Source organism: Haemophilus parainfluenzae, from assembly GCF_014931275.1.
Taxonomy (GTDB): domain Bacteria; phylum Pseudomonadota; class Gammaproteobacteria; order Enterobacterales; family Pasteurellaceae; genus Haemophilus_D.
Genome location: NZ_CP063110.1, coordinates 905,344 through 1,020,686, shown reverse-complemented (window position 1 = coordinate 1,020,686; position 115,343 = coordinate 905,344). Strand labels below are relative to the sequence as shown.

The following is a 115,343-nucleotide window of genomic DNA, read 5'->3' as shown; positions in this document are numbered from 1 at the left end:
AATAAATGGAGTGCAAATTATTTTAGATTAATTTTTAAGTGTTCCGACCAGTGATAAATAAATGATATTTAAATTAAAAAAATTCGGCTACTTTGGCAGAGCGTTTCAAAAATGCTAGAATATAACCAATCTTAATTTTAAATAAGGAAATCCTATGACAGTAACATGCAAAGCAGAAGAATCTCTCACTTGTAGCTGTGTTGATGTGGGGACGATTATTGACGGTTCAGATTGTTCTGTTGATATTCATCAAACCTATGCGAATAAAGCTGAAGCTGAAGCAGCACTTAATCGTTTCATTGAAAAAGCTCGCAAAACAGAAAGCGATCCTTGCGACATTAAAAGTGAAATCACCGAAACTGAAAATGGCGCAAATTTAACGGCTCGTTTTACATTTAGCTGCCAAGCTGAAGCGATGATTTTTGAATTAGCGAATCGCTAAAAACACTTTTAAAATTGACCGCACTTTATCATGCAAAATAAAGTGCGGTTATTTTTTTTAATTAAAACCCAATTAAATCACTATCGCAAACGTTTGCTTAATCTGATACAATCACGCCGTTTTATCATTTAACCTAAAAATATAGGACAACATTGTGAGCAAACCATCATTAAGTTATAAAGATGCAGGCGTGGATATTAATGCCGGTAACGAATTAGTTGAACGTATTAAACCACACGTAAAACGGACAACTCGCCCTGAAGTCATCGGGGGATTAGGTGGGTTTGGTGCATTATGTGCCATTCCGGGCAAATATAAAGAACCTATCCTTGTTTCCGGCACAGACGGTGTGGGCACCAAATTACGCTTAGCCATTGACTTAAAAAAACACGATACCATCGGTATTGATTTGGTTGCAATGTGTGTTAACGATTTAGTGGTTCAAGGTGCTGAACCATTATTCTTCTTAGATTACTACGCCACGGGCAAACTTGACGTAGATGTTGCCTCTGATGTGGTAAAAGGCATTGCAGAAGGCTGTGTACAATCGGGTTGTGCATTAGTCGGTGGTGAAACCGCCGAAATGCCAGGTATGTATCACGCTGGCGACTATGACCTTGCAGGTTTCTGTGTGGGAGTGGTCGAAAAATCAGAAATCATTGATGGTAGTCAAGTTAAAGCGGGTGATGCTTTAATCGCACTTGGTTCAAGTGGCCCACATTCAAACGGTTATTCTTTAATTCGTAAAGTCATTGATGTTGCTGGCGTCAACCCTGCTACTGAGCAATTAAATGGTCGTCCATTAAGTGAACAAGTACTTGCACCGACAAAAATCTATGTGAAATCTGTTCTCGCTTTAATCAAACAAACGGAAGTCCATGCTATCGCACACTTAACGGGTGGCGGCTTCTGGGAAAATATCCCGCGTGTATTACCGAAAAATACCAAAGCTGTCATTGATGAAGGTAGCTGGGAATGGCAACCGGTGTTCAAATGGTTACAAGAAAAAGGCAACATTGAAACCTATGAAATGTACCGCACATTTAACTGTGGCGTTGGTATGGTGATTGCATTACCGCAATCGCAAGTAGAAACCGCTTTAGCAATTTTAAAACAATCCGGTGAAAATGCCTGGTTAATCGGTCATATCGAAAGTGCGACAGATAACGAACCACAAGTTATCATTAAATAATTTTACTTTTCCATTTCAGGGCGAAAATTTCAGAATGAAAGGTTCGCCCTTCTTTTATGTAGAATAATATGAAAAAAATTGCCGTCCTGATTTCAGGGCAAGGATCAAATCTTCAAGCAATAATTGAGGCTTGTCAAACTGGGTTTATTCCAGGAAAGATTGTGACTGTCATCAGTAATAAAATAGATTCATTTGGCTTAGTACGCGCTAAAAGTGCGGGCATTCCTAGCCGCGTTTTTTTGCGCCAAGATTTTGCCTCTAATCTCGATATGGATAAGGCTATCGGTGATTATTTAGAAGATCTCAATGTTGATCTCATTGTATTAGCTGGTTACATGAAAATCTTAACCAAACCATTCACACAACGTTTTACGGGGAAAATTTTAAATATTCACCCTTCCCTTCTGCCAAAATATCCTGGGATACACACTTATCAAAGAGCACTTGAGAATGGCGAGAGCGAACATGGTACAACCGTGCATTTTGTCAATGAAGAGATCGATGGAGGCGCTATTGTATTACAAGCCAAAGTGCCTATTTTTCCTGGCGATACTGTCGAGGAGATTGAGCTTCGAACTCGTGAACAGGAATATCACATTTATCCTTTAGTGATTAAATGGTTTGTCGAAGATCGATTAAAACTCATTGAAAATCAAGCCTATTTAGACAGCAAACCGTTGCCACAGAATGGTTACGCTAATGAGTAAAGCGATATACGCTCTTGAAAAGAGTGACTTAAATCACCATTAAACAACCTGATTTTATGAAAAAAACAATAAACCCTGTATAATCGGGATTTTATTATTGTGGGATATAGTATGCAAATTAACTTTACTCAGATTTTTCAAGATAGCCTCAACTTTATGCGTAATCAGCGAAAAACCGTGCTGCTTTTCGTTGGGGTTTTCATTGCATCACAATTTATCAATGCATTAGTCAGTGTCCCAATGCCGAGTTTGGGTAATAATCCTAATCCATCGCAACAGGATATTATTAATGCATTGAGCAAAGTGGAGCCAACTGCGCTGATTGGATCTTTTGTATTTCAACAATTGTTGATGTCTTTTATTGCAACCTTCGGTATTGCAACTATTCATCATATTAGTCAGCAAAATCAAAATCCGATTAATCAAGGTCTCATGCTGACATTGCGTCGTTTTTTAGGGGTGGTAGTTTTAGATATTTTTATGAGCTTGCCACTTTTATTTGGCCTTGCTGATGTCATGAGCTCATCTTTAAGCAAAGATGAGCTCTCTCCTTTAAGCCAAAATGCGCTCTCTCCCCTAGCCTTTGTTTCAATGGTATTTGGTTTATTTTTCTTTGTTCGCCTATGCTTATCGCCTGTGCATTACATTGCATCCAATCAATCTATAGGACAAACTGCTTTACAAGTGTGGCGTGCGGGTGTTAAACGTAATGGCATATTGATTATTTATGCTTTGATCACTTATTTACTTCTACCTTTATTAGTGAATAGTGTTGGTGCAATCCTAGGTACATCATTTCTAAGTGTGATTTTTGGCATTTTGGTAGCATTATTTCAACTATTTATTTTGGTATTTACTTACCGTTTTTACAGTTTATTTATGAAGGCATAATATGAAGCAACTTCTTGAATTTATTCCGCTTGTTCTCTTTTTCATCACTTACAAAATGTTTGGGGTGCGTGATGCCGCTATCGTATTAGTGATTGCAACCCTTGTTCAAATGATTGTGCTCAAACTGAAATATGGTGTGATTGAGAAACAACAAAAAATCATGGCGATTGCTGTCGTCTTTTTTGGTTTACTCACAGCTTACTTCAATGAAATCAAATATTTACAATGGAAGGTCACGATTATTAATGCCCTCTTTGCCATTGTGTTATTAGTTGCACAATTCCAATTCAATACGCCACTGGTGAAAAAGTTATTAGGCAAAGAAATCCAATTACCGGATAATGTGTGGAACAAATTAAATATAGGCTGGGCAGGATTTTTCATTCTGTGCATGCTCGTAAATATTTATATCAGTCAAAATATGTCTGAAGATGCTTGGGTTGATTTTAAATCTTTCGGTTTACTTGGTATGACCTTTGTTGCAACAATCATCAGCGGTGCTTATATTTACCGTTACTTACCTAAAGATGATCAAAAGAATGATGGGGATAAATAATGGTTACAAATCTTACTGATAAAAACGGTCGTCAATCTAAAGGCGTATTATTACTACGCACCCTAGCGATGCCTTCAGACACCAATGCGAACGGCGATATTTTTGGTGGCTGGATTATGTCACAAATGGATATGGGCGGCGCAATTTTAGCGAAAGAAATTGCCCACGGCCGTGTCGTCACCGTTGCAGTTGAAAGTATGAACTTCATTAAGCCTATCTCGGTAGGGGATGTGGTTTGCTGCTACGGACAATGTCTTAAAGTGGGTCGTTCTTCTATTAAAATTAAAGTAGAAGTCTGGGTAAAAAAAGTCTCTAGCGAACCCATTGGTGAACGCTATTGTGTCACCGATGCGGTATTTACCTTCGTTGCAGTGGATGCTGACGGAAAATCTCGCAGCATCCCACGTGAAGGCAACCATGAATTAGAACAAGCCTTAAAAACGATTGAAGAATTGCACTTAAGTTGCTAATAGGAGAAGCTATGTACTATGTAATTTTTGCCCAAGACATTCCCGGCACCTTAGAAAAACGTCTTGCTGTACGTGAACAACATCTTGCTCGTTTAAAACAATTACAAGCAGAAGGACGCTTATTAACAGCGGGCCCCAACCCTGCCATTGATGATGAAAATCCAGGCGAAGCTGGCTTTACTGGCTCGACAGTGATTGCTCAATTCGAAAGCCTGTCTGCAGCAAAAGACTGGGCAGCACAAGATCCTTACGTAGAAGCGGGCGTTTATGGTGATGTAATTGTGAAGCCATTCAAAAAAGTTTTCTAAATAAAACGAACTCTACACTCAAAGACGGATCTAAATATCCGTCTTTCTCTTTATATGGAATCTCCTATGCGAGCACTTAAACACACGACAATTTCGTTATTAATTTTAACCGCACTTTCAGGCTCAGCTTTGGCTAATCAGCATGCCCATAAAAGCAAAAATGAAACGGTGCCACAAATTAACCTTGCAGAAGAACAAGCCAAATGGGCACAGCAACAGCACGCTCATGAATTAAAGTTGATTGAACAACGCGCGACTTTTCTGCAATTAGAGTCGCTCCTAAAAAGTGCGGTCAAAAATAATCATGTTTCTAATAATGCCAAATTATTTCTTGGGCTTATTGATTCTTTAAAAGGTTATCCATTGCAAACTGATGCTATGGCGGCTTATTTAGATGCGCGTGTAAAAACCGTTAATCGCGATACGCCTCGTGAAGAAGTGAATGCATTGAGAACAGACATTGAACAATTTATTCAGCAACATTCCTCTCATTTTCTACGTGGAAAATTAGAACAAAGTATTTTTACGTTGTTAATCAATGCTGAAGATACTCAAGCACTTGCCAAACTCACGCCAAATAATTTGGAAAGACAAATTGCTGTACTTACGGCTAAATATCAAATAGAAGCATCCAATACTAGTCAAACGGCAGAAAACCAATCAAACGACAAGAATAAATCGGCTATTTTGTCTGAATATGAACAGCTTTGGCTCAACAATGCTGAACTTCCGAATGATGCTCAGCTGTGGGCGGCTTGGTATTCACAAGGTGGACGGACTGAAGAGAAGATCTATCAAAAAGCGGAAATGCTCTTTGGTAAAAATGATGCGAAAGGTCTCGAAATACTCGCTAAAGAATTAGAAAAAGTTGATGGTGCGAAAGAAAATGCTCAGGTAAATATCGATTTGGCTCTTTATTTGGATCTCTTAAAAAATCCAGCTAATTTGAAAACACTCGCTGAGTCATTGCCATTAATTGATGGTAATACGAATAAAATTATCCATAAATTTGCCGTAGTGCTAGGTTTTACTCGTTATTTGCGAACCATTCCGGAAAATATGGATGAGCCAACCTTCACCCCTTACGAGCAATGGGCGAAGACTTGGCAATTAAACGAAACTGAATTACGTGATTGGAAAATCGCCTTTATTAGCCGTTTCTTTGATAACGAAAGCCCCAACTTTGTGCAATGGCGCGATCAAGAAATCCTAAAACTGAATGCCGATAACCTCATTGAACGTCGTTTGCGTACGGCTATTTGGCAAAAAACGGATTTATTAGGTTGGTTGAATGCCCTTTCCAATGAAGCGAAGCAAAAACAAGAATGGCGTTATTGGATGGGGAAAGCACTCGAAAAAGAGAATGTCACAAAAGCCAAAGAAATATTCTCTGAATTAAGCAACGAACGCGGATTCTACCCAATGTTAGCGACAGCAAAATTATATCCTGAAAATCGTGGCGCAGGATATGATTTCGGTCAAGCAGAATTATATGTCGCGCGGAGTATTTCCGATCCCTACTGGGCACATGAATATAAAAAATTTCAACCAGAGCTCGCAGAAATTGCTGAATTACGTCAATTAGATCGATTAGGCGCTGCCAAACAACGTTGGCGTTTTCTGTTAGAAAAATTATCGCAAGAAGAACAACTACAGATTGCTTTAAGCCAATATGCGAATGAACAAAATTGGTTTGAATTAGGTGTGGATGGGTCGATTATTGCGAAAGCATGGGATTATATCGGATTACGTTTACCAAATGCTTATAGTCAATATTTTGATATTGCTCTCAGTAATGTGAATCTCAGCGAAACGGAACCTCAAGCGATTGTGGATAATCGTGTAACCAAAACTTTTGCGATGGCAATTGCTCGCCAAGAAAGTGCTTGGAATCCAATGGCACAATCTTCCGCAAATGCGCGAGGATTAATGCAGCTATTACCAAGTACCGCGCAAAAAACGGCAGAAAATCAGCAACTTCCTTATAATGGAGAGTTAGATTTATTCAAACCGCTTAATAATATTTTACTCGGTACGGCTCACTTAAATGAGTTAAATGCTAAATACCCTAATAACCGCATTTTGATCGCCTCCGCCTATAATGCGGGAGCAAGCCGTGTAGAAAAATGGCTTGCGAGAGCCAATGGCAAATTGGCCATGGATGAATTTATTGCCTCTATTCCGTTCTTTGAAACGCGAGGTTATGTTCAAAACGTATTAACTTACGATTTTTACTATCAACACCTACAAGACAAAGAAAAATTACAAACCTTTAGCAAAGAGGAATACGATCGGCTATACTAGTCGCACTAGTTTAATAGTATAGGATTGTTGATATGTATATTAGTCGCAATTTAGAACAATGGAATGCTTTCCTCGCGACCTTGCAAGCCGCGTTTGAACAAGGGAAAGCACAAGATTTATTAACGCTTCTGCTCACGCCAGATGAGCGTGATGCAGTGGGTTTACGTTTACAAATCGTGGCGCAGTTATTGGATAAAAATCTCTCACAACGAGAGATTCAACAAAATCTCAATACCAGTGCGGCAACCATTACTCGTGGTTCTAATATGCTCAAAACAATGGATCCAGATTTTATAAACTGGGTGAAAAGCCAACTCGATGAGCAAGCTGCAAAAAACTAAGCGAATTCTGACCGCACTTTTACATCTTTTTCGCCCATCTTGGTGGAAAAAAAATTGGCAGCGGGTTGCGTGGTGTTTTTCTCTCGCAATCCTGGCATTTTTCATTTGCTTCCGCTTTATCCCTGTTCCCTTCTCTGCCTATATGGCACAGCAAAAAATCGGGCACTTATTACAGTTGGATTTCAGCTATTCAATCAAATACGATTGGGTGAGCCTTGATGAAATCTCACCAAATATGCAGCTTGCGGTGATTGCCGCTGAAGATCAAAAATTTCCCAACCACTGGGGCTTTGATTTTGAGGCGATTCAAAAGGCCTTTAAATTTAATGAAAAATCTCGCCGAACCCGAGGCGCTTCAACGATTTCTCAACAAACAGCAAAAAACCTCGTTCTCTGGCATGGACAAAGTTGGTTTCGCAAAGGATTAGAAGTTCCCACAACGGCATTAATGGAAATCTTTTGGTCCAAAGAACGCATTTTAGAAGTGTATTTGAACATCGCAGAATTTGGTAATGGCATCTTTGGTGTAGAAGCGGCTAGTCGCTATTACTTCAAAAAATCAGCGAAGAATTTAACTCAATCAGAAGCGGCATTACTCGCAGCGGTTTTACCAAACCCTATCATCTATAAAGTGAATAAGCCTAGTGCGTTAGTTCGTAAAAAACAAAGTTGGATTATGCGACAAATGAATGGATTAGGCTTAAATTACCTAAAAGAAATGTAGATTTGCCATAAAGAAAAAACCTTGAAACTCACTTTAAGTTTCAAGGTTTTAAATTTGGTGGAGATAATCGGGATCGAACCGACGACCTCTTGAATGCCATTCAAGCGCTCTCCCAACTGAGCTATATCCCCAAATAACGCAAGCTATGATAAATTTCGGCTGATAAACTGTCAATATTGAAATAATCAAATCTCGCTTATCAGCCTAAATATTAAGCGTTTTGAGATTTAATAAAATCAATGGCACGTTGGATACGCGCTAACACACGTTCACGACCGATACCCACTAATGTCACATCCATAGAAGGTGATTGACCTGAGCCTGTTACAGCTACGCGTAATGGCATCCCGACTTTACCCATACCCACTTCTAATTCAGCCGCGGTTTGTTCAATCGCTTCATGCGTAGAATGTAAATCCCAGCTAGAAAGTGCGGTCAATTTTTCTTTTACTTTTTCAAGTGGTTCAATCGCCGCTACTTTAAAGTGTTTCTTCACCGCTGCTTCATCAAAACTTTCAAACTCTTCGAAGAAATAACGGCTTGCTGATGCCATTTCTTTTAAGGTTTTACAACGTTCTGCAAGCATCGTCACGATTTCAGTTAATGCTGGGCCATTTGATGTATCAATACCTTGATCTTTATAGTGCCATGCAAGGTGTTTTGCCACATATTCAGGTGGTAATTCACGAATATAGTGGTGATTTAACCACAATAATTTTTCTGTGTTAAATGCACTTGCAGATTTACTCACGTGATCTAATTCGAAGAATTTAATCATTTCTTCACGTGTAAAGATCTCTTGGTCACCATGGCCCCAACCTAAACGAACAAGATAATTGATTAAGGCTTCTGGTAAATAACCGTCATCACGATATTGCATCACACTTACCGCACCATGACGTTTTGAGAGTTTTTGGCCATCATCACCATTAATCATGGAAACGTGCGCATATACTGGAATTGGTGCGCCTAACGCTTTTAAGATATTAATTTGACGCGGGGTGTTGTTAATATGGTCTTCACCACGCACAACATGAGTAATGCCCATATCCCAGTCATCCACTACCACACAGAAGTTGTAGGTTGGTGAACCATCGGTACGACGAATAATTAAATCATCTAATTCACTGTTGCTGATTTCAATGCGACCACGCACCGCATCATCAAATACGACTGAACCTTCTGTTGGATTTTTAAAACGCACAACATGTGGCTCATCGGCTGCATGATTGTGATCATGTAAACAATGACGGTCATAACGTGGTTTTTCTTTGTTTTGCTCTTGTGTATGACGTAATTCTTCAAGGCGCTCTTTAGAGCAATAGCAACGATAAGCCAAGCCTTGTTCAATCATTTCATCAATCACTTGATTGTAACGATCAAAGCGTTTGGTTTGATAATAAGGACCATGCTCCCAAGCAAGGTTTAACCACTCCATCCCTTCAATGATTGCCGCTGTTGCTTCCGGTGTAGAACGCTCTAAATCGGTATCTTCAATACGTAATACAAATTCACCGTTGTTATGTTTTGCAAATAACCAAGAATAAAGGGCTGTACGTGCACCGCCCACGTGCAAATAACCTGTCGGGCTTGGGGCAAAACGCGTACGTACTTTGACATTCGGATCTAATTCAAAAGGAGGATCAATTTTCATTTTCTTAATAACCTATTCATTTACAAAAATTACCTTTATTTTACTACGACTTGCGTGACTTCTAAATAAAAAATCTGATTTTATGCCTATTTTTGCAACAACTAGACGCTTTTTCATAAAAATATATTGACTGAAATCTCATTATACTTATAATGCCAATCCACAACATTAAGGGCGATTAGCTCAGTTGGGAGAGCACCTCCCTTACAAGGAGGGGGTCACTGGTTCGAGACCGGTATCGCCCACCACTTTTTCCAAAGTAAACTTTAATGTTGTAAAAGTTTGACCAAGCGGGCGATTAGCTCAGTTGGGAGAGCACCTCCCTTACAAGGAGGGGGTCACTGGTTCGAGACCGGTATCGCCCACCACTTTTCTAAAGTGTTCTTTCCGCTCAAACTTTCCCATTATTTAAACGCTTTTCTTATGTGGGCGATTAGCTCAGTTGGGAGAGCACCTCCCTTACAAGGAGGGGGTCACTGGTTCGAGACCGGTATCGCCCACCACTTAATTTTAGTGTTTAAATAAATCCGAATACCTTTTCAGGTGCATCGGGCGATTAGCTCAGTTGGGAGAGCACCTCCCTTACAAGGAGGGGGTCACTGGTTCGAGACCGGTATCGCCCACCACTTTTCTTAAAGTCCGTTTTAAAATCAGTCAAATTAGCATTAGTTCTGTTTTATCTTATAAATAAAAACGGCCACAAAACGTTTCGTTTTATGACCGCACTTCTATCTAACTTTTGGATTAAACTGGCTCTAAACCTAACACTTTACGTCCGTTGATACTCGCAATATCAACCATTGCATCAAGATGTGGGAAACGACAGCCTGCAGCAAGCAAACTTAGCTCTTGCCACAAATCCCCTTCGCAAAGTGGTACCATGTAATCACAGATATTATCCGTACCTAATGCCACGGTAATTCCCTCTGGAATCATTTCATCTGCCGGTGTCAGTGCATTATGGAAAGGCATTAAATCTTCTTTGCGATTACTATCAATCCACGCCATTGGACAAGCAATCATCATCATTTTTGCCTGACGCATTTTCTCATAAAGTTTATAGCGGTATTCTTTGCTATGTGCACCAATGGAAATACCATGGATTGCCACGACTCGACCTTCCATACCATGTTCGATGGTTTTGTCACAAAGCTGCTCAGTTTCTTTTTCTTTCGGAGAGTTGAATTGATCCACATGCACATGACACATAATTCCGCGAGATTTAGCAGTATCAAGCAGAATGTCCATTGCTTCAAGGCCGCGACCATAATCAAGCTCATCACGATAAGGCAAGCCACCAATCATATCGACCATATCAGAGCCAATATCAAACCATTTGCGAGCTTCTGGCTCAATGACCCCTTTTAAGGTCTGATTTGCGAATTTCAAAATAATGTCATGCTTATAGACTTCGCGAGCTTTGTGTGCAGCAATGATGGCTCTGTCTTCACAAATCGGGTCAATATCCACAAAAGTACCAAATGCCGTCACCCCTTGGGAAATCATCAACTCAATCGATTGACAGAAACGAGCGTAATAATCATCAACACTGGATGTGCGTTTAACTTCGTCCACTAAATCCCATTTTTGTTGAAGATTACTGTTGTGGTAAATGCCAATTTTTTCGGGTGTCATTGTAAAAGCACGATCTGCGTGAGCATGGGCATTAACCCAGCCACCTTTTTTAATAATTTCGTCTCGAATAAACGTTTTAAAGCTACGAACGTGATTTCTCATAATAACTCCGCCAAAAAAGAAAGGAAAAGAGAGACGAGAAGTGTATTAATTGAAAAGCAAACCCAATAAAGGATCTGAGCTATTGTGAATTGTTTACAATGTTATGAAAAATTCGCAGATTTTAATTAATAACATCTTTTCAGTCTTTCAACTGGGTGCAAAGTATAAAATTTTAAGCACAAAAAAGCTATCTATTTATTGATAAAAGAACGCTCTTGTTTGAAAACCTCTAAGAATAAGCCGAGCGGTGGGCGGCTAGAAGATTGCTCAGTATAAGTGCGGTCAAATTTCTTATAGTTTCCTTTGCGATCAATATGATACTGTGTGCCATCCGGCTGAATAATGACATTCCAACGGAAATTCGATGCCAACGCCCAAGGATCGCCATTAAGCTCAAATAAATTGCGACCTTGTGCATAATCCGAAACTGGATTTTTCACTTTAAAGATTGATGACATCAATGCCGGTAACAAATCAGTATGACTCGTTAATTTAGAGACTTCTTGCACCGGTAAATCTTTCCAGTAAACAATAAACGGCACTTGGATTTCATCACGACCAAAATAGTTTTCTTGATCTTTTTCATCCAGTTTATTAAAGGTTGTACCATGTTCTGCTGTAATAATGACTATCGTATTCTCTAAAGAAACTGATGCTAAGGTTTCATCAATCTGTTGGTCTATATCTGCAATCGATCTGGTGTAATTTTCTTCCGTTTTATCCATAATATCTAAATCCACATAAGCAAACCAAGGCTTATCATTTTTTAAGAGTGATAAAACACCATTTCTCGCGTCTTTTGGCGAAGAGGCTTTCACTTTAGGCAATTTCACATTACGGAATAAGGCTTGTTTAAATAAGCTATCTTTAAATGCCGTAGACGAATAAGTGACAAATTGATATTTCTCATCTTGTAGCTTTTTAATTAATACCGACGGTGTGTGATTACTCAAAATACTGTCCGTATAATTCGCATTCAGTCCATAAAATAAGCCCACTAAGCCGGCATTGTTCGTATTGCCGCTACTGTAATGATTCGTAAATTGAGTAGAGCTTGTGGCAAATTCAAACAATTTAGGCATTTTCTCACTAGTCAGTGCATCATAACGTAAGCCTGAAACGGTAATCACGAGGATATTTGGTTTGTTCTCAACTTGCTCAAACTGAAGGTCTTTTTTCGGATAATCAAGTTTTAATGCGTCTAAACGCCCTTCTTGCTCTAAGCGCTGAGAGTATGTTTCCGCATTAATAAATCCTTGTTTTTCCAAAAAGGTTCGAGCAGTCATTGGATAAGAAAGCGGGAAATTTGAGCGTTGCATGGTAATCGGACGATATAAAAATGCATCCGCCCAAGCGTAAATTAAATGTGTTGCAACAAAAGTAGATGTCAGCACGAATCCTACTTTTTTCAGCCATTTCTGACGTTCTAAACTACGTAATTTTTCCCAACTCCAACGGGAAAAAAGCATTTGGATTAGCAAAATAATCGGCATTGGCGCAAAGAAAATTTGCCAATCTCGTGAAAGTTCCCCTTTTTCAGGATTAACTAATAAATTCCAAACGATAGAAGAAAGGTGGATATTGAAGCGGTTAAAAACTTCCGTATCAAACAGTAATAAAGTGGTGCAAATTGTCGCGATAATCACCGTTAGTCCACGGAAAGTACGGTGATTTTTGATGATGAAACTCAGCGGGAAAATAACTAGCAAATACAAGGCAAAAACACAAAAGCTGAAATGCCCTAATAAGCTGATAAAGAAATAAATTTTACCGAGTAAGGTGTCTGGCCAATCAATGAGAAAGGCATAACGACTACCAATAAGAATTGAGATGATAATGTTAAAAAAAGCAAACCAATGCCCCCACGAAATTTTTCGTGAGGTTTCTTCACGGTATTCACGTCCGTTGAATTTGCTTTTTTTAAACCACCACATTTTACTTTGTTTTCACCGAATTCATCAGAGAGTTGGCAAAGGCTTGTGCTAATGCTTCACGCTGTGCGGCTGGCACGCTAGTGGTTAATAAATTACTGGCCATATTGCCTAAAGCGATAAGAGAAAGATCAACGGGCGCTTTGTGAGTTTCAAGCACGCTAATCATATCGTTAATGATGGCATTAACTTGCCCATCGGAATACTTTGAATGTTGAGCCATTTGGAATGTTTAAGCCTGTTCTAAATACAAAAAAACTTCTCATATCATACCTGATAATTTCTCCAATCTGAATAATTTCTTTTTTCTTGCTTAAAAAGTGCGGTTATAATTTAAGGTAAATTTTACGAAGGAAAAAATTATGAGCATTACGGTTAATCAAATCGTGCTACATCAACTAGTTAAGCACGCTGAAAATGAAACCACTACCATGGAAAGTGTGTTGCGTGATGAACTTCTCACCATTACGCCAGAAGTCGAACAAATGATGTTGCAATTACATCAAGGTTATCAAAATAAAGGCAAAGCATTTGGTGTCTTCCAAGATAATTCCATTTTTGCACAAGATCTGAATCGTTTATTAGAAAATGAAATCAACTTTTTAAATTTCAGCCAACAATCCACAAAATTATTAGCGCAAGAATTGGGCAAATATAATTTTGCTGACAGTGGCACGCTAATCCTATGCCAATATAACTTTTTAGCAACTGATTACTTATTCATCGCCCTGTTAGATAGTCGTATCAGTATGTTAGTTGACGAAAATCTTGAAATTCGCCGTACAGAATACTTAGATATCACACAATTTGATATTGCTGCACGAATTAACCTAACTGATTTGCAAGTAAACGCAAACTCAAACCGCTATCTTACTTTTATTAAAGGTCGCGTTGGTCGTAAAATCAGTGACTTCTTTATGGATTTCTTAGGGGCAGAAGAAGGTTTAAATCCGCAAGTTCAAAACCAATGCCTATTACAAGCAGTCAGTGACTACTGTGAACAGGGTGAATTGAACAAAGAACAAACTCAAGCGGTGAAAAAACAGGTATTTGAATACTGCAAAGGTCAATTAGCAAGCGGTGATGAAATTGCCTTAACTGAACTTTCAGCAAATTTACCGACTCTAAACGAGCGCCCTTTTGTCACCTTTACAGAAGAGCAAGATTACGGCTTGGAAGAAACGATTCCACCAGTACGTTCAGCCTTAAAAACATTAACGAAATTTTCAGGTTCCGGTAAAGGGGTGACATTAAGTTTTGATGCGGATTTATTGAATAATCGTATTGAATGGGATCCACTTACAGATACTTTAACAATCAAAGGGATACCACCAAATTTGAAAGATCAACTTCAAAAAGCATTAAAGTGCGATAATTAATTTGGCAAGATCATAAAGTTTCGGTATCATTCGACATAACTTTGCAGTAAAAGGTAAAAAATATGCAATTAAAAACATTTTTAGGTGCAGTTGTTTTAGCATTAAGCTTAACTTCTTGTTCAACTGTACAAAAAGTAGTTTATCGTATTGATGTACCACAAGGTAACTATTTAGAAGCGGCTACTGTGGCACAAGTAAAACCTGGCATGACAGCCCAACAAGTACAATATTTACTTGGCACACCGGTTTTAATTGATCCTTATAGTAACTTAACTTGGTATTACGTGTTCTTACAACAACACTCTTACCAAAAACCTGAACAGCACACATTTACAGTGAAATTCGATCAAAACGGTTTAGTGAGCAGTGCAGAATTAGATAAGCCATTACCTGAAGTGGCAAAACAAGACGAAAATAATACTATTATCAGCACACCTGAAAACGCAGGTAAGAAAAGCTGGTGGAAATTCTGGTAGTCATAAAAAAACAATACCTGCTTGTCATATCAAGCAGGTTCGTTGTATTACAAGGGAATAAAAATGTCAAAAATTCTATTAGTTGATGATGATATTGAACTAACAGATTTACTTGCAGAAGTCTTACGACTGACTGGTTTTGAAATCGAAGTCGCAAATAATGGTCAAGAAGCATTAGACAAGTTAAACTCAAGTCACCAATTAGTCTTATTGGATGTCATGATGCCTGTATTAAACGGCATTGAAACACTCAAGAAAATTCGTCAAACATCAAACGTCCCTGTAATGATGCTTACTGCGCGTGGTGAAGAAATCGATCGTGTACTAGGCTTAGAGCTTGGTGCCGATGACTATTTGCCAAAACCATTTAACGATCGTGAGTTGGTTGCCCGCATTAAGGCAATTTTACGTCGCGTTAGCCCATCAGAAAGTTCTCAAAATTCGACCGCACTTCCATCAGAAGAGAATACATTGGAATTTTGTGGTTTAGTGCTTCATTCTGGTCTTCAACAAGCCTCTTATAAAGGCCAAGATCTCGGTCTAACTGGCTCTGAATTTGCCCTACTTCATAAACTTGTGCTTCGCCCTGGACAAATTGTCTCGCGTGAAGAATTAAGTATGAATGTGCTTGGCAAACACCTTTCTCCTTTCGATCGCTCGATTGATATGCATATGTCAAACTTGCGCAAAAAACTTCCAGAAAGAGACAATGGCTTACCATGGCTGAAAACGCTACGTGGTCGTGGTTACTTATTGGTTTGTGAATAATGCTTATTAAGAAATTTAGCTTAAATCAGCTCACTATACGCACATTCACTGTCTTTTGGTTGGCATTCTTTGCCATGACCGCGCTTTTAGTCGCACTCCCTTATTTTGATAGTCGCTTATACTCAGATTTAAATCAAAATGAAATATCGAGCTATCAAAAGAAACTCGTTGAATCAATCCGTAACAATAGAATCAATGGTATTCTCGCAGGCGTTCCTGTGCTTCCAACTGATAAATTCGACTCTGCTCGCCCAGTCATCATGACGCCTGAAAAAGAAATCTTCGGCGCTTTAGGCGAAGAAAGAATACATATTGCTCAGTTCGCCCAAGAATCAAGTAACTTTGCCCAGCCACAACGCAAAACGTTTAAAGATATTCAAATTGCAGGACCTTTTAAAGTCTATATTGGCGATTCTGACCAAGCATCCGAATTATTCTTTGTGTCTCGAGCAAATGGCCAACAAGAAATTTTACGTTATATGCTTGATCACCCTTGGATCTTGCTGCTCTTAACGTTAATTATCACAACTCCTTTGCTTTGGTGGTTTACTCACACCATCGTCAAACCTATTACCAATTTGCAAAAAGCCGCGAATAGCGTGGCATTAGGTAACTTCAAAGTTGATAATGAGTTAGCGAATCATGGCCCATCAGAATTGCGAGAAGTCGGTCAAAGTTTTAACAAAATGTCGATTGCGATTGATAATCTAATTTCAAACCAACACAATCTACTTTCATCCATCTCACATGAATTAAAAACACCATTAACGCGTTTGCAGCTTTCCACTGCGCTAGTTCGTCATCAAACAGGTGATATTGAACCCGTCAAACGTATTGAAAAAGAAATACAACGAATGGATAAGATGATTAGTGAATTGCTGCTCATTTCCCGCCAACAAATGCATTCTCAAATGGAGCACAATTTATTTTCTATTGATCAACTCTGGGACGATGTCATAAAGGATGCTCTATTTGAAGCTGAGCAACGAAAAATAACTTGTGATGTGAATATCTCTATCTTACATCCTGAAAAGCACATGATTTATGGTAACCTTAGCTTACTTACCAGTGCAATTGAAAACATTGTTCGTAATGCATTGAAATACACTAAAGACCGTATTTTTCTCACTATTAACTTACAAAAAAATGAACAGGATGAGAACTGCCTACAAATTCGAGTGGATGATAATGGCTTAGGCTTACCACCTGAAGAGTTTGATAAAATCTTTAAGCCATTTTATCGTGTAGATGAAACCCGAACACGGGCCACTGGTGGAACAGGGTTGGGATTAACCATTGTTTATAACGTAGTTAATGAGCACCATGGAAAAGTATGGGCAGAATCCAGTAATTTAGGTGGACTTGCCGTCACTATTCAACTTCCATTATGGAAACAAAGTTAGTTCAAACAAAAGGCGATATTTTCATATCGCCTTTTTCTTATTTAATTTTCACCCGTTTTAATCGCAGTGCATTTGACAGTACAGAAAGCGAACTCATCGCCATGGCTGCACCGGCCAGGACAGGACTTAAGTAGCCCAATGCGGCAAGTGGAATACCTAACACATTGTAAATTAAGGCGAAGAATAAGTTTTGCTTAATATTTTTTAATGTTGCACGAGAAATCATTAATCCATCGACTAACTGATCCACCGAATGCTGCATGAGTGTCGCCGATGCAGTTTGTTCTGCAACATCAGAACCCGATTTCATCGCAAAGCTTACGTTAGCCATCGCTAATGCGGGTGCATCATTCACACCATCACCAACCATTGCCACCACTTTGCCTTGCTGACGTAATGTCTCAATGTAAGCAGCTTTGTCACGTGGACTGCAATTACCCTGTGCAGTTTTCACTCCTACTTGTTGGGCAACATAATCAACGACAGATTGCTGATCACCACTCATTATCACCACATCAATATTATGTTGATGTAAACGCTGAATCGCTTGCAAACTATCCTCTTTTAGACTGTCTGCTAGGGCAAATGCACCTATTGGGTTGTTATCTACAGATACCGCAACAATACTCGCAATTTGCCAAATTTCTTGCATATTATCTAGTAAGGTTAAGTCACAATAAGTCGGCTTACCCACTTTAACCAAACCAACTCCTTCAATGTGAGCTGAGATGCCCATACCCACTTCTGAATGAACTGAAAGTGCGGTCGGAATTTCAAGTGATTTTTCCTGTGCAGCCAGGACTATCGCTTTAGCTAAAGGATGATTGGCATTTTGCTCAACGGAAGCCGCAATGCGATATAAATCTTCCTCAGAATAGAGCGCACTTTGTGGTTGCCAAACAGCGGCAATTTTGAGTTCTCCTTGAGTTAGCGTTCCTGTTTTATCTAATACCACCGTATCCACATGCGCTGCCTCTTCCATGGATGCTGCATCTTTAAACCAAATCCCTGCATTGACTGCTTTCCCCATTCCCACCATTATGGCAGCAGGTGTAGCAAGCCCTAACGCACAAGGACAAGCGATAACTAACACGGCAACCGCATGAATTAAAGCGGTAACCCAATCACCTTTTATCCACCAGGTTGCTCCAAATGTTATCGCGGAAATCAATAACACGGCTGGCACAAATACAGCAGCAACTTTATCGGCAAAACGAGCAATCGGTGCTTTTGTACCTTGCGCCTCTGAGAGCGCTTTCATCATATCGCCCAATAGGGTTTGCTGACCGAGTTGATTGGCTCGATAAATAAGGCTACCTTGTGTCACCATTGCCCCCGCAAGCACAGGACTTTGAGACATTTTTTCTAATGGTTGAGATTCACCGGTTAAATGACTCTCATCGCACCAACCACTACCCTGTTCAACTACGCCATCAGCTGCAATACGTTCACCTTGATTAGCTCGTAAAATATCTCCTATTTTTACTTGATCGAGAGGAATCGTTTCCCAACGATTTTCACGTTGAACACTGACTTGTTTTGGGGTGAGTTGTAATAATAGCCCTAAACTGTTTAAGCTTTGTTTCTTCGTTCTTTCCTCAAGAAATTTCCCTAGGCTGACAAAACCAATTACCATCACCGATACTTCAAAATAGACATGAGATGCGCCATCATGTCCCATTGACTGATGATAAAACAGCATAAAGACCGAATAGAGATAAATCACCAACGTACCAGTACTTACCAGTACATCCATATTGGCCAAACCACCTCGAATACTACCAATCGCACCTTTATAAAAAGGAATGGCTAACCAAAGTTGCACAATACTCGCAAGAACAAATTGCCACATTGGTGGAATCATCCAAGAATGATGATTAAACATCATTCCGATCATTCCGATTAAAAAAGGAATGTTAATGAACAAAAGCAACCATAAACGCGGACTAATCTTCGTTTCATTAGGTGCGCTAGGTAGCACATTTTGCTTTAGAATGCCATTAAATCCCGCTTTTTGAATAATTGTCAAAATATCTTGTTCTGAAGCCTGAGATGAATCAAATACTACGTGCGCTTCCTCTGCCGCAAAATTCACGCCCGCGTCAGAGACAAAATCATTTCGATTCAACACCTTTTCAATCCGGTTAGCACAGGATTGACAGGTCATTCCCTCGATTTGAATGGCTATTTTTTTATTCTGTTGCATCAAAACCTGCTTCTTCAATTGTTTCAATTAATTGTGGAATACTAACCGCACTTTCATCAAAGGTAACCACTGCTTTACCATCATCAAGTGTTACTACGGCTTTTTCTACGCCATTAAGTTCTTCTAACACTCTTGTGACGCTTTTCACACAACCACCACAAGTCATTCCTGTTACATGTAATGTAATTGATTTCATATTTACTCCTTAATTATTGATATAGATTGAAATTGAGTTTACTATAAACCTTAACATAAGGTTAAGGTCAAGGATTTTTTATGAACATCAGTGAAGTGGCAAAATTAGTCGGTTTATCAAGTAAACAAATTCGGGATTATGAAAAGTCCGGCTTATTAAAACCAGCACAGCGAAGCCTTTCCGGTTATCGCCATTATGAAGAAAAGGATTTAGAACGACTACGTTTTATTCGTCACTCTCGAGATGTAGGGTTTTCACTCCAACAAATTCACCAACTTTTGCAATTACAGGATAATCCCAATCGTAGTAGCCGAGAAGTTAAAGCACTTACGACGCAGCATATTAAAACATTGAATGAGCAAATTCATCACTTGCAAAAAATGGTAGAGGAATTGGAACGATGGCATAACGCTTGTCAGGGCAATGATTACCCTGAATGCAGTATTTTAGAAGGATTAAAAGGATAAATTAATATTCCCAGCTTTCAGGATCGATGCCTAAATCACGCATGATCTCTTTGGCATTTTCAGGAATCTCATCATGGCGTTCTTTCATTAAATCTGCATCAGTCGGTAATGGCTGCCCCGTAAAAGCATGCAAGAATGCCTCACAAAGCAATTCACTATTTGTTGCATGACGCAAACTTTTCAGCTGACGACGCGTACGCTCGTTCGTCAAAATTTCCAATACTTTAATTGGAATAGACACTGTAATTTTTTTGACTTGCTCGCTCTTTTTGCCATGCTCTGCATAAGGGCTAATATATTTGCCATCCCAGTTTGCCATAATGCACCTTAAATAACCTGATAATTTATCCGTATTTTAATGAAAAATAAGCAAAATGACAATCTAGACGGCTAAAAGTATAGCATGCTATTTCCCTTACATTCACTTACAAACATTTACAATAATTTGCAGAACTAAAAACCATTACCTTTGACTAAATGCCTGTTGCATTCGCAATACATTATTGTTATTTGAAGATAACGACATGTTTAATATTGAGGTCTATTATGTCAAAAAAACTTTTTGCTGAATTCTTCGGCACATTTTGGTTAGTTTTCGGTGGTTGTGGTAGTGCAATCTTTGCTGCTTCTGTCAACCTAGGTATCGGTTATGTGGGCGTTGCATTTGCCTTCGGTTTAACCGTATTAACCATGGCTTACGCAGTAGGTCACATTTCTGGTGGGCACTTTAACCCAGCTGTAACACTTGGTTTAGTAGCAGGCGGTCGTTTCTCTGCGAAAGATGCTCTTCCATACATCGTTTCTCAAGTAGTTGGTGGTTTAGTAGCGGGTGCTGCACTTTATCTTATCGCATCAGGTAAAGCGAGCTTTGATGTGACTGCAGGTTTTGCATCTAATGGCTACGGCGAACACTCTCCTGAAGGTTATTCTTTAGAAGCAGTATTCGTAGCAGAAGTATTATTGACTGCATTCTTCTTATTAATCATCATGGGTTCAACTCATAAAAATGCAGCTGCAGGTTTTGCGCCAATTGCAATTGGTTTAGGCTTAACATTAATCCACTTAATCAGCATTCCTGTATCAAATACCTCTGTAAACCCGGCTCGTAGTACTGCAGTTGCGGTATTCCAAGGTTCTTGGGCAATCGACCAATTATGGTTATTCTGGGTTGCGCCAATTATCGGTGGTATTTTAGGTGGTATTATCTACCGCACTTTATTAGCGAAAAATAACTAAGATTTCGTTTATAGAGAAAGAAGAAGGCATCATCAGATGCCTTCTTTTTTATCTTTTATATTGTCTAATCCAAATATATAAATAAAAACCACCTTTCGGTGGTTTTAGTCAATTATAAGGTTTTTGCAAGATCTTTTAGGAAAGCTTTAAACTCTTTACCTAATTTATCATGACGAAGACCATATTCTACAAAAGCTTCCATATAGCCAATCTTATCACCACAGTCAAAGCTTCTGCCTGTCATATGGAATGCTTCAACAGTCTCTTTCTCAATAAGCATATCGATCGCATCCGTTAATTGAATTTCATCACCCACACCAACAGGTGTTCTTTCTAATAAATCCCAAATCGCAGCAGAGAACACATAACGACCTACAACGGCAAGATTTGATGGTGCCTCTTCAACAGATGGTTTTTCAACAATGCTGTTAATTTTAACGCTATCACCACCTTTTAATTCTACGCCACCACAATCAGCAATACCATAGCTACTCACTTCATCAGCAGAAACAGGTGCTACCATAATTTGGCTTGCTTGTGTTTCTTTAAAACGTTTGATCATCGCAGAAAGGTTTTCTTTCTTTTGATTTGCCGTAAAATCCGCTAAAAGCACATCAGGTAACACTACAGCAAATGGCTCATTCCCAACAACTGGACGACCACATAACACCGCATGCCCCAAGCCTTTCGCATTACCTTGACGAACGTGCATAATAGTTACATCTTTAGGACAAATAGAACGAACCTCTTCCAAAAGTTGACGTTTAACACGTTTTTCAAGCATGGTTTCCAACTCAAAAGACGTATCAAAGTGGTTTTCAATCGCATTTTTAGAAGAATGTGTGACTAAGACGATTTCTTTAATGCCTGCAGCGACACATTCATTCACAACATATTGAATCAGTGGTTTATCCACAAGCGTTAACATTTCTTTTGGAATCGCTTTCGTTGCGGGTAACATTCGAGTACCTAAACCTGCTACGGGAATAATGACTTTCATTGATTTTCCTTTTTGTTTAAATATTCAATGACCACACTTCTGTAACACAAAAGTGCGGTCATTATTTATTAAATTTTGATAGATTTAAGTTGGAAAAGTTCCTTCTCTACCTTTATAACTCAAATTCCGTTATTTTTAAAATCTTGCAAACCAATGGGTTTAATTTTTTGAAAAACGTTAATTAAATTATAAATAGAATGTAAAACATTCATAAAACTCGTCAGTCTAAGATGCCCCATCTATATGTTCATCTTTTGACTGCAGAATTCGTTGGTAAATTTCCTCTCGGTGAACGGATACTTCTTTAGGCGCTTGCACACCGAGTTTGACTTGGTTTCCACGTACACTCAAAACCGTGATAGAAATATCGTCTCCAATGAGAACACTTTCGCCAACTTTTCGAGTTAAGATTAACATCTTTTATCTCCTTAGTTTGCATTTATTAGATATCCCTATCAATCAAGTAAAGATCGGCATCCCACCGACCTGCTTGTACTACAGATTATTGCTTAACCAGTTTTGTGCGACAGTTAATGCTAGATTCACATTTTCTGGTTGGGAGCCTCCTGCCATTGCCATATCAGGGCGACCACCGCCTTTCCCACCAACTTGCTGAGCCATTAAATTCACTAGCTCACCAGCCTTCACTTTAGTAGTTAAATCGCTTGTTACGCCAACGACGAGGTTGACTTTATCATCTAAAATAGATGCAAATACAATTACGCCTGAACCAAGTTGATTTTTTAAATCATCAACCATCACACGTAACGATTTAGTTTCAATTCCGTCTAGTTGATGTACGATTACAGAAACATCATTAATTTTAACCGCACTTTTCACTAAATCGGACCCCGCTTGCATTGCGGCTTTTTCTTTTAATCCTTGTAATTCTTTTTCTGCTTTCTTCGCTTTATCTTGAAGTTGCTGAATTTTCTCAACAAGGGTATTAACGTCAGATTTAAACAAATCTGCACTTTGAGTAAGAATGCGTTGTTGATTATGTAACCAATTAATTGCATTTTCACCCGTTACCGCTTCAATACGACGAACACCTGCTGCAACTGCAGTTTCCGCCACAATTTTAAATAAACCGATATCACCGGTACGTTTAGCATGAATGCCACCACAAAGTTCAACGGAGAAATCACCCATTGTTAAAACACGTACCACATCAGCATATTTTTCACCGAATAACGCCATCGCACCTTTTGCTTTTGCCGCTTCGATATCCATTACGTCCGTTTGAACCACAAAATTCTCACGTACTTTTTGGTTTACCAACGTTTCAATTTCGTTAAGCTGTGCTTTGGTAATCGCTTCCGGATGAGCAAAGTCAAAACGTAATGCTGTATCGGATACTAATGATCCTTTTTGCACTACATGGTGACCTAAAACTTGACGCAATGCGGCGTGTAATAAGTGTGTTGCAGAATGGTTAAGTGACGTTTGATGACGTCTTGCTGCGTCCACAACCGCATTGACTGTTTGTCCGACTTTTAAACTGCCTTGTTCTAACTCACCAATATGACCGAATACTTGACCATATTTTTGAGTATCTTTTACATTAAACTGAACACCTTGAGAGATTAAATAACCACTATCGCCAATTTGACCACCTGATTCTGCATAGAATGGGGTATTTTCTAAAATAACGACAGCACTTTGACCTGCAGTAATATTGTCTACTGATTTACCATCATGGAAAAGTGCGGTCACTTTGGCTAAAGATTCTGATTCAGTATAACCTTCAAATTTTGTTTCGCCTTCTACACGAATAACATTGTTGTAATCCATGCCGAATTGGCTTGCAGATTGTGCACGTAAACGTTGCGCTTCCATTTCACGTTCAAAACCGGCTTCATCAATTGCAATATCACGCTCACGACATACGTCTGCGGTTAAATCAAGTGGGAAGCCATAAGTATCATAAAGTTTAAAGGCTACTTCACCTGATAACACACCATCTTTCACTTGAGCAAGCGCATCGTCTAATAAGCTTAATCCGCGTTCTAATGTACGAGCAAACTGTTCTTCTTCTAAACGAAGTAATTTTTCGACATTCGCTTGTTTTTCTTTAACTTCTTTTCCTGCTTCAGCCATGACTTCGATTAAAGTCGGCACAAGTTTATAGAAGAACGCTTCTTTTGCCCCTAACAAGTGGCCATGACGTACTGCACGACGGATAATACGACGTAATACATAACCACGACCTTCGTTTGATGGAATCACGCCATCTGCAATTAAATATGCACAAGAACGAATGTGGTCTGCAATTACGCGTAATGATTTATTCGTTAAATCTGTTGTTCCTACGATTTCTGCTGTTTTTGCAATTAATTTTTGGAAAATATCGATCTCATAGTTAGAGTTTACATGTTGTAACACGGCAGAAATACGTTCTAAACCCATTCCTGTATCAACAGATGGACGCGGTAATTTTTCCATTGTGCCGTCTGCTTGACGGTTAAATTGCATGAATACCACGTTCCAAATTTCGATATAGCGGTCACCATCTTCTTCTGGAGAACCCGGAGGGCCACCCCAAATGTGATCACCATGATCGTAGAAAATTTCAGTACATGGACCACAAGGACCTGTGTCACCCATTGCCCAGAAGTTATCTGATGCATAAGGCGCACCTTTGTTATCACCGATACGAATAATGCGCTCTGCTGGCACACCAACTTCTTTATGCCAAATATCATAAGCTTCATTATCGGTTTCATACACGGTTACCCATAATTTTTCTTTTGGTAACCCGAGCCATTGTGGAGAAGTCAAATACTCCCAGGCAAAATTAATCGCATCATGTTTGAAATAGTCGCCAAAACTGAAGTTGCCGAGCATTTCAAAGAAAGTATGGTGACGAGCTGTATAACCTACGTTTTCTAAGTCATTATGCTTACCACCTGCGCGCACACAACGTTGTGCAGTTGTCGCACGTGAGTAAGGACGTTTGTCCATACCAAGGAACACGTCTTTAAATTGGTTCATCCCGGCATTGGTAAAAAGCAATGTCGGATCGTTTTCAGGTACAAGTGAACTACTTGCGACGACCTGATGCCCCTTGCTATGGAAAAAATCAAGGAATGACTGTCTAATTTCTGCTGTTGTTTTCATTGATAAAACCTTGTGTCTCTATCTCGATCACGATTTATAAAATAAGCTTACTATTCTTGCATATTTTGACCTAGAGAAAAAGGCTTTTTCACTGATCTTAAAAAAGAAAACCGCACTCTACTGCATTGATTGAGAAGTGCGGTTAAAATTTACGTTATTTTAATAGAGCTAAAATAATTTTTGATCACTATTCGTCGCGAAGTGGCACAACCAACATATCAATTTTAATGGTATTCATCACTTGACGTGTTGAAGACATTAATTTACTCCAGAAATCTTGGTGATGACCTGTCACTAGTAGATCTACATCATACTGATCAATAGCGTCCGTCAAAACTTGACCTAAATCACCGCTACCGCTCAATTTTTCTTTCACTGGATAACCAGCATGTTCTGCTAAATTAATTAGCGCTTTTTGGGTTTCGCTCGAAATTCTATCTTGCATTGATGACATATTGACATCAATCAAACCAGTATAGAGATCCGAGAAGTTTACATCTACATGAATAATGGAAAGTTGCGCATCATTACGTTTTGCAATTCCCACGGCTTTTTTGAGTAGAAATTCACTTTCGTCAGAAAGATCTACCGCCACTAAAACGTGTTTGTACATAATCGACTCCTTACTGATTTGATTGGTCTTTTTTATCTAACTGTATATTAGCACCTTAACTGCACAAAAAACTTGCACTAGATCACAATTTTGAGAATTCTTCTCAATTTTTCATTAAATTTTCAATGTCATCAATTTCTTTTGGAGCCGCTGCAGTCAGATTTTTGTTGCCGTATTCAGTCATCAACAAGTTATCTTCAATACGCACACCAATGCCTTTATATTGTGCAGGCACATCCGCCTCTTCTGAAATATAAATACCTGGCTCAACAGTGATGATCATCCCCACTTCAAGCGTACGGCTACGATCATCATCATAGCGACCAACATCGTGCACATCCAAGCCAAGCCAATGGCCTAAACCATGCATATAAAATTGGCGATAGGCTTTTTCTTCAATCAGCTTATCTACATCCCCTTTCAGAATGCCTAAATCCACCAAGCCTTGAGTCTTAATACGAATCACTTCGTCATTTGCCAGTTTAATTGAATTACCTGGCACTAATAGCTCAATGGCACGTTTTTGTGCTTTTAAAACTAATTCATAAATCTCACGTTGTGGCTGAGTAAATTGACCATTTACAGGGAACGTACGCGTGATATCGCCTGCATACATAGCAAACTCACAGCCTGCATCAATCAACACAAGATCACCATCTTTTAATGGTTGATCATTTTCGGTGTAGTGCAAAATACAGGCATTATCGCCCCCGGCAATAATGGAATTGTAAGACGGGAATCTTGCCCCATGACGATTAAATTCATGCAGAATTTCGCTTTCAATTTCATATTCAAAACGATTCGGACGAGTTACTTGCATCGCTTTAATATGTCCAAATGCTGTAATTTGTCCCGCTTGCTGCATTAATCGAATTTCATTTGGTGATTTAATTAAGCGCATCTCACTTAACATCGGCTGCCAATCAAAAACAGCGTAAAATTTCACCGCACTTTCAGCTATTAATTTATCTCCCCAAGGATGACGATCTGACACATGATAAAGTGCGGTCAATTTTTCCGTTAATTTTGGAAATTCAGTTTTGAAATCATCAATAGAATAGGCTTCATCGACATTGAGTTTTTGCGGTGCTCGCTCAACGCCTAATCGGCGACCATTCCAGGTTTCAAGCAAAGGATCTCGCGGACGAAGAAATACAACCGCCTTTTCCGCATCTTCCGTTTTAATCAATAACAATGCAGCATTGGGTTCATTAAAACCCGTTAAATACCAAAAGTAACTGTCTTGACGGAAAGGAAAATCGCAGTCGTTATTACGACGTTTTTCAATTTCGGAAAATAGCAATAAGGCAGAATTTGGCTGCATTTGCGCGAATACTTTTTGACGACGTTCTGTAAATTCCTCTTGCGGTAATGCCGCCATGTATGCGAGATCCATGTTTCGCTCCTTTTAATGTAATATCGGTTTTATTTCTTGTGCATCATCGTTGAAATGGGTGTAAAACAGCATCGCAATAGTGCGAACATATTCAATGATTTCTTCTAGGGCTTCGGCAAGCTCTTCTTCATCATCTTCTTCATCATAACCAAGCTGACAAATATCTTGTAAATCATCTACCGCTTCGCCAATTTCGCCTTTTTCCTTATCCAATTCTGTCTGAACAAGACCTAAACCCAGTAAAAATTGGTTTGCCCAATCTGATAAACTGTCTGCACGGGCAAACACGCTCTCATCTTCTGTTAATCCCAATTCAAAATCAAACCCTTCTACGTCCCCTAAGGTTTTACCTATCTGTTCATAGGTTTCGGTAATCGGCTGAATTAGTGCGGTTGGATAAGCGTGGTTATCGTTACTGAATTGATATAAAAGTGGTAACCAACTTTGGTCTTTCAGTCCACCACAAATTAAGCCGCTCAAAAAACCATGTAATTCCGTTGCATTAATACCTATACCGGCAGATTTGAGTTGTTGATTAAGTTCAGTTTGGGAAATTGTCATTGTTATACCTATAAAATCATCGAAAACCATTAAAGTGTAGCACCACACAAATAAAAATGCGATCGCATTTCTATAAAGAAAAACGATCGCACTTTCTTTCGCAAAGGGGAATTACATCATTCCGCCCATGCCTCCCATACCGCCCATTCCGGCAGCGCCTAAATCTGCTTTATCATCTTTTGGAAGATCGGTCACCATACATTCTGTGGTGATCATTAAGCCCGCTACAGAAGCCGCGAATTGCAACGCAGAACGAGTGACTTTAGTTGGATCTAAAATACCCATTTCGATCATGTCGCCATACTGTTCAGTACCTGCGTTATAACCAAAGTTTCCTTCGCCATTTTTAACCGCACTTGCCACAACAGATGCTTCTTCACCTGCGTTAGTGACGATTTGACGAAGTGGCGCTTCCATTGCACGTAATGCAAGTTTGATACCTACATCTTGTTCTTCGTTATCACCTTTTAAGGTTGCCGCGACTTTGGTTGCTGCTCGAACTAATGCAACACCACCACCCGCAACGATACCTTCTTCAACCGCGGCACGAGTTGCGTGTAATGCATCATCCACACGATCTTTCTTCTCTTTCATTTCAACTTCAGTTGCTGCACCAACTTTGATTACAGCGACACCGCCAGCAAGTTTAGCTACGCGTTCTTGAAGTTTTTCTTTGTCATAATCAGACGTTGATTCTTCGATTTGCTGACGAATTTGAGCTACGCGACCTTTGATTTGTGCTTCATCACCCACACCATCGATAATCGTGGTGTTGTCTTTGTTGATTACAACACGTTTTGCTTGACCTAAATCTTCTAATGTCGCTTTTTCAAGCTCCATACCGATTTCTTCAGAAATCACAGTACCTGCTGTTAAGATCGCAATATCTTGTAACATTGCTTTACGACGATCACCAAAACCAGGTGCTTTCACTGCTGCCACTTTCACAATACCGCGCATAGTGTTCACTACTAAGGTTGCAAGTGCTTCACCTTCGATATCTTCAGCGATAATTAATAATGGTTTACCCGCTTTTGCAACACCTTCTAATACTGGAAGTAATTCACGAATGTTTGATATTTTTTTATCTACTAAAAGAATGTATGGATTATCTAATTCAACAGTTGCCGTTTCTGGTTTGTTGATGAAATAAGGTGATAAGTAACCACGATCGAATTGCATCCCTTCCACAACCGCTAATTCATCATCAAGGCCTGTACCATCTTCTACAGTAATCACGCCTTCTTTACCCACTTTTTCCATTGCTTGAGCAATTAATTGACCCACAATGCTATCTGAGTTAGCCGAAATTGTCCCAACTTGCTCAATTTCTTTAGAAGTTTCACAAGGTTTAGATAAATTTTTAAGCTCAGAAACAACCGCACTGACCGCTTTATCGATACCACGTTTTAAATCCATTGGATTCATGCCCGCAGCCACAGCTTTTAAACCTTCATTTACGATAGCTTGAGCAAGAACTGTCGCAGTCGTTGTACCGTCACCTGCTGCATCATTGGCTTTAGAGGCAACCTCTTTCACCATTTGAGCACCCATATTTTCAAATTTATCTTCTAATTCAATTTCACGTGCGACAGATACACCATCTTTAGTGATGGTTGGTGCACCAAATGATTTATCTAAAATGACATTGCGACCTTTAGGGCCAAGGGTCACTTTTACTGCATCTGCTAATACATTCACGCCTTTAAGCATTTTTACGCGTGCATCGTTACCAAATTTTACGTCTTTTGCTGCCATTTTCTTTTTTCCTTAATTTAAATTATTCCACAATCGCCAAAATGTCGTTTTCAGAAATGATTAACACTTCTTCACCATCGATTTTTTCACTTTTCACGCCATAACCATCATTGAAAATGACCGTATCGCCAACTTTTACATCTAAAGGTTGAACGGTACCATTTTCCAAAATACGACCTTTACCCACTGCCAATACTTTCGCACGGGTTGATTTAGTCGCTGCTGAGCCGGTTAATACGATACCGCCAGCTGAACGAGTTTCTACTTCTTCACGTTTGATGATTACACGATCGTGTAAAGGACGAATATTCATGATTAATTTCCTTCTTATTAAAATAAAGTGTTTTAAATGTGGGGATAACTTTTTCGGTTTCAAGGGGATAAATAAAAAAATTCTTGCCCTAAAAAAACTTATGTGAGAAATGAAAATATCTCTTACACCTTTTATTTGAAATGTGATCCATATCAAATTTATTTTCGATGTAAATTCCTATAATTACCTCAAATTAATTAACAACCAAAAAAGGTGATTAAAATGACTCAATACAGAAAAGAAGTGGATTTATTAGGTGAACGCGATGTGCCAGCTGATGCATACTGGGGTATCCATACCTTAAGAGCGGTTGAAAACTTCAATATTTCTAATGTAACCATTTCTGATGTACCGGAATTTGTTCGCGGCATGGTAATGGTAAAAAAAGCAACTGCCCTAGCGAATGGTGAATTAGGTGCAATTCCAAGTGATATTGCAAAAGCGATTGTGGCAGCTTGTGATGAAATTCTTACCACGGGGAAATGCTTAGATCAGTTCCCATCTGATGTATATCAAGGTGGTGCGGGTACTTCTGTTAATATGAATACCAACGAAGTGGTTGCTAACCTCGCACTTGAAAAAATTGGTCATAAAAAAGGTGAATATAACGTGATTAACCCGATGGATCACGTTAATGCAAGCCAATCAACCAATGATGCGTACCCTACTGGTTTCCGTATTGCAGTGTATAACAGCATCTTAAAATTGATCGATAAAATTCAATATTTACACGACGGTTTTGATAATAAAGCAAAAGAGTTTGCGAACATCTTAAAAATGGGTCGTACTCAATTGCAAGATGCTGTGCCAATGACTGTTGGTCAAGAATTCAAAGCTTTCGCGGTATTACTTGAAGAAGAAGTGCGTAACTTAAAACGTACTGCAGATTTACTCCTTGAAGTAAACCTTGGTGCAACGGCAATCGGTACGGGTTTAAATACTCCACAAGGCTATACAGAACTAGTTGTAAAACACCTTGCTGAAGTAACTGGATTAGCTTGCGTACCAGCAGAAAACTTAATTGAAGCAACATCTGACTGCGGCGCTTATGTCATGGTTCACGGTGCATTAAAACGTACCGCAGTAAAACTATCTAAAGTATGTAACGACTTACGTTTACTCTCTTCTGGTCCACGTGCAGGTATTAAAGAAATTAACTTACCTGAATTACAAGCAGGTTCTTCTATCATGCCTGCAAAAGTGAATCCTGTTATTCCAGAAGTGGTAAACCAAGTTTGCTTTAAAGTAATTGGTAACGATACTACTGTTACTTTCGCATCTGAAGCGGGTCAATTACAATTAAACGTAATGGAACCAGTGATTGGGCAAGCAATGTTTGAATCTATCGACATCTTAACTAATGCTTGCGTGAACTTACGCGATAAATGTGTAGACGGTATTACTGTAAACAAAGAAATTTGTGAAAACTACGTATTTAACTCAATCGGTATCGTGACTTACTTAAATCCATTTATCGGTCACCATAATGGCGACTTAGTGGGTAAAATCTGTGCTCAAACCGGTAAAGGCGTACGTGAAGTGGTATTAGAAAAAGGTTTATTAACCGCAGAACAATTGGATGATATCCTTTCTGTAGAAAACTTAATGAATCCAACTTATAAAGCGAAATTAAATAAATAATCTCGCTGAGAGATAAAAAGAGCGGTCAATTTGACCGCTCTTTTTTCTTAACATCTCATTAAAATATGATTAATGGCACTTAATTACCATTGATGTCTCGCACTAAATGCACCACTGAAACCTTCTCTCTGATTGATATAAACACCACCCATTTCATTAGCATTTTCACCAAAGAATGCGCCTTGCAGTTTTGTATCATTTTTTGTACCACTGAATTGGTTTCCAGAGATAGTTCCTTCTAATTCAGCTACTACATTATTATTCTTCGCTGCACTGGTATGAACTAGGTGGCCAGCAACTGTTTTATCTTCAAAATTTGCCGTCATATCAACACCCACAATACCAAATCTTGGAGGAGCGCCCTCAACAGGATCAAGAGCACCTTCAAGTAGTGTATCATTATTCACATGGTAGCTACTCAGGCCAAGATAACGAGCTGTGCCACTTTTCGGAATATTATCTGTCGGAGTGAGTTCACCTTGGATATAAACGTAGGTTTTTCCATCTTTTTTGCTTTGATAAATCCCATTTTGCATACTGTCTTGGAAAACTACACCATTAACAAAAGCCCCTGTGCTTAAATGAATTTCTCCATCCTTATCCACATAAGTATATGCTGGATTCACACCCTCTGGCGCAATATCAATGCGTTTACCATCAATATTTAAGACGTAGATATTATCCGTTGATAATTGATGTACTTTTGGATTCTCAATTCTGTCAGTGTTATAGTGGCTGCGAAACTCATAAGCAATCCCATTAAATTTACCAGTTGTTGGAATAGCGTAATCTTTCGCTGATGATGGGTGCCCTTTACTTAACGGTCCCTTTTCAATTATTGTCAAGTGAGGTCGGGTTGATTGTTTTTGGTTATTTGATTCGTTTGTTTGATTTGCTGAATCATTGTTTGATGCAGATTGGTTTGACGAATTATTTTCTGATGCAGATTGGTTTGACGAATTATTTTCTGATGCAGATTGGTTTGACGAATTATTTTCTGATGAAGATTTATTCGGTTGGAAAGTTGCAACATCATTAGAAGACGGGTCATAACTTTCTTCTTGGCTTGATGAACAAGCAGATAATCCCATAGCAAGAGCTATAGCTAATGCGGAAAGTGTTACTTTTCTCATAAAGGAATTCCTCGACTAAACGGATAAAAATAAAAGATAATCACTATTTATCATCATAGATGATGCAAGGTAGCATAACAAAAAATAATCTAGTAAACAACTCAAGAATTAATAAAGAGCAAACTATGAGTAAATAAATTTATATTGTTAACTAATCTTTCATTTAAAATGGAAACAGTATTGGCACAATAAAAACTGTCACCAACATAACAATTAAGGTAAAAGGTACGCCGATTTTGATAAAGTCAGCAAATTTGTAGCCACCTGGCCCCACCACCATGGTATTTACTGGAGAAGAGACTGGAGTCATAAATGCAGCTGAAGCTGCAATCGCGACGACCATCGCAAATGGTACGGGAGACACATTAAGCTGTGTCGCAAGAGAAATCGCAATGGGTGCCATCAAAATTGCAGTAGCAGTATTCGATATAAACAACCCGACTAATGCACAAAATACAAAGAGTACAATCAATACAGGATACATTCCCCATCCATCAATGATTTGAGTCAGCCATTTCACCGCAAACTCAACTCCACCTGTTTTTTGAAGTGCGGTCGAAAATGGCATCATTCCGATAATCAGAATAAGGCTCGGCCACTGAATGGAGTCATAAGCACTTTTAGCATCCACGCAACGGAAATAAGCCAACATTAAACAACCAATCAAGGCAGCCACAACATTCAGCACAGCACCTGAGACCATCAGTACCACCATAGTCAAAATGGATAGTAAGGCTAGTGGTGCTTGACGTTGAGCTGGCACAGCGCGTTCCATTTCTTTCGGATAATTCAATACCAGGAAATCTTTTCGACGATCACGCATCGCTTGAATAAGTCGCCAATCGCCAATCACTAAAAGCAAATCACCTGAGCGATATTTTTCTTTAAAAGCATCACTCAACACCACACTATCTCGTTTAATCCCAACCACATTTAAGCCATATTTTGTGCGGAATTGTAACTCTGCAGTGGTTTTACCAATACAAGCAGAGTTCGGCACAATAATTAACTCGGCCATTCCAATGGAACGTGCCTGCTGATCAAACGATTGTGATTTGATTTCGGCAGGTTCTAAATGAAACTCTTGGCAAAACATATCGAAATTAAAATCACAGCGTTCCAAATCTACCATGAGAATATCTTTTGCTTTTATCTCTGAGGTGCCAAGTGGCATGATGTAACTTGGACGGAAATGTTTCCAACGCTCAATCGCCAACACATTTAATTGATAGCTAGAACGCAAATGAAGTTGGTCTAAGGTTTTACCTACGAAAGGGGATGTGCTTTTCACCACCAAACGTTTGGTACGATCTTTCAAACCATATTCATTAATTAGCTCATTCATGGAGCTTTGCATGGTATCTTGATTGCTTTCATCATTATTATCAGAAAGCCATCGACGGGCAATAAGCATATAGCCCATACCTAGCACTAAGATCAGCAATCCGATTGGCGTGAAATCAAAAAACTCAAGGCGAAGATTTGTATCTTTCACTAATTCCGCATTCACCACAAGGTTAGGAGCCGTCGCGATTAATGTCATCATCCCGCTGATTAATCCTGCCACGCTTAATGGCATCATTAATCGTTTTTGGGAAATATTCATTTGACGGCAAATCATTATTACAACAGGAATGAATACCGCAACCACGCCAGTAGAACTCATAAATGCGCCTAATCCAGCCACTGAAAGCATCAGTAAAATAAGCACTTTAGCTTCACTATTTCCCGCAACTTTCAAGATGCCATCACTCACACGATAAGCAATTCCTGTCCGAACCAAACTTTCCCCCACAATGAAGAGTAAAGCAATCAGGATAATATTAGGATCGCTAAAGCCAACTAAGATCTCTTGGATACTGAGAATGCCACTTAGATAAAAAGAGAGCATCACCAATAATGCCACCACATCCATACGAATTTTATTATGCACAAATAAAATGATGGCTGCGCCAAGCAGCATTAATGTCCAAAATAATGGGCTCACCCAAAGTGCATGATCAAAAATGGTATTCATACTCTATCCTGTAATCTTACGACCTTTCACTCTAACTATTCTTCTATGCCTAATGCTTTCTTCACGGGTGAAAAACTACGACGATACTCTGGTAAAGGACCCAGTTCCGCTAATTTTTCTAAGTGTAATTTGGTCGGATACCCTTTATGTTGAGCAAAAGCATATTCTGGATACTTTTCATCTAACGCTTCCATTTCCTGATCCCGTGCGACTTTTGCCAAAATAGAGGCAGCGCTAATTTCAGCCACAAGTGAATCCCCTTTCACCACAGCTTGGGCAGGCAAGCCAATGTTAGGCGGAATTCGATTTCCATCTACCAACACAAAGTGCGGTTGAATTTTTAAGGCTTTTACTGCTCGCTCCATGGCTAACATAGAGGCATGCAGAATATTCAATTCATCAATCTCGGCTGGCTCTGCTCGTCCCATTGCCCAAGCTAAGGCTTTCTCTTTAATTTCTGCTGCGAGTGCAAGGCGTTTTTTCTCGCTGAGCTTTTTAGAATCCGCCAACCCGGTTATCGGATTATTAGGATCTAAAATTACCGCTGCCGTTACAACTGCACCCACTAAAGGACCACGGCCTACTTCATCCACCCCAGCAAATAGTTGATAACCTTCAGGATAAACAAAATCAATCATGTTTTTGCTCCAATAAATCAATCACAGCTTGTGCGGCTTGGCTATCCGCATCACATTGAATTAATTTATGCAACTCTGTAAAACGTTGAATTAAAACACTGCGAGATTTGACCGCACTTTCGTCATCGCCTAAATACTGAGAAAGTTGTTCTGCTAATTTTTGTGGTTCGCAATCTTCTTGAATCATTTCTGGCACAAGCATTTCATCCGCTAACAAATTAGGCAATGAAATATATTTTGTTTTGACCAATCGTTTTGCCAAGAAATGCGTGAAAAGTTTCATTCGATACCCCACTACCATTGGCGATTTACACAACATCGCCTCAAGCGCTGCGGTACCCGAAGCAAGTAAAGTCGCTTCGGCGGCAATCATCACTTGGCGTGCTTTACCATCAATTAAATGCATATCAAGATCAGGAGCAATCTGAGCCTTTATTTCCTCAAATTGCTGGCGACGCTTTTCATTCACCAAAGGGACTAAAAACTGCAATTCTGGATATTTTTCTTTTAATAACAAAGCTGTTTTTAGAAATGGTTCAGCAAGGAAGCTCACTTCACTACCACGGCTCCCCACTAAAATAGCAAGGTACCGTCCTTTTTCATCAATACCTAAAGTCTGGCAAGCTTCTGTACGATTTGGTTTTAATGGAATCGCATCTGCCATGGTATGACCAATAAAACGGCAAGGCACATTAAAACGATCATAAAAAGCTTTTTCAAAAGGAAGAAAAGCCAATACTTGATGAGTTGCTTTGGCTATTTTGTAGATACGATTTTGACGCCAAGCCCATACAGATGGACTCACGTAATGAATGGTTTTAATCCCTTTTTCTTTTAATTTAAGTTCAACGGTAAGATTAAAATCCGGTGCATCAATACCGATAAATACATCTGGTTTAATAGCAGAAAGTTGTTCGATGATACTGCGACGAATTTTAAGCAATCGAGGTAAATGTTTAAGTACTTCTACTAGCCCCATGACAGAGAGCTCTTCCATATCAAAAAAACTTTCAAAACCTTGAGCAATCATTCTCTCCCCGCCAATCCCGACAAACTTAGCTTGCGGATAGTGGCGTTTAAGCGCTTGAATGAGACCTGCACCAAGAATATCACCAGACACTTCACCGGCAACAATTGCAATAGTCGGATTTTCTTTTATCATCAAATTTATCCTAAAAAACGACCGCACTTTGAACAAATCATAGTGCGGTCTCTTTGTTATTCATCATTTTCTCTTAACGAGAAAAGAAACGTTAATTAACGAATAATGCCACGGGTAGAACGTTTGAAGAACTCCACAAAGAAACTAATTGCAGATTCAGTTTGTGCAATTTGTTCAATTTCCGGCAATACTTCTTCAAGGGTTTTACCGCTACGGTAAATCATTTTATAAACATTACGGATAGCATGCATGGTTGGTTTATCAAAACCACGACGTTTTAATCCTTCAAGGTTTACACCGAAAGGCTGCGCATGGTTACCTTGAGCCATCACATAAGGCGGCACATCTTGGCTAACCATAGAGCCACCACCTAACATTACGTGCGCACCAACGATTACAAATTGATGGATCGCAGACATGCCACCAACAATCACAAAATCATCTAATTCAACGTGCCCCGCAAGGGTTGCATTGTTTGCTAAAATACAGTTATTTTTTATTTGACAATCGTGGGCAACGTGGACGTTGATCATCAATAAGTTGTTGTTACCAATACGTGTTACACCACCACCTTGGATTGTGCCGCGGTGAATCGTCACATGTTCTCGAATAAGGTTGCCATTACCAATAATGGTTTTCGTTGCTTCGCCTTTATATTTTAAATCTTGGTTGACTTCACCGATGCTGGCGAATTGATAAATCTGGTTATCCTCACCAATCACGGTGTCGCCTTTCACGACAATATGAGAATTTAAAACGGTACGCGCTTTAATCTCAACGCTCCCTTCAATAATACAGAAAGGACCGATAACAACGTCTTCGCCAATAACTGCGCCATCAGCAACAAGCGCGGTTGGGTGAATTTTTGCACTTGGGTGGATCATACTTACCCCTTAATTTTCTTTAATTATCGACGAGCACACATTAATTTGGCTTCACAAGCAACTTCACCGTTTACGGTTGCAATACCTGTGAATGCTGTAATACCACGACGTTCTTTAATCACTTGAACGTTCAATTCCATTTGATCTCCAGGTAATACTGGGCGTTTGAAACGCGCTTCATCAATACCTGCGAAATAGAATAATTCGCCACCTTTTAATTCATGGGTTTTAAATGCAAGGATCCCCATTGATTGCGCCAAAGCTTCAAGAATTAACACACCTGGTAAAATTGGCTCTCCAGGGAAATGACCGGTAAAACAAGGTTCGTTTACGCTGATATTTTTAATTGCTTTTAACCATTCACCTTCTTTGTAGTCTAACACACGATCCACTAATAAAAATGGATAACGATGTGGCAATAAGGTCATAATTTCTTTTGCTTCAATTACTTTACTTACTTGATTCTCTGACACGTCTAATACCTTTAAAATAAATAATAATAAAACACTGGAATTATACGATATTTCTGTATAAAAATAAAACGCACCCTAGGGTACGTTTTAAAAATCTTAGCCAAGTTTTTTCTCAAGGGCTTTCAGTCGTTTATTCATACCATCAATCCCCAAAGTAAGTGCGGCTGTTTTTCGCCACTCTTTATTGGTTTGTAATGGGATACCCGATGAGTAAACGCCTGGTTCAGTAATTGGACGCATTACCATCCCCATGCCAGTCACGGTTACTTTATCGCAGATTTCCATGTGACCATTAATCACACTTGCTCCGCCAATTAAACAATAACGCCCCACTTTTAGACTACCCGCCATAATGACACCGCCAGCGACTGCTGTACCCGTGCCGATATGAACGTTATGCGCAATTTGACAAAGGTTATCAATAATGACGTTATCTTCAATGACTGTCGCATCTAAGGCTCCACGGTCAATACAGGTACAAGCACCGATTTCGACATTATTACCAATAATCACTTGTCCTACTTGTGGAATTTTCACCCAGCGACCACGATCATTCGCATAGCCAAAGCCATCACTACCAATCACAGCACCTGATTGAATTAAGCAATTTTGTCCAATTTCTACTTCATGATAAACGCTTACATTTGCCCAAAGCTGTGTACCTGCACCAATTTTGGTGAATTTACCGACAAAACAACCGGCGCCAATAATCACGTTATCGCCTAATACAACACCTTCTTCAATAACGGCATTTGCACCAATTGATACATTTTCACTAATTGAAGCTTTTTCAGAAATAACCGCACTTGGGTGGATATTTTGAGCAGCTTTCGGAGTGGTATCCATATATTGAGCTAATACGGCGTAAGCAACATAAGGATCTTTGACGATAAGTAAGTTACTTTCAGGTGAGCAAAATTCCACATCTGCTTCTGACACGACAAGAATACCTGCTTTAGATTCGGCTAATAAAGGACGGAATTTTGCATTAGAAATGAAAGTAAGCTGGTTAGGTTCTGCTTTTGACAATGCGGCAATATTATTAACGACAACGTCGGCGTTACCACGAAGGGTACCGCCGACTTTTGCTGCTAATTCCTGTAAAGAATAGGATTTTTGCATTATGAGAACCTATTATTTTTTCTCTTCAGTTTTTGCTGGAGCGGCTTTTTCAGTTGCTGGAATAGATTTTAATACTTCTTCAGTAATATCTTTACCATCTACTGCAAATACGACAGAGTTAGCATCTAAAACATAAGTATAACCTTTTGTTTTTGCTAAGTTATTCGTTGCAACTTGAATGCTTTCTAACAATTTACCACGCTCTTCAGTTTGACGTTTTTCGTTTAACTCTTGGAACTCTGCCACTTTTTTATCTTGCTCTTCCATTAATTTATTTAATGCAGCTTCTTCATCTGAACCAAATTTAGTGATTTCTTCTTGGCGTTTTTGAATTTCAGCTTGACGTAAACGAGGTGCATCTTTTTGTAAAGCTGCAACTTTTGCTTCTACTTTTTTACGAGATGCCACAATTTTGTCATCAATTTCTTTCTTACTTGCAGCAAGTTTATCCGCCATTGGTTTGAATTCTGCATCTAACTTATCTGCTACAGCTTGACGATCTGGGTGATTTTGGAATAAGTAACCCGCGTTGATGAATGCGATATTTTCATCTGCAGCAGCAAAACCTGATGCAAGTGCAAGACCTAAAGAAAGTGCGGTAACTTTTACTACGTTTTTCATGTTTGAATTTCCTTAAATTAGTTTAGTAATATTTCTGTGCCAGCTAACTCACTGACACAGAACGAAGATTTTGACTTAAATAGAACGTAAAAGTTCAATTTATTAGAAAGAACCACCAATACTGAATTGGAATTGTTCTACATCATCATTTTCATATTTTTTGATTGGTTTCGCATAAGAGAATACCAATGGTCCAATTGGTGATTGCCATTGGAAAGCAACACCAGTTGAAGCACGGACTCGACCTGCTTTACTGTAATCAGGTAATGTTGCATAAATCGGAGATGATTTTAAGCCTTCTTTATCTGATTTCCATTTTGTATTCCAAACGCTTGCTGCATCAACAAAAAGTGAGGTTCTTACGCTATTTTGACTTTTATCTCCAACAAATGGAGTTGGAACAATAAGCTCCACGCTTGCTGTAGCCATCGCGTTACCACCAACGACATCAGTGCTTTGATACCATTGACCATATTTGTCTTGATAAATCGCATTAGGACCTACCGCACCGTAAGCAAAGCCACGTAATGAACCGATACCACCAGCCGTATAAAGTTGATAGAACGGTACACGTTTACCACCTAAGCCATTTGCATAAGAGGCGGTTGCTTTTCCTGATAACACCCAACGGTGATCACGATCTAATGGGTAGAAACCTTGAAGCTCAGCGCTTAATTTATAATATTTATTGTCAGATCCAGGAATGGTTACGCGACCACCTAGATTTGCTTTTACCCCTTTAGTTGGGAAATAACCACGGTTTAAGCTGTTATAGTTCCAACCAAATGAGAAATCAAAGTCACTGGTTTTAATTGAGTTGCCAGTCAAATTCATCGATTTCATGTATAAATCACGATTATATTCATACGCGAAGTTGCTGATTTTATTGTAAGTATAACCTAATCCCACATAATATGAGTTATTCTCATTGACTGGGAAACCTAATGTCATGTTACCACCATAAGTGGTACGTTTATAGGTTGATGAGGTATCACTTTTTGAGTTATCGTAAGTTTCATAGAATACGTTTCCACCTAAACTTACGCCATCTTTAGTAAAGTACGGTTCTGTATAGCCTAAGTTTATACTAGTGCCATAGTCATTACGTGTACCACCTAGGCTTACCGCCGCACCTGTCCCCAAGAAGTTATCTTGTTTCACACTCGCTTGATAGCTGATACCACTTTCTGTACCATAACCGATACCAAAGTTGATACTACCCGTATTACGTTCTCTGACTTTATATACTACATCAACTTCATCGTTAGAACCTTGGATTGGTTCAATACGATTTTCTACGCTTTCAAAGAAGCCTGTTCTATCTAAACGCACTTTACCTAACTCAACTAATTGTGAGTTATACCAAGTCCCTTCTTGCTGACGCATTTCTTGACGTAATGTACTATCCGCAGAAACCGTATTACCTTCAAAACGAACTTGACGTACAGATAGACGACGACCCGCATCCACAACAAATGTTAACGCCAGTGTTTTATTCGCATCATCAAAAGTTGGTACAGAATTAACTGTTGCGCTACCATAACCTCGCTCGCCTAATTTATCTTTAATTAAGCTTTCTACGTATTGCACATCTGAACGTCTGAATGTTTCGTTCAAGTGAAGCTCGCGCAATAACGGTTGTAACTCATTAGCCATACCACCTAGGTTACCAACAATACGAGCTGAACTTAAATTATATTTTTCACCTTCACTTACATCAATGGTCACATCCGCTTTTGTATGATCTTCATTTAATTGAACATCTGTTTTAGTTACTTTTGCTTTTGCGTAACCATTATTTTGGTAGTAATCTTGGATAGCTTGAACATCTTTATCAAACTGAGAACCATCAAACTTATTACCCCAAAGTTTCCACCAAGAATCTGGTTGAAGCTCCATTTGTTCTTGTAACTTACTGCTCGAAATCGCTTCATTTCCATTAAAAGTCACTGAACGAAGTTTTGCCGTATCATCCTCATCAATTTGAAGGGTAATTTCTGCACGGTTATTTGGTAAAGTTGTCACAATTGGTTCAACTTTCGCATTATAACGGCCTACACTCTTATAATGTTCTCTTAAGGTTTTCGCAAACTCTTCTAATTTCGCACGATTTAATACATCACCACTTTTGAACCCATTTGCATCAAGATTTTGTTTTAAAGCTTCTGTTGGAATAGATGAATTGCCTTTAATATTCACTTCAGAAATGATTGGTTTCGCGATAACGCTCACAACTAACGCATCACCATCTTGGAAAGCTTTGACATCATCAAACTGTCCACTTACAAACAATGAACGTACAATATTGGCTACGTCTTTATCCGTTACACGCTGACCGCTACGAACAGGAAGGCTCGCTAGAATTTGTTGTTCTAAGTCTCCTTGAGCACCGTCAACACGAATGTCTTTTGCTACAAATGGTGCCGCAAATACACTCGTTGTAGTACCGAATAATAAACTTGCGATTAGAAGTTTTTTCATCGACTTTATCCTATAAAAAATAATAGTTATAAACGTAAGAAATCATTAAAAAGCACAAAAATTGTTTCAATTAACAAGATTGTTAGCCCTATACGATAACTTAAATTTTGCACCCGTTCTGAAACAGGTTTTCCTTTGATAGCTTCCGCCGCCAAAAACACGAGATGTCCACCATCTAAAACTGGCAACGGAAATAAATTCATTATGCCTAAATTAACACTAATTAACGCGAGAAAACTTAAGAAATAAATCACGCCAGCGTTAGAAGATGCTCCCGCACCTTGGGCAATTGAAATTGGCCCAGCTAAACTGGAAAATGAAAGTTCACCACTAAGCAATTTCCCGATTGCCTTCACAATAAACCAAGCAATCTGGCCTGTCTTTTCCACACCTTTTTGTAGAGCATCAAGAATACCATATTTTAATTCAGTTCGATACTGTTCTCCAACTTTTAAGAACGTCGGACTTAACCCCACAAACCATTTACCCTCTTGATTCTTCTCCGGTTGCAAGGTTTTGTCAAAAATTTCCTGATTTCGTTCAACCTTGATTGTAAAAGGTTGACCTTGTTGTACCTGTGCGACAAAAGCTTTCCAATCAAGTGTGGTCGAATTTTCCGCTAAAATTTTATCGCCAATCAATAAGCCCGCTTTTTCAGCTGGTGAGTTCTCCACCACTTTTGATAAAGTCATCTCCACTTTACTTGAAACTGGATTGATCCCTAATGTTTCAAATGCTGTTTCTTTATCTGGCTCAAATGTCCAATTTTGCAGATTAATGGTTCGTTGATAAGGTCGGTCTTCACCAAAAGGCGTTAATGTGAGCTCAACAGAATCAGAACCTAACTTATCAGTGAGCAATAAATTAATGGTTTCCCAATCGGGTGTATTCTTCCCATCAATTGCCAAAATCTGGGTATTCGGTTCAATTTGAGCTATTGCAGCCGGTGAATTTGACGTAACATTTTCAATGACTGGTTTAACACTCGGAATCCCTACAGAATAAATAACCCAATATGCCAAAATCGCAAAAATAAAATTAGCAAGCGGGCCTGCAGCAATCACAAAAGCACGTTGAGCGACAGATTTACTTTCAAATGCCTGCGATTTTAATTCTGCTGGAACTTCTTCATTTCGTCCGTCAAGCATTTTGACATAACCACCAAGCGGAATGGCTGAAATCGCAAACTCGGTACCCAATTTATCTGTGCGTCGCCAAATTACTTTACCAAAGCCAATCGAAAAACGATGAACTTTAATACCGCACTTTCTTGCTGCCCAAAAATGGCCGTATTCGTGTACGGCAACTAGCACAGCAATTGCAACAATAAATGAACCAAGCGACCACAAAAACGACATGTTCTATCCTATAACACAAAGAAATAGAAGTATGTGAAGAATGGTACTGCGGCTGTTAAACTATCAATACGATCTAAAATACCGCCATGACCTGGAATTAATTGACTACTGTCTTTAATGCCTGATTCACGTTTAAACATACTTTCTGCTAAGTCACCCAATACAGAAATAGCCACTGTTGCCACAGAAAGCACAACAAAACCACTCATTGCACGACTACCTAATAAGGTTTCACCAGAGAAATGGATAAATACAAATGCCAATACCGCCGCAGTGATCATGCCACCAAATACGCCTTGCCATGTTTTTCCTGGTGATACTTTCGGCGCAAGCTTGTGCTTACCAAAGGCTCGTCCCGCAAAATAGGCACCAGAGTCCGCTGCCCATACCAATACAAACACATAAAGCAACAAGAATAAACCATGATGAGGATCAGCTGTATAATTATCTAAACGTAAACGTAAGACTGCGGCAACAAAAGGAATCAGCGTAGAGAAAGCAAACAAGACTTGTAAAGGGATATTTTTACCCCAAAACTTCGCTGAGCTTGGATAAGTCACCACTAATACTAATGCAAGCGCCCACCAACCGACTGAATTTAGCAATAAAAGCGGCAAGTAGTTTTCAAATACTCGACCTGCATCTAAATAATTACCTTCGTTATAAAGCCAGAGGAAGATAAATGCGCCTAGAAATGCTGCGATACAAAGGCGTGCCAAAGGATTTTTAAAACGAGCAAATTGAGCCCACTCCCAAATACCAAGTGTCGCCACAAAGCCCAAGGCTAGGGCAAAATAAAATGGGGTAAATAAGAACAAGGCACATAATACCAAAGCAATCAACACAATGGCTGATAATACACGTTCTTTAAGCATAAGTTCTCCGCTTATTCTGTCCCGCCAAAACGGCGATGACGTTGTTGATAGCAGGCAATTGCCTGATTAAAATCTTTTTCACTAAAATCCGGCCAAAGCACATCTAAAAAACACAATTCCGCATACGCAATTTGCCAAAGTAAGAAATTACTAATGCGTTGCTCACCGCTCGTCCGAATTAACAAATCGACCGGCGGCTCATCTTGTGTGACTAAATGTTGCTGGAAAAGTGATTCATTAATATCACTCACCGAAATCTCATTATTTTTTACTTTTTCAGCTAATTGTTGGGTCGCTTGAACAATATCCCAACAACCACCGTAATTCGCCGCAATATTTAAAGTCAGTGCGGTATTATTTCCCGTTAAATTTTCTGCTTTTGCGATCTTCTCTTGCAATTTTTCACTAAAACGAGAAACATCACCGATAATCTTTAAACGAATATTATTTTTATGTAATTTTTTGACTTCTCGATCAAGTGCTTGCATAAAGAGCGTCATCAATGCACTCACTTCTTGCTCGGGACGATTCCAGTTTTCACTGCTAAAAGCGTATAACGTCAAAAACTTAACGCCAGTTTGTCGTGCATAACTCACCGCACGGCGCACGGCTGCCACACCATTTGTATGGCCAAAAATACGCAGCTTATTTTGTTGCTTCGCCCAGCGCCCATTACCATCCATTATGATGGCAACGTGTTCGGGAATATTATTGTTATCAAGTTCTTTCATTCTAAAATATTCGGATTTATAACCGCACTTTGGTGTATTCTACATTAACTTTTTAATCAGCGAAGCTGCTAATTCACGTGCTTGCTTATCTACGGCTAATACATCATCAATGCTTGAAATTATAGAAGATGGCATTTGCTCAACTGATACTTGGTTAATTTTCGCAATATCCGTAAATTTAATATAACCATCTAAAAAGGCTTGTACTGCAATTTCATTTGCTGCATTCATAGCGGTTGTCGCATACTGCCCTTCTGCAAAAGCATCGATCGCTAATTTTAAATTTGGATAACGATTAAAATCAGGTTCGATAAACGTCAATTCTTTGATTTTAAAGAAATCTAATGGTTTCACACCACTGACAGTACGATTTGGATAAGCCATGGTTTCCGCAATTGGCGTACGCATATCCGGATTGCCCATTTGAGCAATGACCGAGCCATCTACATAACGCACCATTGAATGAATAATAGATTGAGGATGAATAATCACTTCCATTTCATCAGCCGATGCATTGAAGAGCCAGCGGGCTTCAATGTACTCTAAACCTTTATTCATCATCGTGGCAGAATCCACGGAGATTTTTTTACCCATTGACCAGTTTGGATGAGCGACGGCTTGTTCTGGCGTAATATGTTCAAACTCGTTTAATGGTGTATAACGGAAAGGTCCACCAGAACCGGTTAAGACAATTTTACTGACGCCCAATTCTTTCAAAGGACAGAACCCAACTTTTTCTTGTGCTTCAGGCGGTAAAGATTGAAAAATCGCGTTATGTTCGCTATCAACAGGCAATAATTTTGCTTTCGACTGCTTCACTGCATCAATAAAGAGCTGCCCACAAGTCACCAACGATTCTTTATTCGCAAGCAAGACTTTCTTACTTGCTTTCACTGCCGAAAGCGTCGGCAATAATCCCGCTGCTCCAACAATAGCGGCCATAACTTGATCGGCTTCTGGATGTGCTGCTAGCTCACAAATGGCTTTCTGCCCGGCTAAAACTTCCGTTTTAATGTGATGCGAGGCTAATTTTTCTCGCAATACCTTTGCTGCATTTTCATCATCTAATGCAGCAAAGTGCGGTTGAAATTTCATGCATTGTTCAAACATGGTCTCAACATTTTTGCCTCCCACTAACGCAAAAGCATGGTATTTGTCGGGGTTATGTTCGATAACTGAAAGGGTGCTATGACCAATAGAACCTGTTGATCCTAAAATAACAAGATTTTGTTTTTGCATAAAATTTCGACCGCACTTTGTGCTTTTATTTCTTCATCAGAATAGAACAAGGGCAGACACTTGGTCTGCCCCAAAACATGGTTCGACAATTAGAAATCCATTAATTCTTTTTCTTTATCAGCTAAGATCTCATCCACTTTTTTGATATAGCTATCAGTCACTTTTTGAATAATTTCTTCCGCTTTGTGTTGATCGTTTTCGCTGATTTCTTTGTCTTTTAATAATGCTTTGATTTTATCATTTGCATCACGGCGCACGTTACGAATCGCGACTTTACCTTGTTCACCTTCGCTTTTTACGATTTTGATTAAATCACGACGACGTTCTTCAGTTAATGGAGGAAGAGGTACGCGAATTGTTGTGCCTGCTGAAGATGGGTTTAAACCTAAATCAGACGTTAAAATCGCTTTTTCTACTGCACTGATTAAAGAACGGTCAAATACTGTTACCGCTAAAGTACGCGCATCTTCTGCAACAACGTTAGCTAATTGACGAAGTGGCGTCGCTGCACCATAGTATTCCACTTGGATTGCGTCTAATAAGCTTGGTTGTGCACGCCCTGTACGGATTTTTGCAATATGCCCACGCAACGCTTCGAGGCTTTTTTCCATGCGAGCTTCAGCATCTTGTTTGATTTCATTAATCATTCATCTGTCCTTTTTAATAAATAAAGATAAAACGCAGTGATTTTACTGGATTTTTAGGGAGTTTTGAATCTTTTATTTTGAATATAAGTTTCTATTGCTTAAAGTATGATTTGATAGTATCTTTGCGCTCAATTAATAACAGAGGATTTTAGTATGATTTATAACATGAAAAACGTATTCCGTATTGCTGCTATAGTTTGCGCTTCAGCGTGGTTATCAAGTTGTTCCACTTATGTTAATCCTTTTTCAAGTTTATATTGGAAAGGTAAAAATATTAAGGAATTTATAGAAGATAAAGAGTTAGCAGTTAATGAAACAAAAATTTGTAAAGAAAAAGATAAAGCATTTTTTATCTATAGTTTTGCAAAACCTATGTATCAAATTTTTGATCGAGAAGTTGGCCGATCTTATAATGCTTTTGGTACAACTATTTACACTCAAAGAGAAAATGTTTTTACTGGTAATTATTGGACTTATGCCTTTACAGACTTAAGCGGTAACATTACCTCTTATCGTGCTGCAACAGGATTTGGAGACTTAGATAAAGAATTTAATTGTCGTGCACTTGGGCAAACAGATGACAAAGAACTTACCTCTATATTAACTCGAGAAAGTTTATGGATGAGTATAGTTAATTCAGCAGATAACAATAAAATGGTCTGGGCTTCTAATAAAGCACATTCCACTCAAAAAGCAGCAGAAAAAGATGCGCTAGAACAATGTAAAGATGAAGGTAACAAAAACTGTAAAGTAATGGCTTCTTATAGCAATATTTGTTTATCAAGTGGAATTGGTGCTCGCAATGGTACTTATTTTGATATTTTTGGCTTTGGTTGGAATAAAGAACAAGCAAATAAAGATGTCATTGAGCAATGTAAGTCTAAAGGAGGAAAAGATTGCAAAATTGTCGTTGAGGGACTCTGTGCAACAGCTTGTGACATGGAGCATGAGACGGGATGTATCTTACCTGAACCAAAATGGATTAAACCATAATATAAAACAAACCGCTTATCGTTAAGGTAAGCGATTATATTTTCACTAAAAAATTCGACATAAAGAGTCTCATATGAAATATTCAATAAAACCATTATTAAAGCTCGCGTTTTTTACCTCTATTTGCGGATTCTTAAGCAGTTGCTCGACTTATGTTCATCTTGGTACAACACTTTATTGGTCAGGAAAAGATGTTAATGAATTTATGGAAAGCAAAGGGCTTTATCCAGATGATATTAAGCAATGTTCAAGTGAAAAGGATACTTTCTTAATTTATGGTTTTGCTAGACCGCTTTACAATGTTTTAGAATATGAAGTAGGGCGTGGCCATCATGCTTATGGCACAACCATTTATACCAAGAAAGAAAAAGTCTTTACAGGTAACCATAAATGGACTTATGTCTTTACCGATATGAATGGCAAAATTAAATCTCATCGCGCTGAAACTGGGTTTGGTGATATTGATAAAGAATTCAAATGTAATGGATATTACGATACAAGCAAACTAGAATTAAAACCTCGTACTTGGTCTGCAGTTGCAGTAAGACAAGGAAATAAAAAACAAGGAATATGGGGGAATGATGTTCCTGCTTCAAATTTAGCAAATGCCAAAAAAGAAGCCATTAGTCAGTGTGAAAAAGAAAGTGGTGAACGTTGCGAATTTCTATTTGGATTTAGTAATGCTTGTTTAAGTGTCGCACATGCAGAGAAAAATGGACCGACATCTTATTTCGGATTAGGGATTCTTGGTCAGCGTTCCAAAGATGATGCCTTAGCAAATTGCAAAGAAGATGGTGCTTCAAATTGCCAAGTATCAAATATTTATCCTGTATGTTCTACGCCATGCGATTATGAACAAGATAAACAATGCTTCTTTGATAAACCACAATTAGCCAAACCAGACAAAAATGGTCAAGATGACATTTTTAATGCTGGGGAAAAGAACTTATTTTAATTAACAAAAAACGGTAGAAATCATTTCTACCGTTTTTCATTTTTTTACTTTATCAAATTAACAAATCGTTGTGCCTTCTTCTGTACCTAGCACCACTTGGCGCAATGCACCTGGTTTGCACATATTAAATACACGAATTGGCATACCGTGGTCACGAGCGAGTGTGAATGCTGCCAAATCCATTACTTGTAATTCTTTTTCAATTACTTCTGCATAAGATAAATTACGATATAACACGGCATCAGGATTTTTAGCAGGATCACAGTTATATACGCCATCTACTTTAGTCGCTTTTAACACGATATCTGCTTCAATTTCAATACCACGTAAACAGGCTGCTGAGTCTGTTGTAAAGAATGGGCTACCCGTACCGGCTGAGAAAATCACCACGCGTTTTTCACGTAGCATCTTAATCGCTTCAGACCAGTTATACGTATCGCAAATACCATTTAATTGGAACGCAGACATTAATTTCGCATTCACATCAGCACGGTGAAGTGCATCACGCATTGCCAAACCATTCATCACGGTTGCAAGCATCCCCATATGGTCGCCCACAACACGATTCATCCCTGCTTTAGCTAATTTTGCGCCACGGAATAAGTTACCACCGCCGAGCACAACACCAACTTCCACGCCCATTTCAATTAATTCTTTAATCTCTAAAGCCATACGATCGAGGATAGAAGGATCGATACCGAAGCCCTCATCACCTTGTAATGCTTCACCACTTAATTTCAATAAGATTCGTTTGTAAATTGGTTGGCTCATTGTTTTTTCCTTTGTCGGTTACAAAAATTGGCTTATTCTAGCAAAAGAGTGAAAAAGTTAAAAATGGAAATTGGTCAGAAAAGTGCGATAAAATGGTGCACTTTTGATTTTATAGGCAAACTTTATGAAGATATCAAAAACCTCACAAATTTTAACCGCACTTTTTTCTTTGGCTTGTGCCATTCTTGCGGGTTACCTGATTTTACGAGGCTCGGGGATGTTTCCGGAGCCATCTATTAGTTTAATTTTACTCGCTGCTCTTTTCATTATTTTGTTAAGCAGCAGCCGAAAATCATTCTATTTTATTTTATTGCCATTAGTTTGCTTACACGCATTTTATACGCCGACAGGCTTAAATTTCGGTGCACCAAGCTATCAATATATTGCTTCTGTTCTTGCGACAGATATGTTGGAAACTAAAGAGTTTCTATTACAAATTCCAGTAAGTAGCTATTTAGCCGCATTGGCTATTCCACTATTAGTCTTTTTACATTACAAAAGTGCGGTCAAATTTGGCGTCAAATTTTATCGCAATAAAACATTTATCGCTTTGGCTACCCTGTTAATTGGTTATAACTTGCCGATTGCTGCGCCATTAAAAGAAACGATTGATTCCACTGTTAAAATCGTTGATGAATGGCAAAAATTGAAAAAAATGTCACAGGAAAGTAGCTGGGGACAATCTACTTTGGATAATTCCAAATATCAAGATTATGTGATTATTTTGGGAGAAAGTGCGCGAAAAGATTACTTACATGCTTATGGCTATCCTGTTAATGACACACCATTTATGTCATCAACAAATGGTACTCTCATTGATGGGATGACATCTGCTGGCTCAAACACAGTGGCCTCATTACGCTTGATGCTGACTTTACCAGACAAAGAAAAATGGGAGCCAAACTATGATTTAAGCTTAGTGGATCTCATTAAATCTGCTGGTCTAAAAACCTACTGGCTTTCTAATCAAGGTTTCTTAGGTGAATATGACACGCCAGTTGCTTCGCTTGCATCAAAATCTGATGAAACCATTTTCCTGAAAAAAGGCGGGAGTTTTAATTCGACAAACTACAGCGATTTTGATTTAATTCCTAAATTTGCCCAAGTTTTAGAAGATCCAACACAAGGTAAACGCTTTATTGTGTTACACATTTATGGTTCACATCCTCTTGCTTGCGATCGTGTTGAAGATTATCCGAAAATTTTCAATGATAATGACATTGAGAAAAAGAACGAGTACTTGAATTGCTATATTTCATCCATTAAGAAAACCGATGATTTTATTAAGAAAGTGTATGAAACCCTCAAAGAAAACGAGCAAAAAACGCACCGCACTTTCTCGATGATTTATTTTTCAGATCATGGTTTGTGCCATCAGGAAGATGATAAACATGGTGTAACCTTGTTTAATCAAAACTGTCACAGCCAATTACATCATAATATTCCGCTCTTTAAAATTTCATCTGATGATACGGCACGTAAAGAATACAAAGCCTTTAAATCTGGTTTGAATTTCTTAGAAGGCATCGCTAATTGGATAGGGATTAAAAATCCTAAGCTCACATTAGAGGAAGATTTATTCTCTGAACAAGCTGATAAAGACGATTATGGGCTGAAAAAACTGATTGAAGAGAAATACCGTAAAGATGCAGACCCTGCCATTGATATTCGTCCAAATAAATAGGGAAATATCTTAAATTTAAGACAACAAAAAAGCCGATATTCAATATCGGCTTTTTTATATCTCAATAGAGAAAATTAAGCGTTACCGCCAGTGATTTTTGCAACTTCAGCTGCGAAATCTTCTTCTTTTTTCTCGATACCTTCACCCACTTCTAAACGGATGAAGTTAGACACTGAAGTGTTTACTGATTTTAAGAAGTCACCTACAGATACAGAAGGATCCATTACGAATGGTTGACCTGTTAATGAAACTTCACCAGTGAATTTCTTCATACGACCTTCAACCATTTTCTCTGCGATTTCTTTTGGTTTACCAGAGTTGATTGCGATGTCGATTTGGATTTGACGTTCGTGTTCAACCACTTCAGCAGATACATCTTCTGGATTCACGAATTCAGGTTTAGATGCAGCAACGTGCATTGCCACTTTTTTAAGTTCATCAACAGAACCTTCACCCGCAACTAACACACCGATTTTCGCACCGTGTAAGTATTGAGCAATCACTTGACCCTCTAAGTAAGCAACACGACGGATGTTCATGTTCTCACCGATTTTAGCCACTAATGCAGCACGTTTTTCTTCAAATTGTGCTTGTAATGCTTCGATAGTAGTACCTTTGTTTGCTGCTGCGAAATCAGCTACTTCGTTTGCTAAACCTAAGAAACCAGCATCTTTTGCTACGAAGTCAGTTTCACAGTTCATTTCAACTAATACACCGAAACCATTTTCTACACGAGCAAGGATAACACCTTCAGCTGCAACACGGCCTGCTTTTTTAGCTGCTTTAGCTTGACCAGATTTACGCATGTTGTCGATTGCTAACTCGATATCACCGTTTGCTTCAACTAATGCTTTTTTACATTCCATCATACCGGCACCGGTACGTTCACGAAGTTCTTTTACTAATGATGCTGTGATTTCAGCCATTTTAAAAATCCTCTGTCGAAAATGCGATTTATTTTGACCGCACTTTTAGATAAAAATATAGGGGCTAAATTTTAGCCCCTATGCCAATTAATCGTTTGATTATTAAGGGCTTCGCCTTATTGCAAAACTTAAATTATTCTGCGTCAGCTGCTAATTCTTCAGCAACTTGAGCTTCGTTACCACGACCTTCTTTAACCGCCGCTGCAGCTGCAGAAACGTAAAGTTGGATAGCACGAGTCGCATCATCGTTACCAGGGATAACGAAATCTACGCCAGCTGGAGTTGAGTTAGTATCAACGATAGCAAACACAGGAATACCTAGGTTGTTTGCTTCTTTAACAGCGATATGTTCGTGGTCTGCACCGATAACGAATAACGCATCTGGTAAGCCGCCCATATCTTTGATACCGCCAAGGCTTAATTCAAGTTTTTCCATCTCACGGGTACGCATTAACGCTTCTTTTTTGGTTAATTTGTCAAAAGTACCGTCTTGAGATTGAGTTTCTAAATCTTTTAAACGTTTAATTGATTGACGAACGGTTTTCCAGTTAGTCAACATACCACCTAACCAACGGTGGTTTACATAATATTGTTGACAGTCTAATGCTGCAGCTTGTACTGCTTCTTGAGCAGCGCGTTTAGTACCAACAAATAATACTTTACCGTTGTTGCTAGCAATACGGGTTAATTCCGCTAAAGCTTCGTTGAATAAAGGTAAAGTTTTTTCTAAGTTGATGATATGAACACCGTTACGAGCACCAAAAATGAAAGGTTTCATTTGTGGATTCCAGTAACGAGTTTGGTGTCCGAAGTGTACGCCCGCGTTGATCATGTCGCGCATTGAAACTTGTGCCATAATATTTTCCTTTTGTTGGGGTTGAGCCTCCACATATCAGCTAATCGACCGTTTGGCACCCCGATTAAGCCTTAATGATATGTGTGTGTTGTTAATAATTAAAAACGCTGCTTTTGAAACCCAAAAACAGCGGTGCGATTTATACCATAAAGTGCGGTCAAAAACTAGTTTATTTTGTCAAATTTATTACTTTTCTTGCTTTAATAAACAATAAAGGGGGACGATGCCGCAAATCTTTAAATTCATCATGCCATTGTGGCTGCTCGGCTAACATGGGTTCAGCCATTTGTTCAATTTGAAAACCTGCAGCAATTAAATCATTAATAATCGTTGCCGTCGTGCGGTGATAGGTTTTAAAAGGTTGTTGAAACCAATTTCGCTCTCTTAACCCTTCATCACGGTAATGATTTAAACGATAAGCGACTTGCTGTTTTTGCTCATTTTTTTCCCAGCGTTCCCCTTCTTTATGGCAAGTTGTAATCGGATGCTCTTGGGAAAAAACTAATGTGCCGTTAGGCTTAAGCTTATTGGCTATCATCGCTAATAAAGCGGAAAAATCCTCAATATAATGAAAAGCAAAAGAGCTGATAATGACATCAAAATCACTTTCTGGCAATTCCGTTAATTTTTCCATCGGTAACTGATATAACGAAAAACGTCCAGAAAATTGACCGCACTTTTGCAGATCTTGTTCAGCTTGTTCTAGCATTTTAGCTGAAAGATCTGTTCCTACTACTCTCTCCGCATTGCGTTCTAAATAGAGTTGCAAATGCCCGCCCGTTCCACAACCTAGATCGAGCAATTTTTTTCCTTGTAAATCAGGTAACAGGGAAAGCATAGTCGGCTTTTCCACTATTTCATTGAGACTGATTGGGTTAGATCGAAGTTTTTGATAAAGCGCAAAGAAGTTTTCTTTATCATAAACGCTCGTTTGGTTACTCATCTCGTTTCCTATGTAAAATTAAAAAGGGCGTATTCGATACGCCCCTACAATATTAACGCGAAAACTTATCCTGCGAAACTTGCAAACCATCCTAAGTTTGCGCCTACTTGTGCCACAATATTTAACACACCGAATAAGATCACAAAACCAATCATAAAATTACCGCCATACACTTTATAAGTCGCATTTGGGAATTTTTGGCGACTGGCTTTAGCAAGCAGTGCTGGCACGATTGCAGCCCAAATTGTTGCAGCTAATCCAGCATAACCAATGGCAATCACGAAACCATAAGGGAATTGTAAACTTAACAATAGTGGAGGTAAGAATGTTACCAATGTGGTTTTTGTTCTGCCTAATACGCTATCATCAAATTTAAATAAATCGGCAATATAATCAAATAAACCTAAAGTCACCCCTAAGAATGAGGTTGCAATAGCCATATAAGCAAAGAAATTCAATACAACCGCAATGTATTCCACTTCAATATATTTGTGTAATGCTTCTAATAATGCCGATACATCGCCGCCTTTTTCAATTACGGGTGCAAATTCTGTACGAGGTAAATTACCTTGCACTGCAAGCTGCCATAAGATGTAAATCACTAAGGCTAAGCCTGTACCAATAAAGATCGATTTCATTACACGACTACCATCACGATCGTAATATTTTACGAGGCTTGGCACATTTCCGTGGAAACCGAAAGACACTAAGCAAACAGGAAGTGCGGTCAATAAATAAGGTAAATAGGTTTGCTCGCCTTCTGCAACAGTATTGAATAACACTTCTGTTTTTACAGAGCTCAATAAACCTGCGGTAGAAAGGAAGAAAGCGACTACCATCCCAACAATCAATACAGTGGTGAAACGATCTACGGCTTTAGTGGAAAGCCATACGAAAGCCGCAAGAATAAAACAGAAAATTAAGGATCCAGAAGTACGTCCAATATCGACCGCACTTTCAGCAGAACCAAAAGCTTGGTTAAGCAAGTTTTGTGTAATACCACCGCCAGAGGTGATATAAGCATAAGTTAAAATATACAACACGAAAGCCACTGAAAGGCCATTGATAATATTCCAACCTTTACCCAACAAATCTTTTACGATGGTGTCAAAGCTTGAGCCGGTAGGATAATGTAAGTTGGCTTCTAAGATCATCAAACCTGATGTGGTCATACAGAACCAAGTGTAAACCAAAGCCAGAATAGAGCCGATAAACCATACGCCAGCCGTTGAAGTTGGGTTTGCAAGCATACCTGCACCAATCGCAGTACCTGCAATAATCATGGCGCCGCCTAATAAAGAAGGAGATTTTTTTATTGTCATAGTAAAGTCCTAGAATATAATTTTGCACTATTATAATAGTACAAAATCAAAAGGCAATCTTTTTATATCGACAACAATAAAGAAATTTATATAATATCGATATTTTGACCGAAAAGGACTTAATTATGAAAAAACAACTTAAAAGCTTTGCTTTTGCTGCGTTAGCGGGTGTTGTATTAACTTCGTGTGCTGACTCTGCCTCTATCAATCAACAAGCTGCAAGTAGCTATACCCAAGAAATGGGTAATATGCGTGCACATGGTGTAATTGATACTTCATCAAAAACTGCAAAACGTGTTCATGCAGTGTTTAATAAAATGGTGCCTTATGCAGACCAAGCGAATGAAACTGGACAACAATTTAACTGGCAAATCAATGTCATTAAATCAAAAGAACTGAATGCTTGGGCAATGCCAGGCGGTAAAATGGCATTCTACACAGGTTTAGTGGATACCTTACAGTTAAACGATAATGAAATTGCTGTTGTAATGGGTCACGAAATGGCACACGCTTTAAAAGAACACGGTAAAGCGAAAGTGAATTTTGGTATGGCTACTAATATTGCAGCAAGTTTAGGTCATGCCGCCCTTTCTACTGTTATCGGTTCAAGTGCAAGTGAATTAGCAGTAGGTTTAACCAAAGACTTTGCTTTAGATAAACCTTACTCTCGTAGCGCAGAAACTGAAGCGGATGAAGTTGGTCTTATGTTAATGGCTCGCTCAGGTTACAATCCTGAAGTTGCACCAGGTTTATGGCAAAAAATGGCAAAAGCCTCTGGTGGTTCCAAAGGGGCACTTGATGTGTTAGCTTCTACTCACCCGAGTGATGAGTCCCGTCAAGAAAACTTACAACGCTTATTACCAGAAGCAATGGAACTTTACAAAGCCGCTAAAAATAAAAATGGCTAAATAAAACCATCAAAAAATTGACCGCACTTTCATAAAATAAAAAGCGAACATCATGTTCGCTTTTTTTATATCTAAAAGAAAACCGCACTTGAAAAATCAACGTGCGGTTTGTTTTTATCGTATTTTCAATTAATGTTGTTCGTTAATGTGACCTTCGATTGGTTTTACATTTTCATCAAACACTGGTAACGGTTTGTGTTCGCTTGCAATATATGAATAAATCACTGGCAACACGAATAAGGTAAACAATGTACCGATAGCCAAACCTGCCACGATAACAATACCAATACTAAAACGAGATACCGCACCCGCACCTGTTGCATAAAGCAACGGTACAAGACCTGCAATCATCGCAGCGGTTGTCATCAGAATTGGACGTAAACGTACTTTAGCCGCTTCGGTAATCGCTTCAATACGCGTTTTACCATGATTTAACTGCTCTTCTTTCGCTACTTCACACATCAAAATACCGTGTTTTGTGATCAGTCCAACTAAGGTAATCAAACCAACCTGTGAGTAGATATTTAGCGTTGTGCCTGCAATACCAAAAAATCCGAAGGCATTTAAGGCTAACAATGCGCCACTCACGGCTAACGGTACGGAAATCATAATCACGATTGGATCGCGAATTGATTCAAACTGAATCGCCAAGACTAAGAAAATAATCACCACCGCGAGTAAGAAAGTCACAGCAAGTGCATTACCTTCTTGTACTAACTGACGCGCTTCACTTTTAAAGTCATAGTTATAACCTTGCGGTAAGGTATTTTTCGCATTGTCTTGCAACCATTGGATTGCATCACCAATTGAAGTCCCAGGCATCGGTACAGCACTAATCACCGCAGAGTTTAACTGACTGAAACGAGGCAATGTACTTGGTTGTGGTTCCAATGTAGCCGTCACCAAGCTGCTTAATGGAACAGAGGTACCATTTGCTGCGGTGATGTAATACTTATTAAAACTTTCCGGAGATAAACGATTGTCACGTTTTACTTGGGAAATAATTTTGTAAGCTCGACCATCAATAGCCACACGTTCAATGGTTGCGGCAGATAAGAAGCTGCCTAACGTACGGCTGATTTGTTGCATTGTAATGCCATAAGTTCCTGCTTTTTCACGATCGATCTTAATACGCATTTGAGCAGTATCAAATTTAAGATCGAGATTGGTATAAACGAACTTGCTGGATTTTTGCATATCCTCTAAGAATTTACCCGCCACATTTGCTAAATCACCGTAGTCTTGTGATGTGCTGATCACAAAACCAATTGGAGGACCTTGCTCCCCTGTATTAATTTCTGGGAACGCAAAGCCTTGTACAGACACTTCAGGAATAGATTTCGCTTTTTCATTCAGCTCATTCATGATAGCTGTTTGGCTTTTTGAGCGTTCTTTCCAATCTTTTAAAGTTACAACGTTTAAAGATTGGTTAGAGCTTGGTGCCCCTGAAATCGTCATCGCAAACTGTACTTCTGGCGTATTGGTTAAAATCTCTTGATAAGGTGTCATCGCATTTTGCACGTAATCTATGTTTACGTTAGACGGTGCGGAACCAATCGCCAAAAATGCCCCTTTATCTTCTGGTGGGGTTAATTCACTTGAAAGTGATTTAAACAATACCGGTAAGGTCGCAAAGATAATCGCCGCAAACATCAACATACATTTACGATTAACCATCACCAAATCAAGGACATACGCATAAGCTGCATTTACTTTGCTTAGTGTATGCTCCACTCGTTGCTCTAATTTACTTGGCTCCGCATTCGATTTCAGTAACTTACTGGTCATCATTGGTGAAAGTGTTAATGCCACGATACCGGAAATAAATACTGCTCCAGCAAGGGTTAAAGCAAACTCTTTAAACAACGTACCCGTAATACCGCCCATTAACGCCATTGGAGAATATACCGCAATCAAGGCTATAGTCATGGAAATAACCGGAACGGCAATTTCACGCGTACCAATAATCGCCGCACGGAATGGTGTTTCACCTAACTTAATGTGGCGGTCTACGTTTTCCAATACCACAATCGCATCATCCACCACCAAACCAATGGCTAGAACCAATGCCAGCAAAGTCATCAAGTTAATAGAGAAATCAAATGATTGAAGCAACATAATTACCCCGATTAATGAAATCGGAATGGTGATAACCGGGATTAAAATCGCACGGAATGAACCAATAAACATGGTAATCACCACCAACACGATTATCGTTGCCTCAACAATCGTTTTGATTACTTCATTAATTGAGTTATTAATCGCAATTGTACGGTCATATAAGATGTCAGATTCAATAGCATCCGGTAGATTATTTTTAATACTGTCATATAGCGGACGTACTTTCGCAGCTACCGTTAATGGGTTTGCTGACGAGGTTGGGTTAATCGCTAATACAACAGAATCTGCGCCATTGGCTACCGCACGTGAGCTATCGCTTGATTTATTTAACTCAATATCAGCGATATCGCGTAAACGTACTAACTTATCACCGTTAGACGTCACAATTAAGTTACCTAATTCTTCAACCGATTTTGTCGTGGTTTCTACTTTGTTTTTATAGGTTACAAAATAGCCATTATCATTACCTGCTGCTGTTTGAACGTTATTCGCTGATAATGCGGACATCACTTGTGTGGCAGAAAGGTTTTGAGCCGCCATTTTTTCTGGGTCTAACCAAACACGAAGAGCGTACTCTGATGCGCCAAAAATATCTACACTTGCCACCCCTTCTACGGTAAAGAATTGTGGTTTTACTACACGTTGAATATAGTCTGTTACTTGGCTTGCATCGAGTTTGTTAGAACGGAAACTAATATACATAATCCCCGAACCACCGGTTGATGAAGAAATCGTTGGATCTTCAATACCACTTGGTAATTCAGAACGAACTGAGTTAACTTTAGCTAAAACATCTGCCAAGGCCGCATTCGGATCCGTATTTAATTTCATTTTTACGGTGACCTTTGACGTACTTGGGCTAGAGCTTGAAGACATATAGTCCACATTATCTGCTTGCGCTACCGCCTCTTCAATTTTGGAAGTAACAAACGCTTGAATTAAGTTCGCATCCGCCCCTGGATATGCAGTGGTCACCGTAATCACCGTCGTGGTCATTTTCGGATATTCGCGCACAGCCAATTTCGAGATCGCTTGTAATCCTAAAATAATGATTAACAAGCTAATCGAAACCGCCAAAACAGGACGACGAATAAATATATCGGTAAATTTCATTCGCTTTTCCTAATTAAAGATTCGTTTTATTCGCAGGTTGTTCAGTACCTACGCCCGCTTTATCTGCAACAGAGACTAATGCACCGTTACTTAAGTTTTGCTGACCGCCGGTCACAATTTTATCGCCGACTTTAACTTCATCGCCTTTTAATTGTGCATAAATACCTTGACGATCTTTCGTAAATACAGTGATTGATTTTGCACGGTACATATTCGCCGCTTTTTCTGCTCCGCCTAATTTCTCAATATCTTCATCGGAAAGTGCGGTCAAAATATAAAGCGATTCGCCATACATGTTGTAGCTCACTGCCACTTGTGGCACAACGATTTGATTATGCTCAGTTGGTAAAGCAACATTTAAGCGAGTAAACATACCGGATAATAATTTTGCTCCATCTTCTGGTTCAAACGTTGCTTGAACATCGACTAAACCCGTTGAAGAATTAATTGCTGGCTCAATTGCTGTAACCTTCGCGGCAAAAGTTTCACCTTTACGCGCATCTGCCGTAGCCGTTACTTTTTGACCAATATGCAATTTATCTAATAGGTTTTGAGCAATCGCAAAATCCACTTTCATAGAAGAACGATCTTCCACACGCACAATTTCAGTACCGTTTGAAACGTACTGACCAGCATTCACTTTCACGATACCGGCTTTACCATCAAATGGTGCCACGATTTGGCGACGTTCAATCGCCGCTTTTAATGACTCAATATTTGCCGCTTGTGCTTCATAAGCTGCTTTTGCATTATCTAATTCTTGACGAGAAACAGCCCCGCTGCCCGCAAGGTTTGCATAACGTTGATAAGTTTGACGTAATGACACCACCTGAGCTTGTGCGGCTTGTAAGCTTGCACGCTCAACTGAGCTATCTAACTCAACTAACAAATCCCCTTTTTTCACGCTCTGACCATTTTGTACGAGCACTTTAGACACCGTTCCTGCACTTTGAGCGCTTAACATCGCCCCTTGATTTGGACGAACAAGACCTGTCGTTTCAATGATTGGCGTCCATTCTGAAGCCTTAACTGTCATTGCAGTCACAGGAGAGGCTGTTTCTGGTTTATTTGCCAAGAAATCAGCAATGCCTTTTGCCTTCATTTGATTAAGAAAAATCATTGCTGCAAAAATTAACACAAATACGCCTAACGCTAATTTCAAAAAGAAAACGTGTGAACGCTTTGGTCTATTAGTTTGAGTTATACTCATTTGGAAAACTCCATTAAGACAATAAAATTACTACTTCTGAATTGCACGCCAAGAGCGTTCAATGACAGATTCTAACATCGCATCGGTTACTGCCGTACCGAGAAACTTGATATCTGAGGCTAAAACTATTGCCGTTTTAAGACTCAGCAAAAATAACATGTGAGGATCTAAATCAGCTAACACATTTGCGGCTTGTCCCTTGAGACAAAACTGTTCCCAACACGAATGCTCCATTTCTTTGCAGGTTTCAATAAACTCTGGTAAAGATCGATATTGATTCATGTTTAACAGAATCGTTGGATTTTCTTGAAGAAAATGCCAAATATTCCACCACATTTTTCTGTATTGCTCGAAAAAAGATTGGCTTTCATCAAAATCTTCTTCAATCGCCACAACAAACTTATTGAATACTTGACGAGCAAATTGTGCTAATAGCTCGTCTTTACTCTTAAAATAAAGATAAATCGTACCTACTGCGATGCCTGCTTCCTTGGCTAACTTATGCATAGAAAGATAATGTAATCCTTCTTTTGCCATAAGACGATCTGTTGCATCAAAGATCTGCTCACTGACATCAAGCTTCGTTTTAGAGGCTTTTACTTGTCGCATAATAAAAAATTAAATTCTTAGGGTTATATATGAGAAAGGTCATTTAAGATGAATATCAAAAATGAATGAACGTTCATTTTATTGATTTTTCATTTTTTGGCAAGTGAAAATATAAAAAAAGTGCGGTTATTTTTAACCGCACTTTTAAATTCTTATTACATTCCAATCACAACGCAACTCGCTACTGATTTTGCTTTATCTTGTGCTGCTGTTGCTGCATCTCGGCTACCAAATGGTCCTACACGTACGCGGTTCCATTCTTCACTTGTCGCAATTTGTGCATTTACGCCAGCCATCGCTAGACGACCTTGTAAGCTTTCTGCTTGCGCACGATTTTTAAATGCACCACATTGTAAACCAAATTTTTTGCCGCCAGCCTGTACTTGCTGTTCAGCAGGTTTCGGTTCTGCTTTTTTCGGTTGCTCAGTTTTAGCAGGTTCCGTTTTAGCTGGTTCCGCCTTCACTACTTCTACTTTTTTCGGAGGTTCAGGCTTTTTAACTGGCTCTGTTTTTTTAACTGGCTCAGGCTTTTTCACTTCCGTTTTTGCTGTTTGCTGTGGCTGTGTTGGCTGAGCTTGCACTGTCTGTGCTGGTTGAGCTTGCTGTGCTTGAGCCGCGGCTTTTTCCGCATTCGCCGCTTCTTGCTCTTTACGTTGAGCTTCTAATTTTTTCGCTTCTTCTGCCGCTTTTTGTTCTTTTTCCATTTGAATAAGCACTTGACGCTGTTCTTCCGTCAAACGCATATTTTTTTCAACTGAAGAAGGATTATTATCCACCGGCACCGTACGAGTTTCTAATTCTTTAATATAGTGCCACACCTCTTCTGGGCGATTTGGTAACACACTTTTCGGTTGCGGTTTTTCCGGCTGAACATTTGTCGTCACTACAGGTGCTGGTGTTTTACTTTTTAAGAAGTAAAGTCCTAACCCAAAACCTAATACCGCCACCAACGCAAGAACAATTAAGGTATTGCGATTAAAACTTTTCTTTGCTTTCTTTTTATTATTTTTTGAGCCGCTTCGACCGGCAAAATCTCGATGAGCCACGATAAAATCCTAAAATATTCGATAAATTAAACTTAGAGTATAAAAAACGCCTAATTCTACTGAAAAACTGTGCATTTTTCTAGGTAATTTTTGCTAACTCAAATCCAATGGATCCACGTCTAAAATCAACCGCACTTGAGAAGACTTTATCAGCTCTGGCGAATATCGACTTAATGCCGCCTGTAATTGTTTCCGAGAAGCGTGCTGTAATAGCAACTGCCAACGATATTGCCCCGCTTTTTTGCTGAACGGTGCGGGAATCGGCCCCAACACTTGCAAGCCTTCTATTTTTTGTTCATAGAAGAAAGAGGCTAATTGCGACAATGCATTTTCCGCCTCTTCAGAATGACGACTTTGTGCTTTAAACAATGCCTGGAAACTAAACGGAGGCAAGCCCATATTATGGCGTAGCTTCAAGGTTTCTTCTGCAAAGGCTTGATAACCCTTTTCAAGCAAGGTAGTTAATAACGGATGATCCGGATAATGAGTCTGCAAAACCACTTCACCCTGTTTTTCGGCTCTGCCTGAGCGCCCTGCCACTTGCACATAAAGCTGCGCTAAACGTTCTTCGGCTCTGAAATCAAGGGAAAACAAGGCATTATCTACATTCACTAAAGCAACCAAAGTGACATTCGGAAAATGGTGTCCTTTGGCTAACATTTGGGTGCCAATTAAAATCTGACTTTTACCTTGCTGAATATCCTCTAAATAACCTTCAAGCTTGCCTTTTCGTGCTGTGCTATCACGATCGATACGAGCAATATTATATTGTGGGAAACGTACTTTTAAGGTTTCCTCCAGTTGTTCAGTGCCTAACCCCGTTGTGACTAAATGCGTTGAACCACAATGACCACATTGCATCGGCACTGTTTTTTGTGCGCCACAATGATGGCAGCGTAAAACACGCTGATGTTGGTGATAAGTATAAGGTTTTTCGCAATGATGACATTCATCAATCCAGCCACATTCATGACATAACAACACAGGCGCAAATCCACGTCGATTAAGGAATAACAATACTTGATTGCCTTTTTCTAAGTGTTCTTGCATACGTTTCAATAGCGGCTCGGATAAGCCGTTTTGAATTCGTTGATGTTTTAAATCAATCACAAATTGACGAAGTGCGGTCGCATTTCCAGCCCTTTTTGATAGTACCAAATGATGGTATTTGCCATTTTGTACGTTATTCACACTTTCCAAACTTGGGGTCGCAGAACCTAACAAAATAGGAATATTGAGTTTTTGCGCTAAAACAATACCTAAATCTCTCGCATGATAACGCCAACCATCTTGCTGTTTAAACGAGCCGTCATGTTCTTCATCTAAAATGATTAAGCCAAGATCTGAAAACTGGGTGAAAAGCGCCGATCTCGTACCAATCACGATTGCACTCTGTCCTGTTCTTGCACGCTCCCAGACATTTAAGCGCTGTGTATCATTCAAGTTGGAATGCAATACATCAATTTCTACATTAAAGCGAGCTTGGAACCGTCTCACGGTCTGAGGGGTAAGCCCAATTTCAGGAACAAGCACTAAAACCTGTTTGCCTTTCTTTAAGACTTCTTCAATGTATTGCAGGTAAATTTCAGTTTTACCTGAACCAGTCACGCCCTCTAACAACCACACATTAAAGCCTTCTTGGAAAAGCAACTGGCTAAATGCAAGGGCTTGTTGCTTGTTTAAGGTCAATCGGTTATCAAGATTAACTAAAGGATTATCCCCTAAAGCTTGCTGCCAACTTTTTTGTTCAGTAGGCACAATAATCTCTCCCACATAATCTTTGCTTTTAAGGGCTGACCAAATTGCGGAACTGATCTCATTATTACCTTTTTCTAGATCTTGCGTTAGCAATAAATTTAAGGCTTCAATTTGTTTTTTGGCACGTTTTAATTCGCCTGATTCAAACGCTTGTTTTCCAAGCTCTGTTATATGCCAAAAAGTGCGGTCATTTTTAACCGCACTTTCTCCATTACGAAGTTTGACTGGCAATGCTTGAAACAACACATCGCCTAATGCTGCACGATAATAATTAGCCGACCAAGCTAACCAATCCCAAGTTGTGGAATTAAAAAGTGATTCAGCATCAAGCACATCAATAATCGGTTTTAACTTTTCTTTTGCTACATCCGAAGAAGCGGGCAAATCCACCACGATCCCTACTCGTTTTTGCGAACCAAAAGGTACCAACACTCGTCCACCAACGATTGGTGTCAAGTCAGGTGAATAGAGATAATCAAAAAATCGGGGGAGCGGTACGGCTAATGCAACTCGGACAATATTCATAACAAAAAACAATTAAAAATTTTCGCTATTATACGGGAATTAGGTGGAAAAATCCCACAACCTTGCCTTTTAGTGTATAATCGCCGCCAATTTTAATTGAGCGAATAAAAACCATGACAGAAGAGCAAAAAACCTTTGCTGATCAAAAACGTAAAACCGTTGAAACGGCTGAATTTACAGAAGATGGTCGTTATAAACGTAAAGTTCGTAGCTTTGTGTTGCGGACAGGTCGCTTAAGTGATTTTCAAAAAAATATGATGAATGATCACTGGGCTGATCTTGGATTAGATTATCAAAATGCCCCTTTTGATTTTGCCGCGATTTATAGCAATACGAATCCCGTTATATTAGAAATTGGCTTCGGGATGGGGAAATCTTTAGTGGATATGGCTGAAGCGAATCCTGATAAAAATTATCTCGGTATTGAAGTGCACACGCCTGGTGTGGGTGCCTGTATTGCTTATGCGGTAGAAAAAGGCGTGAAAAACCTTCGCGTGATTTGCCATGATGCCACTGAAATTTTACGTGATTGTGTGAAAGACGGCGAATTGGGCGGTTTACAGCTTTTCTTCCCAGACCCTTGGCATAAAACAAAACATCATAAACGCCGTATTGTTCAACCGCACTTTGTAGAGCAAGTCGTGCAAAAATTACAACCAAATGGCTTTATTCATATGGCAACTGACTGGGAAAACTATGCGGAACAAATGCTCGAAGTGCTTTCAGCCAATGAAAATTTAGTCAATACTGCCGAACAAGATTATATTCCACGTCCTGATTTCCGCCCTCTTACAAAATTCGAGGCGCGTGGTCATCGCTTAGGTCACGGTGTGTGGGATTTATACTTTAAGAAAAAATAATCATAGAGATGATGACGATACCCCATTACCTTAACATAGGAGAACATTGAAAATGAAAACTCGTAATCAACGTCAACGTAAAAAACTTCACTTAGCTGAATTCCAAGAATTAGGCTTTTTAGTGAATTGGCAATTTGCTGAAGGAACCAGCATCGAAACTATCGATGAAACCGTTGATCGTTTTATTGCTGAAGTGATTCAACCAAACGGCTTAGCTTATGAAGGTAGCGGCTATTTACATTGGGAAGGCTTAGTTTGCTTAGAAAAAATTGGCAAATGTGATGAAAGCCATCGCCAATTAGTACAAAAATGGTTAGAAGAGAATAAATTGCAACAAATCGAAATCAGTGAATTATTCGATATTTGGTGGGATTACCCAACAAAAAACGCATAATATTTTAAGCACACTTCAGGGCGGATTATCCGCCCTATTTAATAATCATTTTCACTTATATTTTAACAATTTATTTACATTCCTAATTTCCTTTCAAAATATCCTTGATCTACCTCAAGAAAAGTGTATATTTCTTAAAAACTACTCCTTTTAGGTAGTTACTATTTTGTTATCGGAGCTAGATAATGCTCCCCTTGAAAATACCGAACTTTAAAGAAAAATATGGCGATTGAAAATCCTTCTCGCAGACAATTATTACGTGGGCAATTTTTACAATCGTTACATTCTGAAAACGCTAAAATTCAAGGTATCAATGCTATACGTCCACCTTGGTCGGTAAATGAAGCAGACTTTACAGATAAATGCACTCGATGCGGTGATTGCATACTGATATGTGAAACCCAAATTATCGTAAAAGGCGATGGTGGCTTTCCTGAAATACAATTTGACAAGGGCGAGTGCACTTTCTGTCAAAAATGTGTTTTAGTTTGTGAACAACCAATTTTTCACTCATTAGAAGAAGAGCCTTGGACACATAAAGTTGAAATTACAACGCAATGCCTAACGGAAAATCGAGTGGAATGTCGAAGTTGCCAAGATAGCTGCCCGATGAATGCCATCCGTTTTCGATTGCAACTTGGTGGTGTAGCAAAACCCATATTGGATTTAGAAAGCTGTAATGGTTGTGGCGCTTGCCTAAGTGTTTGCCCGACAAAAGCAATAAAAATTTTTAATATTGAAACAAATATCGATGAGTCAATTTAGCGAAAATGAGAACTGGTATGTATGCAGCATTGTTGTGCAAGCCAGACCAGAAAAACTTAACCAAGTCAAAGAAGCCATTTTAGCGATTCCAACCGCTGAGATTCATGGCGAAAAATCTGATGAAGGCAAATTGGTGGTCACCCTTGAAAGTAACCGTCAATTAGCATTAGCGGATCTTATGGATGAAATTAAAGATATCCCAGGAGTAATTGTCGTTTCTTTAATTTCGAATTACTTAGATGAAAAATAAATAATTTAGGTATACATGCCATTTTGTATATTCTAAAAAATTCAACAACGAGTGGGGAAAACTATGGAACTTAATCGTAGAGATTTTATGAAAGCCAATGCTGCGCTTGCAGCAGCAGCGGCTGCCGGTATGACCATCCCTGTTAAACAGGTTGATGCGGCAGAAGATATGGGCATCAAATGGGATAAAGCGCCATGTCGTTTCTGTGGTACAGGATGTAGCGTATTGGTAGGAACCAAAGATGGTCGAGTTGTCGCAACTCAAGGTGACCCAGATGCAGAGGTAAACCGTGGTTTAAACTGTATCAAAGGTTACTTCCTTTCTAAAATCATGTACGGTGCAGACCGTGTACAAACTCCGTTATTACGTATGAAAGATGGTAAATTCCATAAAGAAGGTGACTTTACACCCGTTTCTTGGGATCAAGCTTTCACTATCATGGCGGAAAAAATCAAAGACATCTTGAAGAAAAAAGAACCAAATGCTGTTGGGATGTTCTCTTCCGGTCAAACAACCATCTACGAAGGTTACGCAAAAGTAAAACTTTGGAAAGCTGGTTTCCGTTCTAATACTATCGACCCGAATGCTCGTCACTGTATGGCGTCTGCAGCGGTTGCATTTATGCGTACATTCGGTATGGATGAACCAATGGGTTGCTATAACGATATCGAGAAAACCGATGCATTTGTGCTTTGGGGTTCAAACATGGCGGAAATGCACCCAATTTTATGGTCTCGTATTTCTGACCGTCGTCTTTCTTCTGATAATGTGAAAGTGGTGGTTATGTCAACATTCGAACACCGTTCGTTTGAATTAGCTGATGTGCCTATCGTGTTTAATCCACATTCAGACCTTGCAATTCTTAACTATATCGCTAACTACATTATCCAAAACGATAAAGTAAACTGGGATTTCGTTAATAAACACACTAAATTCAAACGTGGTGAAACCGATATCGGTTATGGTTTACGCCCAGAACATCCGCTTGAAGTTGCTGCGAAAAACCGTAAAACCGCAGGTAAAATGCACGATTCTGACTTCGAAGAATTCAAGAAAATCGTTGCACCTTATACATTAGATGAAGCACACCGTATTTCTGGTGTACCAAAAGATCAGCTTGAAACTCTTGCGAAGATGTACGCAGATCCAGAACAAAACTTAGTATCTTACTGGACAATGGGCTTTAACCAACACACTCGTGGTGTATGGGTTAACCACATGATCTATAACGTACACTTATTAACCGGTAAAATTTCTAAACCAGGTTGTGGTCCGTTCTCATTAACTGGTCAACCTTCAGCTTGTGGTACAGCACGTGAAGTAGGTACTTTCGTTCACCGTTTACCAGCAGACATGGTAGTAACCAATCCAAAACACGTTGAAATTACAGAGAAAAAATGGAAATTACCAAAAGGCACTATCCCAACTGTACCTGGCTATCCAGCGGTACAACAAAGCCGTGCCTTAAAAGACGGTAAACTAAATTTCTTATGGCAAATGTCCACCAACAACATGCAAGGCGGTCCGAATATCAATGACGAAATTTTCCCTGGTTGGCGTAACCCTGAGAACTTTATCGTTGTTTCAGACCCTTACCCATCAGTTTCTGCTGTTGCGGCTGACTTAATTCTTCCAACTTGTATGTGGGTAGAAAAAGAAGGGGGTTATGGTAACGCTGAACGTCGTACCCAATTATGGCGTCAACAAGTAAAAGGCCCAGGTGAGTCTCGTTCTGACTTATGGCAAATTGTTGAATTTGCTAAATACTTCAAAACTGATGAAGTATGGGGTGAAGAGTTATTAGCTCAAATGCCTGAATATCGTGGCAAAACCTTATACGAAGTGCTTTACGAAAATGGTGAAGTAAACAAATTTAAAGTACCAACGGATGTTCCGGGATACATCAATGATGAAGCCGATCACTTTGGTTACTACCTACAAAAAGGTTTATTCGAAGAATACGCTGACTTCGGTCGTGGTCATGGTCATGACTTAGCACCATTCGATACTTATCACCAAGTACGTGGTTTACGTTGGCCGGTTGTTGACGGTAAAGAAACCTTATGGCGTTACCGTGAAGGCTTTGACCCGTATGTCAAACCAGGTGAAGATATCGCATTCTATGGCTATCCAGATAAAAAAGCGATTATTCTAGGTGTTCCTTATGAAGCACCTGCAGAATCACCGGATGAAGAATATCCATTATGGTTATGTACTGGTCGTGTACTTGAGCACTGGCATACCGGTACCATGACTCGTCGTGTACCTGAATTACACCGTGCATTCCCGAACAACTTAGTTTGGATGCACCCTGCGGATGCGAAAAAATATGGCTTACGTCATGGGGATAAAGTGAAGTTAATCACTCGTCGTGGTGAAATGATCACTTACTTAGATACCCGTGGTCGTAACAAATGTCCTCAGGGCTTAATTTATACCACCTTCTTTGATGCGGGTCAGCTTGCGAACAAATTAACATTGGATGCAACCGATCCAATTTCAGGCGAAACCGACTTCAAAAAATGTGCGGTTAAAGTGGAAAAAGCGTAGGATTTTCCTTTCGTTTCTAGTCGCTCCTCTCTTTCAAGAGAGGGGAATTTAAAATAAGAGCGGTCAAATTTTGCAACATTTTTACAAAATCAGGCCGCTTATAAAAGGAAACGCAGATGAGACTTGATCCTAACCGTCGTCAGTTTTTAAAAAATGTGACAAGAACGGCTGCCGGAGTGTGTGGGGTTGGTATTATTCTTGGCTTACAGCAACAACAAGCTAAAGCTAAAGAAGGAATCGCCTTGCGTCCACCTGGTGCTTTACCGGAAAAGGATTTCTTGGCAGCTTGTACCCGTTGCGGACAATGCGTCCAAGCGTGTCCATATGATATGTTGCATTTAGCTTCGCTGATTTCACCAATGGAAGCTGGCACACCTTATTTTATCGCTCGGGATAAACCTTGCGAAATGTGTCCGGATATTCCTTGTATGAATGCTTGCCCAAGTGGCGCATTAAGTGAGGAACTTAAAGACATCAATGATGCGAGAATGGGGTTAGCCGTATTGCTAGACCATGAAACTTGTCTTAACTGGCAAGGGTTGCGTTGTGATGTGTGTTACCGCGTTTGTCCATTAGTGGATAAAGCAATTACACTTGAACGTATCCACAATGATCGTACAGGGATTCATGCAAAGCTTATTCCAACTGTTCACTCTGATGCTTGCACCGGATGCGGTAAATGCGAACAAGCTTGTGTATTAGAAGAAGCGGCAATTAAAGTCTTACCGATGGATATCGCCAAAGGACTACTCGGTCGCCACTATCGCTTAGGCTGGAAAGAAAAACAAAATGCCGGAAAATCCTTAATTGAGGAGCAACATCCGGATGGCTTACGTCCAGCAATGGATGCTCGTATGCCGGAAGGCTCACATGAGCCGGTTTATCAGCCAATGCAAGTTCAACCGAACCAAAAAGTGGCAACACCAAACCGTGCAACAATGGATTATGTACCAAATCCAACAACAGTTCCGGAAGCAGAGCAATTCCCAAATCTGGACTTAAACATTAAGGGGGTTAAATAATGGCTGAAAAATATACCCCGAATAAGCCTAAAGATGCAGGCTTAGAAGCTCGCCAAAAACTCGGTTGGTGGCATGCTTATCGCTTTTTAATTCTACGTCGAATCAGTCAATTAAGTATTATTTTAATGTTCTTAAGTGGCCCAATTTGGCAAGTTTGGATTCTAAAAGGCAATTACAGCTCAAGCATGCTTTTGGATACTGTGCCATTGACAGATCCATTGATTACCGCTGAAAGTTTAGTGACAGGTTACCTACCAGAAATCACAACGATTATTGGTGCCTTAGTGATTGTCATATTCTACGCTATCGTTGCAAGCAAAGCCTTTTGTAGTTGGGTTTGCCCAATGAATATGGTAACAGATGCTGCAGCTTGGTTACGTAGAAAATTAGGTATTCGACAATCATTAAAAATTTCACGCCAACTTCGCTATGTGATTTTAGCCGTGATTTTAGTTGGTAGTGCAATAACGGGGACACTCTTATGGGAGTGGATAAACCCAGTCGCAGCACTTGGACGCATCTTTGTCTTTGGAACAGGCGCAACCCTTTGGTTGGTCACAGTCATCTTTTTATTTGACTTACTTGTTGCTGAGCATGGCTGGTGTGGTCACCTTTGTCCAATTGGTGCGATATATGGTGTCATTGGTGCTAAAAGCCTGATAAAAATTAATGTAGTCGATCGCGATCGCTGTGACCGTTGTATGGACTGTTATAATGTTTGCCCAGAACCGCAAGTATTAAGACTTCCTTTACACGGTGGACCTGAAGATAGCCAAATTATATTGGCAAAAGATTGTATTACTTGTGGACGCTGTATTGACGTTTGCGCAGAAAATGTATTTACATTTGGCTCTCGCTTTGAGAAACAAATAAAAATTAAAAATATTTAATTATTTAATGGAGTGGATTTCATGAAAAAATCATTTATTTTCATGCTGGCTTTATGTAGTGGATTGGCATTTGCCGATGCGCCGCAAGTTGCAAACAGCATTGATAAAACAGCAGAAAGTATTGCACCAGCATTTACGAATCCTTATAAAGATGTTGGTAATATTCCTGTAACCTTCCCTCACCAACCACCACTTGTTCCACACAGCATTCGTGGTTTACAAGTGACTAAGAATGCTAACCAATGTTTAGGCTGTCACTCTCCGGATGTTGCTCCAACAACGGGTGCACCTCGCGTACCTGAAAGCCATTTTTTAACACGTGATGGACAAAAAACAGAAGGCACTTCGCCACGTCGTTATTTCTGTTTACAATGCCACGTTCAACAAACTAACGTGAACCCAATTATCCAAAATAAATTTGAAACTATTCGTCAAATGCAAGGTAAATAAGGAGCTAAACCATGATTAAATCAAGCATTCAGAAAGTTTGCCGTTGGTTACGCTCTCCGAGCAAAATGGCAATTGGTGGGGTTATTTTATTAACTATCATTGGTACTATCGTTGGAACTAACCTGTTTAATGCTGGAATGGCGACAACTAATACAGAGCAATTCTGTTCAGACTGTCATACTAATGACGTTGTACCTGAGTACCAAGCGTCAATCCACTTTAGTAACCGTTCAGGTGTGAAAGCAATTTGTTCAGACTGTCACGTTCCACATGAATTTATTCCAAAAATGGTTCGTAAAATGCAGGCATCGACTGAAGTTTATGCTCACTTTACAGGTAAAGTCGATACTAAAGAAAAATTCGAAAAACATCGTTTAGAAATGGCTGAACGCGAATGGGCGCGTATGAAAGCGAATAACTCACAAGAGTGCCGTAACTGCCATAACTTCAATGACATGGACTTTACTCAACAAAAAACCGTGGCACAACAAATGCATGCACTTGCACAGGAACAAAACAAAACCTGTATCGATTGTCACAAAGGTATTGCACATAACCTTCCACACATGGAAAAAGTACAACAAAGCTTTATTCCAGCGGATATGTTAAAAGCAAATGAAAAACCTGCAGATAACAAAGATGCAAAATAATCTTATAGCAAAATAATAAATCGGCACTCATTTTGAGTGCCCATTTTGTTTTTATTTTTTAAGGAAATCTTTATCAGATAATACCCTTAGTGGTTGCATGTCGCTATTCCCCATAATAACCAAACTCGGGTCTGAGCGTAAACAGCTACCACCATAATGCCCACCTACAGTAAAAGTACAGACCTGAACATATTGGTCTTCCACTTTTGGTAAACACCAAAGCTGTTGATAAATACTCTCCTGCTTACCAAAACGACCATCTTTACTATCAAGCACCGACTTACACTCACCAATCAATTTCACATTATCACCACGGCGACCTGCAATTGGCTTTTGTGCGTAACCATTTTTAATCAGCTCAGGTGTCAATTCAAATCCTGCTTCTAGTAGATAACGATGGTTTGGGAATAATGACCACAATACTGGTAAGATCGCTTTATTACTTGGAATCGCTGTCCAAAGTGGTTCATAAACTAGAACTTCTGGACGAAGTAACACGTCAATTAACCGCACTTTATCTTCCGGATAGCCTGTACGAATTGGTGGTGCGACCTCCATGCCTGTTGCATCTTCACGAAGTTGCTCCAACATGGTTTCCCAGGCCCACGTTTTCCATACTGTTTTTACTTGGTTATCTTCATCATCAATCAAACGGCCACGACTATCCCAATGCAATCCCTCTGTGCCATGAATAATTTTGGCTCGAAATCCGGCTTGAACCAGTGCGTTACGCATAAACAATGCGTGGTAATCTTCTTCATCATCATGATCTTGCATAATATGAACAAGCGGCGTAGCTTCACTGTGTTTCCAACAATCCGCTAATGCATTACGTAAACCATCAGCAGGATTTTCACCAATATTCAATCCGCCTTGGATTGCCCATCGATTCATAAACTCACCGGCTTCCGCATGACAAGAGGCTGAATCTGCGTTGTATTCATACACTTTCAATCCTCGACTATCCATACAGAAATCTAAACGTCCCGTTATGGTTTGATAACGGCGATTTTGCCAAGATAAACGTAAGCGAGGCCAAAGCAATTTAGGAATATTAAAATATTGCAATAACTTATCGTCTTTTAAAACTTTATCTGTGGCATGCAAATACATTAAATGCAATTCATTAGTTGCACGAATTAACTCATGTTGTGCTGTTTCAGATATCGTAAAATAGCGATATTGATCCGAATGGCTGACTTTATGCCCACCCATTGCTTTCACATATGCCGCTTCAAATTCGTTTTGCTCATTCAGCCATTTATGCTCAAACTGACCATTGTTTTCTATATGTTCAGCATGAATCTCAAGTTTCTCTTTTTCTGGTGTTGGCCGCGGCAGACTGTATTCGGTATCTTCTGTTTGGATCATCCAACCTAAAATTTCTGTATCATCAAAGGTATCATGCAGAAAATAACCACTTTCGGAAACCGTCATCGGTAATTCACGAGTCCATTGCTGTCCACTTGGTAAGCGAGAGTGAATCACGTTTTGCTCGGCAATGCGAATTTTATCTTCTAATACCTCGGTAATGATCGCCACATGCCCCGTATGTTTAAATTCACCGCCCTCCTGCCAAATTAACAATGCACCTGCTTCAGGCTTACGTTTACAACCATTTGCAAAGGCTTGTAAAGGTAATAAGGCATCATTCACTACTTGACGTAAAAATCGTAAAGAAAAGATCTCGTAAGCCATTCCTACATCAGTAAATACCATGCCATGGTTGAGATAGAGATAGCGACGTGCAAACTCCACACACTGCCATTTATATCCCATATACTCTCGTCCTAAATAACTGCGAAAGGCGGCATCATCGGGATACTCTTTCTCATCTGCTGTATGATAATCGGATGAATAAATCGCAATGCCACCCGGTGCATAGCCTAATAAGCTCCCGAAAGGATCGTGTGTACTGATGTTTGCTGAACGTTCAGGCATAAAAACTCCCTGTTAAATAACGACTAGAAATAGTATAGATCTTTTGTCTGATTTCCCCCAAAGGCTTTTACAAGAAATATTGAAATTTGAATCTCACACAATTTTGAAAAAGAAAAAGGGCTGACAGATGTCAGCCCCAAAACAAACCTCAAAATAACCGCACTTAAGGTTATTTCACATACCAATATGCTAATAAAATCCCTGCATTTACCGCAATATTTAATCCTGTTTTTAATGGATTGCTTAAAGAAAGACGCACATTTACATCTTGTTTCTCACGAATATCATCCGTACTGCCCTCACTCAATACCAGCGCGACTTTCTCCGCAAATTTGAGTTGTTCCAACGCAACGCCTTGTTGTTTATTGGTTGATACATGAATAATCTGATAGCCAGCCTTACGTAAAGCCTCTAAAGCAATTTCAGTACTTTCTGTTTCTAAAATACGAATATGCTCCATTCCGCCTTCAGCTACACGCATCGCAGCCGGTGCATAAAGCTGTTCAACTTGATTTGTTACCACATTTTTAATGCCATAGAAGACGCAAGTACGCACAACGCCACCTAGGTTTTGCGCATTATTAACTTGATCAAGCACCACTAAGCAATCTTCTTGACGCGGGACATCTAAATAACCTTGCAAAGAAAAAGTACGTTGTTTTTTCACTAACATACAAATGCCGCCATGATGCTCAGTGCCACTTACTAAGCTTAGCTCATCGCTATCCACCACGTGATATACTTTTTTATTCGCGGCTAAATAACTGAAAATCTCGCCAATTCGATGCGCCATTTGCACCGTTGACCATACGCGAACAATGCTCTCAGGACGCTCTGCAAACAATTCTAAGCACGCATTTTCACCATACACTTTCATTTCTTCAGCGCGGTTCTTTTTAATTTTCTCTGGTGCGCGTGGTGATAATGCGCCTGTTTTCTTTTCTTTCGGTTTATAGCTCACGCCCGTACTTTTCACCATTACTTTTACCGAGCCACTTTCACCATTGGCTTTATTTAATGAAAGTTCAGCAATTTTTGGTTCTCTCACTTCTTGCTGTTGGAAGCCACGAGAAGGCTTGCGATCATCCCGTTTTTTATCAAAGTGCGGTCGATTTCCCTCACATTTTTCATTATTACGATGATCATCAAAACGACGTTCTTTATCATTAAATGCACGTTTTGGGTTACGCTCTTGAAAAGATTTAGTGGAATTGGTTTGGAATGATGGTTTGCGTGAATTGCTCATAATTTGCTTCTCGAAGGAAAAATTGGATAATAATTCGCCAAAAAATGCGAAAATTTGTGAGCATTATAACGAAAAAAAACCTTTTTTCTATCAATCCTCAAAGGAAATATTGTAAACTAGAGCATTAATTTTTAGTGTAGAGATGGATTATGTTAATCAATAAAGCTAAACGAGCAGAACAAAATTTAAAAAATTTGCCTTTTCTTCCTTTACAGGCTGAACAGGTTGAGTTTCTGTTTAGTCCGCTTGAATTCAAAGCACAAATTATAGAATTAATTCGCCAAGCTAAAAAACGCATTTACGTGACCGCACTTTATTGGCAAAAAGATGAAGCAGGACAAGAAATTCTCAATGAGATTTATCGCGTAAAACAAGATCATCCTGAATTGGATGTGAAAATTTTAGTAGATTGGCATCGCGGACAACGCAATTTACTCGGTGCAGAAAAATCTGCCACTAACGCTGATTGGTATTGTGAACAACGCCAAACCTATCAACTTCCCGATGAACCAAATATGTTCTTCGGTGTGCCTATTAATACCCGTGAAGTCTTCGGTGTATTGCATATTAAAGGCTTTGTGTTTGATGATACCGTACTTTACAGCGGCGCAAGTATCAATAACGTGTATTTACAACAACAAGATAAATACCGTTACGACCGCTATCAAAAAATTCACAATGCGGCACTTGCCGACTCTATGGTGAATTTCATCAATGATTATTTATTGGATTTCAGTGCGGTACATCCATTAGATGTGGCTAATCGCCCTCGCACCAAAGAAATTCGTAGTGCAATAAAAGCTTATCGTAAAAACTTATCTGCCCATGCGGAATATCAGTTGGAAAGTGCGGTTGGTTTTTCCGATGTTTTAACCATTTCACCACTTTTTGGTTTGGGTGCATCGGGCAATGAATTAAACCAAGTTATCGAAGATTTATTCTTACAAGTGCAGGAAAAACTGGTGATTTGTACGCCTTATTTCAACTTCCCTCGCACGTTAAGAAGTAAACTTGCCCGCTTATTAGAACAAGGAAAGCGTGTCGAAATTATCGTGGGTGATAAAGTCGCGAACGATTTCTATATTCCACCAGAGCAGCCATTTAAAATGGCAGGTGCATTGCCTTATTTATATGAAAGCAATCTTCGTCGTTTCTGCGAGAAATTTGATGCTTACATTAAAAATGGCCATTTAACGGTGCGTTTATGGAAAGATGGTGATAACACTTATCACCTCAAAGGGATTTGGGTGGACAATCAGTATATTCTTTTAACAGGGAACAACCTGAATCCTCGTGCATGGCGTTTAGATGCGGAAAATGGATTATTAATCCACGACCCGAAAGAAGAACTTCTGCCACAAGTGGAAAAAGAATTATCGCACATCCGCCAACATACCAAAGTATTGCAAGATTATTCTGAATTAGAAGAATTGACGCAATATCCTGAACCGGTGCAAAAACTGTTGAAGAAATTTGCGCGGATTCAAGCAGATAAATTAGTCAAAATGATTTTATAAACATAACAATAAGCCGGCAAATGTCGGCTTATTGCTTTGATCTTACGCAAAAATATCAACTAACATTGCGCAAGTGAAATAAGTTGTTATAATCGCCCAACTTTTTAATCTTATCGGAGAAATCAATGAACCCAATTTCTTATTGGCAACGCCTAAAAGTTGCATTTCAATATGTGATGCCACAAATCTATATGACACAAGCAGCAGGTTGGTTAGCTAAACAAAAATGGGGCGCAGTGACACATTTTGTGATTAAAGCGTTTGCAAAAAAATACAACATTGATATGAGCATTGCTGAAAAAGAAAAATTCAGTGATTACGCTAGTTTTAATGAATTCTTTATCCGTCCATTAAAAGAAAATGCACGACCAATTAACCAAAATCCAACCGCACTTTGCTGCCCTGCGGATGGCCGTGTGAGTGAATGTGGACACATTGATGATGATCGCCTATTACAAGCAAAAGGTCACTTCTTCAGCTTAAACGATTTATTAGCGGAAGATAAAGATTTAACCGAAACCTTTAAAAATGGGGAATTCGTCACCACTTATTTATCACCACGTGATTATCACCGTGTGCATATGCCATGTGATGGTACACTTCGCAAAATGATTTACGTACCGGGTGATTTATTCTCCGTCAATCCATTTTTAGCGAAACATGTGCCGAACCTCTTCGCACGTAATGAACGTGTGATTTGTGTCTTTGATACTGAATTCGGTACTATGGTACAAATCTTAGTGGGTGCAACAATTACTGCAAGTATCGGCACTGTTTGGGCTGGCGTCATTAACCCACCACGTCATAACGAAGTGAAAGTGTGGACTTATGAAGGTGAAAGTGCGGTTAAATTAAGCAAAGGTCAAGAAATGGGTTGGTTCCAACTTGGTTCTACCGTGATTAATTTATTCCAAGCTGGCCAAGTACAAATTGCCGATCATTTAAGTGTTGATGAACCTGTTCGCATGGGTGAAATCTTGGCATTGAAAAAATAGTTTTACAACAAAGGAAAAAACATGACAGCTCAAATTTTTGAACAAGTAAAATTAGAAAGTATTTCTGAAAAAGGCAGCTACGGTATCGGTTTACAAATCGGTCAACAATTAGCAGATAGCCAAATGGATATTTCTGTTGAAGCAGTAGCAAAAGGCATTTTTGATGCGTTAAATCGTAATCAACCTGCATTAGAAATTAATGATTTAATGCATTCCGTTCAAGCGCTTCAACAACAAGCGGCTGAAGCACAACAAGCGCAATTTAAAGCGATTGAAGAAGAAGGTAAAAAATTCTTAGAAGAAAATGCGAAAAAAGCAGGCGTAAACGTCACTGACAGCGGTTTACAATACGAAATTTTAACCGAAGGTAACGGAAACAAACCATCTGCAACTGATAAAGTACGTGTTCACTACACAGGTACATTACCAGATGGTACCGTATTCGATAGTTCTGTTGCTCGTGGTGCACCAGCTGAATTCCCAGTAAATGGCGTAATTCGTGGTTGGGTTGAAGCATTACAAATGATGCCTGTTGGTTCTAAATGGAAACTCACTATTCCACACGAACTGGCTTACGGTGAACGTGGTGCGGGCGCATCTATCCCACCATTCTCACCCCTAGTGTTTGAAGTTGAATTACTCGATATTCTTTAAAAAGAAAAAGTGCGGTTAAAATTAACCGCACTTTTTTATTCTTCTTCGTCTTCGCTATAACGATCATCATCGTCATAATCATAGGTTAAGAGAGCATCCTCATCATAACCCTCTATATCAATCTGAACGCCATTTGAGCCTGCATCAAAACCGTTAAACCATGCGGTTCTCAGCTCTTCAGGTACACGTCGGCCACAATAATTAATTCGTTTATTCAATTGAGATTGGCTTTGTGCTTGGAAATCTTTTCCTACACGATAACCATCTAAATACCAGTCATCTTTATCATGACAAACCGTCGTATTTAAACGCTTTACATGTTTGCTCACTGAAATTGGGCTACGATGTTTTACATAATAGCCCTGCGTACAAGCACTTAATAGCCCAACAGCTAAAACGGTTGCTATTAATCTCATGTTGTCTCCTTTTACTACTTAATATCGGGCTATTGCCCTTTTTATGGTTTTATAGACCAACAAAATAAAAGGAAGGTTCAGAAAATATAAGAGATCCGATTTCTATTTTAAGCTATAGCACAATCATGTCATCACGATGTAACGCAACTGCACCGTACTCATAGCCAAGAATTTGTTCAATTTCTTGGGATTTTTTCCCTTTGATTAATTCCAACGCATCGCTGTTATAACGCGGCATACCGAGCGCAATCACTTTACCTGAGGTATTCTTAATTTTGACGACTTCACCACGTGAAAAGCGCCCTTCCACAGCCATAATCCCTGCAGGCAGCAACGATTTATTCTGTACTAACATGGCATTTTCAGCACCTTCATCAATCGTCAGTATGCCCGCTGATGGTGCTGCAAATAACCACTGTTTACGGCTTTCTAGACGATCTGAGTGATGAGCAATAAATTTCGTGCCAATTGGTTTATCGTAGGCTAAATCCACAATCACATCAGGTCTGCTGCCTGGTGCAATAATGGTTTCAATACCTGAACGCGTTGCCACATCTGCCGCAATGATTTTTGTACTCATCCCGCCAGTACCAAGGTTTGTACCACTACCGCCTGCAATCGAACGAATATGATCGGTAATTTGCTCAACTACAGGAATTAATTTCGCATCTGGATTTTTACGAGGATCGCTTTCGTACAAACCTTGTTGATCCGTTAATAAGTAAAGTTGTTCCGCTTGCACTAAAATCGCGACTAATGCCGATAAGTTATCGTTATCCCCTACTTTAATCTCAGCTGTTGCTACTGCATCATTCTCATTAATCACAGGAATAATATGATTGTCCAACAGCGCATGTAATGTATCGCGTGCATTTAAAAAACGTTCACGGTCTTCAATATCGGCACGAGTTAATAAAATTTGTCCAATATGAATATCATAAATCGCAAATAATTTTTCCCAGGCTTGAATAAGCTGACTCTGCCCTACCGCAGCTAAAAGCTGTTTTGACGCAATGGTTGGCGGAAGTTGAGGATGATTTAAATAATGCCGTCCTGCTGCAATCGCACCTGATGTCACAATCACGACACGAAAACCCGCTTGATGAAGCTGGGCAATCTGGCGAACAATATCGACCATGTGAGGCGCATTCAATTTTGGGGAACCATGTGTTAATGTGCTAGTACCAAATTTTACGACGATTGTTTTGCGATTTGCCGACATAGTTTGTCCTCAGTGAAAAAATAGAAAAGTGCGGTTAAATTAGCACTAAAATTAATAAAAATCACGAAAAAAACCATCTCAAATTCAGATTTTCTGAATAGCTATGATATAATGCAAAAAAAGAAAAATAGGATAGAAAATATGACATTAAGTTTGATCGTTGCGATAACAAAAAATAACGTCATCGGAAAAGATAATCAAATGCCTTGGCACTTGCCTGCTGATTTAGCCTGGTTTCGTAAAAACACTACGGGAAAACCGGTGATTATGGGCCGTAAAACTTTCGAAAGCATTGGTCGCCCACTACCGAAACGGACTAATATTGTCCTTTCACGCACGCCTTACGAACATGAAGGTGTCATCTGGAAAAATAGTTTTGAAAGTGCGGTCGATTTTGTCAAAGAATTTGATGAAATTATGTTGCTCGGCGGCGGAGAGTTATTTAAACAATATTTACCTAAAGCAGATAAATTGTACCTCACGCAAATTCAAGCAGACATTGACGGTGACACCTTCTTCCCTGAAATTAATTGGGCTGAATGGAACATCGAGTTTGAAGAATATCGCCAAGCGGATGCGGATAATCCCTATGATTGTCGTGTTTTTATTTTGCAGCGTAAGAGAAATAACTTAAAAGCTTAATCTAAACAGATAAAAATCGGGCTAAAACAATGATTGCTTTAGCCCGATTTCTTTTATTTTAAATAACCTTACAAAGATTATTCTAAGCGTTTAGCCATTTCTAACCAATCTGCTTTAAATTCACGACGCATATTGTTGATTGCATCAATAATATCGTGGTGAACTAATTTTTCATTTTGAATACCCACACAGTAGCCACCTTTACCTTGTAGCAATATATCTACCGCATATACGCCCATACGTGAAGCTAAAATACGGTCAAAGGCACAAGGCGAACCACCACGTTGAATATGGCCTAATACGGTTGCACGGGTTTCATGACCTACACGAGCTTCAATTTCACGAGCGAGAGAATGCACGTCAGTGATTAACTCAGTAATCGCAATGATGGCGTGGCGTTTTCCACGAATAATACTGCGCTCAATTTGGCGAATTAATTCTTCACGATTAAATTCCATTTCAGATGCCACGATATATTCACAACCACCTGCGATGCCTGCAGAAATAGTTAAGTCACTACAGTGACGGCCCATGATTTCTACGATAGAAATACGTTGATGAGAACTTGAGGTGTCACGTAAACGGTCGATGGCATCCACCGCTGTTTGTAGCGCAGTTTCATAACCGATTGTGTAATCCGTACCTGCCACATCATTATCAATCGTGCCTGGAATACCCACGCAAGGGAAACCATGTTCTTCTGTGAGCAATTTCGCCCCCATGTAAGAACCATCACCACCGATAACAACTAAAGCATCAATACCATGTGAACGTAAAATTTCTGCACATTTTTCACGTACCGCTGGATCCTTAAATTCAGGGAAACGAGCAGAACCTAAGAATGTACCACCACGGTTAATAATATCTGATACATTATAACGGTTTAACTGTTTGATTTTATTGTTGTATAAGCCTTGATAACCATCATAAATGCCGAATACATCAAGCCCTTCTGCAAGTGCTGCACGCACAACACCACGAATAGCAGCATTCATACCAGGAGCATCACCACCACTGGTTAATACAGCAATTTTTTTAATCATATTTACCTACTTTGAATTCTTAAGAACAATTGGTGCTAAGATTACACCATCCATTATTTCTGCTCTAGCAAAATTTTGAAAATTTACTTGGGATTTGATCTAGTTATACATTTTAGTGATTGAAATAACTTTCACATTTCCAAGAAAGATCTGCTTTTTGCAATGTTTTACTTTCTTTTGCGACAAGATACTTTTGTAAATTTTTCACAATTTTTACTTTGCTTAAGCGCTGAAACTTTTTCATTTCCACTTTTTGGGAATATTGGTATTGCACAAACCCACAATGGGAAATATTTTTCCCTTTCGCAATATCCACCTGCCAAGAAGGATTTTGTTCTGTCGGTGCATAAATGACATAGCCGTTTAATTCTGTCGCGGGCTTTTTCGGATTCGTTGAATTGGCACGAATTTTGAAATCTTGCACACCCAAATTACGATACACTTTTTCACGTAATGCTACACGTTGCTCAATAGAACGTGTAACATCCCGATCAAGCAATACTTCAATTTGAGATTTCCAATTTTCCAAGGTTTCCGGCTCAGCGATATAAACGTAACGCGCAATCGTATCTAAATCTTGGCTTGCGGTAAGCTTATAAGTTTTACCGTTATACTCAATTTTTTCAGGTGTTTGAAGCTGACTCACTTTTGCCGCACAACCTGAAAGTAAAAGTGCGGTCAATATAACCAGGAATTTATTCATTGATATCTCGCTTAAATACAAATTCTTTTTCAGTTGAGGATGCTGAATCAAACCAATAACCACCAAGATCAAACTCTTTCAGTTGTTCAACACGTTCCAAACGATTTTGAATGATAAAACGACACATTAAACCACGGGCTTTTTTCGCATAAAAGCTGACCACTTTGTATTTACCATTCTTATTATCTAAGAAAACAGGCTTAACAATCTGTGCATCTAATTGGCTTTCTTTCACTGATTTATAGTATTCATCAGAAGCTAAATTGATCAAAATACGATCGCCTTGCTCATCAAGCGCTTGTTGCACAGATTTAGTAATGATGTTCCCCCAAAAAGCATAAAGATCTTTTCCTTTTGGATTCGCTAACTTCGTGCCCATTTCCAAGCGGTAAGGTTGCATTAAATCAAGGGGCTTAAGTAAGCCATATAAACCAGAAAGCATACGTAAATGACGTTGAGCAAATTGCACATCTTCATCAGATAAACTATCCGCATCTAAACCGGTATAAACATCACCTTTGAATGCCAAAATGGCTGCGCGTGAATTTTTTTCGTTGTGAGATTTTGTCCATTCTGCAAAGCGAGCGGCATTTAAGCCCGCAAGTTTATCGCTGATAGACATTAAGGAAGAAAGATCTTGGGGAGATAATTGACGACAGATTTCAATCAGTTGCTCACTATAATCCGTCAAGTGCGGTTGAGAAACAGGAAGATTTCTGACCGCACTTTCAAAATCTAAGGTTTTTGCCGGGGAAATAATGGCTAACATAGGTTCTCCTTTCTAAAACTGAACTGTATCTTAGCACAGGATTGCCTCCTCACTCTACCCCGTTTATGCTATCCGCTTATAGAGTCCATTCTCATTGACGATTAAGTCTTGTAATTCCAAATCCAATAACTGTACTAAAAGCAAATCTACCGGCAAATTCAATGTTGCAGATAAATCATCAAGACTTATCGGTGTATAACTGATATGTTGATAAAGTTCAGGATGATTCGGCTCCACTGCAGGCATTTGAGCAGTAAGTGGTTGAGCTATCGACTTATTGATTGGCGTATGTAATGGCGGCTGAAAAACAACGCTATGGTTGAGGCTATCTAAAATATCTTTAACATTTTCCACTAACATCGCACCTTGCTTAATCAGTTTATGACAGCCTTGGCTGTATTCACTTTGAATATTCCCTGGCAACGCAAAAATATCGCGATTTTGTTCTAAGGCATAACGTGCCGTAATGAGTGAACCGCTTTTCTCTGTTGCTTCAATAACTAATGTTCCTAATGAAAGCCCGCTGATAATGCGATTACGGCGAGGAAAATTTTCGGCAATCGGTGCCTGCGTAGGAATAAATTCAGAAACTAACGCCCCGTTATTTTCGATAATTTGCTCCGCTAATCGGCGATGTTTAGCGGGGTAAATGTGATCTAATCCGCTGCCCAATACTGCAATGGTCTGCCCTTGAATATCCACCACCGCTTGATGACTAAATCCATCGATACCTAATGCAAGCCCACTCGTGACCGTCAACCCCGCGAGAGAAAGTTCTGTCGCAAAATATTTTGCCCAATATTCACCATAAGCCGAACAATAACGGCTCCCAACCATGGCGATCTGCTGAGCAGAAAGTGCGGTCAGATTGCCTTTCACAAATAATAAAGGCGGAAAGCCACTAATCTGTTTGAGTAAAAAAGGATAGTCATCTGAAAAACAATGTATTAAATGATGGCCTTCTTTTTCTGCCCAGCTCAAAGCAGGTTCAATAAATTTCATTTCTGGCTGAAACCAACGACGAATCTGCAAAGCATTCCACCCCATTTGTTGAAATGCAGCTTCATCATAATTTAATAAGTCTTCTATACCTACGTGGGCTAGAATTTGTTGAATTCGCACACTGCCCAATTTGGGCACTTGTGACAACCGCAATAAAATCGACGCAAAATCGCTCATTTATTCTCTCCTTTAAAAAGAGAATTATGACGAGATTGGTCTCAAAAATGAAAGATTTGTCTTAATTTTGCGATTCAGATCGCAAAAAGAGAAAAAATTTTAGAAAAAATCGGCATACCAGAAACGAGGAATAAAACAGGACAAAAATAACTTCTTGAAAGCCATTTTTAGATATTAATTCCAGTAAAATCATTAAATTTAGATAAATAAACTTTTAAGATTATGTCGAGATATTTATTTTAGATATAAATCACTAAAAAATGGTTTGACAGCGAAACTTTTATCCGTAATATGAACAGCGTTTTACAGAATTTTTTATAGGATTATCTTTTTTATGTACCAAGTTGTTTCTTTATCTCTCAACCTCCTGCTCTCACATTCTTTGTGCGGCTAAGTTGTGGATAAAAAACACCTTTATGTAAAAAATCTATTATCAACCCGCACTTTTAAGATTGCGGGTTTTTTCGTTTTAAAATCACGGTAAAAATGACCGCACTTTGAGTAATAAAAGAAGGAAAATACTATGACAGATCGAGTTATTATTTTTGATACCACCTTGCGTGATGGCGAACAAGCGTTAAAAGCAAGCTTAACCGTTAAAGAGAAATTACAGATTGCTTTAGCACTTGAACGTCTAGGCGTGGATGTGATGGAAGTCGGTTTCCCGGTTTCTTCTCAAGGTGATTTTGAATCTGTTCAAACCATTGCACGCCATATCAAAAATAGTCGTGTTGCGGCACTTTCCCGTGCGGTAATTAAAGATATTGATGCTGCAGCTGAAGCCTTAAAAGTGGCAGAAGCGTTTCGTATCCATACATTTATTGCAGTTTCAGCATTACACGTTGAAGCCAAATTAAAACGTACCTTTGACGATGTGGTTGAAATGGCTGTAGCCGCAGTAAAACATGCACGTAATTATACTGACGATGTAGAATTTTCTTGCGAAGATGCAGGCCGTACAGGTATCGACAACATTTGTCGTATTGTTGAAGCGGCAATTAATGCAGGTGCAACAACTGTAAATATTCCTGACACTGTTGGTTTCTGCTTACCTAATCAATTCGGCAATATTATTGCTGAAGTACGTAACCGCGTACCAAATATCGATAAAGCTGTGATTTCCGTACATTGCCACAATGACTTGGGTATGGCAACGGCTAACTCCTTAACCGCTGTACAAAATGGTGCACGTCAAATTGAATGTACTATCAACGGCATTGGTGAACGCGCAGGCAATACCTCTCTTGAAGAAGTGGTGATGGCAATGAAAGTTCGTCAAGAATTTATGGGCGTGGATACACGTATCAACACACAAGAAATCCACCGTGTTAGCCAAATGGTGAGCCAACTTTGTAATATGCCAATCCAACCGAATAAAGCGATTGTAGGTTCAAACGCTTTCGCACATTCATCCGGTATTCACCAAGATGGTATGTTAAAAAACCAAAATACCTACGAAATCATGTCACCAGAAACTATCGGCTTGAAGAAAGAGAAATTGAACTTAACCGCACGTTCTGGTCGCGCAGCAGTAAAAGGCCACATGGCAGATATGGGCTACACCGAACAAGATTACGATTTAGATAAATTGTATGAAGCCTTCTTAAAATTGGCAGACAAAAAAGGCCAAGTGTTCGATTATGACTTAGAAGCCTTAGCCTTTATTGATATGCAACAAGGGGATGAAGATCGTTTAGTGTTAGATAAACTTTCTGCACACTCCACTAAAGAGTATCCAGCAACTGCATTTGTTCAAGTGGAATTGGATGGCAATAAATTAAGCACGTCGTCAATTGGGGGGAACGGTCCTGTCGATGCAGTTTACAATGCGATCTTGAATTTAACCGGCTTAGATATCAAAATGTCGCACTACAACTTAACTGCAAAAGGCGAAGGTGCTGAAGCGTTAGGTCAGGTGGATATCGTGGTTGAACACGAAGGTCGTAAATTCCATGGTGTTGGTTTAGCAACAGACATCGTTGAATCTTCCGCTCTTGCTTTAGTTCATGCAATTAATGCCATTTATCGCGCACATAAAGTCGCTGATATTAAAAGCCACAAACATCATTAATCCAATCCCCCTCTTTAGCAAAGAGGGGTTAGGGGAGATTTGGCAGAAGTAACATCAACCTCTGCAGTGAATTTTATATCGTAAAAATCTCCCCCCAGCCCCTCTTTACAAAAGAGGGGAGAAAATTAACCGCACTTTGGTGTGACTGAAATAGGAAAAACAATATGCAATCATACAACATCGCTGTTCTACCGGGAGACGGTATTGGTCCAGAAGTGATGGCTGAAGCCATTAAAGTATTAAACAAAGTCCAAGAAAAATTCGGTTTCAAACTTAACTTCAATGAATTTTATGTAGGTGGTGCCGCAATTGATCATTGTGGTTGCCCATTACCAGCTGAAACCTTAAAAGGCTGTGATGATGCTGATGCGATTTTGTTTGGCTCTGTAGGTGGCCCAAAATGGACAAATTTACCACCGGATCAACAACCAGAACGCGGTGCATTATTACCATTGCGTAAACATTTCAAATTATTCTGTAATCTTCGCCCAGCTACCCTTTATAAAGGACTCGAAAAATTCTGTCCATTACGTGCAGATATTGCAGCGAAAGGGTTTGATATGGTGGTTGTGCGTGAATTAACGGGCGGGATTTATTTCGGTCAGCCTAAAGGCCGTGAAGGCGAAGGTGCACAAACCAAAGCATTCGATACCGAAGTTTATTACAAATATGAAATCGAACGCATTGCGCGTGCGGCTTTTGATGCCGCAATGAAACGTCGTAAACACGTGACTTCTGTGGATAAAGCTAACGTATTACAAGCCTCAATCTTATGGCGTGAAACCGTCACTGAAGTGGCAAAAGACTATCCTGAAGTCACCTTAGATCATATTTATATCGACAACGCGACCATGCAATTAATCAAAGCGCCTGAGTCTTTCGATGTGCTCCTCTGCTCTAACATTTTCGGTGATATTATTTCTGATGAAGCAGCGATGATCACAGGTTCTATGGGAATGTTGCCATCTGCTAGTTTAAATGAAGAAGGTTTCGGCTTATATGAACCGGCTGGCGGTTCTGCACCGGATATCGCTGGCAAAGGCATTGCCAACCCAATCGCACAAATTCTTTCTGCGGCAATGATGTTGCGTTATAGCTTCAACTTAAATGATGCGGCTGATGCGATTGAAAATGCCGTACAAAAAGTCTTAGCAAATGGTCACCGTACCGGTGATTTAGCCGATGATTCTGCCCCTGTTTCAACTGCGGAAATGGGTACATTAATCGCTAACGCAATCTAATAAAAACAATTAAAGTGCGGTTTAAAAACATCCTGAAATTTGACCGCACTTACTACTCTAACGAATTGAGAAAAATTATGGCAAAAACTCTTTACGAAAAATTATTCGATGCCCACGTGGTATACGAAGCTGAAGGCGAAACGCCGATTTTATATATTAACCGTCATTTAATCCATGAAGTGACCAGTCCACAAGCCTTTGACGGTTTACGTGTGGCAGGCCGTCAAGTGCGTCAAGTAAGCAAAACTTTCGGCACCATGGATCACAGTATTTCTACTCAAGTACGTGATGTGAACAAACTTGAAGGCCAAGCGAAAATTCAAGTATTGGAGCTCGCAAAAAATACAAAAGCGACCGGTATTCAATTGTTCGATATGACCACAAAAGAACAAGGTATCGTACATGTCATGGGACCGGAACAAGGCTTAACCTTACCGGGCATGACTATCGTTTGTGGTGACTCTCATACCGCTACCCACGGTGCGTTCGGTGCTTTGGCATTTGGTATTGGTACATCCGAAGTCGAACACGTATTAGCCACACAAACCTTAAAACAAGCTCGCGCAAAAAATATGAAAATTGAAGTGCGCGGCAAAGTAGCGCCAGGCATTACCGCAAAAGACATTATTCTTGCCATCATCGGTAAAACCACCATGGCAGGCGGTACAGGCCATGTGGTGGAGTTCTGCGGTGAAGCGATTCGTGATCTTTCCATGGAAGGCCGTATGACTGTATGTAATATGGCGATTGAAATGGGTGCAAAAGCCGGCTTAATCGCACCAGATGAAACGACTTTCGAATACTTAAAAGGTCGTCCACATGCGCCGAAAGGTAAAGATTGGGATGATGCGATTGCTTATTGGAAAACCTTAAAATCCGATGACGATGCGAAATTTGACACGGTCATCACATTAGAAGCGAAAGACATTGCACCACAGGTAACTTGGGGAACAAATCCAGGCCAAGTAATTGGTATCGATCAGCCAGTGCCAAATCCAGCAGAAATGACCGATCCGGTGACTCGTGCGTCTGCAGAAAAAGCATTGAATTATATCGGATTAGAAGCGAATGCCGATTTGAAAGAGATTCCCGTGGATCAAGTGTTTATCGGTTCTTGTACTAATGCCCGTATCGAAGATCTACGTGCGGCAGCGGCTGTCATGAAAGGCCGCAAAAAAGCCGATAACGTAAAACGTATTTTAGTGGTACCAGGTTCTGGTTTAGTGAAAGAACAAGCAGAAAAAGAAGGTTTGGATAAAATCTTTATCGAAGCGGGCGCTGAATGGCGTAATCCGGGCTGCTCAATGTGCTTAGGGATGAACGATGACCGTTTAGGTGAATGGGAACGTTGTGCTTCCACTTCGAACCGTAACTTTGAAGGTCGCCAAGGTCGTAACGGTCGTACTCACTTGGTGAGTCCTGCGATGGCTGCGGCAGCTGGAATGTTCGGTAAATTCGTTGATATTCGTGACGTAACATTAAACTAAGGAGCAGAAAATGGCAGGATTTAAACAACTTTCAGGCTTAGTAGTGCCATTGGATGCAGCAAACGTGGATACGGATGCGATTATTCCAAAACAATTTTTACAAGCGATTACGCGCGTAGGTTTCGGCAAACACTTATTCCATGAATGGCGTTATTTGGATGTAGAAGGCACCAAGCCAAATCCAGATTTTGTGTTAAATTATCCACAATATCAAGGCGCAACCATTTTATTAGCACGTAAAAACCTTGGTTGCGGTTCTTCTCGTGAACACGCGCCTTGGGCATTAGCCGATTACGGTTTCAAAGTGATGATCGCACCAAGTTTTGCGGATATTTTCTACAACAACAGCTTAAATAACCACATGTTACCGATTCGTTTAAGCGAAGAAGAAGTGGGAGAAATCTTCCAATGGGTGTGGGCAAATGAAGGCAAACAAATCCATGTGGATTTGGAAGCGATGACCGTCACTGTAGGTGACAAAGTCTATCACTTTGAACTGGATGAATTCCGCCGTCATTGTTTGTTAAACGGCTTGGATAACATCGGTTTGACGTTACAACACGAAGATGCCATCAGTGAATACGAAAAAAATATTCCGGCATTTTTACGTTAATCTGTTTTTTTACTCGGACAGCAAATATTGCTAACCATTCGGCGGACACATTGTCCGCCTTTCTTTTTGAAAACATTCCATTTTTTTATCGCACTTTATCCCCTTTTATTTGACAGTATCCACGCTTATCCCTATTATTCCGACCAATATTGATTGATTTTAAAAAGAGCTGTCTATGTCACATAATCAAACCGAATTACTAAAAAAATCCCTCGCTGAACGCATCCTCATTTTAGATGGTGCGATGGGGACGATGATCCAAAAATACAAACTCACCGAGGCTGATTTTAGAGGCGAGCGTTTTAAAGAAAGTGCGGTTGATTTACGTGGCAATAATGACTTGCTCACATTAACCCAACCCCTGTTAATTTCTGCCATTCATGAGAAATATTTAGCCGCAGGCGCCGATATTATTGAAACCAATACCTTCAGTTCTACCACCATTGCGCAAGCGGATTACGACTTGCAATCTATTGCTTACGAACTCAACTTTGCAGGTGCGAAACTGGCTCGTTTGGCGGCTGATAAATACAGCACACCAGAAAAACCTCGCTTTGTTGCAGGTGTATTAGGGCCAACCAATCGCACAGCCTCTATTTCTCCTGATGTAAATGACCCGGGTTTCCGTAATGTAACGTTTATGGAATTGGTCGATGCCTATGCTGAAGCGACCAAAGGCCTAATCAAAGGTGGTGCTGATTTAATCATGATCGAAACTATTTTCGACACGTTAAACGCAAAAGCCGCCATTTTCGCCATTGAAACCGTATTTGAAGAATTAGGTGTGGAATTGCCGATTATGATTTCCGGCACCATTACTGATGCTTCCGGCCGTACGCTTTCAGGGCAAACTACTGAAGCGTTCTACAACTCGCTTCGTCACGCTAAACCACTGACTTTTGGCTTAAACTGTGCACTAGGCCCGAAAGAACTTCGCCAGTATGTTGAACAACTGTCTAAAATCAGCGAAACCTATGTGTCTGTTCACCCAAATGCAGGCTTACCAAATGCTTTTGGTGGCTACGATTTAGGTGCTGAAGAGATGGCCGCACACCTTAAAGAATGGGCTGAAAGTGGCTTTGTGAACATTGTCGGCGGTTGTTGTGGTACCACGCCAGAGCATATCAAAGCCTTTGCGGATGCCATGCAAGGTATTGCGCCACGTAAATTGCCTGAAATTAAAACGGCAATGCGTTTATCGGGTTTAGAGCCGCTCAACATTGATGATGAAAGCCTGTTCGTGAACGTGGGCGAACGCAATAACGTAACGGGTTCGGCGAAATTCAAACGCTTAATTAAAGAAGACAAATTTGCCGAAGCCATTGAAATTGCTATCGATCAAGTAGAAAACGGCGCGCAAGTGATTGACGTGAACATGGACGAAGCCTTGCTCGACGGCAAAAAATGCATGACCCGTTTCCTCAATATTATGGCGACGGAACCCGATGCAGCCAAAGTGCCGGTGATGATCGACTCGTCTAAATGGGAAGTGATTGAGGCAGGTTTACAGTCGGTACAAGGTAAACCGATTGTAAACTCCATCTCATTAAAAGAAGGCGAAGAAATCTTTATCGAACACGCTAAACTGGTGCGTAAATACGGTGCAGCTGTGGTGGTCATGGCGTTTGACGAAGTGGGTCAAGCCGATACTGAGGATCGCAAAGTCGAAATTTGTAGCCGCGCTTATGACATTTTAGTGAACCAAGTCGGCTTCCCGCCGGAAGACATCATTTTTGACCCGAATATTTTCGCCATCGGCACAGGGATTGAAGAACACAACAACTACGGTGTGGATTTCATCAATGCCACAGGTCGGATTAAACGTGCGCTACCACATGCGAAAATCTCGGGTGGGGTGTCGAATGTGTCTTTCTCTTTCCGTGGTAATAACGTGATGCGTGAAGCCATTCACGCGGTCTTCCTCTATCACGCCATCAAGCAAGGCATGGATATGGGGATTGTGAATGCAGGGCAACTCGCAATTTATGACGATCTCGATCCTAAATTGCGTGAAATTGTGGAAGATGCAGTATTAAACCGCAGCCCTGATGCCACCGAAAAATTACTCGATATTGCGGAAAAATATCGTAACCAAGGCAACGATGAAAGTGCGGCTGATTCTGTGGCTGAATGGCGTACTTGGCCGGTTGAAGAACGTTTAAAACATGCTCTTGTGAAAGGAATTACCACTTACATTGTGGAAGATACTGAAGAAGCTCGCCAAACATTGCCAAGCCCGTTAGATGTGATTGAAGGCCCGTTGATGGCAGGTATGGACGTAGTCGGCGATTTATTCGGTGACGGTAAAATGTTCCTCCCACAAGTGGTGAAATCTGCACGCGTAATGAAACAATCGGTGGCGTATTTAGAGCCGTTTATCAATGCCACCAAACAAAAAGGCTCAAGCAACGGTAAAGTGGTGATCGCCACAGTGAAAGGCGACGTACACGACATCGGTAAAAACATCGTGAGCGTAGTGATGCAATGTAATAACTTTGAAGTGATTGACTTAGGCGTCATGGTGCCTGCGGACAAAATCATTCAAACCGCTATTGATGAAAAAGCGGACATCATCGCATTAAGTGGTTTGATTACCCCTTCTTTAGATGAGATGGAATACTTCTTGGGTGAAATGACTCGCTTAGGCTTAAACCTGCCTGTGATGATTGGCGGTGCAACCACCTCTAAAGAACATACAGCCATTAAACTTTATCCAAAATATAAAGAACACGGCGTATTTTATACTTCTAACGCCTCCCGTGCGGTAACGGTGTGTGCGACCTTGATGAACCCTGAAAGCCGTGCGGCATTGTGGGAACAATTCAAGAAAGATTATGAGAAAATTCAGCAATCTTTCTCTAACCGTAAACCGCTTCGTAAGCAACTGAGCATTGAAGAAGCACGTGCAAACCGCTTTGATGGCTTTAGTGGTGAATGGGCAGATTATGTGCCACCAAAACCAAATCAAACGGGCATTGTGGAATTTAAAAATGTGCCAATTGCCGAACTGCGTAAATTTATCGACTGGTCACCATTCTTCCGCATTTGGGGCTTAATGGGCGGCTATCCTGATGCCTTTGATTATCCGGAAGGCGGCGAAGAAGCACGTAAAGTATGGAATGATGCGCAAGTGGTTTTAGATGAATTAGAGCAAAACCACAAACTCAACCCAAGCGGTATTTTAGGCATTTTCCCTGCAGAACGTGTAGGCGATGATGTCGTGCTTTTCTCTGATGAAGAACACACTCAACCAATTGGTACGGCTTACGGCTTACGCCAACAAACGGAACGTGGAAAAAACAGCAAAAGTCCATTTAACTTCTGCTTAAGCGACTTTATTGCGGATCGCGAAAGCGGTAAAAAAGACTGGTTCGGCATGTTCGCCGTCTGTGCGGGTATTGAAGAAATGGAATTAGTGGAAGGCTATAAAGCGGCAGGCGACGACTACAACGCGATCTTGCTACAAGCTGTGGGCGACCGCTTAGCGGAAGCCATGGCGGAATACTTACACTTTGAGCTACGCACCCGCATTTGGGGCTACACGCAAGAAGAATTTGATAATCAAGGGTTAATCAATGAAAACTACGTTGGCATCCGCCCTGCGCCGGGTTACCCAAGCTGCCCAGAACATACTGAAAAAGCCTTGATTTGGGATTTGCTTGAAGTAGAACAACGCATCGGCATGAAACTCACCGAAAGCTACGCCATGTGGCCGGCAGCTTCTGTCTGCGGCTGGTACTTCACCCACCCGGCAAGCAACTATTTCACACTTGGTCGCATTGATGAAGACCAAGCTCAAGATTATGCCAAACGTAAAGGTTGGGATGAGAGAGAGATGATTAAGTGGTTGGGTGTGGCGATGAAGTAGATTAAATCTATAAATTATTTTTATAACATTATTAATTTAAGGAATCATATGAAATATTTGAAACATACCCATTGGGAAAAACTACCACTTCCTGAAGAAGATTATAGACCTCGCTTTTTTATTGAGTTATATCAAGAACTATTAAACTCAAATACACCATCTTCTTATCAACCTAGAATAATGAGTTTATTGTCTTACATAAGTGAAATTATAGATCTAATTAAGCATTATGAAAAAGATGAGAGAGCTAAACCTTATATTCATAGAAGCGTCATGGAATTTATTACCTATCTTAAAGACGATAACATAGCAAGAGAAATATATACGAATGAAATTTGGACACTCGAAAATCACTTTGATAGAAAAGACAATTATAACAATAGAGAAATAAACAAGCTAACACTAATAATGAATTTATTTTTAGACAAAGAAAAACAAGATCTATACTGGATAAAAATATGCGACAACTTAAATGAATCCATATGCGATGACAATTACAACCCCAAAAACATAAGAAGAAATCTAGAAAAAATAAATAAAGCCTGCAAATTATTTTCATCATATTTGTTAAATAAAGGTATGTCTAATAGATATTTATTTAATAGAGCTGAGAAATTTATAAATCTATCAAATTATAGAGAAAGAGATTTTAATGAACAACAATTAAAAAGTAACCAATGATTTTAATGAGAAGGAAAAAACATTTACCATTCACTTTCTAATCAAGTCAAATAGAATAATAGAAAATAAAGAAATTAAAATAATTACATACGATAAATTCATAAATACAAATTTAAAATTAAATAATGATAAAAAATTCAATAGTTTTATAAACCAGAAAAATGATGAAAAAAGCATATTTTTTACGTATTAACTTTTAAGGAAATAAGTTCAAATTATGATAATGCGTTGCTAAAAGCTAAAGAAGAATTAGCTATCTTAGACACTGTTAATATTCTACACAAAATAGAAATTCTACAAAAAGCATTGATAATAGAAGAAAAAATTCAATAAATACCATATAAATTTATCTGAAATTAATATCTACTTGGATAACGCATCACTTTTAGATATCAGCGAGATAAATATAAATAGCATTTTAGATAAGTTAGACCATAAAAATATAGAAATAATCAGAAACTCTCTTAGATACTTTAGATTAGCGAAAGAATCGAAGTCTATAGAACAAAAAATACTAAACACTTGGATTGCAATAGAGTCCTTATATATACGAAAAAAAATGACATGAATAGCTCAATAATAGAAAATATAATTCATTATGTCCCAATGATATATAATAGCATGTCAATTATTAGAAAAATAAGATATGCAAAAAAAAATTATTGTCTATAAATAAAATATACATAAATGATGAAATAAAAAAAGAATTAAATATAAAACATAACTCATTTAACAATCTAATAAGTGATGAAAAAATATTAATAATAATGAGAAATAAGAAATTATTCGAATCCTTAGTAAGAGATAATAGCCTGAAAGGCTTGGAACACCTAAAATATAGATTAACAACCATTTATGATCTTCTTAAAAATGGAAAAAAAAAGATGGAAGAGATGGAAAAAATGATAATATCGATAAGATATTTTCAAAATCTAAACTATCAATAGAAAATCAAATATATAGAATATACTTTATGAGAAACAAAATATCGCACCAAGGTTATTATAAAAATATTAATTCTATTGTATTTAATCACCTAACAGACTATCTAATGATATCTTATTCTGCAATTGTAGTTGGTGCTAAGTATCTTCCAAAAATGAAAGAAAATGAAAAATTTTCTATTTTAGATATATTGGATTCTTACGAACTACAATTTCATAGAGTTTTGAAAAATATTAAAGAGGATAAAATTGACACTATAGCATCAATTCAAATATAACTTTTGACCCTCACGATGGCGCAAGCGTCCTCGCTTGTGCCTCCCATCTAAAAGTGCGGTCAAAAAATCCAAAGAATTTTGAATATTAATTCTGCCAACGGTTATGCGTAGAATTCCCCCCATGATGGCGCACGCTTCCTAGCGTGTGCCTAATTTCACTAAAAAACACTTCAAAAACAAACCGCACTTTACCCTTTCTATATTGCACAATCCCCAATTTCCGCTATCATATTCCCTTTCTCATTCACTCTACTCTCGGAACTTTATCGATGAATAAATTGAAAATAGCATTACTCACGGCTGCATTCGTAGGTTTGTTTGCTTGTACCACAACACAACAACCAAAGAAAACCATTAAAACACGATACCTTAAAAATAACATTAGCCAAGCGGAATTAAACAATCCGAAAGATTACAAACGTTATTACTATTCTTGCCGTAATTCAGAAACAGGTTCGAATTCTTATTTAACGACTTACTTCCCGCTTTCAAGAGAAAGCCGCATGAAAGATAATTTTGGTATTTATTTTCAATTAGATGGTGGAAAAGCGGTGCCTTTTGATCATGTGGAAAATCGCACCTTAAATGCACGCGGAAATCGCTTTGAAGTGATTTATCGCTCTTATGAGCCAATTGATGGAAGCCATGTGGATCTGATTGCGCGTGAGCATAATTCGGTGTATTACAAAAACAATCAAGGCATGAGAACAGCTTGGTTAAATTGTCGAGAAGGCTAATTCTCACTGAAAGTGCGGTCATTTTTAGACACATTTTTCCAAAAAAAAAGCACGAGGTTAAACTCGTGCTTCTTCTTTTTTATTTCGATTATGCTTTTGCTTGTGCGCGTTTCACGAAAATCACAGAAAGCGTGAATGCCACCACAAATGAAATCACCATACCGATGCTGTACATTGCAAGGCTATCCGGTTTGATAGATGGGATACCTAAGAAACCGGCTGCGCCTAATGCAATGGCTTTTACATTGAAGAATGCGATAAAGGCACTTGCTAGGCCTGAACCAATCATCGCCGCAAAGAAAGCCTGACGGTAACGTAAGTTCACCCCGAACATTGCCGGTTCTGTAATCCCTAATAATGCAGAGATACCAGATGGCACCGCTAAGCCGCGTACTTTTGGATCTTTTAATGCCACTGCCACACCTAAACAAGCCGCACCTTGTGCGATATTTGACATTGCGGCGATTGGGAAAATAAAGGTACCGCCTGTATTTGCCATTTCAGCTAATAATTGTGTTTCAACCGCAATGAAGGTTTGGTGCATACCGGTAATCACGATTGGTGCATAGAATGCCCCGAAGATCGCCCCACCAACAAAACCTAAAGTGTCATATAACCAAGTTAAGCCTGATGCAATTAATGACCCCGCTTCACGACCGATTGGACCAATTACGGTAAATGCTAAAAAGCCCGCAATAAAGAGCGAGAATAATGGGGTAATAAGGTTATCTAAGTAAGAAGGCACAAACTTACGGAAGGTTTTTTCTAAAGTAGCCAATACCCAAGCTGAAATAATAGTTGGAATGACTGTACCTTGATAGCCGACTTTTTCTATTTCAAAGCCTAATACATTCCAATATTTAATCTCACCCTGTGCAAGAGTTAAAGCATAATTCCAACCATCGGCTAAATCAGGGTGTACCAATAGCATTCCAAGAGCCGCCCCTAAGAATGGATTACCGCCGAATTTACGGGTAGCTGAAAAACCTAATAATACAGGTAAAAATACGAATGGTGCGTTAGAAATAGTATTAATAAAAGAGGCTAAATCTGAGATATTTGGGTATCTATCAACTACTGAATATCCCACAATAGCCGCATCAGATAATGCTTTTTGAGCATCTGCAATAGCGATAGCATTACCGCTATCTTTAACTGAATTAAATGCCTCTTGTGCAGCTGCTAACGCAACTCTTAATTCATTTGGGATCTCCCAAAAGAAACCTTGAGCAGTTAGCATGCTGTAAATACCCATTAACAAACCGCCTGCGACGATTGCTGGAATGATTGGCACGAAAATATCTGCTAAGCCTTTCACCAAACGTTGCAATAAGTTTTGATTGCCTGACGCCGCTTCTGCCACTTCGGCTTTGCTTACATCGCCGATACCAAGCAATTTGGTAAGTTCAGCATGGACTTTATTCACCGTACCTGAACCGAAGATAATTTGATATTGACCGGCGACAGCAAACTGCCCTTTCACGCCTTCAATATTATCAATACCTTCTTTATCCACTTTGCTTTCATCGTTTAACACAATACGTAAACGCGTTGCACAATGTGCTGCTGTGGCGATGTTTTCTTTGCCGCCAAGCTTATCAATCACTTGCTGGGCAATTTGAGGGAAGTTCATAATGCTCTCCTAATGGGGTTTTAGAAAAAGAAATTGACCGATTGTAACCAAAACAGGGGATAATAACTAGCAGTCTCAACAAATTTTAGGCGAAAAAAAACCGACTTGATTAAGTCGGTTTATAGTTGGTGCTCTGGGCGAGACTTGAACTCGCACGGCCTGCGGCCACTACCCCCTCAAGATAGCGTGTCTACCAATTCCACCACCAGAGCGTTCATTCTGTTTTTATTCCTTATTGCGGAATGTCATTATTTTTGTTTTCAACCGCTGGAGCAACTTGTTGTTGCTGTTGTTGAACTTGTTCAGCAGTTTGAGATAAATCGTCAAACGAACCTTTTTGTACGTTGCCACGGTGAGAGTTAATGTTACCTAACACTAAAGCAATCACAAAAAAGCCAGTTGCTAAGATTGCGCTGGTACGGGTTAAGAAGTTACCTGCACCTGCAGAACCAAACATAGTACCTGATGCACCGCCGCCAAATGACGCACCTGCGTTCGCACCTTTACCTTGTTGAACAAGGATAAAGCCGATTAAGGCGATACAAATTAATACATAAACAAATAATAAAATATTGTACATTATTCTTTCTTCTCTAAATTGCGATTTCGCAAGAAAACTGGGAGCAAATGTTATATAAAATTCATGCTTTTCGCAAGCGCTTTCCCATTTTTTTTAATTAATTGTATTAAGTTTAATCAATTTTCAGCGTTTAAATCTTCCGATTTTTTGACCGCTCTTTTTCGTTTCGTTGCTGGTGTGCTTAAACCTTTTGAAATCTGACTTAAACGACGTAATGCGGTGAAATCAACAAAACGCACTAAATCTGGCAACATTTGATTAAGCGTAAACATAAATTGCTGATAACTCGCCTGTTTTTGACTGATATCCGTTAATTGCGCTTCCCAATGTGCCGTCATGTCAGGTTGTGTGGCAATATCCGGCAAAGCTGAAATGAGGATCCGCCCCGTTTCTGTGCTGTGAATATTGCGTCCTTTTTTGATCAAAAAGCCTCGTTTAAACAGCAATTCAATAATGCCTGCGCGTGTTGCCTCTGTGCCAAGGCCATCCGTTTCACGCAGAATTTTTTTCAATTCTTTATCTTGCACAAAGCGCGCAATCCCTGTCATGGCGGAAAGCAATGTCGCATCAGTAAAAGGTTTAGGCGGTTGTGTTTTTTTGCTCACCACTTCACCTCGTTCACAATGCAGGATCTGCCCTTTCTTCACGATCGGCAATAACGGCTCTTGATTTTCATCTTCGTCTTCTTTGCCAAGCAACTCTTTCCAACCAGCAGTTTGCAAGTTACGAGCTTGCGCCACAAAAGTACCGCCCGCAATACTCAAGGTAATTTTGCTTTTACGATATTCCGCATCTGGACAGAATTGCAATAAATACTGACGCGCAATCAGTTCGTAAATACGCTGTTCATCAATACTTAAATTTATCGAGCGTGTGTTAGCAGTCGGAATAATTGCATGGTGTGCTTCCACTTTTTTATCATTCCAGCAACGATTACGCTGCTCAGTATCCACCACCGATGGCAAGGTTTGATAAGTCTGACAATGCTGCGAAATCGCATTCATCACTTTATGTCGTTCAGCAAAATGCTCTTCCGGCAAATAGCGACAATCAGAACGCGGATAGGTAATCAAACGATGGGTTTCATATAACCGCTGACAGGTATCCAACACGCTCTGTGCCGACATCCCAAAACGTTTTGCTGCATCAATCTGCAATGCTGACAACGAATAAGGCAAAGGTGCCGTTTCTTTCTCGCGCTTATCCACATATTCGGTCACTTCGGCAGGTTGATCGGTAATGCGTTTAACCACATTTTCGGCTAAACCTAAAGATAGTACGCGACCATCTTCATCTTGGTAGTCTTCGCAAGCTTTACTCGGTTGCCAAAGTGCAGAAAAAAGTGCGGTCGGATTTTCAGACGTTTTTTCGTCTTTCACCCATGCCAACACTTCATAGAAATCTTTGGGTTGGAAATTTTCAATTTCCAAATCACGGCGAACAATCAAGCCTAACACAGGTGTTTGCACTCGCCCAACGGAAAGCACGCCATCATAACCCGCTTGGCGACCGCGAATGGTATAAGCACGGGTCATATTAATGCCGTATAGCCAATCGGCACGAGCACGCGCCAGTGCGGAGGTAGCCAATGGAATAAAATGACGATTCGGTTGGAGTTTTTGTACGGCTTTTTCGACCGCACTTGGATTAAGATCGCTAATCAAACAACGCAAAATACCGTCACGTTTTTCGGCGGATAAATTGGCATAGCTGAATACTTCATCCACCAGCAACTGCCCCTCTCTATCCGGGTCACCTGCGTTAACTAAAACATCGGCTTGATGAATGAGTTTTTCCACCACAGAAAGTTGTTTTTTGACTTCTTTTCGCGGTAACAGAATCCATTTTTCAGGAATAATAGGTAAATGTTCTAAACGCCATTGTTTGAATTTTGGATCGTAGGCATCGGGTTCTGCCTGTTCGAGCAAATGCCCCACGCACCAAGTCACGACATCATCATTGCCGCATTTAATAAAACCATCCCCCCGTTGATGAGGTTTTGGCAATACATCGGCAATAGCTCGCCCAAGACTGGGTTTTTCGGCAATAAACAGGCGCATAAGATTAGTCGATCTGACGACGACCTAAGAAAGAGTGGGTTAAGGTGGTGCCGTCCACGGTTTCTAATTCCCCACCGACAGGAATTCCGTGAGCAATACGGCTCACTTTAATATTATGTTGATGGCAAATTTCAGCAATATAATTCGCTGTCGCATCGCCCTCCACCGTTGGATTGGTCGCTAAAATCACTTCGTGGAAAGATTCTTCAACCAGACGTTTTTGCAATAAATCTAAACCAATTTCTTTCGGACCAATACCATCTAAAGGCGATAAATGCCCCATTAAGACAAAATAACGTCCAGAAAATTGGCCGGTTTGCTCAATGGCCTGAATGTCTGCCGGCATTTCCACCACGCAAAGCAAACCTGAATTTTGACGGCGAGGATTGTTACAAATATTGCACGTATCCTCTTCGGTAAAATCACGACACTGCGAACAATGCCCAATTTTAGACATCGCTTCCGTTAATGCACGTGCTAGATTCATCCCACCGCTACGATTGCGCTGTAAAAGATGATAAGCCATACGCTGCGCTGATTTCGGGCCAACACCCGGCAAGCAACGAAGGTTTTCAATAAGATGTTCTAAAAGTGGACTGCTTTGCATAGTATTTATGATGGGAGAAAATGGATGGTGTGTGAACCTATAGATTCACACACCCGATGAATTAAAATGGAAGTTTCATTCCTGGAGGTAATGGCATGCCTGCGGTTACAGAAGCCATTTTTTCTTTTTGTAATTCTTCTGCACGACGGACAGCATCGTTGAATGCGGCAGCGATTAAATCTTCCAACATTTCTTTGTCGTCTTCCATTAAAGAAGGATCGATCTCAATACGACGACAGTTGTGCGCACCATTAATCGTGATTTTTACTAAACCCGCACCACTTTCGCCTGTTACTTCTAATTGGGCAATTTCTTCCTGCATTTTTTGCATTTTTTCTTGCATTTGTTGGGCTTGTTTCATCAAACCGCCTAAACCGCCTTTTCCAAACATTGGATTTTCCTTCTTAAATTAACTAAAACGAGCCGCATTTTAGCGAAAAAATTTGCCTTTGGGAACAGAGAAATTTATTATTCAATACTTCAAAACTTGGTCAAAAACGACCGCACTTTTATTTAGGAATTGCAGATGGAAACTCGTTATTACTTTATATTTACGGCAGCCATTATTTTGTTACAACTGCTGATTTATATTTTTAATAAAACGCTGATTTGGTGGCTTAACAAACAGCTCTCTCAAAAGGCAAGACGAGCAATTACTTTTGTCAGCTTTTTGCTTCCTAATGTCTTGGTTATTTGCCATTTTTTAAAGCTTTTTACGGTATTTCGACTTATAGCTTTAATGCTTGCGCTACTCCTTTTTTCAGCCTTTGCGAGTATCACCGTGGGAGGTATTCATTTTCTTTTCCGAAAATCCAAATCCATCACAAAAATCGACCGCGCTTTACGCATTACTTACCCCGTTTTATTTATTGGTATCACTGCCTTAAGTGTGTATAACGCCTATGTCACCCGTGTTATTCATTATGAAATTACGCTAGATAAACCGATTAAACCATTGCGAATTGGCATGGCCAGCGATCTCCATTTAGGCAAATTATTTGGTGGGAAAGAATTGGATAAACTAGCTGATATTATGCAGCAGGAAAAGGTGGATATCATTTTATTGCCTGGCGATATTATGGATGATAACGTCAATGCTTATTTAGCCGAAAAAATGCAACCTCATCTAGCAAAACTCAAGGCTCCAATGGGCGTTTATGCCACACTAGGCAATCACGATTTATTTGGAGACCAAGATCGAATTGATCAAGAAATCCGCAAAGCAGGTATTACCGTATTAAGAGATGAAACATTAACGTTAAATAATGAATTGGTACTTATTGGACGAAATGACAATCTTGCTCATGATAGACCAAGTACCGAGACCTTACTAAAACAGGTGGATACTAACTTACCAACTATTTTATTGGATCACCGCCCAACAGATATTGAAAAACATGCCTCACTTCCGCTTGATATTCAAGTTTCAGGGCATGCGCATAAAGGGCAAGTATTCCCGGCCAGTTTAATCACAAAAATGATGTATCGTCTGGATTATGGTCATGAAAAAATTGGCAATCCACATGTTTTTGTCACTTCTGGTTATGGCTTCTGGGGCATTCCAATGCGATTAGGATCTCAATCAGAAGTGGTGATTATTGATGTGAAAGGAAAATAAAAAAGAGCGGTCAAAAATGACCGCTCTTTTATTATCAACTAAATTTTAAGAACACACTACTTTCACCGCTAAGCCACCTTTTGATGTTTCGCGATATTTAGCATTCATGTCTTTACCTGTTTCATACATGGTTTCGATCACTTTATCCAAGGTTACGCGAGGATTTGTGGTACGGCGTAATGCCATACGGCTGGCATTAATTGCTTTCACTGAAGCAATCGCGTTACGCTCAATACAAGGCACCTGTACTTGTCCACCAACTGGATCGCAAGTTAAGCCAAGATTATGTTCCATCGCAATTTCAGCTGCAATACACACTTGTACTGGCGTACCGCCTAGGATTTCAGTTAAACCCGCTGCAGCCATTGAACATGCCACACCCACTTCACCTTGGCAACCGACTTCAGCGCCAGAAATAGAGGCATTCATCTTATAAAGTGAACCAATCATACCTGCAGCCAATAAGTAGCGCTCAATCACATCCTGTGTTAAAGGTCCTACGAATTTTTCGTAATAAGAAAGCACAGCTGGCACAATACCGCAAGCACCGTTAGTTGGCGCTGTCACGACGCGTCCACCCGCTGCATTCTCTTCGTTTACCGCAAGGGCAAACATATTCACCCAGTCGATTACATGCATTGGATCATTTGCAAGACGATGACTATTGGCTTGCAAGAGACGATAAAGTGACGGCGCTCGGCGTGTCACTTTTAATGGGCCTGGTAACACGCCTTCTGTATTGACACCATGCTCAATACAATCCTTCATGGTTTTCCAAACATTATGTAAATGCGCTTCAACCTCTTTTTTACCATGTAATGCCAACTCATTTCTCATCATCATCGTAGAAAGCATTAAGCCATTTTCCTGACAATGTTTTAAAATATCCTCAGCATGTTTGTAAGGATACGGCACTGTCACTGGATTTTCTTCCTCTTGACCAAAATGTGCTTCATCCACGATAAAACCACCACCAATGGAGTAATAGGTTTGGCGGTAAATTACCTGACGATCAGCATCTAATGCAGTAATGGTCATGCCGTTTTCATGCAACGATAAAAAGGAATTATGAAATACCATATTGGCATCCCAATCAAAATTAACCGTTTTTTTACCTTGTGCAATCGACAGCTTTTTGGTTTGTTTAACCTGTTCGATAAATGTTGGGATTAAATCAATATCTACATCGTGCGGTAGATAGCCAGCTAATCCCATAATGATCGCAATATCTGTATTATGGCCAAGCCCTGTCATAGAGAGAGAACCATATACATCAACGTGCAAGGTTGCAACGGCATCAAATTTACCTTGCTCGATTAAATCATCAATAAACTGCTTACCTGCTTTCATCGGGCCAACAGTATGGGAGCTGGATGGCCCTACTCCCACTTTAAACATATCAAATACACTAATCATATTATTTTAATCCTAAGCTAAACTAAAAAGCCGCTTATAATAATCCATATACGACCGCAGAGATAGCAATTAATCCCATTACTGTTACAAATACATTGCTAAAACGACCTTGATAACGTTTCATCGCAGGTACATTGCGGATAGCATACATTGGCATAATAAAAAGGATCATCGCAATAATTGGGCCGCCAAGCGATTCGATTAAACCTAAAATACTTGGGTTAATGATCGCAACACCCCATAAAGTGAATAAGAAGAATACTGCGGTACTGTAATTTAATTTTTTACGATTTACACTTTCACCTTTCATTTTTAGGTATAAACCTTCTAAACCTTCACGAGCCCCTAAATAATGGCCAAAGAATGAACTGGTAATCGCTAAGAAAGCCACTAATGGTGCAAAATAAGAAATGTATGGATTATCAAATTTGTTCGCAAGATAAGACAAGATACTGATATTTTGTGCTTTTGCCTCTAATAACTCTGCCGGTGTTAAAGTTAATACGCAACTAAACACAAAGAACATCACGAAGAAAAGTAATACGGTTGAAGTGCCTTTTTCTGTATGACCAATGTGATATTCCGTTTTATCAAAATCTTTATATTCACGTTGTTGAGAAAGCGTGAAAGAAGAAATTGCCGGAGAATGGTTAAAAGAGAAGACTAATACTGGAATAGTTAACCACAATGTCGTCACAAAACCACTCGCTGTAGGAAGCTCATAAAGCATTGATGCATTCCATTGAGGAATGAGATAGATTGATAATGCAAAGAGAATCAATACCAATGGATAAACTAATAATTCAGTGATTTTCAACATTACTTTTTCACTGAATAACATTACCGAAATCAATATCGCAATCAATACAAAAGAAAGAATGACACGATTTGGTGAAGCCATGCCTAATTGGTTAACAATGAAGGAATCAACGGTATTGGTGATCCCGTTTCCATAAATCAATAAAATTGGGAAGATCGCGAAGAAATATAATAAAGTAATTAATTTTCCTGCTGTTGGACCGAAATGCTCTTCCACCACTTCAGTAATATCACTACCTGGTTTAGATGAAGATAAAACGAAATAAGCCAAACCACGGTGTGCAAAGTATGTCATAGGGCCAACCAAAAGAGCCATAACCACCAATGGCCAGAAGCCCCCCATCCCTGCATTGATTGGTAAAAATAACACCCCTGCGCCGACAGCGGTCCCAAATAAATTTAACACCCAAGCTACATCAAATTTATTCCATTTTTTATTAGTTGTAGTGCTCATATATTACCCTCTAAAGTTAATCATAAAATCATTTATTTAATGAGTGTTCATTAAGCTAGTGACGGCATTATGATAAGGTCTTAAATTGGGTGCAAAGTACAACATAAGAAAATGTGATCGGGCTAACAGTTTTATATACGTTTTTTACATAAATATTTATCTAGATCAAAAAAGTGTGGCGCACATTATAATCATTTTTAGGTAAAAGCGTGCAAAACACACTATATAAACTTAAGCACATTCCACCGAAAATGAAATTACTTCTTTAATACTTTCAGCGCCTAATGCAATCATAATTAGACGATCAACACCTAAAGCCACGCCTGATGTATTGGGGATTCCTGCTTGTAATGCCGCCAGTAAACGATGATCAATTTCACGTTGTGGCAAACCTGCTTTTTCGCGTAGGCGGTTATCTTGCTCAAAGCGGTGTTGCTGTTCACGCGCATCGGTGAGCTCATGGAAACCGTTGGCTAACTCTAAGCCCTTATAATAGAACTCAAAACGTTCTGCCACTCGGCTATCTTCAGGGCTTAGTTGAGCGAGCGCAGCTTGGGAAGAAGGGAAATGATAAACGGCAACAGGCGCTTCTTGTCCGATTTTAGGTTCTACCACCTCACTGAATAAAAATTGTAGTAAGGTATCACGATCTTCATCTTCATCTGCCATAAAGTTGTGCTTACGCGCTGCCTCTACTAATTCTTGACGAGTCGCTGATAATGGATCTAATCCTACATATTCTTGGAAGACAAATTGATAACTTAAGGTTTCTGCCGGTTTACAATCAAGGATCTGTTGTAATAAATCATCCACTTCATTCATTAAGCGGTACATATCAAAGTGCGGTCGATACCATTCAAGCATGGTAAATTCCGGATTATGGCGATTACCCGCTTCTTCATTACGAAACACTTTGCCAATTTGAAAGATCGGTCCACTGCCTGCCGCTAATAAACGTTTCATATGATATTCCGGGCTAGTAGAAAGCCACAGCGTTTTCGACAGTTCATCAAAAGGCGCAATAAACTCTGTATTAAAAGTTGAAAGGTGAAGATCCGTCACACCAAATTCACTTAAAACAGGCGTTTCCACTTCTAATAATCCACGTTCAGTAAAAAACTGGCGGATATCCGCAATGATTTTGGCACGCGCCAATAAATTTTTAATTGAGGCGGAAGGTTGCCATTCTGTTTTTTTATCGCTAAGTGCGGTCATTTTTTTCTCCGTTTTTCACGTTTAAAATGAATTAGGCTATTGTAAACAAGACTGATTTTTAACTCAATAATCCGACTAAATCATTCTTAAACGCAAACGGTTATCATCTATAAATATATAAAAATTAACTTTTTTTTGAGTTAGATCACACTTTTGATATTTTATCTGTTTATTCGGGAAAAAAAGTTACTAATTTGTAAACAAAAGTGGCAGAATTACCACAAGCCCCTATTAATTTAGGGCGTTTTATTTTTTTACTTTCTATATGATTGGAGGATATCGTGCAAACGGTTAATGTCGATATTGCTATTGTTGGTGCCGGTGGCGGCGGTTTACGTGCAGCAATTGCAGCAGCAGAAGCAAACCCTAACTTAAAGATCGCATTAGTTTCTAAGGTTTATCCTATGCGTAGCCATACGGTTGCAGCAGAAGGTGGTGCGGCCGCAGTAATTAAAGAGGAAGATTCCTACGATAAACACTTCCACGATACCGTTGCCGGTGGTGACTGGTTATGTGAACAAGATGTGGTGGAATACTTCGTTGAACATTCTCCAGTGGAAATGACTCAACTTGAACGTTGGGGTTGCCCTTGGAGCCGTAAAGCAGATGGCGATGTGAACGTGCGTCGTTTCGGTGGGATGAAAATCGAACGTACTTGGTTCGCGGCAGACAAAACCGGTTTCCACTTATTACATACTCTTTTCCAAACATCCATTCAATATCCTCAAATTCAACGTTTTGACGAGCACTTCGTTTTAGATATCTTAGTTGATGATGGCCATGCTCGCGGTATGGTTGCGATGAATATGATGGAAGGTTCACTTGTTCAAATCAATGCAAATGCGGTTGTGATTGCAACTGGTGGTGGTTGTCGTGCATTCAAATTCAATACTAACGGCGGTATCGTAACTGGTGATGGTTTATCAATGGCATATCGTCACGGTGTTCCTCTTCGTGATATGGAATTCGTACAATATCACCCAACCGGCTTACCAAACACCGGTATCTTAATGACCGAAGGTTGTCGTGGTGAAGGCGGTATCTTAGTGAATAAAAACGGCTACCGTTATTTACAAGATTATGGTCTAGGCCCTGAAACCCCAATTGGTAAACCTGAAAACAAATATATGGAACTTGGTCCACGTGATAAAGTTTCACAAGCGTTCTGGCAAGAATGGAGAAAAGGCAACACCTTAAAAACTGCAAAAGGTGTCGATGTGGTTCACCTTGACTTACGTCACTTAGGTGAAAAATATTTACATGAACGTCTTCCATTTATTTGTGAATTAGCAAGTGCTTATGAAGGTGTAAACCCAGTTAATGAACCAATCCCAGTTCGTCCAGTTGTTCACTACACCATGGGTGGTATCGAAGTAGATTACAACAGCGAAACTCGTATTAAAGGTTTATTTGCTGTGGGTGAATGTGCGTCTTCTGGTTTACATGGCGCAAACCGTTTAGGTTCTAACTCGCTTGCTGAATTAGTAGTTTTAGGCCGTGTTGCAGGTGAATATGCCGCACAACGAGCAGCAGAAGCGAAACCTGCAAACCGTACAGCAGTTGATGCGCAAGCTCAAGATGTTGTCGCTCGCCTTGAAGCACTTTACAACCAAGAAGGTAACGAATCTTGGTCTGAAATCCGTGATGAAATGGGTACCGTAATGGAAGAAGGTTGTGGTATCTACCGTGACCAAGAAAGCATGCAAAAAGCAGTAGATAAAATTGCTGAGCTTAAAGAACGTTATAAACGTATCCGTGTGACAGACCGTTCAAGCGTATTCAATACCGATGTGCTTTACACCGTAGAATTAGGTTACATCCTTGATGTGGCACAATCTATTGCAAACTCTGCAATTGAACGTAAAGAGTCTCGTGGTGCACACCAACGCTTAGACTACACCGAACGTGATGATGTGAATTATTTAAAACACACCCTTGCTTACTACAATGGCGATGATGCACCGCGTATTGAATACAGCCCGGTGAAAATCACTAAATCTCAACCAGCAAAACGTGTTTATGGTGCTGAAGCAGAAGCGGCAGAAGCGGCTGCGAAAGCTAAGGAGCAAGCAAATGGCTAATTCACCGGTAATGACTGTAGAAGTATTACGCTACAACCCAGAAAACGATCAAGAGCCACATTTAAGCTCTTATCAAGTACCTTATGATAACCAAACCTCTCTTTTAGATGCGTTAGGTTACATTAAAGATAAACTTGAACCGTCTCTTTCTTATCGTTGGTCTTGCCGTATGGCGATCTGCGGTTCTTGCGGGATGATGGTCAATAACAAACCAAAATTGGCTTGTAAAACGTTCTTACGTGATTACAGCGGCCACATGCGTATTGAACCATTAGCAAACTTCCCTATTGAACGAGACTTAGTGGTGGATTTAAGCCACTTCATCGAAAGTTTAGAGGCAATTAAACCTTATATTATTGGCAACGAAGCGCCAGCATTAGATGGTAAACCACATCCATCAAAAGAATTGCAAGTAAGCCGTACTAAACAAACCCCGGCACAGCTTGAAAAATATCGTCAATTCTCAATGTGTATCAACTGCGGTTTATGCTATGCAGCTTGTCCACAATTTGGTTTAAATCCTGAATTCTTAGGCCCAGCAGCGATTACAATGGCACACCGTTACAACCTTGATAACCGTGACCATGGTAAAGCACAACGTATGCCATTATTAAATGGTAAAAACGGTGTTTGGAGCTGTACTTTCGTGGGTTATTGTTCTGAAGTGTGTCCAAAACACGTGGATCCAGCTTCTGCAATCAACCAAGGAAAAGTGGAAAGTGCCAAAGATTATGTTATCTCAATGCTAAAACCAAAAGGCTAAGGGGAAGAATATGTCAGTAACAGTAAGTAAACGCAAAAAATATGTTCGCCCAATGACGGCTACTTGGTGGCAAAAATTGGATTTCTACAAAGCTTATATGGTGCGTGAAGCAACATCTATCTTTGCCGTATGGTTCTGTATTGTATTGCTTTATGGCGTACTTTGCCTTGCAAGCAATCCTGTTCCAGGTCTAGGCATTATTGATTTCATTGGCTTCTTAAGAAATCCAATTGTAGTGATCTTAAATATCATTACATTAATTGCGACTTTATATCACACTGCAACTTATTTCGTGATGACACCAAAAGTGATGAACATCATTGTTAAAAATGAACGTTTACCACATCACGTGTTAAGAAATGCACTTTGGGCAGTTACGGCTGTGATTAGTGTTATCGCATTAATTTTAGTTTATATGTAGGGAGAGAAAAAATGGTCGAACAAAATCCAAAACGCTCTGGTGAACCACCAGTATGGTTGATGTTTGGTGCTGGCGGGACTGTCAGTGCGATTTTCTTCCCTGTTGTGATCTTAATCCTTGGTTTATTGTTACCATTTGGATTAATTGATCCACATAACTTAATTACATTCGCTTATTCTTGGATCGGAAAATTAATTATTTTAGTTTTAACAATTTTCCCAATGTGGTGTGGTTTACACCGTATCCATCATGCGATGCACGATCTTAAAATCCACGTGCCAGCAGGCGGATTTATCTTCTACGGCCTAGCAACTATTTACACTGTTTGGGTGTTATTTGCCGTATTAGGTTTGTAATTTAAAAATACTAAATTGATAAGTAAAAGTGCGGTCAAAAATGACCGCACTTTTTTCTTGAATTTTTCGTTCATCTCTATAAGATCTAAGAACATTTATTCTAAAAATAACTTTATATGAAAGAAAAATCTCAATTAACCAATTTACAAACAGAAATACAAACTCGTTACGATAGTTTAAGTAAAAGACTTAAACAAGTTGCAAAATATATCCTAGATAATAGCGACAGTATTGTTTTTGATACCGTTGCCGTTATTGCAGAAAAAGCTGATGTGCCCCCTTCAACGCTTATTCGTTTTGCTTCTGAATTCGGCTTTTCCGGTTTTAACGAAATGAAACAAATCTTCCGTGAAAATCTTATGGAAAAGACCACTAATTACACGGAAAGACTTCAACTTTCACATAAAATTGCTAAATCAGAAGGTGAAGAATCACCAGAAGATATTTTGACTATTTTCTCACAGGCTAATAGCCAAGCATTACATCAGTTAGCGGAACAAACCACAAATGAACAAATTAATGAAGCAGCCAAAATCCTCAAAGAGGCCAATAATATTTTTATCATTGGATTAAAGCGTTCTTTTAGTGCTGCCTGCTATTTAAACTATGCCTTACAACACTTAGATTGTCGTTCTTTTTTAATTAATGGATTAGGTGGAATGTTTGATGAGCAGCTTAATCAAGTCAAAGAAGGAGATGTTGTTGTCGCCATTAGTTTCTCACCTTATGCAGCTGAAACGGTTAATATTAGTAAGGTTTGTGCTAAAAAAGGGGTTAAACAAATTTCTATTACGGATAGCCAAATTAGTCCATTACTCGCATTCAGTGATATTGCATTTGTTATCAAAGAAGCACAAGTGCTCGGCTTCCGTTCTCAGTGCTCAACAATGACCCTCGTGCAAACACTCGCAATTGTATTAGGTTTAGAAAAAGAAAAAGATAAAGATAAAGATAAAAACACCAAATAATAAAAATGCCCCAATATGGGGCATTTTACATTTACAATTATTGACGAGATTTCCAAAGCTTAATGAGTCTTCTGTATCTTTCACTCACTTCAGCAACAAGCCCATCATCTGTTAATTTTCCACTTAACCAATCTCCTGATGGTTGCCCGAAAATTGTTCGCCCTACAGCAAAACCTTTGACTAAAGGTGCATTAGCTGATGCATCAAATACTGCTTTAAACTTATCTTCCGGTGCATCCAAACCTAAAATCAAGATTCCACGGCAATATGGATCATTTGCTTGAATGACTTCGCTAATATGTGCCCAAGCTTTTGCTGAAACACCTGGTAATTTCCACCAATCCGGTTTAATTCCTAAATGATAGAAATGAGTAATAATTTCAGCATAGTATTCTTCATTTTGTTCCATATCTGAAGGTAAAATCACTTCTAATAGCAATTCATGTCCTGTTCGACAGCAAGCTTGATACACTTGTTTTAATGTTGCATCTTGCTCTGTTTTCATTTCAATACTGTCTTTCGGATGGTAAAAGACCAAACATTTCACTACATGTTCTTGTGGCCAGGTTGCTAATTGACTACCTAAATCACCATATTCCAAACGTAATGGGCGAGAAGCTGGAAGTTCAATTGGACGTCCAATCCACCAATGTTTACCGGTAATTTCATTTAGTGCAGCTTGACCAAAAGTAGTATCGGCAAGAATTCCTGCTTGTCCATCATAAATTCCCTCTTCCTGTGCAGTTCTTTCTGCAGCTTGTAAGAGAAGTTGTTTCAATTTAGGAATTCGTTTGACATCTGCACCACATTTCTCAGCGAGATCAACTAACTGTTTGCGATGATCAAAAGCAAAGATACATAAATTATCCCATTTTGCTTTTCGGGTAGTGACTCGATGTAAATGGTTTAATTGTGAATCTAAATCAGGACGAGGGACTGATTCTGTACGAGCTAAGTAATTATCTAACTCGGCTTTTGTTGGCATCGCTGGAGCACAACCGTGGCGAGACACCACTAATGCACCACACGCATTGGCATAACGACAAGATTGTTCCCAACCTTCATTATTAATATAACCTCGAATGAGGCCTGACATAAATGCATCACCTGCACCAAGCACGTTAAGTACTTCCACTCTCACGCCATAAACATTTAATCCGCCATCCAAATCATCAGGGATATCCCCTTCAAATACTGAACAGCCTAATGCGCCACGTTTACAAACCAAAACGGCATGACTGAACTTACGTACATTTTTAAGTGCGGTTAATGTATCGGTTGAACCACCAGCAATATGGAATTCTTCTTCAGTACCCACGAGTACATCAAAATGATGTAATACTTCTTGTAACGATTTCGTCACCGCTTCTGAATCAATAAAGCGAGTTTCACCATCACCAAGAGAAGTTAGTCCCCATAATACCGGGCGATAATCAATATCTAACAAACGTTTTGTATTATTTCTACCGGCATACTCTAATGCGGTTAACACGGCTTCTCTGGTTTTCGGGTGGGATAAATGAGTCCCTGTAATAGCTAATGCTTTAGCGGAGGCAATATAGCTTTCATCAAAGTCTTCTTTTGTAATAGCCATATCGGCACAATTTTCACGATAGAAAATTAATGGGAATGTGTCCTGATCTTTAATACCTAAAATGACAAGTCCGGTTAGGCGCTCTTTATCCGTAATGAGATGACTGGTATCTACGCCAACACGCTGTAATTCTTCACGTAAGAAACGGCCCATATGCTCATCCCCAACACGTGCTAGCATTGAGGATTTAACCCCTTGCACTGCAGTTCCATAGGCAACATTACCTGAAGAGCCACCTAGATATTTGGAAAAAGAAGATGCATCTTCTAATCTCGCACCAATTTGTTGTGCATAAAGATCAACAGCTACGCGACCGAGACAAATGAGGTCTAGTGTTTTTTCTACCGTTTTCATAATGCCATTCCTTCTAATTAATAAAGTTGCTTCGCTAATACAAATTGAAACATATATTTCAAAAAAATCAATAACGAAATTTCATTTTTTAGACATTAATCACAAAATCAATATCTAAAAACTGTTCTACTGCATCTAAAACAATCCTGTTTAATAGGCAGTCTAACCTTCATTTATAAAATCGGATTCTCGTGCTAAAAAAAGTTTGATCTATGTCTCAAAAATGAAATTTTTATTTCAAAAATATTTAAAATTAGAAGAATGCTTATATACTAGCACTAATGCAAGTTACCCTAAAAGGAGATTACAATGAAAACTGTAAGACTAACTGTGGCACAAGCGCTAATAAAATTCCTTGATAATCAATATATTGAGTTTGACGGTAAAGTCACTAAATTTGTTGAAGGTATCTTTGGTATTTTTGGACATGGCAATGTATTAGGCATTGGTCAAGCATTAGAACAAGACAGCGGTAATCTCATCGTTCGTCAAGGGCGTAATGAACAAGGTATGGCTCATGTGGCCATTGGTTTTGCAAAACAAAATCTACGTAAAAAAATTTATGCTTGCACCTCTTCTGTTGGACCTGGTGCAGCTAATATGATTACAGCAGCTGCAACCGCAACAGCCAATCGTATTCCACTTCTTCTTTTACCGGGTGATGTGTTTGCAACCCGCCAACCAGACCCTGTTTTACAACAAATTGAGCAATTTCACGACTTAAGCATTAGCACAAATGATGCATTTAAAGCAGTAAGCAAATATTGGGATCGTGTTAGTCGTCCAGAACAATTAATGACTGCCTGTATTAATGCCATGCGAGTATTAACTGACCCGGCAGATACCGGTGCAGTAACTCTTGCGCTACCTCAAGATGTTCAAGCTGAAGCCTATGATTTCCCTGAATATTTTCTACAAAAACGGGTTCACAGAATTGAAAGAACACTACCAACTGAGCCAATGTTGAAATCTGCCATTGAGCTTATTATGAGTTCGAAAAAACCATTAATTATTTGTGGTGGTGGTGTGCGTTATTCCGAAGCCGCAGAACAACTCAAACACTTTGCAGAAACATTCCATATTCCTTTTGCAGAGACTCAAGCGGGTAAAAGTGCGGTCGTTTCTGAACACAGTTTTAACGTTGGTGGTGTAGGCGAAACAGGTTGTTTAGCCGCTAATCTCTTGGCAAAAGAGGCTGACCTCATTATCGGTATTGGTACTCGCTATACGGATTTCACAACTTCCTCTAAATGGATCTTCCAAAATCCAGAGGTGAAATTCCTAAATATTAACGTCGCTCGTTTTGATGCCTATAAATTAGATGGCATTCAAGTGGTTGCAGATGCGAAAGAAACGTTAGAAAAACTTACCGCACTTCTCTCGCCAACAGGCTATCGTTATCGTGCACAGTGGAG

At 39.5% G+C, this 115,343-nt stretch carries 104 protein-coding genes and 6 tRNA genes (1 of these 110 running past the window's edge); 52 read left to right on the top strand and 58 right to left on the bottom strand.

Going from position 1 to position 115,343, the window contains the following annotated elements:
* The first annotated feature begins 154 nt into the window (after positions 1–154).
* From INQ00_RS05030 to mtgA, 10 genes are all read left to right on the top strand, one after another.
* The gene (locus tag INQ00_RS05030) at positions 155–442 is read left to right on the top strand and encodes a YfcZ/YiiS family protein (protein ID WP_005697117.1); all 288 of its coding nucleotides are present in this window, start codon (positions 155–157) and stop codon (positions 440–442) included.
* A 154-nt stretch (positions 443–596) separates the two neighbouring features.
* Positions 597–1,634 (top strand): phosphoribosylformylglycinamidine cyclo-ligase, encoded by a 1,038-nt coding sequence (purM, locus tag INQ00_RS05025; RefSeq protein ID WP_197546395.1) that lies wholly within the window; start codon positions 597–599, stop codon positions 1,632–1,634.
* Between the two features lie 68 nt (positions 1,635–1,702).
* Positions 1,703–2,341, top strand: coding sequence for a phosphoribosylglycinamide formyltransferase (purN, locus tag INQ00_RS05020; RefSeq protein WP_197546394.1), 639 nt, complete (start codon positions 1,703–1,705; stop codon positions 2,339–2,341).
* A 111-nt stretch (positions 2,342–2,452) separates the two neighbouring features.
* Positions 2,453–3,232 (top strand): beta-methylgalactoside transporter, encoded by a 780-nt coding sequence (locus INQ00_RS05015; protein ID WP_197546393.1) that lies wholly within the window; start codon positions 2,453–2,455, stop codon positions 3,230–3,232.
* Position 3,233: 1 nt separating this feature from the next.
* Complete coding sequence (locus INQ00_RS05010) at positions 3,234–3,788, top strand: septation protein A (protein ID WP_197546392.1); 555 nt, start codon at positions 3,234–3,236, stop codon at positions 3,786–3,788.
* Positions 3,788–4,258, top strand: coding sequence for an acyl-CoA thioester hydrolase YciA (gene yciA, locus INQ00_RS05005; protein WP_049368042.1), 471 nt, complete (start codon positions 3,788–3,790; stop codon positions 4,256–4,258). The genes INQ00_RS05010 and yciA overlap by 1 nt, the downstream gene beginning before the upstream one ends.
* Before the next feature lie 11 nt (positions 4,259–4,269).
* Complete coding sequence (locus tag INQ00_RS05000; RefSeq protein WP_049368043.1) at positions 4,270–4,566, top strand: YciI family protein; 297 nt, start codon at positions 4,270–4,272, stop codon at positions 4,564–4,566.
* Positions 4,567–4,632: 66 nt separating this feature from the next.
* The gene (locus INQ00_RS04995) at positions 4,633–6,870 is read left to right on the top strand and encodes a transglycosylase SLT domain-containing protein (RefSeq protein ID WP_197542867.1); all 2,238 of its coding nucleotides are present in this window, start codon (positions 4,633–4,635) and stop codon (positions 6,868–6,870) included.
* A 32-nt stretch (positions 6,871–6,902) separates the two neighbouring features.
* Positions 6,903–7,211, top strand: a complete 309-nt coding sequence (gene trpR / locus INQ00_RS04990) for a trp operon repressor (RefSeq protein ID WP_065244193.1) — start codon at positions 6,903–6,905, stop codon at positions 7,209–7,211.
* Complete coding sequence (gene mtgA, locus INQ00_RS04985; RefSeq protein ID WP_070775674.1) at positions 7,189–7,935, top strand: monofunctional biosynthetic peptidoglycan transglycosylase; 747 nt, start codon at positions 7,189–7,191, stop codon at positions 7,933–7,935. The genes trpR and mtgA overlap by 23 nt, the downstream gene beginning before the upstream one ends.
* 55 nt (positions 7,936–7,990) lie before the next feature.
* Here mtgA and INQ00_RS04980 read toward each other — a convergent pair.
* Together INQ00_RS04980 and gltX are read right to left on the bottom strand one after the other, a co-directional pair.
* Positions 7,991–8,066 (bottom strand) — tRNA-Ala (locus INQ00_RS04980).
* Positions 8,067–8,146: 80 nt separating this feature from the next.
* Positions 8,147–9,589: a glutamate--tRNA ligase gene (gene gltX / locus INQ00_RS04975; protein WP_070775673.1), complete on the bottom strand. Its 1,443-nt coding sequence runs from the start codon at positions 9,587–9,589 to the stop codon at positions 8,147–8,149.
* A 172-nt stretch (positions 9,590–9,761) separates the two neighbouring features.
* On the opposite strand from gltX, the gene INQ00_RS04970 reads away from it, so the two are divergent.
* The 4 genes from INQ00_RS04970 to INQ00_RS04955 all read left to right on the top strand — a co-directional run bounded on the left by INQ00_RS04970 (position 9,762) and on the right by INQ00_RS04955 (position 10,215).
* Positions 9,762–9,837 (top strand) — tRNA-Val (locus INQ00_RS04970).
* A gap of 44 nt (positions 9,838–9,881) precedes the next feature.
* Positions 9,882–9,957, top strand: a tRNA-Val gene (locus INQ00_RS04965).
* A 59-nt stretch (positions 9,958–10,016) separates the two neighbouring features.
* Positions 10,017–10,092: transfer RNA gene (locus INQ00_RS04960), tRNA-Val, on the top strand.
* 47 nt (positions 10,093–10,139) lie between these two features.
* Positions 10,140–10,215, top strand: a tRNA-Val gene (locus INQ00_RS04955).
* A gap of 118 nt (positions 10,216–10,333) precedes the next feature.
* Here the strand turns inward: INQ00_RS04955 and INQ00_RS04950 are convergent.
* From INQ00_RS04950 to INQ00_RS04940, 3 genes are all read right to left on the bottom strand, one after another.
* Positions 10,334–11,326, bottom strand: a complete 993-nt coding sequence (locus INQ00_RS04950) for an amidohydrolase family protein (RefSeq protein WP_049383223.1) — start codon at positions 11,324–11,326, stop codon at positions 10,334–10,336.
* Between the two features lie 191 nt (positions 11,327–11,517).
* Positions 11,518–13,260: a DUF3413 domain-containing protein gene (locus INQ00_RS04945; protein ID WP_197547477.1), complete on the bottom strand. Its 1,743-nt coding sequence runs from the start codon at positions 13,258–13,260 to the stop codon at positions 11,518–11,520.
* Position 13,261: 1 nt separating this feature from the next.
* On the bottom strand, positions 13,262–13,480 hold the full coding sequence (locus tag INQ00_RS04940) for a YejL family protein (RefSeq protein ID WP_014064863.1): 219 nt from the start codon (positions 13,478–13,480) through the stop codon (positions 13,262–13,264).
* Positions 13,481–13,619: 139 nt separating this feature from the next.
* Between INQ00_RS04940 and yejK the strand changes: the two genes are divergently transcribed.
* The 4 genes from yejK to cpxA all read left to right on the top strand — a co-directional run bounded on the left by yejK (position 13,620) and on the right by cpxA (position 17,283).
* Positions 13,620–14,636: a nucleoid-associated protein YejK gene (yejK, locus tag INQ00_RS04935; RefSeq protein WP_197547476.1), complete on the top strand. Its 1,017-nt coding sequence runs from the start codon at positions 13,620–13,622 to the stop codon at positions 14,634–14,636.
* Positions 14,637–14,698: 62 nt separating this feature from the next.
* Positions 14,699–15,112, top strand: coding sequence for an outer membrane protein assembly factor BamE (gene bamE / locus INQ00_RS04930; protein WP_014064861.1), 414 nt, complete (start codon positions 14,699–14,701; stop codon positions 15,110–15,112).
* 63 nt (positions 15,113–15,175) lie between these two features.
* Positions 15,176–15,880, top strand: coding sequence for a response regulator (locus INQ00_RS04925; protein WP_197547475.1), 705 nt, complete (start codon positions 15,176–15,178; stop codon positions 15,878–15,880).
* Positions 15,880–17,283: an envelope stress sensor histidine kinase CpxA gene (gene cpxA, locus INQ00_RS04920; RefSeq protein WP_197542864.1), complete on the top strand. Its 1,404-nt coding sequence runs from the start codon at positions 15,880–15,882 to the stop codon at positions 17,281–17,283. The genes INQ00_RS04925 and cpxA overlap by 1 nt, the downstream gene beginning before the upstream one ends.
* Positions 17,284–17,320: 37 nt before the next feature.
* Here the strand turns inward: cpxA and INQ00_RS04915 are convergent, their stop codons facing one another.
* Complete coding sequence (locus INQ00_RS04915) at positions 17,321–19,489, bottom strand: heavy metal translocating P-type ATPase (RefSeq protein WP_197547474.1); 2,169 nt, start codon at positions 19,487–19,489, stop codon at positions 17,321–17,323.
* Positions 19,476–19,685: a heavy-metal-associated domain-containing protein gene (locus tag INQ00_RS04910; RefSeq protein ID WP_070868737.1), complete on the bottom strand. Its 210-nt coding sequence runs from the start codon at positions 19,683–19,685 to the stop codon at positions 19,476–19,478. Before INQ00_RS04910 ends, INQ00_RS04915 begins: the two co-directional genes overlap by 14 nt.
* 80 nt (positions 19,686–19,765) lie before the next feature.
* Between INQ00_RS04910 and cueR the strand changes: the two genes are divergently transcribed.
* Positions 19,766–20,152 (top strand): Cu(I)-responsive transcriptional regulator, encoded by a 387-nt coding sequence (gene cueR / locus INQ00_RS04905; RefSeq protein ID WP_197547473.1) that lies wholly within the window; start codon positions 19,766–19,768, stop codon positions 20,150–20,152.
* Between the two features lies 1 nt (position 20,153).
* On the opposite strand, the gene metJ is transcribed toward cueR, so the two are convergent.
* The gene (gene metJ, locus INQ00_RS04900; RefSeq protein WP_005696757.1) at positions 20,154–20,471 is read right to left on the bottom strand and encodes a met regulon transcriptional regulator MetJ; all 318 of its coding nucleotides are present in this window, start codon (positions 20,469–20,471) and stop codon (positions 20,154–20,156) included.
* Between the two features lie 227 nt (positions 20,472–20,698).
* On the opposite strand from metJ, the gene aqpZ reads away from it, so the two are divergent.
* The gene (aqpZ, locus tag INQ00_RS04895) at positions 20,699–21,388 is read left to right on the top strand and encodes an aquaporin Z (RefSeq protein ID WP_070868735.1); all 690 of its coding nucleotides are present in this window, start codon (positions 20,699–20,701) and stop codon (positions 21,386–21,388) included.
* Between the two features lie 112 nt (positions 21,389–21,500).
* Here the strand turns inward: aqpZ and galU are convergent, their stop codons facing one another.
* From galU to INQ00_RS04855, 8 genes are all read right to left on the bottom strand, one after another.
* Positions 21,501–22,388: a UTP--glucose-1-phosphate uridylyltransferase GalU gene (galU, locus tag INQ00_RS04890; protein WP_197547472.1), complete on the bottom strand. Its 888-nt coding sequence runs from the start codon at positions 22,386–22,388 to the stop codon at positions 21,501–21,503.
* A 225-nt stretch (positions 22,389–22,613) separates the two neighbouring features.
* A complete protein-coding gene (gene csrA, locus INQ00_RS04885; protein ID WP_049363188.1) occupies positions 22,614–22,805 on the bottom strand; it encodes a carbon storage regulator CsrA in 192 nt (63 codons plus the stop codon).
* Between the two features lie 78 nt (positions 22,806–22,883).
* Entirely contained in the window at positions 22,884–25,508 is a 2,625-nt protein-coding gene (alaS, locus tag INQ00_RS04880) for an alanine--tRNA ligase (RefSeq protein WP_197547471.1), read from the bottom strand.
* Between the two features lie 187 nt (positions 25,509–25,695).
* Positions 25,696–26,121, bottom strand: a complete 426-nt coding sequence (gene uspA, locus INQ00_RS04875; protein WP_014064852.1) for a universal stress protein UspA — start codon at positions 26,119–26,121, stop codon at positions 25,696–25,698.
* Between the two features lie 103 nt (positions 26,122–26,224).
* A complete protein-coding gene (gene pepP / locus INQ00_RS04870; RefSeq protein ID WP_197547470.1) occupies positions 26,225–27,517 on the bottom strand; it encodes a Xaa-Pro aminopeptidase in 1,293 nt (430 codons plus the stop codon).
* Positions 27,518–27,529: 12 nt separating this feature from the next.
* Entirely contained in the window at positions 27,530–28,078 is a 549-nt protein-coding gene (locus INQ00_RS04865) for a YecA/YgfB family protein (RefSeq protein WP_197547469.1), read from the bottom strand.
* A gap of 111 nt (positions 28,079–28,189) precedes the next feature.
* On the bottom strand, positions 28,190–29,836 hold the full coding sequence (groL, locus tag INQ00_RS04860; protein WP_197547468.1) for a chaperonin GroEL: 1,647 nt from the start codon (positions 29,834–29,836) through the stop codon (positions 28,190–28,192).
* Between the two features lie 22 nt (positions 29,837–29,858).
* Positions 29,859–30,149 (bottom strand): co-chaperone GroES, encoded by a 291-nt coding sequence (locus INQ00_RS04855; protein ID WP_005629492.1) that lies wholly within the window; start codon positions 30,147–30,149, stop codon positions 29,859–29,861.
* Between the two features lie 222 nt (positions 30,150–30,371).
* Between INQ00_RS04855 and aspA the strand changes: the two genes are divergently transcribed.
* Positions 30,372–31,790: an aspartate ammonia-lyase gene (aspA, locus tag INQ00_RS04850; protein ID WP_197547467.1), complete on the top strand. Its 1,419-nt coding sequence runs from the start codon at positions 30,372–30,374 to the stop codon at positions 31,788–31,790.
* Positions 31,791–31,873: 83 nt separating this feature from the next.
* Here the strand turns inward: aspA and INQ00_RS04845 are convergent, their stop codons facing one another.
* The 14 genes from INQ00_RS04845 to frr all read right to left on the bottom strand — a co-directional run bounded on the left by INQ00_RS04845 (position 31,874) and on the right by frr (position 47,171).
* A complete protein-coding gene (locus INQ00_RS04845; protein ID WP_197547466.1) occupies positions 31,874–32,923 on the bottom strand; it encodes a transferrin-binding protein-like solute binding protein in 1,050 nt (349 codons plus the stop codon).
* Positions 32,924–33,086: 163 nt separating this feature from the next.
* Positions 33,087–34,940 carry an SLC13 family permease gene (locus tag INQ00_RS04840; protein WP_197547465.1) on the bottom strand — a complete coding sequence of 618 codons (1,854 nt, stop codon included), beginning with the start codon at positions 34,938–34,940 and terminating at the stop codon, positions 33,087–33,089.
* Between the two features lie 35 nt (positions 34,941–34,975).
* A complete protein-coding gene (rnhB, locus tag INQ00_RS04835; RefSeq protein ID WP_197547464.1) occupies positions 34,976–35,578 on the bottom strand; it encodes a ribonuclease HII in 603 nt (200 codons plus the stop codon).
* On the bottom strand, positions 35,571–36,740 hold the full coding sequence (lpxB, locus tag INQ00_RS04830) for a lipid-A-disaccharide synthase (RefSeq protein ID WP_197547463.1): 1,170 nt from the start codon (positions 36,738–36,740) through the stop codon (positions 35,571–35,573). The genes rnhB and lpxB overlap by 8 nt, the downstream gene beginning before the upstream one ends.
* 95 nt (positions 36,741–36,835) lie before the next feature.
* On the bottom strand, positions 36,836–37,624 hold the full coding sequence (gene lpxA / locus INQ00_RS04825) for an acyl-ACP--UDP-N-acetylglucosamine O-acyltransferase (protein WP_049381727.1): 789 nt from the start codon (positions 37,622–37,624) through the stop codon (positions 36,836–36,838).
* Positions 37,625–37,647: 23 nt separating this feature from the next.
* Positions 37,648–38,097 carry a 3-hydroxyacyl-ACP dehydratase FabZ gene (fabZ, locus tag INQ00_RS04820; RefSeq protein WP_014064844.1) on the bottom strand — a complete coding sequence of 150 codons (450 nt, stop codon included), beginning with the start codon at positions 38,095–38,097 and terminating at the stop codon, positions 37,648–37,650.
* A 96-nt stretch (positions 38,098–38,193) separates the two neighbouring features.
* Positions 38,194–39,219, bottom strand: coding sequence for a UDP-3-O-(3-hydroxymyristoyl)glucosamine N-acyltransferase (lpxD, locus tag INQ00_RS04815; protein ID WP_197547462.1), 1,026 nt, complete (start codon positions 39,217–39,219; stop codon positions 38,194–38,196).
* 12 nt (positions 39,220–39,231) lie between these two features.
* On the bottom strand, positions 39,232–39,840 hold the full coding sequence (locus tag INQ00_RS04810; protein ID WP_178411056.1) for an OmpH/Skp family outer membrane protein: 609 nt from the start codon (positions 39,838–39,840) through the stop codon (positions 39,232–39,234).
* A gap of 102 nt (positions 39,841–39,942) precedes the next feature.
* Positions 39,943–42,321, bottom strand: a complete 2,379-nt coding sequence (bamA, locus tag INQ00_RS04805; protein WP_197547461.1) for an outer membrane protein assembly factor BamA — start codon at positions 42,319–42,321, stop codon at positions 39,943–39,945.
* A 26-nt stretch (positions 42,322–42,347) separates the two neighbouring features.
* On the bottom strand, positions 42,348–43,679 hold the full coding sequence (rseP, locus tag INQ00_RS04800) for a sigma E protease regulator RseP (RefSeq protein WP_197547460.1): 1,332 nt from the start codon (positions 43,677–43,679) through the stop codon (positions 42,348–42,350).
* 8 nt (positions 43,680–43,687) lie between these two features.
* Positions 43,688–44,554, bottom strand: a complete 867-nt coding sequence (locus INQ00_RS04795; RefSeq protein ID WP_197547459.1) for a phosphatidate cytidylyltransferase — start codon at positions 44,552–44,554, stop codon at positions 43,688–43,690.
* 11 nt (positions 44,555–44,565) lie between these two features.
* Entirely contained in the window at positions 44,566–45,285 is a 720-nt protein-coding gene (uppS, locus tag INQ00_RS04790) for a polyprenyl diphosphate synthase (RefSeq protein WP_197547458.1), read from the bottom strand.
* Between the two features lie 39 nt (positions 45,286–45,324).
* Positions 45,325–46,524: a 1-deoxy-D-xylulose-5-phosphate reductoisomerase gene (ispC, locus tag INQ00_RS04785; protein ID WP_197547457.1), complete on the bottom strand. Its 1,200-nt coding sequence runs from the start codon at positions 46,522–46,524 to the stop codon at positions 45,325–45,327.
* Between the two features lie 89 nt (positions 46,525–46,613).
* Positions 46,614–47,171, bottom strand: coding sequence for a ribosome recycling factor (gene frr, locus INQ00_RS04780; RefSeq protein ID WP_005696784.1), 558 nt, complete (start codon positions 47,169–47,171; stop codon positions 46,614–46,616).
* Positions 47,172–47,336: 165 nt separating this feature from the next.
* On the opposite strand from frr, the gene INQ00_RS04775 reads away from it, so the two are divergent.
* A complete protein-coding gene (locus tag INQ00_RS04775) occupies positions 47,337–48,164 on the top strand; it encodes a DUF4189 domain-containing protein (protein ID WP_230845713.1) in 828 nt (275 codons plus the stop codon).
* 73 nt (positions 48,165–48,237) lie between these two features.
* Complete coding sequence (locus INQ00_RS04770) at positions 48,238–49,119, top strand: DUF4189 domain-containing protein (RefSeq protein WP_197547456.1); 882 nt, start codon at positions 48,238–48,240, stop codon at positions 49,117–49,119.
* A gap of 57 nt (positions 49,120–49,176) precedes the next feature.
* Here the strand turns inward: INQ00_RS04770 and pyrH are convergent, their stop codons facing one another.
* Entirely contained in the window at positions 49,177–49,890 is a 714-nt protein-coding gene (gene pyrH / locus INQ00_RS04765; protein WP_014064835.1) for a UMP kinase, read from the bottom strand.
* A 124-nt stretch (positions 49,891–50,014) separates the two neighbouring features.
* Between pyrH and INQ00_RS04760 the strand changes: the two genes are divergently transcribed.
* Positions 50,015–51,574 carry a phosphoethanolamine transferase gene (locus INQ00_RS04760; protein WP_197547455.1) on the top strand — a complete coding sequence of 520 codons (1,560 nt, stop codon included), beginning with the start codon at positions 50,015–50,017 and terminating at the stop codon, positions 51,572–51,574.
* A gap of 74 nt (positions 51,575–51,648) precedes the next feature.
* Here INQ00_RS04760 and tsf read toward each other — a convergent pair whose 3' ends face one another.
* From tsf to mtr, 4 genes are all read right to left on the bottom strand, one after another.
* Positions 51,649–52,500: a translation elongation factor Ts gene (gene tsf, locus INQ00_RS04755; RefSeq protein WP_197547454.1), complete on the bottom strand. Its 852-nt coding sequence runs from the start codon at positions 52,498–52,500 to the stop codon at positions 51,649–51,651.
* Positions 52,501–52,633: 133 nt separating this feature from the next.
* Positions 52,634–53,356 carry a 30S ribosomal protein S2 gene (rpsB, locus tag INQ00_RS04750; protein ID WP_005698638.1) on the bottom strand — a complete coding sequence of 241 codons (723 nt, stop codon included), beginning with the start codon at positions 53,354–53,356 and terminating at the stop codon, positions 52,634–52,636.
* A gap of 169 nt (positions 53,357–53,525) precedes the next feature.
* A complete protein-coding gene (locus INQ00_RS04745) occupies positions 53,526–54,299 on the bottom strand; it encodes a class I SAM-dependent methyltransferase (RefSeq protein ID WP_197547453.1) in 774 nt (257 codons plus the stop codon).
* Between the two features lie 65 nt (positions 54,300–54,364).
* Positions 54,365–55,621: a tryptophan permease gene (gene mtr / locus INQ00_RS04740; RefSeq protein ID WP_197547452.1), complete on the bottom strand. Its 1,257-nt coding sequence runs from the start codon at positions 55,619–55,621 to the stop codon at positions 54,365–54,367.
* A gap of 125 nt (positions 55,622–55,746) precedes the next feature.
* Between mtr and INQ00_RS04735 the strand changes: the two genes are divergently transcribed.
* The gene (locus INQ00_RS04735) at positions 55,747–56,529 is read left to right on the top strand and encodes a M48 family metallopeptidase (protein WP_197547451.1); all 783 of its coding nucleotides are present in this window, start codon (positions 55,747–55,749) and stop codon (positions 56,527–56,529) included.
* Positions 56,530–56,658: 129 nt separating this feature from the next.
* Here the strand turns inward: INQ00_RS04735 and acrB are convergent, their stop codons facing one another.
* From acrB to priA, 5 genes are all read right to left on the bottom strand, one after another.
* Positions 56,659–59,763, bottom strand: a complete 3,105-nt coding sequence (gene acrB, locus INQ00_RS04730; protein ID WP_197547450.1) for a multidrug efflux RND transporter permease subunit AcrB — start codon at positions 59,761–59,763, stop codon at positions 56,659–56,661.
* 13 nt (positions 59,764–59,776) lie between these two features.
* Positions 59,777–60,973, bottom strand: coding sequence for a multidrug efflux RND transporter periplasmic adaptor subunit AcrA (gene acrA / locus INQ00_RS04725; protein ID WP_005699788.1), 1,197 nt, complete (start codon positions 60,971–60,973; stop codon positions 59,777–59,779).
* A gap of 30 nt (positions 60,974–61,003) precedes the next feature.
* Positions 61,004–61,582, bottom strand: coding sequence for a TetR/AcrR family transcriptional regulator (locus INQ00_RS04720; protein WP_197547449.1), 579 nt, complete (start codon positions 61,580–61,582; stop codon positions 61,004–61,006).
* Between the two features lie 155 nt (positions 61,583–61,737).
* A complete protein-coding gene (ftsN, locus tag INQ00_RS04715) occupies positions 61,738–62,628 on the bottom strand; it encodes a cell division protein FtsN (RefSeq protein WP_197547448.1) in 891 nt (296 codons plus the stop codon).
* 93 nt (positions 62,629–62,721) lie between these two features.
* Positions 62,722–64,911: a primosomal protein N' gene (priA, locus tag INQ00_RS04710; protein WP_197547447.1), complete on the bottom strand. Its 2,190-nt coding sequence runs from the start codon at positions 64,909–64,911 to the stop codon at positions 62,722–62,724.
* Between the two features lie 113 nt (positions 64,912–65,024).
* Between priA and trmB the strand changes: the two genes are divergently transcribed.
* The 9 genes from trmB (at position 65,025) to INQ00_RS04665 (ending at position 72,742) form a co-directional block, all read left to right on the top strand.
* Entirely contained in the window at positions 65,025–65,771 is a 747-nt protein-coding gene (gene trmB / locus INQ00_RS04705; RefSeq protein ID WP_197547446.1) for a tRNA (guanosine(46)-N7)-methyltransferase TrmB, read from the top strand.
* 52 nt (positions 65,772–65,823) lie between these two features.
* The gene (locus INQ00_RS04700; RefSeq protein WP_005696799.1) at positions 65,824–66,165 is read left to right on the top strand and encodes a YggL family protein; all 342 of its coding nucleotides are present in this window, start codon (positions 65,824–65,826) and stop codon (positions 66,163–66,165) included.
* Positions 66,166–66,387: 222 nt separating this feature from the next.
* Positions 66,388–66,930: a ferredoxin-type protein NapF gene (gene napF, locus INQ00_RS04695; protein WP_197547445.1), complete on the top strand. Its 543-nt coding sequence runs from the start codon at positions 66,388–66,390 to the stop codon at positions 66,928–66,930.
* The gene (locus INQ00_RS04690) at positions 66,917–67,180 is read left to right on the top strand and encodes a chaperone NapD (protein ID WP_049367905.1); all 264 of its coding nucleotides are present in this window, start codon (positions 66,917–66,919) and stop codon (positions 67,178–67,180) included. Before napF ends, INQ00_RS04690 begins: the two co-directional genes overlap by 14 nt.
* A 63-nt stretch (positions 67,181–67,243) precedes the next feature.
* Entirely contained in the window at positions 67,244–69,730 is a 2,487-nt protein-coding gene (napA, locus tag INQ00_RS04685; protein WP_197547444.1) for a nitrate reductase catalytic subunit NapA, read from the top strand.
* A gap of 116 nt (positions 69,731–69,846) precedes the next feature.
* Positions 69,847–70,752 carry a ferredoxin-type protein NapG gene (gene napG / locus INQ00_RS04680; RefSeq protein WP_049365641.1) on the top strand — a complete coding sequence of 302 codons (906 nt, stop codon included), beginning with the start codon at positions 69,847–69,849 and terminating at the stop codon, positions 70,750–70,752.
* A complete protein-coding gene (napH, locus tag INQ00_RS04675; protein WP_049374997.1) occupies positions 70,752–71,642 on the top strand; it encodes a quinol dehydrogenase ferredoxin subunit NapH in 891 nt (296 codons plus the stop codon). The genes napG and napH overlap by 1 nt, the downstream gene beginning before the upstream one ends.
* Before the next feature lie 21 nt (positions 71,643–71,663).
* Positions 71,664–72,092, top strand: a complete 429-nt coding sequence (locus INQ00_RS04670; RefSeq protein WP_049356295.1) for a nitrate reductase cytochrome c-type subunit — start codon at positions 71,664–71,666, stop codon at positions 72,090–72,092.
* 11 nt (positions 72,093–72,103) lie between these two features.
* The gene (locus INQ00_RS04665) at positions 72,104–72,742 is read left to right on the top strand and encodes a NapC/NirT family cytochrome c (RefSeq protein WP_005696808.1); all 639 of its coding nucleotides are present in this window, start codon (positions 72,104–72,106) and stop codon (positions 72,740–72,742) included.
* Positions 72,743–72,793: 51 nt separating this feature from the next.
* On the opposite strand, the gene gss is transcribed toward INQ00_RS04665, so the two are convergent.
* Together gss and INQ00_RS04655 are read right to left on the bottom strand one after the other, a co-directional pair.
* The gene (gss, locus tag INQ00_RS04660; protein ID WP_197547443.1) at positions 72,794–74,683 is read right to left on the bottom strand and encodes a bifunctional glutathionylspermidine amidase/synthase; all 1,890 of its coding nucleotides are present in this window, start codon (positions 74,681–74,683) and stop codon (positions 72,794–72,796) included.
* Between the two features lie 169 nt (positions 74,684–74,852).
* Complete coding sequence (locus INQ00_RS04655; protein WP_197547442.1) at positions 74,853–75,929, bottom strand: TrmH family RNA methyltransferase; 1,077 nt, start codon at positions 75,927–75,929, stop codon at positions 74,853–74,855.
* A gap of 149 nt (positions 75,930–76,078) precedes the next feature.
* On the opposite strand from INQ00_RS04655, the gene pssA reads away from it, so the two are divergent.
* From pssA to bamJ, 3 genes are all read left to right on the top strand, one after another.
* Positions 76,079–77,446 (top strand): CDP-diacylglycerol--serine O-phosphatidyltransferase, encoded by a 1,368-nt coding sequence (gene pssA, locus INQ00_RS04650; RefSeq protein ID WP_197547441.1) that lies wholly within the window; start codon positions 76,079–76,081, stop codon positions 77,444–77,446.
* A 125-nt stretch (positions 77,447–77,571) separates the two neighbouring features.
* Positions 77,572–78,441 (top strand): archaetidylserine decarboxylase, encoded by an 870-nt coding sequence (asd, locus tag INQ00_RS04645; protein WP_197547440.1) that lies wholly within the window; start codon positions 77,572–77,574, stop codon positions 78,439–78,441.
* A gap of 21 nt (positions 78,442–78,462) precedes the next feature.
* Positions 78,463–79,095, top strand: a complete 633-nt coding sequence (gene bamJ, locus INQ00_RS04640; RefSeq protein WP_111314732.1) for a BamJ family beta-barrel-assembly machinery protein — start codon at positions 78,463–78,465, stop codon at positions 79,093–79,095.
* A 35-nt stretch (positions 79,096–79,130) separates the two neighbouring features.
* Here the strand turns inward: bamJ and INQ00_RS04635 are convergent, their stop codons facing one another.
* Together INQ00_RS04635 and proB are read right to left on the bottom strand one after the other, a co-directional pair.
* On the bottom strand, positions 79,131–79,511 hold the full coding sequence (locus INQ00_RS04635; protein ID WP_005696814.1) for a hypothetical protein: 381 nt from the start codon (positions 79,509–79,511) through the stop codon (positions 79,131–79,133).
* Between the two features lie 112 nt (positions 79,512–79,623).
* Positions 79,624–80,733, bottom strand: a complete 1,110-nt coding sequence (proB, locus tag INQ00_RS04630; protein WP_197547439.1) for a glutamate 5-kinase — start codon at positions 80,731–80,733, stop codon at positions 79,624–79,626.
* Positions 80,734–80,874: 141 nt separating this feature from the next.
* Between proB and folA the strand changes: the two genes are divergently transcribed.
* Complete coding sequence (folA, locus tag INQ00_RS04625) at positions 80,875–81,375, top strand: type 3 dihydrofolate reductase (RefSeq protein WP_197544196.1); 501 nt, start codon at positions 80,875–80,877, stop codon at positions 81,373–81,375.
* A gap of 77 nt (positions 81,376–81,452) precedes the next feature.
* Here folA and pfkA read toward each other — a convergent pair whose 3' ends face one another.
* From pfkA to dprA, 4 genes are all read right to left on the bottom strand, one after another.
* Positions 81,453–82,418, bottom strand: a complete 966-nt coding sequence (pfkA, locus tag INQ00_RS04620) for a 6-phosphofructokinase (protein WP_049363272.1) — start codon at positions 82,416–82,418, stop codon at positions 81,453–81,455.
* 112 nt (positions 82,419–82,530) lie between these two features.
* Positions 82,531–83,121 (bottom strand): HI_0983 family protein, encoded by a 591-nt coding sequence (locus INQ00_RS04615; protein ID WP_049370864.1) that lies wholly within the window; start codon positions 83,119–83,121, stop codon positions 82,531–82,533.
* Positions 83,114–83,890, bottom strand: coding sequence for a peroxide stress protein YaaA (gene yaaA, locus INQ00_RS04610; protein WP_197547438.1), 777 nt, complete (start codon positions 83,888–83,890; stop codon positions 83,114–83,116). Before yaaA ends, INQ00_RS04615 begins: the two co-directional genes overlap by 8 nt.
* A 63-nt stretch (positions 83,891–83,953) precedes the next feature.
* Entirely contained in the window at positions 83,954–85,069 is a 1,116-nt protein-coding gene (gene dprA / locus INQ00_RS04605) for a DNA-processing protein DprA (protein ID WP_197547437.1), read from the bottom strand.
* 523 nt (positions 85,070–85,592) lie between these two features.
* Here dprA and leuA point away from each other — a divergent pair.
* The 7 genes from leuA (at position 85,593) to INQ00_RS04570 (ending at position 96,989) form a co-directional block, all read left to right on the top strand.
* Positions 85,593–87,140 carry a 2-isopropylmalate synthase gene (gene leuA, locus INQ00_RS04600; RefSeq protein ID WP_070582994.1) on the top strand — a complete coding sequence of 516 codons (1,548 nt, stop codon included), beginning with the start codon at positions 85,593–85,595 and terminating at the stop codon, positions 87,138–87,140.
* A 164-nt stretch (positions 87,141–87,304) separates the two neighbouring features.
* Entirely contained in the window at positions 87,305–88,381 is a 1,077-nt protein-coding gene (gene leuB, locus INQ00_RS04595) for a 3-isopropylmalate dehydrogenase (RefSeq protein ID WP_070868660.1), read from the top strand.
* 77 nt (positions 88,382–88,458) lie between these two features.
* Positions 88,459–89,868, top strand: coding sequence for a 3-isopropylmalate dehydratase large subunit (leuC, locus tag INQ00_RS04590; RefSeq protein ID WP_197547436.1), 1,410 nt, complete (start codon positions 88,459–88,461; stop codon positions 89,866–89,868).
* Between the two features lie 10 nt (positions 89,869–89,878).
* Positions 89,879–90,481, top strand: a complete 603-nt coding sequence (gene leuD / locus INQ00_RS04585; RefSeq protein ID WP_197547435.1) for a 3-isopropylmalate dehydratase small subunit — start codon at positions 89,879–89,881, stop codon at positions 90,479–90,481.
* A 175-nt stretch (positions 90,482–90,656) separates the two neighbouring features.
* Positions 90,657–94,349, top strand: coding sequence for a methionine synthase (gene metH, locus INQ00_RS04580; RefSeq protein WP_197547434.1), 3,693 nt, complete (start codon positions 90,657–90,659; stop codon positions 94,347–94,349).
* A gap of 48 nt (positions 94,350–94,397) precedes the next feature.
* The gene (locus tag INQ00_RS04575; RefSeq protein ID WP_197547433.1) at positions 94,398–95,030 is read left to right on the top strand and encodes a hypothetical protein; all 633 of its coding nucleotides are present in this window, start codon (positions 94,398–94,400) and stop codon (positions 95,028–95,030) included.
* Between the two features lie 1,491 nt (positions 95,031–96,521).
* Positions 96,522–96,989, top strand: a complete 468-nt coding sequence (locus INQ00_RS04570) for a hypothetical protein (RefSeq protein WP_197547432.1) — start codon at positions 96,522–96,524, stop codon at positions 96,987–96,989.
* An 88-nt stretch (positions 96,990–97,077) separates the two neighbouring features.
* On the opposite strand, the gene INQ00_RS04565 is transcribed toward INQ00_RS04570, so the two are convergent.
* The 6 genes from INQ00_RS04565 to INQ00_RS04540 all read right to left on the bottom strand — a co-directional run bounded on the left by INQ00_RS04565 (position 97,078) and on the right by INQ00_RS04540 (position 102,260).
* Positions 97,078–98,622, bottom strand: coding sequence for a PTS sucrose transporter subunit IIBC (locus INQ00_RS04565; protein WP_197547431.1), 1,545 nt, complete (start codon positions 98,620–98,622; stop codon positions 97,078–97,080).
* Positions 98,623–98,748: 126 nt separating this feature from the next.
* Positions 98,749–98,834 (bottom strand) — tRNA-Leu (locus tag INQ00_RS04560).
* A 20-nt stretch (positions 98,835–98,854) separates the two neighbouring features.
* Entirely contained in the window at positions 98,855–99,202 is a 348-nt protein-coding gene (gene secG / locus INQ00_RS04555; protein WP_070582988.1) for a preprotein translocase subunit SecG, read from the bottom strand.
* Between the two features lie 116 nt (positions 99,203–99,318).
* Positions 99,319–101,262, bottom strand: coding sequence for a DNA topoisomerase III (locus INQ00_RS04550; protein ID WP_197547430.1), 1,944 nt, complete (start codon positions 101,260–101,262; stop codon positions 99,319–99,321).
* A 4-nt stretch (positions 101,263–101,266) separates the two neighbouring features.
* Positions 101,267–101,869 (bottom strand): recombination mediator RecR, encoded by a 603-nt coding sequence (recR, locus tag INQ00_RS04545; RefSeq protein ID WP_126470564.1) that lies wholly within the window; start codon positions 101,867–101,869, stop codon positions 101,267–101,269.
* Positions 101,870–101,930: 61 nt separating this feature from the next.
* Entirely contained in the window at positions 101,931–102,260 is a 330-nt protein-coding gene (locus INQ00_RS04540) for a YbaB/EbfC family nucleoid-associated protein (RefSeq protein ID WP_005696839.1), read from the bottom strand.
* A 135-nt stretch (positions 102,261–102,395) separates the two neighbouring features.
* Between INQ00_RS04540 and INQ00_RS04535 the strand changes: the two genes are divergently transcribed.
* On the top strand, positions 102,396–103,487 hold the full coding sequence (locus INQ00_RS04535; protein WP_197547429.1) for a metallophosphoesterase: 1,092 nt from the start codon (positions 102,396–102,398) through the stop codon (positions 103,485–103,487).
* 45 nt (positions 103,488–103,532) lie between these two features.
* Here the strand turns inward: INQ00_RS04535 and INQ00_RS04530 are convergent, their stop codons facing one another.
* The 3 genes from INQ00_RS04530 to epmA form a co-directional block, all read right to left on the bottom strand.
* Positions 103,533–104,903: an L-serine ammonia-lyase gene (locus tag INQ00_RS04530; protein ID WP_197547428.1), complete on the bottom strand. Its 1,371-nt coding sequence runs from the start codon at positions 104,901–104,903 to the stop codon at positions 103,533–103,535.
* Positions 104,904–104,937: 34 nt separating this feature from the next.
* The gene (locus INQ00_RS04525; protein ID WP_197547427.1) at positions 104,938–106,176 is read right to left on the bottom strand and encodes an HAAAP family serine/threonine permease; all 1,239 of its coding nucleotides are present in this window, start codon (positions 106,174–106,176) and stop codon (positions 104,938–104,940) included.
* A 231-nt stretch (positions 106,177–106,407) separates the two neighbouring features.
* Positions 106,408–107,391 (bottom strand): elongation factor P--(R)-beta-lysine ligase, encoded by a 984-nt coding sequence (epmA, locus tag INQ00_RS04520; protein ID WP_054419164.1) that lies wholly within the window; start codon positions 107,389–107,391, stop codon positions 106,408–106,410.
* A 281-nt stretch (positions 107,392–107,672) separates the two neighbouring features.
* On the opposite strand from epmA, the gene frdA reads away from it, so the two are divergent.
* From frdA to INQ00_RS04495, 5 genes are all read left to right on the top strand, one after another.
* A complete protein-coding gene (frdA, locus tag INQ00_RS04515) occupies positions 107,673–109,472 on the top strand; it encodes a fumarate reductase (quinol) flavoprotein subunit (protein WP_054419163.1) in 1,800 nt (599 codons plus the stop codon).
* Entirely contained in the window at positions 109,465–110,235 is a 771-nt protein-coding gene (locus INQ00_RS04510; RefSeq protein WP_005696861.1) for a succinate dehydrogenase/fumarate reductase iron-sulfur subunit, read from the top strand. The genes frdA and INQ00_RS04510 overlap by 8 nt, the downstream gene beginning before the upstream one ends.
* A 10-nt stretch (positions 110,236–110,245) precedes the next feature.
* On the top strand, positions 110,246–110,656 hold the full coding sequence (gene frdC, locus INQ00_RS04505; protein WP_197542808.1) for a fumarate reductase subunit FrdC: 411 nt from the start codon (positions 110,246–110,248) through the stop codon (positions 110,654–110,656).
* Between the two features lie 11 nt (positions 110,657–110,667).
* A complete protein-coding gene (gene frdD / locus INQ00_RS04500; protein WP_197547426.1) occupies positions 110,668–111,012 on the top strand; it encodes a fumarate reductase subunit FrdD in 345 nt (114 codons plus the stop codon).
* A 116-nt stretch (positions 111,013–111,128) separates the two neighbouring features.
* On the top strand, positions 111,129–111,980 hold the full coding sequence (locus INQ00_RS04495; RefSeq protein WP_197547425.1) for a MurR/RpiR family transcriptional regulator: 852 nt from the start codon (positions 111,129–111,131) through the stop codon (positions 111,978–111,980).
* Positions 111,981–112,017: 37 nt separating this feature from the next.
* Here the strand turns inward: INQ00_RS04495 and INQ00_RS04490 are convergent, their stop codons facing one another.
* Entirely contained in the window at positions 112,018–113,928 is a 1,911-nt protein-coding gene (locus INQ00_RS04490; RefSeq protein WP_197547424.1) for a bifunctional 5-dehydro-2-deoxygluconokinase/5-dehydro-2-deoxyphosphogluconate aldolase, read from the bottom strand.
* A gap of 309 nt (positions 113,929–114,237) precedes the next feature.
* Between INQ00_RS04490 and iolD the strand changes: the two genes are divergently transcribed.
* On the top strand, positions 114,238–115,343 hold the 5' portion of the coding sequence (gene iolD / locus INQ00_RS04485) for a 3D-(3,5/4)-trihydroxycyclohexane-1,2-dione acylhydrolase (decyclizing) (RefSeq protein WP_197547423.1). Its footprint extends 841 nt past the window's final position; the window shows 1,106 of its 1,947 coding nt (coding positions 1–1,106); the start codon lies at positions 114,238–114,240; its stop codon lies beyond the right edge, outside the window.

Coding starts and splice junctions, on each gene's coding strand:
- INQ00_RS05030 (WP_005697117.1), top strand. CDS start 155: ATGACAGTAACATGCAAAGCAGAAGAATCTCTCACTTGTAGCTGTGTT.
- purN (WP_197546394.1), top strand. CDS start 1,703: ATGAAAAAAATTGCCGTCCTGATTTCAGGGCAAGGATCAAATCTTCAA.
- INQ00_RS05015 (WP_197546393.1), top strand. CDS start 2,453: ATGCAAATTAACTTTACTCAGATTTTTCAAGATAGCCTCAACTTTATG.
- INQ00_RS05010 (WP_197546392.1), top strand. CDS start 3,234: ATGAAGCAACTTCTTGAATTTATTCCGCTTGTTCTCTTTTTCATCACT.
- yciA (WP_049368042.1), top strand. CDS start 3,788: ATGGTTACAAATCTTACTGATAAAAACGGTCGTCAATCTAAAGGCGTA.
- INQ00_RS05000 (WP_049368043.1), top strand. CDS start 4,270: ATGTACTATGTAATTTTTGCCCAAGACATTCCCGGCACCTTAGAAAAA.
- INQ00_RS04995 (WP_197542867.1), top strand. CDS start 4,633: ATGCGAGCACTTAAACACACGACAATTTCGTTATTAATTTTAACCGCA.
- trpR (WP_065244193.1), top strand. CDS start 6,903: ATGTATATTAGTCGCAATTTAGAACAATGGAATGCTTTCCTCGCGACC.
- mtgA (WP_070775674.1), top strand. CDS start 7,189: ATGAGCAAGCTGCAAAAAACTAAGCGAATTCTGACCGCACTTTTACAT.
- gltX (WP_070775673.1), bottom strand. CDS start 9,589: ATGAAAATTGATCCTCCTTTTGAATTAGATCCGAATGTCAAAGTACGT.
- INQ00_RS04950 (WP_049383223.1), bottom strand. CDS start 11,326: ATGAGAAATCACGTTCGTAGCTTTAAAACGTTTATTCGAGACGAAATT.
- INQ00_RS04945 (WP_197547477.1), bottom strand. CDS start 13,260: ATGTGGTGGTTTAAAAAAAGCAAATTCAACGGACGTGAATACCGTGAA.
- INQ00_RS04940 (WP_014064863.1), bottom strand. CDS start 13,480: ATGGCTCAACATTCAAAGTATTCCGATGGGCAAGTTAATGCCATCATT.
- yejK (WP_197547476.1), top strand. CDS start 13,620: ATGAGCATTACGGTTAATCAAATCGTGCTACATCAACTAGTTAAGCAC.
- bamE (WP_014064861.1), top strand. CDS start 14,699: ATGCAATTAAAAACATTTTTAGGTGCAGTTGTTTTAGCATTAAGCTTA.
- INQ00_RS04925 (WP_197547475.1), top strand. CDS start 15,176: ATGTCAAAAATTCTATTAGTTGATGATGATATTGAACTAACAGATTTA.
- cpxA (WP_197542864.1), top strand. CDS start 15,880: ATGCTTATTAAGAAATTTAGCTTAAATCAGCTCACTATACGCACATTC.
- INQ00_RS04915 (WP_197547474.1), bottom strand. CDS start 19,489: ATGCAACAGAATAAAAAAATAGCCATTCAAATCGAGGGAATGACCTGT.
- INQ00_RS04910 (WP_070868737.1), bottom strand. CDS start 19,685: ATGAAATCAATTACATTACATGTAACAGGAATGACTTGTGGTGGTTGT.
- cueR (WP_197547473.1), top strand. CDS start 19,766: ATGAACATCAGTGAAGTGGCAAAATTAGTCGGTTTATCAAGTAAACAA.
- metJ (WP_005696757.1), bottom strand. CDS start 20,471: ATGGCAAACTGGGATGGCAAATATATTAGCCCTTATGCAGAGCATGGC.
- aqpZ (WP_070868735.1), top strand. CDS start 20,699: ATGTCAAAAAAACTTTTTGCTGAATTCTTCGGCACATTTTGGTTAGTT.
- galU (WP_197547472.1), bottom strand. CDS start 22,388: ATGAAAGTCATTATTCCCGTAGCAGGTTTAGGTACTCGAATGTTACCC.
- csrA (WP_049363188.1), bottom strand. CDS start 22,805: ATGTTAATCTTAACTCGAAAAGTTGGCGAAAGTGTTCTCATTGGAGAC.
- alaS (WP_197547471.1), bottom strand. CDS start 25,508: ATGAAAACAACAGCAGAAATTAGACAGTCATTCCTTGATTTTTTCCAT.
- uspA (WP_014064852.1), bottom strand. CDS start 26,121: ATGTACAAACACGTTTTAGTGGCGGTAGATCTTTCTGACGAAAGTGAA.
- pepP (WP_197547470.1), bottom strand. CDS start 27,517: ATGGATCTCGCATACATGGCGGCATTACCGCAAGAGGAATTTACAGAA.
- INQ00_RS04865 (WP_197547469.1), bottom strand. CDS start 28,078: ATGACAATTTCCCAAACTGAACTTAATCAACAACTCAAATCTGCCGGT.
- groL (WP_197547468.1), bottom strand. CDS start 29,836: ATGGCAGCAAAAGACGTAAAATTTGGTAACGATGCACGCGTAAAAATG.
- INQ00_RS04855 (WP_005629492.1), bottom strand. CDS start 30,149: ATGAATATTCGTCCTTTACACGATCGTGTAATCATCAAACGTGAAGAA.
- aspA (WP_197547467.1), top strand. CDS start 30,372: ATGACTCAATACAGAAAAGAAGTGGATTTATTAGGTGAACGCGATGTG.
- INQ00_RS04845 (WP_197547466.1), bottom strand. CDS start 32,923: ATGAGAAAAGTAACACTTTCCGCATTAGCTATAGCTCTTGCTATGGGA.
- INQ00_RS04840 (WP_197547465.1), bottom strand. CDS start 34,940: ATGAATACCATTTTTGATCATGCACTTTGGGTGAGCCCATTATTTTGG.
- rnhB (WP_197547464.1), bottom strand. CDS start 35,578: ATGATTGATTTTGTTTATCCTGAAGGTTATCAACTATTTGCTGGGGTG.
- lpxB (WP_197547463.1), bottom strand. CDS start 36,740: ATGATAAAAGAAAATCCGACTATTGCAATTGTTGCCGGTGAAGTGTCT.
- lpxA (WP_049381727.1), bottom strand. CDS start 37,624: ATGATCCACCCAAGTGCAAAAATTCACCCAACCGCGCTTGTTGCTGAT.
- lpxD (WP_197547462.1), bottom strand. CDS start 39,219: ATGCAAAAATCCTATTCTTTACAGGAATTAGCAGCAAAAGTCGGCGGT.
- INQ00_RS04810 (WP_178411056.1), bottom strand. CDS start 39,840: ATGAAAAACGTAGTAAAAGTTACCGCACTTTCTTTAGGTCTTGCACTT.
- bamA (WP_197547461.1), bottom strand. CDS start 42,321: ATGAAAAAACTTCTAATCGCAAGTTTATTATTCGGTACTACAACGAGT.
- rseP (WP_197547460.1), bottom strand. CDS start 43,679: ATGTCGTTTTTGTGGTCGCTTGGTTCATTTATTGTTGCAATTGCTGTG.
- INQ00_RS04795 (WP_197547459.1), bottom strand. CDS start 44,554: ATGCTTAAAGAACGTGTATTATCAGCCATTGTGTTGATTGCTTTGGTA.
- uppS (WP_197547458.1), bottom strand. CDS start 45,285: ATGAAAGAACTTGATAACAATAATATTCCCGAACACGTTGCCATCATA.
- ispC (WP_197547457.1), bottom strand. CDS start 46,524: ATGCAAAAACAAAATCTTGTTATTTTAGGATCAACAGGTTCTATTGGT.
- frr (WP_005696784.1), bottom strand. CDS start 47,171: ATGATTAATGAAATCAAACAAGATGCTGAAGCTCGCATGGAAAAAAGC.
- INQ00_RS04775 (WP_230845713.1), top strand. CDS start 47,337: ATGAAAAACGTATTCCGTATTGCTGCTATAGTTTGCGCTTCAGCGTGG.
- INQ00_RS04770 (WP_197547456.1), top strand. CDS start 48,238: ATGAAATATTCAATAAAACCATTATTAAAGCTCGCGTTTTTTACCTCT.
- pyrH (WP_014064835.1), bottom strand. CDS start 49,890: ATGAGCCAACCAATTTACAAACGAATCTTATTGAAATTAAGTGGTGAA.
- INQ00_RS04760 (WP_197547455.1), top strand. CDS start 50,015: ATGAAGATATCAAAAACCTCACAAATTTTAACCGCACTTTTTTCTTTG.
- tsf (WP_197547454.1), bottom strand. CDS start 52,500: ATGGCTGAAATCACAGCATCATTAGTAAAAGAACTTCGTGAACGTACC.
- rpsB (WP_005698638.1), bottom strand. CDS start 53,356: ATGGCACAAGTTTCAATGCGCGACATGATCAACGCGGGCGTACACTTC.
- INQ00_RS04745 (WP_197547453.1), bottom strand. CDS start 54,299: ATGAGTAACCAAACGAGCGTTTATGATAAAGAAAACTTCTTTGCGCTT.
- mtr (WP_197547452.1), bottom strand. CDS start 55,621: ATGACAATAAAAAAATCTCCTTCTTTATTAGGCGGCGCCATGATTATT.
- INQ00_RS04735 (WP_197547451.1), top strand. CDS start 55,747: ATGAAAAAACAACTTAAAAGCTTTGCTTTTGCTGCGTTAGCGGGTGTT.
- acrB (WP_197547450.1), bottom strand. CDS start 59,763: ATGAAATTTACCGATATATTTATTCGTCGTCCTGTTTTGGCGGTTTCG.
- acrA (WP_005699788.1), bottom strand. CDS start 60,973: ATGAGTATAACTCAAACTAATAGACCAAAGCGTTCACACGTTTTCTTT.
- INQ00_RS04720 (WP_197547449.1), bottom strand. CDS start 61,582: ATGCGACAAGTAAAAGCCTCTAAAACGAAGCTTGATGTCAGTGAGCAG.
- priA (WP_197547447.1), bottom strand. CDS start 64,911: ATGAATATTGTCCGAGTTGCATTAGCCGTACCGCTCCCCCGATTTTTT.
- trmB (WP_197547446.1), top strand. CDS start 65,025: ATGACAGAAGAGCAAAAAACCTTTGCTGATCAAAAACGTAAAACCGTT.
- INQ00_RS04700 (WP_005696799.1), top strand. CDS start 65,824: ATGAAAACTCGTAATCAACGTCAACGTAAAAAACTTCACTTAGCTGAA.
- napF (WP_197547445.1), top strand. CDS start 66,388: ATGGCGATTGAAAATCCTTCTCGCAGACAATTATTACGTGGGCAATTT.
- INQ00_RS04690 (WP_049367905.1), top strand. CDS start 66,917: ATGAGTCAATTTAGCGAAAATGAGAACTGGTATGTATGCAGCATTGTT.
- napA (WP_197547444.1), top strand. CDS start 67,244: ATGGAACTTAATCGTAGAGATTTTATGAAAGCCAATGCTGCGCTTGCA.
- napG (WP_049365641.1), top strand. CDS start 69,847: ATGAGACTTGATCCTAACCGTCGTCAGTTTTTAAAAAATGTGACAAGA.
- napH (WP_049374997.1), top strand. CDS start 70,752: ATGGCTGAAAAATATACCCCGAATAAGCCTAAAGATGCAGGCTTAGAA.
- INQ00_RS04670 (WP_049356295.1), top strand. CDS start 71,664: ATGAAAAAATCATTTATTTTCATGCTGGCTTTATGTAGTGGATTGGCA.
- INQ00_RS04665 (WP_005696808.1), top strand. CDS start 72,104: ATGATTAAATCAAGCATTCAGAAAGTTTGCCGTTGGTTACGCTCTCCG.
- gss (WP_197547443.1), bottom strand. CDS start 74,683: ATGCCTGAACGTTCAGCAAACATCAGTACACACGATCCTTTCGGGAGC.
- INQ00_RS04655 (WP_197547442.1), bottom strand. CDS start 75,929: ATGAGCAATTCACGCAAACCATCATTCCAAACCAATTCCACTAAATCT.
- pssA (WP_197547441.1), top strand. CDS start 76,079: ATGTTAATCAATAAAGCTAAACGAGCAGAACAAAATTTAAAAAATTTG.
- asd (WP_197547440.1), top strand. CDS start 77,572: ATGAACCCAATTTCTTATTGGCAACGCCTAAAAGTTGCATTTCAATAT.
- bamJ (WP_111314732.1), top strand. CDS start 78,463: ATGACAGCTCAAATTTTTGAACAAGTAAAATTAGAAAGTATTTCTGAA.
- INQ00_RS04635 (WP_005696814.1), bottom strand. CDS start 79,511: ATGAGATTAATAGCAACCGTTTTAGCTGTTGGGCTATTAAGTGCTTGT.
- proB (WP_197547439.1), bottom strand. CDS start 80,733: ATGTCGGCAAATCGCAAAACAATCGTCGTAAAATTTGGTACTAGCACA.
- folA (WP_197544196.1), top strand. CDS start 80,875: ATGACATTAAGTTTGATCGTTGCGATAACAAAAAATAACGTCATCGGA.
- pfkA (WP_049363272.1), bottom strand. CDS start 82,418: ATGATTAAAAAAATTGCTGTATTAACCAGTGGTGGTGATGCTCCTGGT.
- INQ00_RS04615 (WP_049370864.1), bottom strand. CDS start 83,121: ATGAATAAATTCCTGGTTATATTGACCGCACTTTTACTTTCAGGTTGT.
- yaaA (WP_197547438.1), bottom strand. CDS start 83,890: ATGTTAGCCATTATTTCCCCGGCAAAAACCTTAGATTTTGAAAGTGCG.
- dprA (WP_197547437.1), bottom strand. CDS start 85,069: ATGAGCGATTTTGCGTCGATTTTATTGCGGTTGTCACAAGTGCCCAAA.
- leuA (WP_070582994.1), top strand. CDS start 85,593: ATGACAGATCGAGTTATTATTTTTGATACCACCTTGCGTGATGGCGAA.
- leuB (WP_070868660.1), top strand. CDS start 87,305: ATGCAATCATACAACATCGCTGTTCTACCGGGAGACGGTATTGGTCCA.
- leuC (WP_197547436.1), top strand. CDS start 88,459: ATGGCAAAAACTCTTTACGAAAAATTATTCGATGCCCACGTGGTATAC.
- leuD (WP_197547435.1), top strand. CDS start 89,879: ATGGCAGGATTTAAACAACTTTCAGGCTTAGTAGTGCCATTGGATGCA.
- metH (WP_197547434.1), top strand. CDS start 90,657: ATGTCACATAATCAAACCGAATTACTAAAAAAATCCCTCGCTGAACGC.
- INQ00_RS04575 (WP_197547433.1), top strand. CDS start 94,398: ATGAAATATTTGAAACATACCCATTGGGAAAAACTACCACTTCCTGAA.
- INQ00_RS04570 (WP_197547432.1), top strand. CDS start 96,522: ATGAATAAATTGAAAATAGCATTACTCACGGCTGCATTCGTAGGTTTG.
- INQ00_RS04565 (WP_197547431.1), bottom strand. CDS start 98,622: ATGAACTTCCCTCAAATTGCCCAGCAAGTGATTGATAAGCTTGGCGGC.
- secG (WP_070582988.1), bottom strand. CDS start 99,202: ATGTACAATATTTTATTATTTGTTTATGTATTAATTTGTATCGCCTTA.
- INQ00_RS04550 (WP_197547430.1), bottom strand. CDS start 101,262: ATGCGCCTGTTTATTGCCGAAAAACCCAGTCTTGGGCGAGCTATTGCC.
- recR (WP_126470564.1), bottom strand. CDS start 101,869: ATGCAAAGCAGTCCACTTTTAGAACATCTTATTGAAAACCTTCGTTGC.
- INQ00_RS04540 (WP_005696839.1), bottom strand. CDS start 102,260: ATGTTTGGAAAAGGCGGTTTAGGCGGTTTGATGAAACAAGCCCAACAA.
- INQ00_RS04535 (WP_197547429.1), top strand. CDS start 102,396: ATGGAAACTCGTTATTACTTTATATTTACGGCAGCCATTATTTTGTTA.
- INQ00_RS04530 (WP_197547428.1), bottom strand. CDS start 104,903: ATGATTAGTGTATTTGATATGTTTAAAGTGGGAGTAGGGCCATCCAGC.
- INQ00_RS04525 (WP_197547427.1), bottom strand. CDS start 106,176: ATGAGCACTACAACTAATAAAAAATGGAATAAATTTGATGTAGCTTGG.
- epmA (WP_054419164.1), bottom strand. CDS start 107,391: ATGACCGCACTTAGCGATAAAAAAACAGAATGGCAACCTTCCGCCTCA.
- INQ00_RS04510 (WP_005696861.1), top strand. CDS start 109,465: ATGGCTAATTCACCGGTAATGACTGTAGAAGTATTACGCTACAACCCA.
- frdC (WP_197542808.1), top strand. CDS start 110,246: ATGTCAGTAACAGTAAGTAAACGCAAAAAATATGTTCGCCCAATGACG.
- frdD (WP_197547426.1), top strand. CDS start 110,668: ATGGTCGAACAAAATCCAAAACGCTCTGGTGAACCACCAGTATGGTTG.
- INQ00_RS04495 (WP_197547425.1), top strand. CDS start 111,129: ATGAAAGAAAAATCTCAATTAACCAATTTACAAACAGAAATACAAACT.
- INQ00_RS04490 (WP_197547424.1), bottom strand. CDS start 113,928: ATGAAAACGGTAGAAAAAACACTAGACCTCATTTGTCTCGGTCGCGTA.